This window comes from Pantoea sp. X-Soil-ISGK-285 (genome assembly GCF_059730815.1).
In genome coordinates this window covers 226,871-342,213 of the sequence record NZ_AP035939.1, presented here as the reverse complement: position 1 = coordinate 342,213, position 115,343 = coordinate 226,871, and the positions used below count along the sequence as shown (strand labels likewise).

At 53.7% G+C, this 115,343-nt stretch carries 100 protein-coding genes and 3 pseudogenes (1 of these 103 cut by a window edge); 61 read left to right on the top strand and 42 right to left on the bottom strand.

All coding sequences use genetic code 11. The features are described from left to right. Window positions 1-40 precede the first annotated feature (40 nt). Window positions 41-1,231, bottom strand: a complete 1,191-nt coding sequence (malE, locus tag AC6I8B_RS20865; RefSeq protein ID WP_264352760.1) for a maltose/maltodextrin ABC transporter substrate-binding protein MalE — start codon at window positions 1,229-1,231, stop codon at window positions 41-43. Window positions 1,232-1,593: 362 nt separating this feature from the next. On the opposite strand from malE, the gene malK reads away from it, so the two are divergent. The 6 genes from malK to AC6I8B_RS20835 all read left to right on the top strand — a co-directional run bounded on the left by malK (window position 1,594) and on the right by AC6I8B_RS20835 (window position 6,413). Beyond that, window positions 1,594-2,703: a maltose/maltodextrin ABC transporter ATP-binding protein MalK gene (malK, locus tag AC6I8B_RS20860; protein WP_010247360.1), complete on the top strand. Its 1,110-nt coding sequence runs from the start codon at window positions 1,594-1,596 to the stop codon at window positions 2,701-2,703. A gap of 43 nt (window positions 2,704-2,746) precedes the next feature. Beyond that, a complete protein-coding gene (locus AC6I8B_RS20855; protein WP_033760237.1) occupies window positions 2,747-4,048 on the top strand; it encodes a maltoporin in 1,302 nt (433 codons plus the stop codon). A gap of 102 nt (window positions 4,049-4,150) precedes the next feature. Continuing rightward, entirely contained in the window at window positions 4,151-5,089 is a 939-nt protein-coding gene (malM, locus tag AC6I8B_RS20850; protein ID WP_157353013.1) for a maltose operon protein MalM, read from the top strand. Between the two features lie 188 nt (window positions 5,090-5,277). Further along, window positions 5,278-5,493 (top strand): type II toxin-antitoxin system Phd/YefM family antitoxin, encoded by a 216-nt coding sequence (locus AC6I8B_RS20845; protein ID WP_157353015.1) that lies wholly within the window; start codon window positions 5,278-5,280, stop codon window positions 5,491-5,493. Window positions 5,494-5,591: 98 nt separating this feature from the next. Further along, window positions 5,592-5,936: a type II toxin-antitoxin system PrlF family antitoxin gene (locus AC6I8B_RS20840; protein ID WP_033768537.1), complete on the top strand. Its 345-nt coding sequence runs from the start codon at window positions 5,592-5,594 to the stop codon at window positions 5,934-5,936. Window positions 5,937-5,942: 6 nt separating this feature from the next. Further along, a complete protein-coding gene (locus tag AC6I8B_RS20835) occupies window positions 5,943-6,413 on the top strand; it encodes a type II toxin-antitoxin system YhaV family toxin (RefSeq protein WP_010247344.1) in 471 nt (156 codons plus the stop codon). Window positions 6,414-6,601: 188 nt separating this feature from the next. Here AC6I8B_RS20835 and malQ read toward each other — a convergent pair whose 3' ends face one another. Together malQ and malP are read right to left on the bottom strand one after the other, a co-directional pair. After that, entirely contained in the window at window positions 6,602-8,677 is a 2,076-nt protein-coding gene (gene malQ / locus AC6I8B_RS20830) for a 4-alpha-glucanotransferase (protein ID WP_157353018.1), read from the bottom strand. An 8-nt stretch (window positions 8,678-8,685) separates the two neighbouring features. Further along, window positions 8,686-11,088, bottom strand: coding sequence for a maltodextrin phosphorylase (gene malP / locus AC6I8B_RS20825; RefSeq protein WP_497817749.1), 2,403 nt, complete (start codon window positions 11,086-11,088; stop codon window positions 8,686-8,688). A 282-nt stretch (window positions 11,089-11,370) separates the two neighbouring features. Between malP and malT the strand changes: the two genes are divergently transcribed. From malT to AC6I8B_RS20790, 7 genes are all read left to right on the top strand, one after another. Beyond that, window positions 11,371-14,073, top strand: coding sequence for an HTH-type transcriptional regulator MalT (gene malT, locus AC6I8B_RS20820; protein ID WP_033760251.1), 2,703 nt, complete (start codon window positions 11,371-11,373; stop codon window positions 14,071-14,073). 921 nt (window positions 14,074-14,994) lie between these two features. Continuing rightward, window positions 14,995-15,147 carry a hypothetical protein gene (locus AC6I8B_RS20815; RefSeq protein ID WP_232526453.1) on the top strand — a complete coding sequence of 51 codons (153 nt, stop codon included), beginning with the start codon at window positions 14,995-14,997 and terminating at the stop codon, window positions 15,145-15,147. Window positions 15,148-15,195: 48 nt separating this feature from the next. After that, complete coding sequence (locus AC6I8B_RS20810; RefSeq protein ID WP_010247334.1) at window positions 15,196-15,618, top strand: hypothetical protein; 423 nt, start codon at window positions 15,196-15,198, stop codon at window positions 15,616-15,618. Window positions 15,619-15,734: 116 nt separating this feature from the next. Continuing rightward, window positions 15,735-15,974, top strand: a complete 240-nt coding sequence (locus AC6I8B_RS20805) for a hypothetical protein (protein WP_157353022.1) — start codon at window positions 15,735-15,737, stop codon at window positions 15,972-15,974. A gap of 152 nt (window positions 15,975-16,126) precedes the next feature. Beyond that, the gene (locus AC6I8B_RS20800; protein WP_232526482.1) at window positions 16,127-16,372 is read left to right on the top strand and encodes a hypothetical protein; all 246 of its coding nucleotides are present in this window, start codon (window positions 16,127-16,129) and stop codon (window positions 16,370-16,372) included. Between the two features lie 642 nt (window positions 16,373-17,014). Next, complete coding sequence (locus tag AC6I8B_RS20795) at window positions 17,015-17,371, top strand: hypothetical protein (protein WP_132498999.1); 357 nt, start codon at window positions 17,015-17,017, stop codon at window positions 17,369-17,371. A 385-nt stretch (window positions 17,372-17,756) separates the two neighbouring features. After that, on the top strand, window positions 17,757-18,242 hold the full coding sequence (locus AC6I8B_RS20790) for a GNAT family N-acetyltransferase (protein ID WP_187484501.1): 486 nt from the start codon (window positions 17,757-17,759) through the stop codon (window positions 18,240-18,242). 183 nt (window positions 18,243-18,425) lie between these two features. Here the strand turns inward: AC6I8B_RS20790 and AC6I8B_RS20785 are convergent, their stop codons facing one another. After that, the gene (locus AC6I8B_RS20785; RefSeq protein ID WP_497817748.1) at window positions 18,426-19,376 is read right to left on the bottom strand and encodes an AraC family transcriptional regulator; all 951 of its coding nucleotides are present in this window, start codon (window positions 19,374-19,376) and stop codon (window positions 18,426-18,428) included. A gap of 108 nt (window positions 19,377-19,484) precedes the next feature. Between AC6I8B_RS20785 and AC6I8B_RS20780 the strand changes: the two genes are divergently transcribed. Then, window positions 19,485-20,711 (top strand): MFS transporter, encoded by a 1,227-nt coding sequence (locus AC6I8B_RS20780; protein ID WP_497817747.1) that lies wholly within the window; start codon window positions 19,485-19,487, stop codon window positions 20,709-20,711. 253 nt (window positions 20,712-20,964) lie between these two features. Then, window positions 20,965-21,405, top strand: coding sequence for a GNAT family N-acetyltransferase (locus tag AC6I8B_RS20775; RefSeq protein ID WP_033760268.1), 441 nt, complete (start codon window positions 20,965-20,967; stop codon window positions 21,403-21,405). Between the two features lie 113 nt (window positions 21,406-21,518). On the opposite strand, the gene arsC is transcribed toward AC6I8B_RS20775, so the two are convergent. Genes arsC through AC6I8B_RS20760 form a run of 3 tightly spaced genes read right to left on the bottom strand, consistent with a single transcriptional unit; the run spans window position 21,519 to window position 23,612 of the window. Then, window positions 21,519-21,944, bottom strand: coding sequence for a glutaredoxin-dependent arsenate reductase (gene arsC / locus AC6I8B_RS20770; protein WP_033786923.1), 426 nt, complete (start codon window positions 21,942-21,944; stop codon window positions 21,519-21,521). Window positions 21,945-21,956: 12 nt separating this feature from the next. Further along, window positions 21,957-23,246: an arsenic transporter gene (locus AC6I8B_RS20765; protein WP_497817746.1), complete on the bottom strand. Its 1,290-nt coding sequence runs from the start codon at window positions 23,244-23,246 to the stop codon at window positions 21,957-21,959. A gap of 45 nt (window positions 23,247-23,291) precedes the next feature. Next, on the bottom strand, window positions 23,292-23,612 hold the full coding sequence (locus AC6I8B_RS20760; RefSeq protein ID WP_022624488.1) for a transcriptional regulator: 321 nt from the start codon (window positions 23,610-23,612) through the stop codon (window positions 23,292-23,294). A gap of 86 nt (window positions 23,613-23,698) precedes the next feature. Here AC6I8B_RS20760 and arsH point away from each other — a divergent pair, with 86 nt between their 5' ends. After that, window positions 23,699-24,397, top strand: a complete 699-nt coding sequence (arsH, locus tag AC6I8B_RS20755; protein WP_033760278.1) for an arsenical resistance protein ArsH — start codon at window positions 23,699-23,701, stop codon at window positions 24,395-24,397. A 146-nt stretch (window positions 24,398-24,543) separates the two neighbouring features. Here the strand turns inward: arsH and AC6I8B_RS20750 are convergent, their stop codons facing one another. Then, window positions 24,544-26,085, bottom strand: a complete 1,542-nt coding sequence (locus tag AC6I8B_RS20750) for an MFS transporter (protein ID WP_497817745.1) — start codon at window positions 26,083-26,085, stop codon at window positions 24,544-24,546. A gap of 121 nt (window positions 26,086-26,206) precedes the next feature. On the opposite strand from AC6I8B_RS20750, the gene AC6I8B_RS20745 reads away from it, so the two are divergent. Further along, entirely contained in the window at window positions 26,207-27,097 is an 891-nt protein-coding gene (locus AC6I8B_RS20745; RefSeq protein WP_495915115.1) for a LysR substrate-binding domain-containing protein, read from the top strand. A 345-nt stretch (window positions 27,098-27,442) separates the two neighbouring features. Then, a complete protein-coding gene (locus AC6I8B_RS20740; RefSeq protein ID WP_033760282.1) occupies window positions 27,443-29,380 on the top strand; it encodes a methyl-accepting chemotaxis protein in 1,938 nt (645 codons plus the stop codon). Between the two features lie 865 nt (window positions 29,381-30,245). On the opposite strand, the gene AC6I8B_RS20735 is transcribed toward AC6I8B_RS20740, so the two are convergent. Both AC6I8B_RS20735 and AC6I8B_RS20730 read right to left on the bottom strand, forming a co-directional pair. Beyond that, window positions 30,246-31,265, bottom strand: coding sequence for a LacI family DNA-binding transcriptional regulator (locus AC6I8B_RS20735; RefSeq protein WP_033760284.1), 1,020 nt, complete (start codon window positions 31,263-31,265; stop codon window positions 30,246-30,248). Window positions 31,266-31,974: 709 nt separating this feature from the next. Continuing rightward, window positions 31,975-33,042, bottom strand: a complete 1,068-nt coding sequence (locus tag AC6I8B_RS20730) for an aldo/keto reductase (RefSeq protein WP_033760287.1) — start codon at window positions 33,040-33,042, stop codon at window positions 31,975-31,977. 98 nt (window positions 33,043-33,140) lie between these two features. Between AC6I8B_RS20730 and AC6I8B_RS20725 the strand changes: the two genes are divergently transcribed. Further along, on the top strand, window positions 33,141-34,058 hold the full coding sequence (locus tag AC6I8B_RS20725; RefSeq protein ID WP_010670295.1) for an AraC family transcriptional regulator: 918 nt from the start codon (window positions 33,141-33,143) through the stop codon (window positions 34,056-34,058). 188 nt (window positions 34,059-34,246) lie between these two features. Here the strand turns inward: AC6I8B_RS20725 and AC6I8B_RS20720 are convergent, their stop codons facing one another. Both AC6I8B_RS20720 and uraH read right to left on the bottom strand, forming a co-directional pair. Further along, entirely contained in the window at window positions 34,247-34,738 is a 492-nt protein-coding gene (locus AC6I8B_RS20720) for a GlcG/HbpS family heme-binding protein (protein WP_010247306.1), read from the bottom strand. Window positions 34,739-34,743: 5 nt separating this feature from the next. Continuing rightward, window positions 34,744-35,154 carry a hydroxyisourate hydrolase gene (gene uraH, locus AC6I8B_RS20715; protein WP_052271596.1) on the bottom strand — a complete coding sequence of 137 codons (411 nt, stop codon included), beginning with the start codon at window positions 35,152-35,154 and terminating at the stop codon, window positions 34,744-34,746. Window positions 35,155-35,290: 136 nt separating this feature from the next. Here uraH and hprR point away from each other — a divergent pair, with 136 nt between their 5' ends. Further along, a complete protein-coding gene (hprR, locus tag AC6I8B_RS20710) occupies window positions 35,291-35,971 on the top strand; it encodes a response regulator transcription factor HprR (protein ID WP_497816513.1) in 681 nt (226 codons plus the stop codon). After that, window positions 35,964-37,322 (top strand): heavy metal sensor histidine kinase, encoded by a 1,359-nt coding sequence (locus AC6I8B_RS20705; RefSeq protein WP_340278745.1) that lies wholly within the window; start codon window positions 35,964-35,966, stop codon window positions 37,320-37,322. Before hprR ends, AC6I8B_RS20705 begins: the two co-directional genes overlap by 8 nt. Window positions 37,323-37,574: 252 nt before the next feature. Here AC6I8B_RS20705 and AC6I8B_RS20700 read toward each other — a convergent pair. Continuing rightward, window positions 37,575-37,868: pseudogene (locus AC6I8B_RS20700) on the bottom strand (DUF1330 domain-containing protein). 379 nt (window positions 37,869-38,247) lie between these two features. On the opposite strand from AC6I8B_RS20700, the gene AC6I8B_RS20695 reads away from it, so the two are divergent. From AC6I8B_RS20695 to yfiB, 4 genes are all read left to right on the top strand, one after another. Then, window positions 38,248-39,153 carry a LysR family transcriptional regulator gene (locus AC6I8B_RS20695; RefSeq protein ID WP_050679387.1) on the top strand — a complete coding sequence of 302 codons (906 nt, stop codon included), beginning with the start codon at window positions 38,248-38,250 and terminating at the stop codon, window positions 39,151-39,153. A 147-nt stretch (window positions 39,154-39,300) separates the two neighbouring features. After that, on the top strand, window positions 39,301-39,861 hold the full coding sequence (gene yfiR, locus AC6I8B_RS20690) for a regulatory sequestration protein YfiR (RefSeq protein WP_010670301.1): 561 nt from the start codon (window positions 39,301-39,303) through the stop codon (window positions 39,859-39,861). 1 nt (window position 39,862) lies between these two features. Continuing rightward, window positions 39,863-41,071, top strand: coding sequence for a diguanylate cyclase DgcN/YfiN (gene dgcN, locus AC6I8B_RS20685; protein ID WP_061703440.1), 1,209 nt, complete (start codon window positions 39,863-39,865; stop codon window positions 41,069-41,071). 2 nt (window positions 41,072-41,073) lie between these two features. After that, window positions 41,074-41,547: an outer membrane lipoprotein YfiB gene (gene yfiB / locus AC6I8B_RS20680; RefSeq protein ID WP_061703441.1), complete on the top strand. Its 474-nt coding sequence runs from the start codon at window positions 41,074-41,076 to the stop codon at window positions 41,545-41,547. A 158-nt stretch (window positions 41,548-41,705) separates the two neighbouring features. Here yfiB and iolG read toward each other — a convergent pair whose 3' ends face one another. From iolG to AC6I8B_RS20660, 4 genes are all read right to left on the bottom strand, one after another. Then, window positions 41,706-42,716 carry a bifunctional inositol 2-dehydrogenase/D-chiro-inositol 1-dehydrogenase gene (iolG, locus tag AC6I8B_RS20675; RefSeq protein ID WP_010247281.1) on the bottom strand — a complete coding sequence of 337 codons (1,011 nt, stop codon included), beginning with the start codon at window positions 42,714-42,716 and terminating at the stop codon, window positions 41,706-41,708. A gap of 9 nt (window positions 42,717-42,725) precedes the next feature. Then, a complete protein-coding gene (locus tag AC6I8B_RS20670; protein WP_157353037.1) occupies window positions 42,726-43,553 on the bottom strand; it encodes a TIM barrel protein in 828 nt (275 codons plus the stop codon). Between the two features lie 99 nt (window positions 43,554-43,652). Further along, entirely contained in the window at window positions 43,653-45,101 is a 1,449-nt protein-coding gene (locus AC6I8B_RS20665; RefSeq protein WP_010670306.1) for a sugar porter family MFS transporter, read from the bottom strand. 321 nt (window positions 45,102-45,422) lie between these two features. After that, entirely contained in the window at window positions 45,423-46,325 is a 903-nt protein-coding gene (locus tag AC6I8B_RS20660; protein WP_497816511.1) for a LysR family transcriptional regulator, read from the bottom strand. A 100-nt stretch (window positions 46,326-46,425) separates the two neighbouring features. Here AC6I8B_RS20660 and AC6I8B_RS20655 point away from each other — a divergent pair, with 100 nt between their 5' ends. From AC6I8B_RS20655 to AC6I8B_RS20635, 5 genes are all read left to right on the top strand, one after another. Continuing rightward, window positions 46,426-47,493: an SDR family oxidoreductase gene (locus AC6I8B_RS20655; protein ID WP_191920321.1), complete on the top strand. Its 1,068-nt coding sequence runs from the start codon at window positions 46,426-46,428 to the stop codon at window positions 47,491-47,493. An 88-nt stretch (window positions 47,494-47,581) separates the two neighbouring features. Continuing rightward, window positions 47,582-48,238, top strand: coding sequence for an SDR family oxidoreductase (locus AC6I8B_RS20650; protein ID WP_191920320.1), 657 nt, complete (start codon window positions 47,582-47,584; stop codon window positions 48,236-48,238). A gap of 997 nt (window positions 48,239-49,235) precedes the next feature. Continuing rightward, entirely contained in the window at window positions 49,236-49,727 is a 492-nt protein-coding gene (locus tag AC6I8B_RS20645) for an Hcp family type VI secretion system effector (RefSeq protein ID WP_064690754.1), read from the top strand. A 10-nt stretch (window positions 49,728-49,737) separates the two neighbouring features. Next, a complete protein-coding gene (locus AC6I8B_RS20640; RefSeq protein ID WP_045140134.1) occupies window positions 49,738-50,106 on the top strand; it encodes a DUF2778 domain-containing protein in 369 nt (122 codons plus the stop codon). After that, a complete protein-coding gene (locus AC6I8B_RS20635) occupies window positions 50,103-50,534 on the top strand; it encodes a Shiga toxin A subunit (RefSeq protein ID WP_338401711.1) in 432 nt (143 codons plus the stop codon). Before AC6I8B_RS20640 ends, AC6I8B_RS20635 begins: the two co-directional genes overlap by 4 nt. A 153-nt stretch (window positions 50,535-50,687) precedes the next feature. On the opposite strand, the gene fumA is transcribed toward AC6I8B_RS20635, so the two are convergent. Beyond that, window positions 50,688-52,334, bottom strand: coding sequence for a class I fumarate hydratase FumA (gene fumA / locus AC6I8B_RS20630; RefSeq protein WP_022624760.1), 1,647 nt, complete (start codon window positions 52,332-52,334; stop codon window positions 50,688-50,690). A 156-nt stretch (window positions 52,335-52,490) separates the two neighbouring features. Continuing rightward, a complete protein-coding gene (locus AC6I8B_RS20625; protein ID WP_010247273.1) occupies window positions 52,491-53,999 on the bottom strand; it encodes an anion permease in 1,509 nt (502 codons plus the stop codon). Between the two features lie 588 nt (window positions 54,000-54,587). Between AC6I8B_RS20625 and AC6I8B_RS20620 the strand changes: the two genes are divergently transcribed. Together AC6I8B_RS20620 and AC6I8B_RS20615 are read left to right on the top strand one after the other, a co-directional pair. Continuing rightward, window positions 54,588-57,368, top strand: coding sequence for a flavocytochrome c (locus tag AC6I8B_RS20620; RefSeq protein WP_497817744.1), 2,781 nt, complete (start codon window positions 54,588-54,590; stop codon window positions 57,366-57,368). 63 nt (window positions 57,369-57,431) lie between these two features. Beyond that, a complete protein-coding gene (locus AC6I8B_RS20615; protein ID WP_033786960.1) occupies window positions 57,432-58,394 on the top strand; it encodes an FAD:protein FMN transferase in 963 nt (320 codons plus the stop codon). Here the strand turns inward: AC6I8B_RS20615 and dcuR are convergent. Both dcuR and AC6I8B_RS20605 read right to left on the bottom strand, forming a co-directional pair. Then, a complete protein-coding gene (gene dcuR, locus AC6I8B_RS20610) occupies window positions 58,388-59,107 on the bottom strand; it encodes a two-component system response regulator DcuR (RefSeq protein ID WP_009093030.1) in 720 nt (239 codons plus the stop codon). The two genes, AC6I8B_RS20615 and dcuR, sit on opposite strands and share 7 nt — an antisense overlap. Beyond that, the gene (locus tag AC6I8B_RS20605; protein ID WP_029519181.1) at window positions 59,104-60,738 is read right to left on the bottom strand and encodes a sensor histidine kinase; all 1,635 of its coding nucleotides are present in this window, start codon (window positions 60,736-60,738) and stop codon (window positions 59,104-59,106) included. The genes dcuR and AC6I8B_RS20605 overlap by 4 nt, the downstream gene beginning before the upstream one ends. A gap of 306 nt (window positions 60,739-61,044) precedes the next feature. On the opposite strand from AC6I8B_RS20605, the gene mqo reads away from it, so the two are divergent. Beyond that, a complete protein-coding gene (mqo, locus tag AC6I8B_RS20600; RefSeq protein WP_033760335.1) occupies window positions 61,045-62,694 on the top strand; it encodes a malate dehydrogenase (quinone) in 1,650 nt (549 codons plus the stop codon). A gap of 73 nt (window positions 62,695-62,767) precedes the next feature. Here the strand turns inward: mqo and AC6I8B_RS20595 are convergent, their stop codons facing one another. Next, on the bottom strand, window positions 62,768-63,079 hold the full coding sequence (locus tag AC6I8B_RS20595; RefSeq protein WP_033761066.1) for a VF530 family protein: 312 nt from the start codon (window positions 63,077-63,079) through the stop codon (window positions 62,768-62,770). Window positions 63,080-63,286: 207 nt separating this feature from the next. On the opposite strand from AC6I8B_RS20595, the gene AC6I8B_RS20590 reads away from it, so the two are divergent. Beyond that, complete coding sequence (locus AC6I8B_RS20590) at window positions 63,287-64,600, top strand: MFS transporter (protein WP_060679110.1); 1,314 nt, start codon at window positions 63,287-63,289, stop codon at window positions 64,598-64,600. Between the two features lie 276 nt (window positions 64,601-64,876). Here the strand turns inward: AC6I8B_RS20590 and AC6I8B_RS20585 are convergent, their stop codons facing one another. After that, a complete protein-coding gene (locus tag AC6I8B_RS20585) occupies window positions 64,877-65,011 on the bottom strand; it encodes a hypothetical protein (RefSeq protein ID WP_254920067.1) in 135 nt (44 codons plus the stop codon). Between the two features lie 386 nt (window positions 65,012-65,397). After that, window positions 65,398-66,402 (bottom strand): NAD(P)H-dependent flavin oxidoreductase, encoded by a 1,005-nt coding sequence (locus AC6I8B_RS20580; RefSeq protein ID WP_052271585.1) that lies wholly within the window; start codon window positions 66,400-66,402, stop codon window positions 65,398-65,400. Window positions 66,403-66,571: 169 nt separating this feature from the next. Here AC6I8B_RS20580 and AC6I8B_RS20575 point away from each other — a divergent pair, with 169 nt between their 5' ends. Continuing rightward, a complete protein-coding gene (locus AC6I8B_RS20575; RefSeq protein ID WP_124890558.1) occupies window positions 66,572-67,447 on the top strand; it encodes a LysR family transcriptional regulator in 876 nt (291 codons plus the stop codon). A gap of 143 nt (window positions 67,448-67,590) precedes the next feature. On the opposite strand, the gene AC6I8B_RS20570 is transcribed toward AC6I8B_RS20575, so the two are convergent. The 3 genes from AC6I8B_RS20570 to AC6I8B_RS20560 all read right to left on the bottom strand — a co-directional run bounded on the left by AC6I8B_RS20570 (window position 67,591) and on the right by AC6I8B_RS20560 (window position 71,403). Then, window positions 67,591-69,057, bottom strand: coding sequence for a pyridoxal phosphate-dependent decarboxylase family protein (locus AC6I8B_RS20570; protein WP_472954850.1), 1,467 nt, complete (start codon window positions 69,055-69,057; stop codon window positions 67,591-67,593). A gap of 14 nt (window positions 69,058-69,071) precedes the next feature. Beyond that, complete coding sequence (locus tag AC6I8B_RS20565) at window positions 69,072-70,457, bottom strand: diaminobutyrate--2-oxoglutarate transaminase (RefSeq protein WP_022624771.1); 1,386 nt, start codon at window positions 70,455-70,457, stop codon at window positions 69,072-69,074. 472 nt (window positions 70,458-70,929) lie between these two features. Further along, window positions 70,930-71,403 carry a TetR family transcriptional regulator C-terminal domain-containing protein gene (locus AC6I8B_RS20560; RefSeq protein ID WP_332837870.1) on the bottom strand — a complete coding sequence of 158 codons (474 nt, stop codon included), beginning with the start codon at window positions 71,401-71,403 and terminating at the stop codon, window positions 70,930-70,932. A 203-nt stretch (window positions 71,404-71,606) separates the two neighbouring features. Between AC6I8B_RS20560 and AC6I8B_RS20555 the strand changes: the two genes are divergently transcribed. The 6 genes and pseudogenes from AC6I8B_RS20555 to AC6I8B_RS20530 all read left to right on the top strand — a co-directional run. After that, window positions 71,607-72,089, top strand: a complete 483-nt coding sequence (locus AC6I8B_RS20555) for a PAAR domain-containing protein (RefSeq protein ID WP_033768468.1) — start codon at window positions 71,607-71,609, stop codon at window positions 72,087-72,089. Between the two features lie 4 nt (window positions 72,090-72,093). Next, complete coding sequence (locus AC6I8B_RS20550; RefSeq protein WP_497816510.1) at window positions 72,094-73,950, top strand: type VI secretion system family protein; 1,857 nt, start codon at window positions 72,094-72,096, stop codon at window positions 73,948-73,950. Window positions 73,951-73,985: 35 nt separating this feature from the next. Then, on the top strand, window positions 73,986-74,603 hold the full coding sequence (locus AC6I8B_RS20545) for a DUF2931 family protein (RefSeq protein WP_376716422.1): 618 nt from the start codon (window positions 73,986-73,988) through the stop codon (window positions 74,601-74,603). A gap of 274 nt (window positions 74,604-74,877) precedes the next feature. Next, window positions 74,878-75,072: pseudogene (locus AC6I8B_RS20540) on the top strand (type VI secretion protein); the annotation flags it as partial. Then, on the top strand, window positions 75,069-75,740 hold the full coding sequence (locus AC6I8B_RS20535; protein WP_157353054.1) for a DUF2931 family protein: 672 nt from the start codon (window positions 75,069-75,071) through the stop codon (window positions 75,738-75,740). The pseudogene AC6I8B_RS20540 and the gene AC6I8B_RS20535, both read left to right, overlap by 4 nt. 46 nt (window positions 75,741-75,786) lie before the next feature. Further along, a pseudogene (locus AC6I8B_RS20530) lies at window positions 75,787-76,026 on the top strand (ABC transporter six-transmembrane domain-containing protein); the annotation flags it as partial. Window positions 76,027-76,166: 140 nt separating this feature from the next. On the opposite strand, the gene AC6I8B_RS20525 reads toward AC6I8B_RS20530, so the two are convergent. Next, window positions 76,167-76,916: an NAD-dependent epimerase/dehydratase family protein gene (locus AC6I8B_RS20525; RefSeq protein WP_157353056.1), complete on the bottom strand. Its 750-nt coding sequence runs from the start codon at window positions 76,914-76,916 to the stop codon at window positions 76,167-76,169. A 293-nt stretch (window positions 76,917-77,209) separates the two neighbouring features. Here AC6I8B_RS20525 and AC6I8B_RS20520 point away from each other — a divergent pair, with 293 nt between their 5' ends. Together AC6I8B_RS20520 and cspE are read left to right on the top strand one after the other, a co-directional pair. Beyond that, a complete protein-coding gene (locus AC6I8B_RS20520; RefSeq protein ID WP_157353058.1) occupies window positions 77,210-78,406 on the top strand; it encodes an MFS transporter in 1,197 nt (398 codons plus the stop codon). A 424-nt stretch (window positions 78,407-78,830) separates the two neighbouring features. Continuing rightward, window positions 78,831-79,043: a transcription antiterminator/RNA stability regulator CspE gene (cspE, locus tag AC6I8B_RS20515; RefSeq protein ID WP_003855207.1), complete on the top strand. Its 213-nt coding sequence runs from the start codon at window positions 78,831-78,833 to the stop codon at window positions 79,041-79,043. Between the two features lie 179 nt (window positions 79,044-79,222). Here the strand turns inward: cspE and lplA are convergent, their stop codons facing one another. After that, on the bottom strand, window positions 79,223-80,239 hold the full coding sequence (lplA, locus tag AC6I8B_RS20510; protein ID WP_157353060.1) for a lipoate--protein ligase: 1,017 nt from the start codon (window positions 80,237-80,239) through the stop codon (window positions 79,223-79,225). Window positions 80,240-80,470: 231 nt separating this feature from the next. Between lplA and AC6I8B_RS20505 the strand changes: the two genes are divergently transcribed. The 5 genes from AC6I8B_RS20505 to AC6I8B_RS20485 all read left to right on the top strand — a co-directional run bounded on the left by AC6I8B_RS20505 (window position 80,471) and on the right by AC6I8B_RS20485 (window position 85,770). Then, window positions 80,471-81,382 (top strand): DMT family transporter, encoded by a 912-nt coding sequence (locus tag AC6I8B_RS20505; RefSeq protein WP_031292565.1) that lies wholly within the window; start codon window positions 80,471-80,473, stop codon window positions 81,380-81,382. Between the two features lie 144 nt (window positions 81,383-81,526). Further along, the gene (locus tag AC6I8B_RS20500) at window positions 81,527-82,756 is read left to right on the top strand and encodes an MFS transporter (protein WP_022624777.1); all 1,230 of its coding nucleotides are present in this window, start codon (window positions 81,527-81,529) and stop codon (window positions 82,754-82,756) included. A gap of 26 nt (window positions 82,757-82,782) precedes the next feature. Continuing rightward, the gene (locus tag AC6I8B_RS20495) at window positions 82,783-83,844 is read left to right on the top strand and encodes a sugar phosphate isomerase/epimerase family protein (protein WP_157353062.1); all 1,062 of its coding nucleotides are present in this window, start codon (window positions 82,783-82,785) and stop codon (window positions 83,842-83,844) included. A 55-nt stretch (window positions 83,845-83,899) separates the two neighbouring features. Continuing rightward, complete coding sequence (locus tag AC6I8B_RS20490) at window positions 83,900-84,880, top strand: LacI family DNA-binding transcriptional regulator (protein ID WP_157353064.1); 981 nt, start codon at window positions 83,900-83,902, stop codon at window positions 84,878-84,880. A 164-nt stretch (window positions 84,881-85,044) separates the two neighbouring features. Beyond that, window positions 85,045-85,770, top strand: coding sequence for a pirin family protein (locus tag AC6I8B_RS20485; RefSeq protein ID WP_157353065.1), 726 nt, complete (start codon window positions 85,045-85,047; stop codon window positions 85,768-85,770). Window positions 85,771-85,810: 40 nt separating this feature from the next. Here AC6I8B_RS20485 and AC6I8B_RS20480 read toward each other — a convergent pair whose 3' ends face one another. From AC6I8B_RS20480 to AC6I8B_RS20465, 4 genes are read right to left on the bottom strand one after another with little or no spacing between them, the layout of a single operon-like run. After that, window positions 85,811-86,632, bottom strand: a complete 822-nt coding sequence (locus tag AC6I8B_RS20480) for an alpha/beta fold hydrolase (protein ID WP_010247190.1) — start codon at window positions 86,630-86,632, stop codon at window positions 85,811-85,813. Between the two features lie 47 nt (window positions 86,633-86,679). Next, window positions 86,680-88,308, bottom strand: a complete 1,629-nt coding sequence (locus tag AC6I8B_RS20475; RefSeq protein ID WP_124890562.1) for an MFS transporter — start codon at window positions 88,306-88,308, stop codon at window positions 86,680-86,682. Further along, entirely contained in the window at window positions 88,295-88,717 is a 423-nt protein-coding gene (locus AC6I8B_RS20470) for a DoxX family protein (protein ID WP_052271573.1), read from the bottom strand. Before AC6I8B_RS20470 ends, AC6I8B_RS20475 begins: the two co-directional genes overlap by 14 nt. Before the next feature lie 2 nt (window positions 88,718-88,719). Continuing rightward, window positions 88,720-90,597 (bottom strand): amidohydrolase, encoded by a 1,878-nt coding sequence (locus AC6I8B_RS20465; protein ID WP_022624300.1) that lies wholly within the window; start codon window positions 90,595-90,597, stop codon window positions 88,720-88,722. A 287-nt stretch (window positions 90,598-90,884) separates the two neighbouring features. On the opposite strand from AC6I8B_RS20465, the gene AC6I8B_RS20460 reads away from it, so the two are divergent. From AC6I8B_RS20460 to AC6I8B_RS20440, 5 genes are read left to right on the top strand one after another with little or no spacing between them, the layout of a single operon-like run. Beyond that, window positions 90,885-91,577: a hydrolase gene (locus AC6I8B_RS20460; protein ID WP_010670331.1), complete on the top strand. Its 693-nt coding sequence runs from the start codon at window positions 90,885-90,887 to the stop codon at window positions 91,575-91,577. 59 nt (window positions 91,578-91,636) lie between these two features. Next, the gene (locus tag AC6I8B_RS20455; RefSeq protein ID WP_033773924.1) at window positions 91,637-91,858 is read left to right on the top strand and encodes a XapX domain-containing protein; all 222 of its coding nucleotides are present in this window, start codon (window positions 91,637-91,639) and stop codon (window positions 91,856-91,858) included. Between the two features lie 2 nt (window positions 91,859-91,860). Next, on the top strand, window positions 91,861-92,115 hold the full coding sequence (locus tag AC6I8B_RS20450) for a XapX domain-containing protein (protein WP_010247172.1): 255 nt from the start codon (window positions 91,861-91,863) through the stop codon (window positions 92,113-92,115). A 43-nt stretch (window positions 92,116-92,158) separates the two neighbouring features. Next, entirely contained in the window at window positions 92,159-92,542 is a 384-nt protein-coding gene (locus AC6I8B_RS20445) for a response regulator transcription factor (protein WP_010670332.1), read from the top strand. Then, window positions 92,542-98,082, top strand: coding sequence for an AAA family ATPase (locus AC6I8B_RS20440; RefSeq protein ID WP_497816509.1), 5,541 nt, complete (start codon window positions 92,542-92,544; stop codon window positions 98,080-98,082). Before AC6I8B_RS20445 ends, AC6I8B_RS20440 begins: the two co-directional genes overlap by 1 nt. A 29-nt stretch (window positions 98,083-98,111) precedes the next feature. Here the strand turns inward: AC6I8B_RS20440 and AC6I8B_RS20435 are convergent, their stop codons facing one another. After that, window positions 98,112-98,732, bottom strand: a complete 621-nt coding sequence (locus AC6I8B_RS20435; RefSeq protein WP_033760375.1) for a response regulator transcription factor — start codon at window positions 98,730-98,732, stop codon at window positions 98,112-98,114. Window positions 98,733-99,553: 821 nt separating this feature from the next. Between AC6I8B_RS20435 and fdhF the strand changes: the two genes are divergently transcribed. Both fdhF and AC6I8B_RS20425 read left to right on the top strand, forming a co-directional pair. Further along, complete coding sequence (fdhF, locus tag AC6I8B_RS20430) at window positions 99,554-102,526, top strand: formate dehydrogenase subunit alpha (RefSeq protein WP_157353070.1); 2,973 nt, start codon at window positions 99,554-99,556, stop codon at window positions 102,524-102,526. Continuing rightward, window positions 102,526-103,011, top strand: a complete 486-nt coding sequence (locus tag AC6I8B_RS20425; RefSeq protein WP_022624305.1) for a helical membrane plugin domain-containing protein — start codon at window positions 102,526-102,528, stop codon at window positions 103,009-103,011. Before fdhF ends, AC6I8B_RS20425 begins: the two co-directional genes overlap by 1 nt. 16 nt (window positions 103,012-103,027) lie before the next feature. Here AC6I8B_RS20425 and AC6I8B_RS20420 read toward each other — a convergent pair whose 3' ends face one another. Both AC6I8B_RS20420 and AC6I8B_RS20415 read right to left on the bottom strand, forming a co-directional pair. Next, window positions 103,028-103,438, bottom strand: a complete 411-nt coding sequence (locus AC6I8B_RS20420) for a GFA family protein (protein WP_157353072.1) — start codon at window positions 103,436-103,438, stop codon at window positions 103,028-103,030. Window positions 103,439-103,594: 156 nt separating this feature from the next. Then, entirely contained in the window at window positions 103,595-104,365 is a 771-nt protein-coding gene (locus tag AC6I8B_RS20415) for a DeoR/GlpR family DNA-binding transcription regulator (RefSeq protein ID WP_033780218.1), read from the bottom strand. A gap of 120 nt (window positions 104,366-104,485) precedes the next feature. Here AC6I8B_RS20415 and AC6I8B_RS20410 point away from each other — a divergent pair, with 120 nt between their 5' ends. Then, a complete protein-coding gene (locus AC6I8B_RS20410) occupies window positions 104,486-105,637 on the top strand; it encodes an MFS transporter (protein ID WP_157353074.1) in 1,152 nt (383 codons plus the stop codon). An 82-nt stretch (window positions 105,638-105,719) separates the two neighbouring features. Here the strand turns inward: AC6I8B_RS20410 and AC6I8B_RS20405 are convergent, their stop codons facing one another. From AC6I8B_RS20405 to AC6I8B_RS20390, 4 genes are all read right to left on the bottom strand, one after another. Continuing rightward, complete coding sequence (locus tag AC6I8B_RS20405; RefSeq protein ID WP_010247152.1) at window positions 105,720-106,361, bottom strand: NrsF family protein; 642 nt, start codon at window positions 106,359-106,361, stop codon at window positions 105,720-105,722. Beyond that, window positions 106,348-106,902: a sigma-70 family RNA polymerase sigma factor gene (locus tag AC6I8B_RS20400; protein ID WP_157353076.1), complete on the bottom strand. Its 555-nt coding sequence runs from the start codon at window positions 106,900-106,902 to the stop codon at window positions 106,348-106,350. The genes AC6I8B_RS20405 and AC6I8B_RS20400 overlap by 14 nt, the downstream gene beginning before the upstream one ends. Before the next feature lie 71 nt (window positions 106,903-106,973). Further along, on the bottom strand, window positions 106,974-108,215 hold the full coding sequence (locus tag AC6I8B_RS20395) for a protein-disulfide reductase DsbD family protein (protein WP_157353078.1): 1,242 nt from the start codon (window positions 108,213-108,215) through the stop codon (window positions 106,974-106,976). Between the two features lie 24 nt (window positions 108,216-108,239). Beyond that, on the bottom strand, window positions 108,240-108,797 hold the full coding sequence (locus tag AC6I8B_RS20390) for a peroxiredoxin (RefSeq protein ID WP_010247149.1): 558 nt from the start codon (window positions 108,795-108,797) through the stop codon (window positions 108,240-108,242). Window positions 108,798-109,166: 369 nt separating this feature from the next. On the opposite strand from AC6I8B_RS20390, the gene AC6I8B_RS20385 reads away from it, so the two are divergent. The 3 genes from AC6I8B_RS20385 to AC6I8B_RS20375 all read left to right on the top strand — a co-directional run bounded on the left by AC6I8B_RS20385 (window position 109,167) and on the right by AC6I8B_RS20375 (window position 111,222). Continuing rightward, window positions 109,167-110,375: an aldose 1-epimerase family protein gene (locus AC6I8B_RS20385; RefSeq protein WP_157353080.1), complete on the top strand. Its 1,209-nt coding sequence runs from the start codon at window positions 109,167-109,169 to the stop codon at window positions 110,373-110,375. A gap of 272 nt (window positions 110,376-110,647) precedes the next feature. Continuing rightward, the gene (locus tag AC6I8B_RS20380) at window positions 110,648-110,908 is read left to right on the top strand and encodes a type II toxin-antitoxin system ParD family antitoxin (RefSeq protein WP_010670343.1); all 261 of its coding nucleotides are present in this window, start codon (window positions 110,648-110,650) and stop codon (window positions 110,906-110,908) included. Beyond that, window positions 110,908-111,222: a type II toxin-antitoxin system RelE/ParE family toxin gene (locus AC6I8B_RS20375; protein WP_157353081.1), complete on the top strand. Its 315-nt coding sequence runs from the start codon at window positions 110,908-110,910 to the stop codon at window positions 111,220-111,222. Before AC6I8B_RS20380 ends, AC6I8B_RS20375 begins: the two co-directional genes overlap by 1 nt. A 464-nt stretch (window positions 111,223-111,686) precedes the next feature. On the opposite strand, the gene AC6I8B_RS20370 is transcribed toward AC6I8B_RS20375, so the two are convergent. Then, the gene (locus tag AC6I8B_RS20370; RefSeq protein WP_157353083.1) at window positions 111,687-112,079 is read right to left on the bottom strand and encodes a DUF4440 domain-containing protein; all 393 of its coding nucleotides are present in this window, start codon (window positions 112,077-112,079) and stop codon (window positions 111,687-111,689) included. After that, on the bottom strand, window positions 112,076-113,455 hold the full coding sequence (locus AC6I8B_RS20365; RefSeq protein ID WP_497816508.1) for an MFS transporter: 1,380 nt from the start codon (window positions 113,453-113,455) through the stop codon (window positions 112,076-112,078). Before AC6I8B_RS20365 ends, AC6I8B_RS20370 begins: the two co-directional genes overlap by 4 nt. A 126-nt stretch (window positions 113,456-113,581) precedes the next feature. Between AC6I8B_RS20365 and AC6I8B_RS20360 the strand changes: the two genes are divergently transcribed. Next, on the top strand, window positions 113,582-114,493 hold the full coding sequence (locus AC6I8B_RS20360) for a LysR family transcriptional regulator (RefSeq protein WP_157353087.1): 912 nt from the start codon (window positions 113,582-113,584) through the stop codon (window positions 114,491-114,493). A gap of 453 nt (window positions 114,494-114,946) precedes the next feature. Further along, on the top strand, window positions 114,947-115,343 hold the 5' portion of the coding sequence (locus tag AC6I8B_RS20355; protein WP_157353089.1) for a transporter substrate-binding domain-containing protein. The gene runs 374 nt beyond the window's last position; the window shows 397 of its 771 coding nt (coding positions 1-397); its start codon is at window positions 114,947-114,949; its stop codon lies beyond the right edge, outside the window.

The window sequence follows — 115,343 nt, the reverse complement described above, 5'->3', positions numbered from 1 at the left end:
CGGTCACTCAAGCCGGGTTGCCCCGGCTGCAAGGGGAGAATTACTTCTTCAGACGGGCCTGAGCATCTTTCAGTGCGGCGTCGACGCTCTGACGACCGCCAAGCGCGTTCAGGGTAGCGGTGCGCATCGCATACCAGAATGCCGCCATCTGCGGGATATTCGGCATGATGTCACCCTGACGGGCGTTGTTCATGGTGGCGGCGATACGCGAATCTTTTTCCAGCGTCTGCTGGAAAGATTTCAGCGCCACGGCACCCAGCGGCTTATCTTTGTTGACCGCATCCAGACCGGTGTCAGTCAGCAGATAATTCTCCAGGAACTCTTTCGCCAGCTCTTTGTTAGGACTGGCGGCGTTGATCCCGGCACTCAGCACGCCGACAAAAGCTTTCGACGGTTTACCGTTCAGGGTTGGCAATTCGGTGACGCCATAGTCGATGCCGCTTTTGTCGAGGTTGCCCCACGCCCACGGACCATTAATGGTCATGGCGGTTTCGCCCTTGTTAAAGGCGGCCTCAGCAATCGAATAATCGGTGTCCGCGTTCAGGGTTTTGGCTTTAACCTGATCGACCAGGAACTGCATGCCCGCTTTAGCTCCGGCGTTATCGACGCCGACATCCTTCACGTCATAATGTCCGTCGGTGAGCTTGAAGGCGTAAGCCCCGCCTGCGGCCAGCAGCGGCCAGGTGAAGTAGGGCTCCTGCAGGTTAAACATGATGGCGCTTTTGGCTTTGGCGCGCAGTTGCTTGTCGAGACCGGCAATCTCTTCCCAGGTTTTTGGCGGGTTCGGCAGCAGCTTTTTGTTGTAGATCAGTGACAGCGACTCAACGGAAATCGGATAGCCAATCAGCTTGCCGTCGAAGCGCACCGCGTCCCAGGTGAACGGGAAAAGCTTCTCGCGGAAGCTGGCATCCGGCGTGATCTCAGCCAGCAGGCCGGATTGCGCATAGCCGCCGAAACGGTCATGTGCCCAGAAGATAATATCCGGGCCATCGCCGGTCGCCGCGACCTGCGGATACTTCTCTTCCATTTTGTCAGGATGTTCGACCGTGACTTTGATGCCGGTCTCCTGCTCAAATTTCTTACCCACTTCGGCAAGGCCGTTGTAGCCCTTGTCACCATTGATCCAGATGACCAGTTTACCTTCCTCAATTTTTGCCATCGCGCTGGCCGAAAAGAGCACGGCAGAGAGGGCAGAAAGGGCCAGAATTCTTGCTCCGGTTTTCATCGTCATAAATCCATCCTGTTAGCGGAAGTGGTGAATGCTGTACCGGCATCATTGTGCTTATCCGCCACGGCTTCTCATCCTCCTCTGCTCTACGCCCCTCGGCCTGCCGCTGTGATCGCGCTGGCAAAAAGCCCCTCAAGCGGGCGCTTACGCGGCAAAAATTCCTGCGGGTCTGCGTTAGCGATCACAAAAAAGCGCGTCAGCGTGCGGGCCGCGGCGTCAGCCCGCGTTTCTCCTCCTCCCGCCTCCTCCCCCAGCGGAATGCATTGCGGTGGAGGATGTTACCGTCAGTTTCCTCTCGCATAGTGAGCCCCGGAACTCGTCTGCCGCTGGGCAGACACGACTATGCAGCTAAGAGGGAAGGGATCATGGCGAGCGTTGTGTTACGCAATGTCACGAAAGCCTGGGGCGATACGGTGGTGTCGAAAGATATCGATCTCACTATTCGTGAAGGGGAATTTGTTGTTTTCGTCGGCCCATCAGGCTGTGGCAAATCGACGCTGCTGCGCATGATTGCCGGACTGGAGACCATCACCAGCGGCGAGCTGTTAATCGGCGACCGGCGCATGAATGAAGTGCCGCCCGCCGAACGCGGCATCGGCATGGTGTTTCAGTCCTATGCGCTCTATCCCCATCTGTCGGTGGCGGAGAACATGTCTTTTGGCCTCAAACTTGCCGGGGTGAAAAAAGCGGAGATCCAGCAGCGGGTTAATCAGGTGGCGGAGATTCTGCAACTGGCGCATCTGCTCGATCGCCGTCCTAAAGCCCTCTCTGGCGGGCAGCGTCAGCGCGTGGCGATTGGCCGCACGCTGGTGGCGGAACCGCGCGTCTTCCTGCTGGATGAACCACTGTCGAACCTTGACGCCGCGCTGCGCGTTCAGATGCGGATTGAGATCTCCCGTCTGCATAAGCGCCTGAAGCGCACCATGATTTACGTAACCCACGATCAGATCGAAGCGATGACGCTGGCCGACAAAATCGTGGTGCTGGATGCCGGACGCATTGCGCAGGTCGGTAAGCCGCTTGAGCTGTACCACTATCCCGCCAACCGCTTTGTCGCCGGATTTATCGGCTCACCAAAAATGAATTTCCTGCCGGTCAAAGTGACCGCCACCGCCATCGATCAGGTTCAGGTGCGGCTGCCGAATCAGCAGCTGGTCTGGCTGCCGGTTGACAGCGCCGGTGTGCAGGTCGGCAGCAACATGTCACTGGGTATTCGCCCGGAACATCTGCTCTCCAGCGATATCGCCGACGTCACCCTGGAAGGGGAAGTGCAGGTGGTGGAACAGCTGGGGCATGAAACACAGATCCACATTGAGATTCCCGCTATCCGTCAGAACCTGGTTTACCGCCAGGAGGACGTCGTGCTGGTAAAAGAGGGCGCCATCCTCGGTATTGGCCTGCCGCCCGAGCGTTGTCACCTGTTCCGCGAGGACGGGAGCGCGTGCCGCAGGCTGTATCAGGAGCCGGGTGTATAGCCCTGCCAAAAACAATAAAAGCAATGACCTCAGGAGATAGAAAATGTTAACTCTGCGCAAACTTCCCATCGCCGTTGCCGTCGCGGTGGGAACCCTCTCCGCCCCGACGATGGCGGTTGATTTTACCGGTTACGCCCGTTCCGGCATTGGCTGGACCGGCAGCGGTGGTGAACAGCAATGTTTCCAGGCCACCGGTGCCCAAAGTAAATACCGTCTGGGCAACGAATGTGAAACCTACGCCGAACTGAAATTAGGCCAGGAAGTGTGGAAAGAGGGCGACAAAAGCTTCTATTTCGACACCAACGTGGCTTACTCCGTGGCACAGCAGAATGACTGGGAAGCCACATCGCCCGCCTTCCGTGAAGCCAACGTAAAAGGTAAAAACCTGATCGATGCGCTGCCAGGCTCTACCATCTGGGCCGGTAAGCGTTTCTATCAGCGTCATGACGTCCATATGATCGACTTCTACTACTGGGATATCTCGGGTCCGGGTGCCGGTCTGGAAGATGTCGATCTCGGCTTCGGTAAACTCTCTTTCGCCGCAACCCGTTCGTCTGAAGCAGGCGGCTCTTACACCTTCTCCAGCGATCGTATCCGTGACTTCGCCACCAGCACTGCCAACGACGTGTTTGATGTGCGTCTGGCCGGTCTGGAAACCAACACCAACGGCGTGCTGGAGCTGGGTGTCGACTACGGTCGCGCCAATGCCCGTGACGATTATCGTCTGGAAGAGGGTGCCTCTAAAGATGGCTGGATGTTCACTGCTGAACATACCCAGAGCATGCTGAAGGGCTATAACAAATTCGTGCTGCAGTATGCCACCGATGCGCTGACCTCTCAGGGCAAAGGCGTGCCGCAGGGCACCAGCCTCAACAACAATGGTGACATGTATCGCATCCTCGACCACGGTGCGATCTCACTGGCCGAACGCTGGGATCTGATGTACGTCGCTATGTACCAGAACATCGATCTGGACAACAACCGCGGCACCGAGTGGTACACCGTGGGTGTGCGCCCGATGTACAAATGGACGCCGATTATGAGCACGTTGCTGGAACTGGGCTACGACAACGTCAAATCGCAGCAGGCTAACGAACGCAACGGCCAGTACAAAGTGACGCTGGCGCAGCAGTGGCAGGCGGGCGACAGCATCTGGTCACGTCCGGCTCTGCGTCTGTTCGCGACCTACGCCAAATGGGATGAAAAATGGGGCTACAACAAAGATAACTCAGGCGATCTCACCACCTTCGCCTCTGCGGACACCAGCGGCAACGGCATCCTGACTAACAGCCGTGGTAAAGACGATGAAGTGACCTTCGGCGCGCAGATGGAAATCTGGTGGTAAGCCAGCACCTTTTCTGACAGGTGCGCCTGCGCCTGATGGATCTCTTTGGTCGCGGTGTGCCATTGCCTGGTTCACGCCGCGACCTGCAATAAGGTAGACATAATGAAAATGAAAAAACTGGCTGCACTCTGCCTGAGTGCCGCGTTACTGACAGGACACGTGCTTCCCGCCCTGGCGGATGTCAATCTGGTGCCGCAGGATCTCTCGTCCGCACCAGTCGTGGCACCCGAAACACTGCAACGCCTGAGCTGGCAACCGCTGGCTGCTTCTCAGACACAGACCACAAAAATCGCTAACAGCGGACAGACGCTGAATGCGCCACACATTGCCGGTCCGGTCGCGGCCTATAGTCTGCCCGCCAATATCGGCGAACTGACGCTGACGCTGAGCAGTGAAGTGGCGAACGGTCAGGTTTTCGCACCGAACGTGCTGGTGCTGGATGAAAACCTGCGTCCTGCGGCCTGGTTCCCCAGCCGCTACTTTACCTATCAGAAGCCGGGCGTGATGGCGGCAGATCGACTGGAAGGGGTGATGAAATTAACCCCGGCGCTGGGTCAGCAAAAAATCTACCTGCTGGTGTTTACCACCGACAGCGATCTGACACAAACCACCACGCTGCTTGACCCGGCCAAGGCCTACGCCCAGGGCACCGGTCATGCGGTACCGGATATTCCCGATCCCGTCGCCCGCCACAGCCGGGAAGGGACAATCAAGCTGAAGATGCAGACCAGTTCCGGCTCATCCATTCTGGTCGGGCCGCTGTTTGGTTCATCCGGCCCGAGCGCGGTGACCGTCGGCAATACCGCACCTGCGGCAGCGTACAGCGCAGCACCAGCGCCTGCACCCGCCGCAGCGCCCGCGCCAAAAGCCCGTGCGGAACCGATCATGAGCGACACCGAGAGTTACTTTAACCAGAAGATCAGACAGGCGGTGAACAGCGGCAATATCGATAAGGCGCTGAAACTGCTGGATGAAGCCGAGCGGCTGGGTTCCACCTCTGCACGGCAGACCTTTATCAGTAGTGTTAAAGGCAAGGGGTGAAGCTGCCCCGACAATACTGATGTTGTTCCATCTGGTGCGCTGCGGCGCACCTTTTTTTGTTACAGAGATCCTGATTGCATGATTTTTTTGCGTGGTTTTACGCATTACGTAAGTCATGCTGTGGGCAATAGCGTTTGATGAATATAGGCTAACTAAGCTGTTTCAGGGATGACTTTTCTGGAGGCTATATGCGAAGTTACACGACAACACAGGCCCGAAAATATCTTGCTGAAATCATGGATATCGTGATGGCGGGTGAGCCTGTGATTATCACCCGGCGGGGCGGTTTTGCTGCTGTGCTTATCAGTCGCGAAGAGTTTGATGTCTGGCAGGAAATAAAACAGGGTGCCAATTTTTCAGTCGATACGGAAAAGCGTAATCAGAAACTTTTAATGAAGACTTAGTAACAAAACATTCGCTCTTATCGCGATCAATGCATTTGCATTGCCAATGCACTTGCATTACTGTTGCGCTATCTTGTTTTTTCTAGTGAGAATCCGCAATGGGAACTTTGACTCATGCAAACATCTCTCTGCGTGCTTCATCAAAACTGACAGCCCGCAGCCAGACCACTATCCCTGCCGCAGTTCGTGATGCGATGAATCTGCAACCGGGTGAGAATATCGAATACGCGGTTCTGCCGGGCGGCAAAGTCCTTATTACCCGTCAGGAAACGGTGACTGATGATGATCCAGTGATCGCGAGCTTTCTGAGTTTTCTTGCTGCTGACATACGCAACACACCTGCAAATATTAAAACGCTGGATCGAGGATTATTAACTCGCATTACATCGTTGACCGAAGGTATGGACGTTGATTTGGATGCTCCACTCATGGACGATGAGTAATTAAGTATGGAAGACAGCACGGTTATAAATGGATGGCACGTTTATGTTCATCCCTGTTTTGAATCGCAGCTGATTGCGCTGACCAATGAAGTGGAGTTACTCAGGGCTAAATATCCTGAAAGTTACCAGCGAAAAGCGACGACTAAGCTTTTAGCCGCTGTGTTTAAAGTTATCAATAGTGAGATTTGCGCCGATCCACATCAGGCAAAGTTTCGCCAGGGCGATACGCTGGGAGAACAAAATAAGCATTGGTTCCGTGCAAAGTTTTTGATGCAGTATCGTTTGTTCTTTAGATTCAGCGAGCAACATAAAACCATCATCCTTGCATGGATGAATGACGCTGAGACCAAACGTGCTTATGGCAGTAAGCGTGACGCCTATAAAGTATTTTCAGGAATGTTGCATAACGGCTATCCACCTGACGACTGGGCATTGCTGTTAAAGCAATCTCAGGATTGGGCGAATACAAATTCTTAAGTTCATTAAATCCTGAACAGAATCCGGTTAGTGTTTTTAGACGCTCGTGCTCAGGGTGATCTTTTCACTGTTGAGAGGTGCTGATTACAGTAGCAGAGTGCGAGCCGTTGCCGGCCCGCACGCTGTAATAACTGAAAATGATGTAAAACATGCTGCGTGAGACACGAGTCTGAGTCGCGCGTTAACCTTCAATTGCGCAGTAGTCGCTTCCGGCGTGCCGTCAGATCACGCAGCAGCGTGTCAGTGGCAGGATCGCTGAACAGCGTTTCCAGCGTGGCGCTGAGCTTGCGTCGCCAGTTCGGATATTCATCGCTGGTGCCCGGAATATTGACCGGCGCTGCCATATCCAGCCAGTCCTCCGGTTGCAGTCCCAGCAGGGCGCTGTGACTGTCAGCCAGATAGCGCTGCATCGCCCGGTTTAATGCCTTGCTCATGCCGGTGCGACGTGCATCGCGTCCGGCACGTTTCGGCAGGGCACCAACGCGATGCAGACTCTGCAGCAGCGCCTGCTTTGCCCGCAACCGATCCTGATATAGCCCGGCCAGCACCACCTTGTCGGGATAGAGACCGAGTTGTGCGCCGGTGGTCAAATCATCGCTCTGCCACCAGCCACGCAGCGTCGGAAGATCGTGAGTGGTGGCGACCGCCATTGCCTGCCGTGGCCATTCGGCGGGCGGACGAAAACTGTGGGCTGACTCCTGCTCAAAATAGAGCACCTTATAGGAGTAGACCCCGCCGTCCCGCAGCTTATCGACAATTGCTTCCGGCACCGTACCGAGATCTTCGCCAATTACCATGCAGCGATGACGCTGACTTTCCAGCGCCAGAATCGCCAGCAGATCGTCGATGGGATAGTGCACATAGGCACCGTGCATCGCGCTATCACCGGCCGGAATCCACCACAGCCGCATTAGCGCCATCACATGGTCAATGCGCAGTGCGCCGCAGTGGCGCATGTTGGCGCGCAGCAGGGCGATCCACGGCTCCCAGGCGCGCTGACGCATCACCTGCGGATCCATGGGCGGCAATCCCCAGTCCTGGCCGCGCGGGCCGAGAATATCGGGCGGCGCACCGATGCTGGCCTCCATGCAGTAGAGATCGCGCTCGCTCCAGGTCTCTGCGCCACCCTGCGCAACACCCACCGCCAGATCGCGGTAAAGTCCAATCGGCATCTGCTGCTGCTGGCAGATGTCCCAGCATTCGGCAAACTGCTTCGCGGCCAGCCACTGCAGCCAGAGCCAGAAGCGCACCTGATCGGCGTGCTGTTGCAGGAAGGCCTGCACGGCCGGACTGCGGGGATCCTGCAACGCCTCCGGCCACACCGGCCAGCCCCAGCGATCACTATCCTGTGCTATCTGATCGGCGTGCAGCGCATCAAACAGCGCCTGATGCTGAAGACTCTCGCCTCCTTCACGTATAAATCCATTAAACGCCTGCACCTCGGGATCGCTGGCGTCACGCTGAGTAAACTGCGGCCACGCCAGTCTCAGCGCGTCAATTTTCAGCCGGGTCACCGCCGCATAATCCACCCAATCTGCTGCGCGAGCCTGTTCCAGTGCCTGTTCTGTTTCCGGACGTTGCCACCAGGCCTGAGCGGCAGCGCTCTGCCGGAAGTCAGCGACTGCGCCCACATCGATGTAGAGCACATTAAGCCAGCGCCGGGACGAGGGGCTGTAAGGGCTGGCACTCTCCGGGCTGGAGGGAAACAGCGCATGGATAGGGTTAAGACCGATAAACGCGCCGCCGCGTGCGGTCACCTCCGGCAGCATCCGGCGCAGATCGCCAAAGTCGCCGATTCCCCAGTTTTCCGCCGAACGCAGGGTATAGAGCTGCACGCAGGCCCCCCATAATGACTCACCTGCCAGCAGGGCCGGGGGGTCATAACAGCGGGCCGGGGCAATTATTATCCGGCACGACCACTGCTGCGCGGCCTGTTGCAGCGTCAGCTGATGATAGCCTTCTGGCAGCGGCGGCAGATGCAGCGGCTGAGCGGGCTGGCAGCGACCTGAGCTGATTTCACCCGCTTCACTGGTGAGATGCCAGTGGGCATCGTCAGCGAGCTGTGGCGACAGGCTCAGAAGATCGCCGCTGCGAAAAATCACCACCGGTGGCAGCGGCGTGCTCAGCGGATGGGAAGGCTGCATCACCGCCAGCAAACGCTGGCGGGTCAGGGTCGGGATCGCCTGTGGCTTGCCGTGAGCATTGATATACTCAGCGGCGATGCCTGCCCGGGAGAAATCGTCCATAACCGGATCTGTTTTCATGGCGTTCCTTAGCGTTTCGCTTGCCAGATGCGCTGCTGGTAATCGCGGATAGCGCGATCGGAGCTGAACATGCCACAGCGTGCGGTATTGAGGATGGTGGCACGTGTCCAGGCCTCCTGATCGCTCCACAGCGCTTCTACCTGCGCCTGTGCGTCAAGGTAGGGCTGGAAGTCAGCCAGTACCAGATAGGGATCACCGCCTTCCGGGCCGAGACTCTGCAACATCGCATCAAAGGCGTGGCAGTCGCCCTGGCTGAAGGTGCCATCTTCCAGCGCCAGTAAGACCTGATTGAGCTGCGGATCTTTCTTGCGCCACTGCGCCGGGGCATAACCGTCTGCTTTTAACGCCACCACCTGTTCCACGGTATGCCCGAAGATAAAGATGTTCTCGCTGCCAACCTGCTCAGCGATCTCAACGTTCGCTCCATCCAGTGTGCCGATGGTCAGTGCGCCATTCAGCGCCAGCTTCATATTACCGGTGCCGGACGCTTCTTTACCGGCAGTGGAGATCTGCTCGGAAAGGTCGGCGGCGGGAATCAGCCGCTCGGCGACGGAGACGTTGTAATCGGGAATAAACACGACTTTCAGACGGTCACCGATACGGGGATCCTGATTGATCACCTCGGCCACTTTGTTGATGGCATAGATGATGTTTTTCGCCAGTGCATAGCCGGGCGCGGCTTTGGCACCAAACAGCACCACGCGCGGCGTCCGGTTAGCCTGCGGATCGGTGACCAGCGTCTGCCACAGCGCAATGATGTGCAGCAGGCTCAGATGCTGGCGTTTGTACTCATGCAGTCGTTTGATCTGTACGTCAAACAGCGCGGTAGGGTCAATCTCAATGCCGGTCCGCTGTTTCACCCAGTGCGCCAGCGCGACTTTGTTCTGCTGCTTGATGGCGCGATATTCCGCGCAGAAGGCGGCGTCATCCGCAAACGCTTCCAGCCCCTGCAAGGCATCGAGATCGTTCAGCCAGGGTTTTTGCAATGTCCGGGTGATCAGGGCACTCAGCGCCGGGTTGCACTGATTGATCCAGCGGCGCGGCGTAATGCCGTTGGTCACGTTGTGGAATTTCTCCGGCCACATCTGGTGATATTCCGGGAAGAGATCCTGCACCACCAGTTTCGAGTGCAGCGCCGCCACACCGTTGACCGCGAACCCGCTGGTCACGCAGAGGTTTGCCATCCGCAGCTGGTTATTATGGACCAGCGCCAGTCTGGCCCACTTCGCTTCATCGTCCGGCCAGCGCGCGGTGACTGCCGTTTTTAGCTGCGTGTTCAGGGTATTGATGATCATCATATGGCGCGGCAGCAGGCTGCGCACCAGACGCACATCCCAGCACTCCAGCGCTTCCGGCATCAGGGTGTGATTGGTGTAGGCAAAAGTGTGCTGCGTGATCTGCCAGGCGCGATCCCAGCTCAGCTGATGCTCATCCAGCAGCAGACGCATCAGCTCCGGGATAGCCAGCGTCGGATGGGTGTCATTAAGCTGGATCACTTCATGATCGGCCAGGGTTTCGATGCATCGTCCGGCCCGATGATGGCGACGCAGAATGTCAGCCAGCGCGCAGGCGCACTGAAAATATTGCTGCATCAGACGCAGTTTTTTACCGTTCTGATGATTGTCATTGGGGTAGAGCACTTTAGTCAGTTTTTCAGCATCAATACCCTGTTGTTCAGCGCGCAGAAAGTCGCCGTCGTTGAAGCGATCAAGGTTAAACGGCTGGGCATGTTTCGCCTGCCATAGACGCAGTGGCTGGCTGATACCATTCTGATAACCCACCACCGGCAGATCCCAGGCTTCGCCGAGCAGTTCAAACGCCGGTTGCCACTGTGGCTGACCCGCAACCGTCACCACTTTACCGCCCAGCCCGACCCGCACGTTAAGCGCGGCGTTGTGGTTAAACCACGGATAGCGGTCGCGCTGCCAGTCATCCGGGCCTTCAATCTGCGCGCCCTGTTCGAAGCGCTGGCGGAACAGACCGTACTGGTAGTTCAGACCGTAGCCCGTAGCGGGCTGACCCACATTCGCCATGGAATCCAGGAAACAGGCAGCAAGACGACCCAGGCCGCCATTACCCAGCGCCGGATCTGTTTCGGTTTCCAGCACGTCAGTGAGTGAGATATCCCAGGCGGCCAGGGCCTCGTTGACCGCGTCATACCAGCCCAGGTTCAGCAGGTTGTTGCCGGTCAGGCGACCGATCAAAAACTCCATCGACAGATAGTTAACATGGCGCAGTTCTGTCGGGGCCGGGGGAGCAGGCTGTGCGGCCAGCATATCGGCCAGCGCACCGCTGAGTGCCTGCCACCACTGTGTCGTAGTCATCTCCTGCGCATCGCGCAGGCCAAAACGCTGCCACTGACGGGTCAGGGCAGCATTGAACTGAATCGGGTTGAAATCGGGCTGTGTCATGGTTGATGTCCTGTAAAAACGGAAAATGGATCAATGTGGCGACAGTCTGCCCGCGCGGAAACCCTCGCTCATCCTCCTGCAAAGAATTAGCGGAGGAGGATGGGGAGGGTGGAGAGGATGAGGCTAATCCGAAATCGTTGAAGGAGTGTGATTGCGCACGCTTTTGTAAAGTTTAATTAATGGGTTTGCTTGCATTCATCTGACGAAATGCTGAACCTGTGTAAGTAATAATTACGAAGCGTAAAATAATGATGCGCTCGACAAATGGAGAAACGCGCGCCCATGTTAATACCCGCTAAACTCAGCCGCCCGGTGCGTCTTGAAGGCACTGTGATTCGGGAGAGATTGCTGCAAAAGCTCACCGCTGCAGGTAACTATCGGCTGGTGCTGGTCACCAGTCCGGCGGGCTACGGTAAAACCACACTGGTGTCGCAGTGGGCGGCAGGGAAAAGCGATCTGGGGTGGGTTTCTTTAGATGAGGGCGATAATCAGCCGGAGCGCTTTGCCGATTACCTGATCGCTGCACTGCAACAGGCAACCCACGGTGGCTGTCCGCGCAGTGAACTGCTGGCCCAGAAGCGGCAGTATGTGAATCTCAACGCCCTGTTTTCTCAGCTCTTTATCGAGCTGGTGGAGTGGCAGCAGCCGCTGTGGCTGATCGTTGATGACTACCATCTGATTACCAATCCGGTGATCCACGACGCGATGCGCTTTTTCCTGCGCCATCAGCCTGAAAATCTGACGCTGATTCTGATGTCACGCAACCTGCCGCAACTCGGTATCGCCAACCTGCGGGTGCGTGAGCAACTGATTGAGCTGGGCAGCCAGCAGCTGGCTTTTACCCACCAGGAGGCGCGACAGTTTTTTGACTGCCGACTGGCGGCCCCGCTGGAAAGCGAAGAGAGCAGCCGACTCTGTGATGATGTAGCGGGCTGGGCTACGGCGCTGCAACTGATCGTGCTGTCGGCGCGACAGGGTGCCAGTTCGGCTCAGCATTCCGCCCGGCGTCTCTCTGGTATTAATGCCAGCCACCTCTCCGATTATCTGGTTGAGGAAGTTCTGGATAACGTCGATTTGCCTACCCGTCATTTCTTACTGAAAACCGCGCTGCTGCGTTCAATGAACGATGAACTGATCGCCTGTGTCACCCGCGAAGAGAACGGCCAGATGCGGCTGGAAGAGATTGAGCGTCAGGGTCTGTTTCTGCAGCGCATGGACGATTCCGGCTGCTGGTTCAGCTACCATCCGCTGTTTGGTAACTTCCTTCGTCAGCGCTGCCAGTGGGAACTGGCGGCGGAGCTGCCCGCGCTGCATCGGGCTGCGGCAGAGAGCTGGATGGCGCAGGGCTTTCCCGGCGAGGCGATTCATCATGCGCTCGCCTCTGGCGACGCCACTATGCTGCGGGACGTGCTGCTGAAGCACGCCTGGACGCTGTTTAATCAGAGCGAGTTGCCGCTGCTGGAGAACTCCCTGAAAGCACTGCCGTGGGAGATGATGCTGGAAAATCCAATGCTGGTGCTGCTGCAGGCGTGGCTGATGCAGAGTCAGCATCGCTTCTCCGAAGTCGACAGTCTGCTGGCGCGTTTTGAACAGGCCAGCCGCTGCGAGATCGATGCAGCACTGCGTGGTGAATTTAATGCGTTGCGCGCCCAGGTGGCGATTAACGATGGCAATACCGACGAAGCGGAGCGGCTGGCGAAAGTGGCGCTTGACACTCTGCCAGCGAGCCGTCACTACAGCCGCATTGTGGCAACCTCAGTGCATGGTGAAGTGATGCACTGCAAAGGCGAGCTGGATGATTCACTCAAGCTGATGCGGCAGACCGAACAGATGGCGCGGCGCGATGAAGTGTGGCACTACGCCCTCTGGAGCCTGATTCAGCAGAGCGAGATTCTGTTTGCTCAGGGCTTTTTGCAGGCAGCCTATGAGATCCAGAGCCGCGCCTTTGTGCTGGTCGACGAGCAGCACCTGGCTCAGTTCCCGCTGCATGAGTTTCTGCTGCGCATTCGCGCTCAGTTGCTGTGGGCCTGGGGACGACTGGAAGAGGCGGAGCAAGCGGCCCGGGAAGGCATCAAGGTACTGAACGGTTTCCAGCCGCAGCAGCAGATTCAGTGTCTGGGATTGCTGGTGCAGTGCTCACTGGCACGTGGCAATCTGGATAACGCCCGCAGCTACCTGAACCGGCTGGAAAACCTGCTGAACAATGGCAACTGGCACAGCGACTGGATAGCCAATGCCGACAAAGTCCGGGTCATTTACTGGCAGTTGACCGGCGACAGCCAGAACGCCCGTGACTGGATGCGGCAGACGCCTAAACCCGCCTTCGCCAATAACCATTTTCTGCAGGGACAATGGCGGAACATCGCCCGCGCGCAAATCCTGCTGGGTGATGTCAGCCAGGCGGAAGTGGTGCTGGAGGAGCTGAATGAGAATGCCCGTGCCCTGCGCCTGATGAGCGATTTAAACCGCAATCTGTTGCTGCTGAATCAGATCTACTGGCAGACCGACCGCAAAGCGGAGGCGCAGCGTGTCCTGATTGAGGCGCTGAAACTGGCGCGCAGCACCGGTTTTATCAGCCATTTTGTGATTGAAGGCGAGATGATGGCGCAGCAGTTGCGGCAATTGATTCAGCTGAATACCCTTAATGAGCTGGACAGCCACCGTGCCCGGCGCATCCTGCTGGAGATCAACAAATATCACCGTCACAAATTCGCCCATTTCGATGAAGGCTTTGTCAGCCGGTTGCTTAACCATCCTGACGTGCCGGAGCTGATCCGAACCAGTCCGCTGACGCAGCGTGAATGGCAGGTGCTGGGATTGATCTATTCTGGCTACAGCAACGATCAAATCGCCGGTGAGCTGGCGGTGGCCTCCACCACCATCAAAACCCATATCCGCAATCTCTATCAGAAGCTGGGCGTCACCCATCGCAGCGAAGCAATGAATCAGGTGCAGTCGCTGCTGAAAATGATGGGCTATGTCTGACGACAGGCGTATTCAGGGGCGGGCTTCAGCCCGCTCCGCCGCATATCAGCACACCGTCGAAACAGGCGGTCTGTATCAATGGGAAGCGGGGCAGTTACTTTACTGCGCAACATGCAGCTCTGATTTGCCGGATTTCGGGCCCTGATTTCTTCCAGCCGGTGCATAAATATCGCATGCATCAGCGCGTTACGGGCTTCACCTTTATTCAGGCCCGCGAGGTCCCGCCTGCAGCAGTTAGGGTAGTGCTTCCTGAAATTACGGATTTCTGAGGTTCAGGAAAATTAATTCTGAGTGGTTAAACAGTGTCCCCTTACCATACCTCTTAAAAGTCAGATGAATTATAGAAAATGATATATGCTTTTGCTTTTTTTTGAGTTCAGGATTGTCATTCCCTGCTTATGAAAAAAGTGCCTTAATAAAAATGCAATATGTATTATTTCATGAAAAGAGTAAATTGTTAGCAGGGTGATTATTAGCCTTTAATGTCATTAGCTATTAACTAGTTAGTTAAAAAATAGCATCCCCGAAAATTTTTTTTAAAATTAAACGAAAACATTCTAAAACAACAAAAAACGTTTCATTACACTCCATAGTTTTTATTTTTTAGATGATTTACTTTTAAAGAAATAGCTCATTAGCTATGGGGTGGGCCAGCGATTATCTCATGTATTTATTATCTTTAAGGATGGATTATGAGACATAAAAAATTAACGCTTGCTTTGGCTGTTTTTGTTCTCTCTGCGGCGCGACTTGCAGTCGCTGCACCGTTACATAACCAACCGTTTACGAATCACTCCCCACAGACCTTCTTACTTGTCGGCGATGCTAATGGAGGTGACGGCGGCAACGGGGGTTCTGGTTCTAATTCTCCTGGTGGCCCTGGCGGCGATGGAGGAAATAACAGCGCCAGCGGTAACGGGAATGGCAGCGGTAATGATAACGGCACTGGCAACGGCTCCGCTAACGGTAATGGTTCCGGAGACGGTGACGGCGGCGGTGATGGTGGTGATAGCGGTGGCGATGGTGGTGGTGGTGATGGCGGCGGTGCGTAATCAGGCTGCAGAATCTAACTAAAAATGGTCGCCTCATGAAGGCGGCCATTAATTAAAGGATGAAACTTCTATGTCAAAGCTACACAACACGCTGATTTTTTTTCCACTATCTGCAGGGCTGCTCCTTTCCCTGCCGGTATTCAGTCAGACACTCCCGCAGGACACTATTCAGCTGTCTGCCTGTGAGAGCCTGAACGGACAAGATGGGAACGGCAGTTCGCCTGATGGAGAAAGTGGTAAAGACGGCGTGCCCGGTACAGGCTGTCTGAACGGAGGTAACGGCGGTAACGGTTCTGCTACAGGTGGTAACGGCGGAAATGGGGGAAATGGGGCAGGCGCCGCGACTGAACCCTACCATAAACACCACAAACATCATAAAAATGGACAGGGTAGCGCCAATGGTGGCAACGGGGGTGATGGTGGTTCAACTGACAATGCGCCCGGAGGTGCTGGCGGTGATGGAGGTAACAATGACCAGTCAGAACATCTGTAAACGATACCGTACCCTACTAAGGTGCTCCACTCTGATACTGGTGATTTTTACACACTACGGTTATGCCTCTCCGGCCTCCCCGATTCCTTTTCCTGATTCCTTATCACTGATTTCTGATGGTGGAAACGGCGGGGACGGTGGTCCGGGCGAAAACGGAGGGGATGGCGGTAACGGCGGTAATGCTGGTACAGGCTCCAACTCAAATGGCGGAGATGGCGGAGATGGCGGAAATGGCGGCACTAACGGAGCCGATGGAGGGGATGGTGGCAACGGAGGAAGCGGGAACAACTCATCCGGTGGTGATGGTGGTGATGGTGGTGATAGCGGTGATAGCGGCGGCGGCATATAAGTCATAGCGCAGAGGATGATATGAAAAACCTTCTCATGAAAGCTGTATATCTCATTATTCTCACCTCAGCATTACTGAGACCTTTCATGGTCGTACTCACGGTAACCTCTTCTCTGGCGGCCGGAATATTCAGCACTGCGGCATGGGCAGACGGCGACGGTGGCGACGGTGGTGACGGTGGCGGTGACGGAAACGGGGGAGACGGAGGGAATGCTGGTTCTGGCAGCAACGGAAATGGCGGCGACGGCGGTAATGGTGGTGAAAACGGAGGAAATGGAGGGAACGGCGGTAATGGTGACGGATCAGGTAATGGCGGAAACGGAGGCGATGCGGGTCCTGGCGGCGTCGGCGGGCAGGGTGGCAGTGGCGGGAATGAGGGAGGACATGATGGTTCTCCCGGAATGAGTGGAGCTAAATAGTTATCCCTATGCAGTTAACGTGGTTTGCCGGAGGTTGATGACCCCGGCGACCTCATAAACACAGACTAAGCAGACAGCAAGGCAATGCTGAGACACCGTGCCGCAAGGCCTGAACTGCAAAGCCGGTGAAGTCATATCAGTCGTTTTTACCGGCACCAGTAAATCCTGATCTTCCTTAAAAGACATCGCATAGTGTCAGCCTGAGTGATGGCAGCTTATCCGGCACCACCCAACGATCCAGTTCCCGCCCGGCCTCAGACGACTCCTGTGACATAACCCCAGCCTCTTCTGCAGGGGAACGGGTTGAATCGCGGCATGCTGGTCACGGATGTTATGTTGCATTAGATCTGAAAGCCGTTCTTATCAGGCCAGGATATTAAGGATCGCAACATAAAAAGAAGATACAGGCGGTGAACGTCCGTAATGAGCAAGGAGCGGACGTTCCGTTCTTAATGACTGACTGTTACCATTGCATCCAACATAGCACCCGGCTCATCCAACCTTACCCACAACAAAAATTAATATCCATAAATCAGCTCTATACACGTATGACATCACCAATTCCTCAAGTCACAAAATATTTTGCCGATAACGATTTTTTAACGATCCAAAGTCCTGGAAGACAGATATGAATAAATTTGTTTATTGTATGATTGCTTTGTGTTTTTCCGGTTTATGTTCCGCAGCTGAAGATTTAGGCTTGGGGACATATTTATGTGATGTCCGGATAACCAGCTCTCATACAGAGACGCAGCTTTTGCCAAAAGCTGCTGTCGTTGAAGACAATGGAAGTAACTACAAAGTGAAAATGCTGGGTAATGAGGTAGCATCCCCAGCGCTTGAAAGTGTCATGGGTGGTATTAAACAGCAGGCTACTGTTAACGGAATAACCTTCGTAAGACGTCCTAATTACGATGATCGTTTTATCATCGAAAATGCGCATTCCGGCTTCTTTTATAAAATGAGAAACTGCAAAAAAAACTAATATTTTTTTCAGCTGATGCTTTAAGCATTAGTATAGGATGGCTTTTAAATTAATTGTGTTTTAAAAGTCCCTGTTTACTATATTATCTTGATTGTGAACCTCATATCTTTGCAGCCATGTTATGATTAAAATGCTTCGACAAATTGCTGTCACCTATTCGGCCGATGAGCAATTTAAACTGCTATCATGTCCGTATGCCTTCCAGTTTAACGTTCAAGCTGTATTACCTTTGTATTAATTTCTGGCAACAGCAATGAGGCGGGCCAGACTAAGTTCAGATTTATGTCCGCTATGAGTGAGGAGCAGCCATGACCCCAGGGATGGTTTGAATAAGTGATATCCCTTTACCCGTTTTGAGCTGATGCTTTTCTTAGCAGGATGCTTTATGTTGGTCACACTCATCCTGCAGGGTATAACCATGATAAAAGTAGAAAAATCAGATCCATTCTCTTCAGAATTCCATCGTTTAATCGAAATGCTATCAGCAGAACTTGCCGCTATTACTGGTGATAACGGCAAAAGCAATTTCACCACCCAAGCAATGGGTGATGACAAAGCTTTATGGGCATTAGCAAAGAATTCTCAAGGCAAAGCTGTGGGATGCGGTGCTATACGGCCATTTACCCAAAATATAGCCGAGCTTAAAAGAATGTTTTCAGACCGAAGTGAGTCAGGGATTGGTGGTGCTTTACTCACTTTCCTTGAAAAATCAGCAAAAGAGATGGGATATATCGAGGTTAGGCTGGAAACCCGCCACATCAACTATCGTGCTGTAAATTTCTACATGAAAAATGGTTATGTCCCTATTGAGAATTACGGCCCATATATAGGCAGGACAGAAGCTATCTGTTTCTCAAAGGCATTGCGCTGACTATATTAATTGGAACTGACGTCTGCTCCTGTCACAAAGTGGACTGTCATCGGGCTGATGACCGCTATATGCCAGAAACGGACACTGTTTTTAATGTGATTTATTTAATGCTGCCTTTGCTGGAGCACAAAGGAAGTCAGGCTACGTTGCGATTACTGCTATCCCCGCCAGGGATAAAACCCATTAGCTAAGGAAACGAACCGCGCCTGGAGACTTGCCCGTTACACGCTTAAAAGCCCGGCTGAAAGCAGCCTGAGAGGAGTATCCTAACCGTTGCGATGCGGTGTCGACAGTAATGTTTTCTGACGACAGCCAGCGGACAGCGAGATGCATCTTTACTTCCGTTACATACCGTAGCGGTGGGACGCCGATGGTGGTCTGAAACCTTTCGGCGAATGCGGAGCGGGATATATGCGATTCGGCGGCGAGTTCTGCCACGCTCCAGTCGCGGCCCGGTTCGCGATGAATCGCCAGGATGGCCTGAGCCAGACGCGGATCGCGCAGTGCTGCAGCCAGGCCAGGGCTATTGCCGCAACCGTCTTCCACCCATCCTCTGATAAACATCGCTCCAGCCACATCGGCAAGCCTGGCGAGAATACCTGCATAGCCCACGCGTCCGGAGCATATCTCACGCTTCATCGCATCAAGGATATGCATGAGTCCCGGCCACTGAATCCCCTTTGCATCGGCATGCATAATTTCAGGCAGCACATCCGCCAGCCGCTGCATGCTTCCCAGATCGATTTTCATACAACCAAAAAACAGCACAGCACCTGGCGTTTCCTGAGTACTCGGGCAGGTATCAATCCCACTCACTTTTTCATCGAGTGGTGCCGTTTCAATATTGTCGATATCCAGCACGTCGGCGGCTGTTGCCGACAAAAGCTGATGCCGTTCGCCGTGGGGAAGAAATACAGCCTCTCCGGCTGAAAGCGTAAGAACTTCGCCGTTTGCACTATGAAGCACCATCTCCCCTACAGCGACGTAGTGCAGATAAGCATAACCGGGCCTGCTTGCGAAGTTCAGGCCAAACGTATCTCCCGTCTGGATACGCTGATATCGCACGCCGTATAGCCGCAGGCCGGAAAGCAGCTCGCTGATGAGTTCTGATGACAGAGCGAAGGATGAAGTCATATGCCTTTTCGGGTTTTGGGTAAAAAAGTGAGGGTTTTAGAGCATAGATCATCCAGCTGCGCCTGAATAGACTTCTTCTCCTGAAACGACTTTCCAGGAGACTTAGAAATGACGGATGAAACTTCTATCAGGGTTCACAAAGAAAGAGTGCAAAGAGATGAGAAAATCCAGCCAGCCTGGCTTGCGGTTTTTTCGTTAACCATGGGTGTTTTTGGCCTGCTCACCGCAGAGTACCTGCCTGCCAGCTTATTAACGCCTATTGCACGGGATTTGGGTGTGTCAGAATCTCTTGCAGGACAGGCCGTAACAGTGACGGCGGTGATTGCGTTATTTGCCGGATTACTGATACCGCGATTAACGCGTGCGCTGGACCGGCGCGTCGTGTTGTTGAGCTTTACCGCCCTTATGATCTTCTCAAATCTGCTCGTGGCGCTCTCTTCAGGTATTGTCATGCTGCTGGCAATGCGCATCCTGCTGGGTATCGCGTTGGGTGGATTCTGGAGTATGGCAGCGGCGGTTGCGATGAGGCTAGTGCCGGAGAGGCTGGTACCGCGGGCGCTGTCGATCATTTTTAGTGGAATCGCGGTAGGTACTGTTGTTGCCGTACCGCTGGGAAGTTATCTGGGCGAGATGTCTGGCTGGCGTAGCGCGTTTATTGCCGCTGCTGCGGTTGGCGCACTCTCTTTTATTTTTCAGTGGCTGACGCTGCCCGGAATGCCGCCGGTAGTCAGGACCAGGACGGCATCCGTATTTTCTCTGCTCCAGAGGCCGGGCGTGAGCGTGGGCATGCTGGGGTGCGTGCTTGCACACACCGGCCAGTATGCGCTGTTTACCTATATACGGCCTGCGCTGGAAGGACTCGCACACATAGACGCAAAAGGGCTGGCATTAATACTTCTGGTGTTTGGCGTTGCTAACTTTATCGGGACACTGTCGGCAGGGTGGCTGATGGAACGCAGCCTGCGTTTTACGCTGATTATTATGCCTGCTCTGGTTGGAGCAGCGGCACTGGGTATGATCACTCTGCCGTTATCAATCGCCGGGCTTACAGCGCTGGTCATGCTGTGGGGGCTGGCATTTGGTGGCATACCGGTGGCGTGGTCAGGTTGGGTCGCCCGGACTCTTCCCGATGAGGCCGAGAGCGCAGGGGGTATGGTGGTCGCCGCCGTCCAATCCTCCATTGCCGCGGGTGCAGCAATAGGTGGCCTGATATATGGCCTCAACGGGGTGACGGGGGTATTCATTACAGCTGCCTGTATCATGTTCACTGCCGCGCTGGTTATTGCATTCCGGGTCAGGGTCTCGCCATCAGCTGAAGGAACGCAAAGCATATAATTTCAGAGACATTTTAAGATGTCAGGACACCTCAATCGAACAGCGTAAGATCCCCGGACCGCACGGCGTTCCGGGCCTGCTGACTGAGTGTGATGGCAAAGGGGCTGGTTAACTTCTGAAGCTGGTTAAAATGCGTTTTGAGCGAGGAACGGAAAATAAATAGCAGGCATCTCATTGACGGTTCTGTGGCTCCTAAGAGGATCTGAATTCATTATCATCAGGATTTAGCTTTGTCATACATGGAGTAAGTCTTATGAGTATAGGTATAAGGCCAGCACAACTTTCTGATGTTGATGGAATTTTCTCAGTCCGAACATCTGTTACGGAGAATCATCTGAGCCGCGAAGAAATGCGAAGAATGGGGATCACAGAAAGCGTCGTGGGCGATATGATCAAAAACGACCATTGTGCATGGGTTGCCTGTGATAATGACGAAATTATCGGTTTTTCAATGATTTTAAAGGATAAAGGCTGCCTTTATGGTCTTTTTGTTCTTCCTGAATACGAAAGCAGAGGTATAGGTCGCAGACTCACTATGCTTGCGGAACAGGAGTTATTCAGACATCACGAAATTGCCTGGCTGGAAACCGATGAAAACAGCCGTGCGGCAAAATTTTACATGCAACTCGGCTGGGGTAATAAAGCAAATCTGGATGGCACTTTCATCCGGTTAGAAAAGCAACGTGATAGTTGATCTTCTTCATCTCTCATCGAGTTCCGCTTTTGCACGCAGAAGACCTGCGCTCTGGAAGGGCCGCTATGAGCGGGAAGCGGACGCCCGGTGTCCGCTAATGTGAACTCGCCAGGTTACTTAAACCGTCTCCCTGCCTCATCAGTCACCTTTTCTCCATCCTCTTTGGTGAAAGAATCTTTCTGACCTTCAGGGAGAATATCCAGCACAATTTCTGAGGGACGGCAAAGTCGTGTCCCTAATGGTGACACTACTACCGGCCTGTTAATCAGGATCGGGTGCTGAAGCATAAAATCGATCAACTGCGCATCAGAAAATTTATCTTCATCCAGACCCAATCGCTCATAAGGCTCAACATTCTTACGCAGCAATGCACGTACAGAAATCCCCATTTCTGAAATCAGCCTGGTAAGCTCTTCTCGTGTCGGTGGCGTATCGAGATAATAAATAATTGTTGGTTCGTTGCCGCTGTTACGGATCATCTCCAGCGTGTTACGTGAGGTGCCACAGGCCGGGTTATGATAGATGGTAATATTGCTCATATCAGTATCTCATTACAAAGTGACAGAGAGCCGCCATACCAGCGCGGCCAGAGTAACGAACAGCACGGGCAGGGTCATAATTATGCCTGTCCGGAAGTAATATCCCCAGGTAATGCTCATGTTTTTCTGTGCCAGTACATGCAGCCACAGCAGGGTTGCCAGACTCCCGATTGGGGTAATTTTGGGACCTAAATCGCAGCCAATCACATTGGCGTAAATCATTGCTTCTCTGACGACGCCAGTCGCAGTGCTCCCTTCAATGGACAGCGCACCAATCAGCACCGTCGGCATATTGTTCATCACCGACGACATGAAGGCAGTCAGGAAGCCGGTGCCGAACGTGGCAGCCCATAAACCGTTGTCTGCCAGCATATTGAGTACGGCAGAAAGATACTCAGTGAGTCCGGCATTACGCAGGCCATAGACGACCAGATACATACCCAGCGAGAAAATCACGATCTGCCAGGGCGCACCGCGAAGCACTTTCCCGGTATTAATGGCCTGGCCCCTCTTTGCCACCACGAACAGCACCGCTGCGCCAACTGCTGCTATAGCGCTGACAGGGATCCCCAGCGGCTCAAGAACAAAGAAACCGACCAGCAGGAACAGCAGAACAATCCAGCCAGCCCTGAACGTCGCAGGATCCTTAATCGCACTGCCAGGAATCTTCAGCAGTGAGACGTCATATCTGGCAGGGATATCGCGGCGGAAGAAGAAATGCAGCATGACCAGCGTGGCAGCAACGGCTGCCAGATTCACAGGAACCATCACGGAGGCGTACTGCGTAAAGCCCAGGCCAAAGAAATCCGCCGAGACAATATTTACCAGGTTAGAGACAATCAGCGGCAGGCTGGCGGTATCAGCGATGAATCCTGCAGCCATGACAAATGCCAGTGTCGTTCCCTGGCTGAACCCCAGAGCGAGCAGCATCGCAATCACAATCGGTGTCAGTATCAGTGCTGCACCGTCGTTAGCAAACAGCGCAGCAACAGCAGCGCCAAGCAGTACTATCCACGTAAACAACAGGCGACCGCGCCCGTTACCCCAGCGGGAAACATGCAGTGCGGCCCATTCAAAGAACCCAGACTCATCAAGCAGCAGGCTGATGACGATTACCGCAATGAACGCCGCTGTTGCATTCCAGACGATATTCCAGACGACAGGGATATCTTCAAAGTGGATGACTCCCATTCCCAGCGCCAGCACGGCTCCGATACTTGCGCTCCAGCCAATGCTGAGGCCTCTGGGCTGCCAGATGACCAGGACCAGCGTGAGTATAAAGATACTTCCTGCCAGAAACATTTTCCGACTCCTTTATATATGCTTATGTGTATGTGATTAAGCTTGTCAGCAGGAAGTACATGCGGATTTTTCCAGTCGTTCACGCACATCATCGCGCAGGCAGTGCCATGCCGTCGTTATCGTCTCGCCGGCCCATGCGGGCATGTGGGGTGAGAGACGGTAGTGAATCCATTTCCCTTCCCGACGGTCCAGTACCAGTTCAGCCTCACGCAGGATAGCCATGTGACGGGAAATTTTAGGCTGTGATTCAGTGGTAGCCGCACATATATCGCATACGCACAGTTCGCCCGATTCCCGGAGAAGCATGACAATTGCGAGCCGGGTTTCATCCGACAGGATCTTAAAAAGCTGAACAGGCTGTAGCATTTATTACTCCATTCCCTTTAGAATACATATATGTTAAATCATATGTGTTTATTTTGAAATCACCAGAGCCACCCGAAGGAGAAAAAATGGAGCACTTTCCTGCCCTGAACGCTGATTGCTTCGATCATCATATTGCTGAACGTCTGCAGCTCCATGAGCCGCCACGCATTCTGATTCTGTATGGCTCGGTAAGAGAGCGTTCTTACAGTCGTTTTACAGCAGAGGAAGCAGGTCGCCTGCTGGAGGCGATGGGAGCGGAGGTCAGACTGTTTAACCCTTCAGGTTTACCCCTGCCGGACGACGCCCCGGATACGCACCCAAAAGTCACCGAGTTGCGCGGGTTGGTCAGGTGGTGTGACGGGATGGTGTGGAGTTCCCCGGAGCGGCATGGGGCAATGAGTGCCGTGATGAAGGCACAAATCGACTGGATTCCCTTAAGCGAAGGGGCCGTTCGCCCATCCCAGGGAAAAACTCTGGCGGTCATGCAGGTATGCGGCGGTTCGCAATCTTTCAATGCCGTGAACCAGATGCGAATTCTGGGACGCTGGATGCGGATGTTTACGATCCCCAACCAGTCTTCAGTGGCCAAAGCATGGCAGGAATTTGATGAGAACGGGAGAATGAAACCCTCGTCCTGGTATGATCGTATCGTCGATGTCGCCGAAGAGTTGTTTAAAATCACCCTTATACTCAAGGGACAGACCGGTTACCTTGCCGATCGCTACAGTGAACGAAAAGAGAGCCATGAGGAGCTTTCATCCCGCGTTAATCAAGACAAAATATGACGTTCCTGTTTTCATGAATTCATGCTGTGTGAACTCAACAACGTCCGCTCCTGGCATAGAGTGGTCTGTCATCGGATAATGCGCGCTATGAGCGAAAAGCGGATGCGATGAAATGAACGCTTACGACCTTATTCGATCACGATTTTTCACTCATCTCTGGCCAGCGTATTGCCTGCAGCACAGCCTTGCCTCTGCCGACCCAGCGTGATCCAGACCATCAGCGCGCAAATCAGCGTGACAGCAGCCAGAACTCTAAAAAGAAACGTATACGCAGTGTCATAACTGTCCTGAAGCAATAATCGTGAAATACCGGGTAACATCGCAGCGGCCTGCTCAGTACTGCCGCCCCCCAGCCATGCGGCAGCCTGGTGAATGACCTCTGGCGCATACCCGTGAACGGTGTTTTTCAGATTCAAATCATTCATTTCTTTTAAAAATGCTGACGCCATCGCCAGAGCGATCCCTTCTCCGGCAACGCGAACGGTATTAAAGAGGCCTGCGGCCATGCCCGCTTTCTCCACAGATACAGCTGAAAGTGCCAGACCATCCATCAGTCCCCATGGAAGCGCAGCGCCGGTACCCGTCATAATCAGTGAAAGCACAAGAAAATTACTGCTGTTACCCGGTAGTGCGTATCCGAGGAAAAGCAGCCCGACTGATGCAATAATAAGTCCTGCAGCTGAAACGGTTCCTGGAGAAAACCACCTTGTCAGCAGTGCGGCAATGGAAGGGAAAACCAGCATTGGAGACGTCAGCGCCATAAGATAAAAAGCGCTCCGGGACTCACTCATCCCGTCACCGCCCATAAAATGCAGCGGAATAATAATCAGCAGCACAACATAGCAATAGCATGTTGCTATCGGCAGTAGCAGAACGCCGGCAAAGCGCGGGCGCAGCAGCAGAGAGATATCCAGAACAGGATTTTCAACCCCCAGGCAACGCACTACAAACCCGCTGAAAAGCAGCATGGCGGAAATGAAAAGGGCGAGTGTGGGAAACGATAAAAACCCAAAGGCAGGTATAAGCATCACCGCTGATGTAAATAACATCAGGGCTGCAGTAAACATGATTAATCCTGTGCCGTCTGGTTTCTGATGTCCGCTCTCCTCAGATGCTGGCAGAAACGCAGCACCGGTCAAAATTACAATGCCTGAAAGCAGAGCTAACATGGCATACAACCATCTCCAGCCCAAAGCATCCGTAATGAAACCCATCAACACAGGGCCGAACGCCAGGCCCACGCCAAACATAGTGCCAAGTATGCTGAAGGCCCGTGTCCTGTCCGGACCTTCATAGAGACGGGCCAGTGCGGCGCTGCCGCTGGCCAATATCAAGGCCGCCGCAAGACCCTGCAGTGACCTGAACAACCCAGCCATAAAGATATCCTGTGTCAGGCAGATCATAACGCTGCTCAGGCAAAACAGGGCTGAGCCTGCGGTAAAAATGCGCTTTCTGCCAGTAACATCCGCAGCAACACCGGCTGACAACAAAAAACTGCCGAAAGTCAGCATAAATCCATTCGTCAGCCATGACAGCGCGGCAGGCGAGCCGCCAAGAGCCTGTTGTATTGCCGGCGTGGAGATTACACCACCGGTAAAGCTTAACGGCAGCAATATAGCCGCCAGATAGACAGAAAAGGCTGCCATATTCCTGGCCATTGGACTGGGTGTTCTGGCTGAAGTTGCCATTGGGTGACCTTATGTTTCCGAAAAGCGGATGGGTTAACAAACTTCAGTAATGTTATTGCAGACATCAGAGTGAATAAATACACTGAAAATCTCTTCTTAACGGACATTAAGTTTATAATCAATGGACAGTCTGACCTCTCTTACTTCGTTTGTCCGGACAGCGGAGACGCTGAGTTTTGTACAGGCCGCAAGGCTGCTTGGGATTTCTGCCTCAGCGGTCGGGAAGAATGTCGCCAGACTTGAGCATAAACTGGGCGTACGTCTCTTAAACCGCAGTACAAGAAACGTGAGTCTGACAGCGGAGGGGGCTGCTTTATTAATCCGCTGCCAGCATATTCTTGAGCAATTACATGAGGCGGAGTCAGAACTGACGAGCAGCTTAGCGCAGCCTGCCGGGAAGCTCAGGGTTTCACTGCCTGTCATTGGCTACAGGTTGATCCTTCCTCTTCTGCCGGACTTTTCCCGCCGTTATCCTCATGTAGAACTCGATCTCGATTTCAGCGACCGGCTGGTAAACATCATTGATGAAGGATTTGATGTAGCCATACGAAGCGGTGAACTGACGGACTCCCGACTGAAATCTAAAAAGGTTGGTGATTTTCGTTTTGTGCTCTGCGCCAGCCCTGACTATTTGAATGAGTATGGCGTACCCGGCTCGCCAGCGGATTTAACGATGCACAGGTGCATTTCTTTTCGTTTTCCTTCAACTGGGCTGCTCCAGCCCTGGGAACTGCGCGGTATGTGCCCGGGTACTGACTTGAGGACAGCCTCTGTTCTGACCGTAAATAATATAGAGGCTTCTGTTCTCCTGAGCCTGTCAGGTATGGGGATTTGCTATGTGCCCGGTTTTGTCGTTCGCGAATCTTTGAACACGGGGCAACTGAAAGAGGTATTGCCAGGTAGCTGTACCAGGCAGGGGGTTTTCTCGGCACTCTGGCCAGCCAGCCGGTATCTTTCACCGAGAATACGCTGCTTTGTCGATTTTATTGGTGAGTCCGGCCTGTCTCTGTAATCTGTACCAGGCAGTTAATGCTTTCTGAAATCGTATGCACTTTTATGCTTATTTTAAAATCATGAACGTCCGCTCCTGGCATAAAGTGGACATGAATCATGTATAAAATTCGTTAAGAGAGAAGTTGATATTAACAATCTTTCCTACCTCTTATGAGGTAATTGTTAACATCAGTATTGTCTAATTACTGGGTAACAGGTTAGACCTTGTTGCGATTCAACCTAAATATTCTCTTTCTTACACCTGCTATAAAGTTAATGAATAGTTAACCGATAATGATGATTAAGATGCTTTTAATCTGCATTATTTGTGTTCTTATAAAAATTAATTCAGCAGGGTGTAAAAATGAGTAATATTCTTAACAATATTAATCTTACCGCTAAGTTTGCAATTCTGGGCTTGTTTTGCCTTGTTCTTTTTTCAGTTCCTACCGTGCTTTTTGTGTCAGAAGGTAATAAATATATTCAGGACAAGCAGAAAGAAGTAACAGGAGTGCCTGCTGAAAACAAAATCCTTGCCCTGTTGAATCTGATACAGCGCCATCGCGCTGAAACAGCCCTCGCTATTGCGCAAAAAAATCCTGCCACCTCATCGCGTCTAAGTGTTAGAGATGACATTGTTACTATCACCGATGCCATCAAGAAAGAGATGGCGCAGACAGAAGGCAGTGCGGGTTTAATCGAAAAAATCAATGGGGTGCGTGCACAGTGGGACGCGCTGCAGCAGGACATTGATGCTTCGAAACTGAATCAAACGACCAGTCTTGACGCACATGCGCAACTCATCCGCAAACTTCTTAACACAAACCGCGACGTGCTGGATTTTTACGGTTTGTCGCTTGATTCAGATATCAGTACGTACCGCCTGATTATCAGCAATTTCTCATCATTGCCTGAGCTTACCGAAAGTCTGGGTAAAATTCGTGCGTTCGGGACTTCACTGCTTGCCAGGAAAGAAGCCGTTAGTGAGGCTGACTCTGTCCGTATGGAATCATTAATCAGCACGGGTGCCTATAATCTGGATATGTTTGCTCAGGACTCAGAGAAGCTTTTTTCGTCTGATACAGGGCTGAAGCAGAAATTCAGTGCCGATGCAGACGCGGCCGTGCAGGAAGCCCAAAATGCCCTGAAAACTGCAGGGGCGTTATTTATTAGCCGCAGTATGACGAATCAGAATCCTCAGGACTATGCCGCAATTTTTACCAGCGCGATTAACAGATTCAGTACCTACGCGATTGCGGGCGGTAATGAACTGAATGACATGCTGAACCAGCAGATTACGGACCACCGGAATGCACAGTATGGTTTGCTGAGCGTTCTTCTCTTTATGGTCCTGCTTTCTGTCTTTTTCGCATTGATCATTATCCGTTCTGTTACACGACCTATCGGTGCCGCGTCAAAGCTTGCGCTTGAAGTAGCAGAAGGCGATCTGACAGCATCTTTTTCCGTGACAGGACGCAATGAAACAGCCGGTCTGCTTAAGGCATTACTGCAGATGAGTCAGCGCCTGACGGTGACGGTAGAAAACATTAAATCTAATGCCGTCACCATTGCCACCTCATCTGAGGAGATTGCCCGCGGTAACGGCGATCTTTCTGCGAGGACGGAAGAACAGGCTGCATCACTGGCTGAAACAGCCGCCAGTATGGAACAGCTCTCTTCGATCATCGGCAACAATGCTGAAAACACCCGCCATGCTGCAGAAATGGCCAGCTCGGCTACCAGCGCGGCATTGCGTGGCGGTCAGGCAATGGAATCAGTGCTGGGTTCCATGGAGAAAATCAGCAGCAGTGCAGGGCAGATTAAGGAAATCATTTCTGTCATTGATGGGATTGCGTTTCAGACGAATATTCTCGCGTTAAACGCGGCTGTTGAAGCTGCCCGGGCCGGTGAGCACGGTAAAGGCTTTGCCGTTGTTGCGGCGGAAGTCAGGTCGCTGGCACAGCGCTCGGCTGGCGCGGCGAAAGAAATTAAAGGACTGATCGAAAAGTCTGTGGAGAATGCTGAGCAGGGCATTTCGATGGCCCGGGATGCAGGTGAAAAAGTGAAGGAGAGTATGGATGCGATTGAACAGACAGCACAGCTGGTGAGAGAAATTTCATCTTCTTCAGAAGAGCAAAGTGCAGGGGTATCGCAGATAAATATTGCCGTTACTCAGATGGATCAGGTCACACAGCAGAATGCCGTGCTCGTTGAAGAGTCAGCATCGTCTGCTGATGAACTTGCAAGTCGAGCCGCTAATCTGAGGGACGCTGTTAGCGTGTTCCGCACAAACGCTGGTTAAAATTTCCGTTAAGTGCTTCTTTTATATGTCTGTAAACGGCGTGCTGTCGGCGCATTTCTGAGGTCTGTCATCTCAGTAACAGTATCTCATAAGCCATCCTACGGGATGGCTTAATTCCTTCCTTACGTAACTTTGGCACAAAGCGGACATACGTGCTGCAAGGTCCGCTTTGAGCGAAAAGCGGCCGTCAAATGTACGATGACAGTGTAGTTTTGCCAAAATAGACATAACATACCTATCGCACATGCAGGCGACAGGCAAAAAACCGCCATCTGAGTGGGTCAGCTGCGGAAGCAGCCGGGGAGAAAAGGTTATGCATCCCGGAAAATCCGGCGTTCAGCGAACGCTGTCACCTGTAAGCCTTGCTAAAAAAAAAGCGAACGGCACAAACCATGTGCTGCCGATCACGTAACGCCGAGAGAAGAATAAAAAAACCGCCGTGCAGGCGGTTCAAAGAGGTATTCAGTGGCTTTTGCTCTTATCGTGGCCGGCCGGAGCAGCCGCCGTTTGAGCTTAATGATAAAAGGCATCGGCAAGATAGCAAGCGTATCTCGGGCAGCGTTCCGGACGGATCCCACGGTATCTGCAGGATAAATAACCCGCTTTAGGCAAAAAAAAACCGCAGGGGGCCGAAGACGTGCAGTGGCTGAAAACTCCTGAATCCCTGGCCTGGTGTTGGCTTGCCGCTTATCTTGAATCTACTATGTGTAGTATCGATAGTAGCTTAGAAAACTACAACATATTGTATCTGCGACAGCTCGTTGCGGTCCGACATTCAGAGTTATAGGGGTTTTACCAACCAGCGGAAGATTAAGAGTACTAATGAGGGGGCCATTATTCTGAATCAATCGTAACCAATTTTATATCACCTATAATTTTCAGGAGTGTACAGCATAAAATCAACCTTTCCTGACTTATATTCATCAGGCTGCTCACCCATTTCAAGATAATGTAGCGCCAGTGTTATTGCCAGCTGAGCATGCCTCAACGTATTTTGATCTATGGTCAATGTCAGCACTCGTTGTTCGAGTAATTGCCGTGTTGTATTGTAAAGTTCATGAGTGACGTAAACTACTTTACCTCTAAGATTATAATCATTCAAAATCTCACTAACCTGAGTGTTACCCATGCCTGTATTATAAATTCCGACAATATCTTTATCAGATGCAAGGGTTCGGTTTAATAAAAGACTGATAAGCTCCCGTTCATCCTGACTGTAAATAGGTTCGCGCACATTGATTTTAGGATAAAATTTCTGCATAACTGAAATAAAGCCATCGACACGCTGACGATGGACTGCGTATTGCGTACGGCCGCTAATTATCACCACGTCCCCATGTGATGGTAGCATACCACCAAGTACAAAGCCTGATGTACGGCCTGCGCTATATTGATCAATTCCTACGTGGCACAATCTATCAGATCCTGGTAAATCTGCCACAAGGGTTATTACCGGGACACCGCGAGATTTACACAGGGTCAGCATTTCATAAATAAGTGGGCTCTCATGTGCAAATATAATCAAAGCGTCCATTTTTTTACTGCTGGCTTCAATGTGTTTCGCCATTTTTTCCGGAGAAGCTTCAGAGAATAAAGTTTTATGAAGTGTTATTCTGCGATAGCCTAAGTTATCCGCCAGCATGGAAAAATCTTTAGCAAGCTGTTCGAAAAAAAAAGATTTATTACTGCTCAACAGGACCTCAAGCTGCCAGGAGGGTCTATGCTTTTCCGGCAGAATACGCTTAAGTCCCGCATCACGGGCGGCCTTGAGTATTAGATTCTCCATGGCCGGCGATACTCCACCCCGATCATTAAGCACCCGATCAACTGTTGCAACACCTACACCTATTTTCTTTGCAAACTCAGTAATAGTTAATTTTTTCATATTTTATCGTATTTACTTTAACAGGTTTCGTCACTATCAAACTATAGTAAGTAATCTACAACACTGCCAGCGTTACAATCTTAACTTCAATTTATATTCTTTTCACATAAAAGACAAATAAATTTCACTTAAAATTAAGAGTAACACTCCAACAAAACTCTACTTTAAGAAATACATAAAACTTACTCGCATAAAAATTAACTTGAACTTATAGAACTTTTTCAAAAGCAACGCTGCGAGACATCGCATTCCTTACGAACAAATCAGCCGACTCTAAGTTTGACCAAAATGGCATTTAATTTTTAACAGAATCATATCATTAAACAATGAGTAGAATTATTTGCCACAATAAATAATGGCAATATTTAAAGTATTATTTACTCTGGATTTTTGACGCGATTTAAATATAGACCCTTTTTTCATGCAACAAATAGATGCATATGAAAAACATTAATATTCAGCCTTACCATGTCAATCAGCTTTTATATTAGATTATACTTAATAATAGTTTGATAGGATAAAATTTTACTCTCTACGAAAGTTTTCAGCCGGCGTAAGGAACTAACAGCATGAGTGAGTTAAATTGAAGATGTTAACAGCAATAGATGCTAACCATAATGTTCACTGCCTGAGTCAGCAGAGCCCGTCAGGAACCCGGACTCAGCAAAGTTATTAAAAGCTTAGTTATTTTTATAGCTCTGAGCCCGTGTTAAACAGGGGATTCACCTAATATCCAGTTAGGCCCGGTATCAGGAAAGCCTGCCGGATAGCGGCTCGCGGCATTATATGACTGAATCCATCCGGGATAACGTGTGCCCGGATGACTGACCTTGTCCAGCATTTCTTTTTCCTCCTCGCTGAGATTAACAGACAGCGCGCTAAGGTTATCTCTGAGCTGATGCACATTGCGCACACCCGCTATGACGCTCGTCACCTGCTTAGAAGACAGCAGCCAGGCTATTGCGATGCTGGCAGGAGTAGTGCGGTGTTTTTCAGAAATTGTTTTGAGAACATCCACGATGTCCCATGCCAGGCTTTTATCAACGGGTGGAAATTCAATTTTTGCGCGTCTTGCAGAGGCCTCATGACTACCACTGCGGTCAAATTTGCCTGAAAGCAGGCCTCCTGCAAGAGGGCTCCAGCATAACAGTCCGGTTTGGCTATCCTTAATTGCCGGAAGGAGTTCATGTTCAATGTCGCGGCAGGCCAGTGAATAAAAAGACTGTACGCTGGCAAATTTCTCCAGCTTATGTTCACCTGAAATACCCAAAGCTTTGGCAATCTGCCAGCCGGCATAATTCGAACAGCCTATATAGCGAACCTTGCCCTGACGCACCATGTCGTCCAGTGTCCGCAGAACCTCTTCAATCGGTGTTACGGTATCAAAATTGTGGACCTGATAAAGGTCAATGTGATCGGTCTTAAGCCTTTTAAGGCTGGCTTCCAGCGCCTGCATAAGGTGATAGCGCGACTGCCCTGCATCGTTTGCGCCCGCATTCATTCTGCTGTGCGCTTTTGTTGCAAGAAAAACCTGACTGCGTCGCTGTGCCAGCACTTCGCCCAGCACGCTTTCAGAGCCCCCCATACCGTAGATATCCGCGGTATCAATAAAATTGATGCCGGCGTCCAGCGCCTCACCAACGATAATGTCCGCCTCTTTGCCCGTCAGGCGGCCGATGGCATTACCGGCGGCATTATCCGCCCCGCCAAATGTCATCGTCCCGAGACAAATGCGTGAAACATAAATCCCAGTTTTACCCAGTTCTGCGTATTTCATTTTGTTTTCTCCGTTAAGCTTCAAATGATAATGACGCAGACAAACGCTTTCTTTTATTATAGAAATCCCTTTTTTATTATTCATTCGTCCAGGAAGTTATGGATCCGTTGTCTGATATTCTTTCACTTCTGAAGGCAGAGGCCATCCTTACGGCCCGTATGGAAGCACGTGGCCCCTGGGCAATGCGGTTTCCCTCTTATAAACACATTAAGTTCGGCACTGTGCTTGAGGGGAAATTCTGGCTTTGGATGGACGGAATGCAGCCTCTGCTGCTTGAAAAAGGGGACTTCTATCTTCTGACTTCGGGTGACGCTTACTGCTGTGGCTCAAGTCCGGCATTGATGGTAAGTGACGGACGGCAGATATTCTCTTCTCACCGTGAAGCGGATGGTGTGGTCCGCTACGGACAGGGAGAACTTATCAGTGAGGGGATTGGGGGGAGATTCGTATTTGAGGAGGCTTCCAGCCCGCTGCTTTTAAAACATCTGCCTCAGGTGCTGGTTTCACGACGAGAGGAAAGTTCTTCTCCTGCACTCACCGCCCTTATCACTTTGCTTTCGCATGAAACATCAGCGCTTCGTCCCGGACACGACATTGTGGCCAGTAGCATGGCAATACTTGTTCTGGTGCAGATGCTGAGGGAATACTTAGAGATTAATCAGAAAGGGACATCCTGGCTGAATGCCCTCGGTGACAGGAAAATAGGACCCGCACTGACACTGATACATTCTTCTCCATCTGCAGACTGGACGCTGGCAAGTCTGTCTGCAAAATCGGCTATGTCCCGCAGTGCGTTCGCCAGTAGGTTTCATCAGCTTACCGGTTCAACGCCCGGGAATTATCTGACGTCATGGCGAATGGAGCTGGCATGCGCTGAACTCAGAAAGCATCACTTAAGTATTACTGAGATAGCCAGATTAACCGGATATAAATCTGTTCCCTCTTTTTCTCTGGCCTTCAAACGTCATACCGGAAGAACGCCAGGAGGCTATCGTAATCTGCATAAGAACTGTTAACAGGCCACTCCGATAATTGTCTTTTTAATGCATATGCATAATTATCAAAAATTTATCGCAGTATTCAAATATACAATGTCCGCTTCTGGCACAAAGCAGCCGTTCTGGCGGCGACTTATCTAAACAACATGGGGAACAGTTTATTCCCCATGTATGGCAGGAATATACCCGCCGCGCGTTCATCATGATTACGGTTGCTTGCTGTTACCCAGCACTTTGTTAATCGCTTCGGTCCCACATTGATCGTCGGATTCCGCGCCGCCGGTGCCCGCCATGCCGATAGCGCCGATCCACTGGCCGCGATATTGCACCGGCACGCCGCCGCCAAGCAGCAATAGCTCATTAACCGTATTCAGGTTGACGCTTTCCGGTGAGGATTGCGCCTTTATGGTCAGTTGTCTGGTTGGCGTTTTGGTGGAGAGCGCAGTAAACGCTTTACGCCATGCCGCCTGAGTGTTGTGCGGCCCCACGTTGTCATCCCGCATCAGCGTGACCAGATTTCCACCCCGATCCACCACGGCGACTACGCCTTGACGATTCATATTATGGCAGGCGGACAAGGCCTCCGTTGCCAGTTGATTACTCAGCGCCTGCGTCATGTCATAGACGGAGGCTGGCTCAGCAGCGAGCGCCACGGCAGGTCCGGTAGTCAGCATCAATGCCAGCAGTAAACGTTTCATTTATTTCAGCTCCCGCGATAGGTGGAATATCCGTACTGGCTCAGCAGCAACGGAATGTGATAGGTGGTCGTGGTATTGGTGATATGGAACTCCACCGGGATTTCGGGGAAGAAACTCTGCTGTTGATGTGCCGCAAAATAGTGACCGGTTTTAAAAATCACCCGATAGTCTCCCGCCTCAAAGGGCTTTGCTGGCCACAGGGCATCTATCCGACCCTGCTGGTTAGTATTGGCGGTATTCAGTACTTTCCAGCTTTCTCCCTGTTTCTGCTCAAGCATTACCTCAACCTCTGAGGCCGGCAGCCCGGTCTGCTGGTTCAGCACGTGAACGCTCAGCGGATTTTTACTGGCCGCGAAGGTGACCGTGGGAACGGCAAGCAGCGTGGTGAGGGCCAGGGCAGTGAGACTCTTTTTCATTTTTTAATACTCCGGTGTTAATCACCCCGCAGTTATACCTGTACGGTTGTTCGTTCTGCCTGTCAGAAAGATGACCATATTGTCATCTGGCGCTGAAACACTGGGGCGGTCATAAATTTCATGGCAAACTGCGCCGATGAAACTATTGCTGATCGAAGATAACCAGAAGGCGAGCGCCTGGGTGCGTAAGGGGCTGGAAGAAGCGGGCTATATCGTGGATTACGCCGCAGACGGCCGGGATGGCCTGCATCTGGGGCTGTCACATCCCTACAGCCTGGTGATACTGGATATTATGCTGCCGGGGATGGATGGGTGGCAGGTGCTGAAAACCCTGCGTACCGCTAGTCAGATTCCGGTGATTTGCCTGACCGCCAGAGACTCGGTGGATGATCGGGTGAAAGGGCTGGAACTGGGGGCCAATGATTACCTGGTTAAGCCGTTCTCTTTTGCGGAGTTGCTTGCTCGGGTAAGAAATCAGCTACGGCAGCAGCAGCCGCACAGTAGCGTACTATGGGTGGGCGATCTGGTGCTGGACTCAGCGCGCTTTCAGGTTCTGCGTGACGGTGTCACTCTTGCACTGACGCGCAAAGAGTTCATGCTGTTATGGCTGCTCGCCAGCCGTCACGGTGAGATTCTGCCGCGGACGCTGCTGGCCAGCGAAATATGGGGCGTTAATTTCGACAGTGAAACCAATATCGTCGATGTTGCTATCCGCCGCCTGCGCCGTAAAGTCGACGACCCCTTTCCTAAAAAGCTCATCACTACGGTAAGGGGCATGGGATATTGCCTGTCAGAAAAAGGAGGCGAGGGTGACTAGCCCTTCTCTGACGCTGCGGCTGACGGCAATTTTTACGCTGATCATGGCGATGGCCTGTGGCGGCATCAGCCTGATTCTGTATAAAGCGTTACGCAGTGAACTGGTCTGGCGGGACGATCAAACGCTGATTAATCGGGCGGCGCAGTTAAGACAACTGCTTGAAGATGGTGCCCATCCCAGCTCGCTGCCGCTCTACTTCAATCGGATGGTCGATATCCATCAGGACATTCTCAGCATCCGCTCGCAGCATGAGCAAAACGTCAGTATTAATCATACCGGGATAACGTTGCCCGCGATCTCGCCCACGCCGGTCAGTACGCCACCCAGTGAGAAACAGCTGCACCGCTGGATCAATGCGGACAAGACGGAAGCGTCGGCGTTAAGCCTGCAGGCAAACTCCTCGCTCGGGCCGGTAACCATTACGCTTGCCCGGGTCGCGCGGGAGCGAGCACTGATGCTGGAGCGTTATCGCCAGCAAAGCATTCTGGTTTCACTGGCGGCCATATTGCTGTGCGCCGCAGTCAGTCCGCTGTTGATTCGCAGAGGGCTAAGGGCGATCGGCCGGTTAAGTAAGATCGTGGCAGAAACGGCCAGTGACCGGTTAAATCAGGCCGTGCCGCTTCAGGCTATCCCGCAGGAGCTCCTACCGATTGGCAATGCGCTTAACGCTATGCGTCAGCGCTTATCCACGGACTTTATCCGTCTGACCCAGTTTGCCGACGATCTGGCCCACGAAATCCGCACGCCCATTAATGTGTTACTGGGCCAGAATCAGGTCGCGCTGGGTCATGAACGCTCAGCCGCTGAATATCAGACGCTGCTCGAAGGCAACATTGAAGAGCTGGAGAGTCTGTCGCGTCTCACTGAAAACATTCTCTTTCTGGCTCGCGCCACGCACCACAATATCAGACTCAATAAACAGGACTTCCTGCTGCAGGACGCGCTGGAAGTGCTGATCGACTTTCTTGAACCGGTTGCGGAAGAGCAGGAGAAGCTCATTGAGCTGAGCGCCGAAGGCAGCCTCACCGCGGATAAAATGCTGTTCCAGCGTGCGATGAGTAATCTGTTGATCAATGCCATTCGTTATTCGCCAGAAAAAGACACGATTCAGGTCAGTACCTGTCATCACGCTGACTACGTTGAGATTGAGGTGTTGAACGCGGGCGAAGCGCTGGAGGAGCCTGAAAAATTATTTGAACGCTTCTGGCGGGGCGATAACGTCCGTCATACGGTCGGAACCGGGCTGGGACTGTCGCTGGTACGCGCCATCGCCGCTTTACATGGCGGAAGTGCTTACTACCGGCATGAGAACGGGCACAATATCTTTGGCCTGCGCCTGCCCCGAAAGTGAGCGTCTGTAAGAAAAACCTCATCCGTGCTGCTTTAATGAAAGCAGAAGAGGATGGAAGCGATCTGCGGAAGTCATAAAGTCAGACACAGCCACCCCCTTGCCTGTTGCACGTTACCTTACCGGCATAGCATCAATTCACAGAACATTAAACGCCGCGTTCTCCGGTTAATTCAGGCACCACTTTGCATGCTGATGACATCCTGCGGGAGCCTGGTTCGCTGGAGTCAGCATCGGCACATGACGGTGAAGTGTTTAAAGGCTTGCCCCTTCAACCAGCACAAACGTCCCGTGCGCAGCCCCTGCACGCAACAGCCTGGCAGCCTGATACGCAGGGCTTTCATAAAAACCTTTGGCTTCGGCAAAAGATTCGAACTCAAATACCACATGCCGTTCATGCGCCTCTCCCTCCAGATTTTCATACTGCCCTGATCAGGCAACGATCTTCGGATTAAACGCCTGCATGGCTTCGCCTGCAGCTCTGGCATAGTCAGCGTATGCGACAGGGTCCGATACGGTCACGTGAGCGATTAAATAACCTTTGTTCATTTCTCTTTTCCTTCCTGACAGGGGGTAAAATCCAGCGTAAGGCAGCGCGACTGGCGTGCACCAAACCCGGAATGGGGGTTAAGCTTTCAACTCTTCCTTCGGGTCAACGGATTGAGTGGTGAGTAACCACCTTTTCACTGAGTGCTTCCCGGTACTCTGAGCCATGTTTGCCGCGGAATCGGCAGTGATCTGAGCCGGTGCTTATGTACATAAACCTGCATGGCAGTTCGCAACGGCGTTAAGCCTTCAGAGAGACGATTCCCCGTCATAACGTTCAGATCGCGTTCTGCAATATCCGCGGTGTGAAAGCAGTCTATTACCCATTAATATGGTGATAAATAACGTAAGAATTAACGCACTGTTACTCCTAAGGGGAACAATGAAAAACCTTGAGGCGCTGATTATTTTTGCACGCGTGGCGGAAATGAAGAGTTTTACTCAGGCAGCTGAAAGCCTGGGTATTCAGAAAGGACGCGCCTCATTAGTGGTGCGCGAACTCGAAAGGGAGACAGGCGCGACGCTTCTGCATCGCACCACGCGAACAGTGCAATTAACGGAAGATGGACGGGCTTTTTATTCACGCGCACGCGATCTGCTATCGGAAGCCGAAGAGTTACAGTCCATGTTCTCTCACGAGGGGATGTCACTGCGGGGAAGAATACGCGTTGATATGCCAGCCGTGCTGGCACAAGGCGTGGTGATCCCCGCGCTGCCTCAGTTGCTGGAGGCACACCCTGAACTGGAGATCGAGCTTTCAAGTACCGATCGGCGCGTCGATTTAGTTCATGAAGGGTTTGATTGTGTTATTCGTCTGGGGCCAATCGTTGATGACACGCTTATTGCTCGCCCGCTGGGGAAACTACGCATGATTAATGCCGCCAGTCCCAGCTATCTGGCGCGCTTTGGGATACCGCAGACGATTGATGACCTTCTCAGTCAGGGACACCAGATGGTCCATTACCAGCGGAGCTTTGGTTCGAAGCCAGATGGCTGGGAGTATCCGGCGGATGACGGCTATCAATTGCTGATGTTACCCGGCGCCATAAGGGTAAATAGCGTACCGGCCTATCATGAGGCGGGACTGGCCGGGCTGGGCTTGATTCAGGGCGGTTACTCCACGCTGGCGCCCTATATTGAGCGCGGTGCGCTGGTTGAAGTCCTTACCGATCTGTGTCCTGAGCCGCTCAGTGCCTCTTTTGTTGTCGCGCACCGACGAAATCTGTCGCGGCGTGTCAGAGCCTTTATGCACTGGACCGAAGAAATTTTAAAACCTTATTTTGACTGATAGCACAGTGATTCTTACGCCAGATAAAAGTACAACAACAGGGTATGTGGCAAACCAAACCAGAAGTACAAATTTAATCACCGCTATGCTAATATTTCCGCGCTTATTAAAGCGTCCTGCCATGCGTAGAATTTTTGGGAACGCAGTATGATCGATAAATATCAAATTCATCATGACGTCGATGTGCTGCTTTTCATACGCCACATCTGCAAACTCGTTTATACGGGACTTATTTTGCTGCTGCTTATTCCTCATATTGCCAGTGCCGAAATAAAAGATGGCAAAGCCAATGATATCGTCAGTGGTATTATCAGCTTCACCCAGTGGACGGGCTTAAAACAACCGCCTCAATTATGTATTTTTTCTTCAGCCCGGCATCTCTCCTTGCCGGACAATGCCTCCTCTGCGGCAGCCACATTCACCGTTGTTTATCTTGCCAGCGCAGGCGACCTGCCGTCGCACAGATGCGACGCCGTCTATTTCGGCGATCAAACGTCACAACAGCAGGTGGACCTGATTCAGCAGTTTAAGGGCAGAGCCGTCCTTACCCTCGCGGAGAACAATGCGGATTGCACGCGGGGCGCCGCGTTTTGCCTGATTTTTCATCCGGGCCACACGCTTTTTTCCGTTAACCTTGATTCGCTTGCCAGAAGCGGTGTCAGGGTGAGTCCGGACGTGCTTTTGCTGTCCCGCGAGAGAAGCGAATAAAATGAAATTCGATAAAATAAGAAATGACAAATCATCGATACGCAATAAACTGCGAAAAATAAGCACCATCAACGCTGCGGTGATATTACTGTTGTGCTGGCTGTTGCTCTCCTCGACGTCGCTGCTATTTATTAAAAATTACGAGAAGCGAAACCTTGAATTAATCGGCGCAACCCTCAGCACCACGCTAACCGCTGCGACCGTTTTTTCCGACAGTTACGATGCGCACAATAAAATTGCACGGCTCGGCAATGAAGGGATGTACGCGTCTGCGAAACTGGTCACTAAAGATCAAATTGTTCTGGTCAACTGGCATGCTCAGCAGGAGCAGACGGGCTGGTATTCGCGGTTATTACGTGAGTGGATTTATCTTAAACCGCTTAACGTCAGTATCATTCACTCTGACGTTGCTGTCGGTACATTAACGCTGGAAGGCACCGTGACCGGCGCGGTGAGTTTCATTCGATACTCCTTCATGATTCTGACCAGCGGTATGCTATGTGTACTGATTATCTCCCTTTTGCTGAGTGAATTTCTGCATCGGGGTATGCTCGCTACACTGCGCAACATTACCAGCTCGATTCACTATGTGATTCATTCCGGTGATTTTTCCTTGCGTATACCGGAGAGCACGACGAGTGAGTTTCAGCTATTTTCAGATGACCTGAATTCGTTGCTGAGGGAAATGCAATCGCTAAAGGCTTCGCTTATGCGGGATAATCGCTCGCTGGCAGCCAAAGCGCTGGAGGACCCGTTAACCGGTCTTGCAAACCGCAGCGCCTTTGCTGCTCACCTTTCCCGGCTTCTCGACCAGCAATATGCTGAGGAGCGTTTTGCCTTACTGTTTCTTGATGGCGATCGCTTTAAAAGTATCAATGATAACTGGGGCCATGCGGCCGGGGATGAGGTATTAAAAGCGATAGCAGCGCGCCTGTTATCACTGGCATCTGAACAGGATTTAGTCGCCCGGTTAGGTGGGGATGAATTTGCCATGCTGGTAAGTAGTCAGGTCAGTGAGGAGCAATTACAGCAACTCATGCAGGACATCCATGACCTCATCATGGAAAAAATCATTCTTGCAGAAGGTACGCCAATAAATACCTCGGTTACCATTGGCTACGCCTGGTCACAACACGGCGATACGGTTGAGTCTATTCTCGAACGCGCTGACATGAATATGTACAAAAATAAGCGAACAAATAAGGCTTAAAGATGAAAAAAAATATTTCCCTGATGCTGCTTATTTTGGCGCTGGTCGGTTGTCAGTCTAAAGAACGTTTTAATGAGGCGCAGATCGCAGCGATGCAGCGTGCGGGATTCACTCAAAATAGGGAAGGCTGGGGATTGGGCTTATCAGATAAGATCCTGTTTGGTGTAAACGAATCAGAACTTACACCCTCCAGCAAAAGAAATATTCAGGGGATGGCAAAAAACCTGGCGTCGACCGGTATTAAGCATGTGCGAATTGACGGGCACACCGATAATTACGGCAAACCAGATTATAACCAACAGCTGTCGCTAAAAAGAGCTAACGCAGTCGCGGCACAGTGGGCGGAAGGGGCTGCTATACCGCGCGAAAATATTATCACACGTGGATTAGGCATGAGTGCACCCGTTACCAGCAACAATAGCGCGCAGGGACGCGCGCAAAATCGGCGTGTGGCCATTGTGATTACTGCGCCGTGATAATGAGTTAACAGTGGGCAGTGCGGCGCGCTCAGGCCGGTATAACTCAATGTCCTGCCTGGCGGCTTTATCCGGTTACCGATGATGCGTGAAGAGCCGCTGGAAAAGATGAAACGGAGGGGGAAATGCACGGCGGAACCCGCCGTGCAGTGTTGCTATCAGCGATAAAATGCCGGTCTTGCTGGCATACTGACCGGCACAATCTCACCGGAAGTCTGGGCCGCGACGCAGGCATCAGCGGCCACCGCGGCGGCGTAACCATCCCAGGCGGAGGGACCGGTCATCTCACCGCTGATGACGTTGTTGATAAATGCCTGTAACTCCACGTCATACGCATCGATAAAGCGCTTTTTCCAGTCAGTCAGAATGGTGGTGGAGAGCTTAGCCGCGCTGCGAAGCTGCACAGAGACCGGCTCCGGCAGACGAGCAATGCCGCTTTCACCCACCACTTCACACTGAATATCGTAACCATATTCACAGTTCACGAAGATTTCGACATCAATGCGCGCCCCTTTGGTGGTCTCAAGCAGCACGATTTGCGGATCGCGCAGATGTGACGACGCCTTACGGGTTTTACGCGGGAAGATCACCTGCACGCTGGCATAATCATCATCCAGCAGCCAGCGCAGCACATCGAGTTCGTGGATCAGCGTATCGGTGATCGCCATGTCGGTGGTGTAGCTGTCGCCCACTTCCGGGTTACGGTGTGCGCAGTGCAGCATCAAAGGCTCGCCAATTTCGCCGCTGTCGATCACCGCTTTTAGTGCGCGATAGCCGCTGTCATAAGGGCGCATAAACCCGACCTGCACCAGCTGACGTCCTGCCTTAATTTCTGCTTCCACAATGTTCATGCAGCCCTGTGCGGTGACCGCCAGCGGTTTTTCGCAGAACACCGCTTTACCCGCCTCAATGCAGGCCAGCACAAAGGCTTCATGCGTCGGGCCCCAGGAGGTGACCAGCACCGCATTGACCTGCGGATCGTTAATCAGATCGATAGCATTGTCATAAATGCGCGCTTCCGGCGTCAGCTCGTTAACGATTTGCTGGCAGTTTTCACGGTTGATATCGTTAAGCGCCACCACGCGCGCATTCTGTAACACGGTGCTGCAACGGCGGATGTGTTCGCGACCGATTGCGCCGGTGCCGATGACGCCAATATTAATAGTCATGATAATTCCTTAAGCTGAGTGGTTTAACAGCTGGATGCTGTCGCGGATTTCGCGGGCAATGTCCGCTTCCTGCCAGCTGTTCATCACTGAGGAGAACGGCTCAAAGGCGTAAAGGCCGGTGTAACCCATCTTCTCCAGTCGCTCGACCTGCTGCTTACTGCGCAAGCGGTCTTCCGCGCTGAGCATGATGCGCTCTTCGTCGGTTAGCTGATTAACCGGGCGCGGGTCGGTGACGCCGGAAAGGTGAACCAGACCGATCTGCTGAATATCGATCTCCTGTTCGAAAGTCTGTTCCGCATCTTCAAACAGATGATGATGGAAGGTATCGATCAGCAATCTGAATGGCACACCCGCTTCATGGATCAGCGTCTGAGCCTGAGTAGCCGAACGCAGCGAGCTTTGCGGAAAGCCCAGCGGCTCCACCAGCCCCTGAATACCTGCCTCAGCGAACAGCGGGGCCAGGGTTTTCAGCGCAGTGACAGTGTCGGCAGCGCTGATCGGCGTGCCGTCATTAAGCGGGCAGAGCACCAGCGATTCAGCGCCGACCGCCTGCGCATCACTTAACAGCTGGCGGGTGCGTTGCAGCACCTCTTCATTCAGCTGATTAAAGGGATAGAGCGCATTGATGGTCACAATCCGGATGCCTGACTCACGCGCCAGAGCTTTTACCTTGTCGCCGGTGAGATCGTCGGTGACGCGGCCACTGGGCATATCATTACGCAGTTCGACATTATGGATACCGAGCTGGCTGACCAGTTTAAAAAACTGCGGAAGGGTGAGGCTGGGCGCAATTTTACGGTTGATGCAAAAGCGCGCGTTGGGAATATTCAGGCTCATAACAATTTCCTTGAATGTAGGGGGTACAGTGTTAATAGCAATCGGGTAGTCAGCGTAATGACACGGGCCGTGAGTTATTCAATACGGACGTTTCAGGCACTATTTTTTGCCGTTGCCGTTATAAAGCGCATAGAAATAGTGCTCGACCTGCTCAAGACTTCTTCCCCGGGTCTCGGGAATAAACTTCACAACAAAAACAGAACCGCCGATGCCGATAGCCGCGAATATAAAGAAGGCTCCGGCCAGACCAAATGCGGCTAATAACAGCGGGAAGGCCATGGAGATGGCGAAATTGGCGATCCACAGTGAGAAGACAGCGCCACCCATACAGATGCCACGCATCCGGGCGGGGAAGATTTCCGACAGCAGCAGCCAGGTAACGGGTGACAATGCGCCCTGCTGGAAGCAGAGAAACATCAGCATTCCCGCCAGCACCAGATAAGCCCGCAGCAGGTTGACCGTGCCGTTGAGGTATTCCGGCATCAACCAGCAGACCAGCCCGATAAAGAACAGGCAGCAGGTGCAGCCCATCTGTCCGATTAACACCAGCGGACGGCGTCCCACTTTGCCGATTAGCCAGATACCCGCCAGCGTCATCACCACGGAGATCACGCCATTGGCGATGGTGGCGAACAGCGCGGCATCGTTGCTCAGTCCGGCGGCGGTCAGCATGGTGGGGGCGTAATACATAATGGTATTCACCCCGGTCAGCTGCTGGATGGCGGCAATACCCACGCCCAGCAGGAAGATTTTCATCAGCCAGGGTGTGGCGAGATCGCGCAGGCGGCCTTTGCCACGCTGACGGTTCTCTTCAATGGTTTCCTCAATCTCTTCCAGCTCCCACTCGACATCTTCGGCGGCACGGGTTTTTTCCAGGACCTCGCGCGCTGCCTGACTGCGGCCTTTCATTACGTGCCAGCGCGGGGTTTCAGGCATAAAAATCATGCCGATCCAGAGCAGAACAGCAGGGACAATCGACAGCGCCAGCATCCAGCGCCAGGTATTTTCGCCGCCCCAGATATCGTTAAAGGTGGCGTTGGAGATGTACGCCAGCAGCTGACCGCTGACGATCATCAGCTCCTGTAGTGTGACCAGTTGGCCACGTTTGTTGGCGGGGGCGATTTCTGCGATGTAGACCGGCACGGTCGCGGCAGCACCCCCCACGGCAAAGCCCAGGAACAGGCGAGAAGCGATCATCCAGGTGACATCAGGCGCCAGCGCCGAGCCGACAGCGCCAAAAGCGAAGATAAGCGCCAGCGCAATGATAATGCGTCGTCTGCCGAGGCCATCCGCCAGATGACCGGCTGCCAGCGCGCCGAAGGCTGCACCAAACAGCAGGGAGCTGGTGACCAGCCCGGTAGTAAATGGGGTGAGATGCAAATCGCCGCGCATAAACAGTAATGCGCCTGAGACTACACCGGTGTCATAACCAAACAGCAATCCACCCAGGGTGGCGACCAGCGCAATAATCTTCACAAAAGGCTCGGTGCGGGTGGTGCTATTTGGACCGGATGCCGGGTTCGACGAGATATAAAGTTCTTTTTCCATGAATACTCCTGGTAATAACGGCAAAGACAAAACGTCAGAACATGAAGAAGACATCACCCTACTGATATTTTTATTTCGGGTTAAATTATATTTGAAACTTAGTTTTCATTATGTGAGCTCAACCCTTCCGCCATTTTTATTTTGATGGGATTCCATCAGGGCGAAAATAAAAACATTAAATTTAAGCGGGTTATAGGGGGGATCGATAAGCTACCGGCGGTTCAGGCAGGGCAGAACAGGGGGAAATCAGCGTGTAGAAAGATTAAATGATCGCAGTCAGGATGAAACATCCCAACCGCGATAAACAGATAGCAGGGCGGGTTAGCGGATTTCCAGCGCGGTGAGCGCCGATAACAGTGCATCGACCTTAGGCAGGAACTGTTTACGGCGTGGCCACACCACGCTCAGCGTCAGCCCCTCGGGCTGCAACTGCGGCAAAATTATCTCCAGGTCGACCTGTTTCACGGCATGCTGAATCAGCCACGAGGGCATTTGTGCCACGCCCAGCCCGGCGATGACAGCCTGCAGCTGGGCATCAACGTCGCCCAGTGCCAGCCGGTACGGCACCTCGCGCCAGTGCGGCTGACCATCTTCGGTGGTGAACAGCCAGGGTTTGGTGCTGCCATCTACACGCTCATAAAGGATGGCGCGGTGGTTCAGCAGCGCCGCCTCATCTTCAGGTCGTCCTTCACGTGCCAGATAAGCGGGTGAGGCACAGAACTGCATCTGCTCGCGGCCCATATTACGCCAGCCCAGCGAAGCAGGCAGGTCGGGCGCGCCGCCGATCCGTACCGCCACATCCACGCCCTCTTCAAACAGGTCAACAAAGCGGTCAGAGAAACTCAGGCTCAGAGCCAGTTCCGGGTGTTGCTGACAAAAGGGCATCAGCAGCGGCATCACATTGAGGCGGCCATAGGTGGTGGGCACCGCCAGGCGCAGGCGACCGGAAGGAATCGTTCGCTGTGCCGCCAGCACCGCTTCGGCTTCGGCCAGATCCTCCAGAATACGCAGGCAGGTCTGGTAATAGGCGCTGCCCGCGTCGGTGAGGTGCAGGCTCCGTGTGGTGCGCTCCAGCAGTCGCGAACCTAATCGCGTCTCCAGGCGGCTGACGCTTTTACTGATCGCCGACCCGGTCACGTGCAGACGCTCTGCAGCGGCGGTAAAACTGCCACACTCTACGCTGGCAACAAACGGCAGAATATCTTTGAGGCGATGATCGTGCATCGATTAATGAACTCAGGTTGAGAATGCTGTGAATAAATGCCAGAGATAAGAACTGAATTCTCTATTAGGCTTAGCATTACGCAAAACGAGGAGAAATCAAATGAAAAAGCATGCTTTGATTGTGGGCATCAGTGGCGTTATTGGTCGCGGACTGGCAGATAAATTACAGAAAGAAGGCTGGCAGGTCAGCGGTCTGTCACGCGGACGTGGCGCGGTACCTGAAGGTGTCACCAGCCTGACGGCCGATCTGACCGATGCGGATGCCGTCCGGGACGCGCTGAAAACAGTGAAACCGGATGCGCTGTTCTTTAGCGTCTGGGCGCGTCAGGAAAATGAAAAAGAGAATATCCGCGTTAACGGCGGCATGGTGCGGAATGTGATTGAAGCACTCGGCGACCGCTTACAGGGTTCGCACGTGGCGCTGGTGACCGGGCTGAAGCACTACCTGGGTCCGTTTGAAGCTTACGGCAAAGGTGCTGTGCCAGTCACGCCGTTCCGTGAAGAGCAGGGCCGTCAGCCGGTCGATAACTTCTACTACGCGCAGGAAGATGAAGTATTCGCTGGCGCAGAGAAGTATGACTACCGCTGGAGTGTGCATCGCCCGCACACCATCATCGGTTATGCCGTGGGCAATGCGATGAATATGGGGCAGACACTGGCGGTCTACGCGACGCTGTGTAAAGAGAAGGGCTGGCCGTTTATCTTCCCTGGCTCACCCGAGCAGTGGAACGGTGTGGCTGATATGACCGATGCAGGTTTGCTGGCTGAGCAACTGCACTGGGCAGCGACCTCACCCAATGCCGCTAATCAGGATTTCAATGCGGTAAACGGCGATGTGTTCCGCTGGAACTGGATGTGGCCAAAACTGGCTGACTATTTCGGCATTGAAGCAGCGGAATACCCGGCGCAGATGATGCCGCTGGAAGATCGCATGCAGGAAGCCGCCAGTGCATGGCAGGCGATTGCAGAGCAGCATCAGTTGCGTGAATCGGATGTCACCAGACTGGCTTCCTGGTGGCATACCGATGCCGACCTGGGACGTCCGATGGAAGCCTTTACCGATATGAGTAAGAGCCGCAAAGCGGGCTTCACCGGCTATCGCAGCACGCTCGACTCCTTTATTCAGCTGTTTGATAAGCTGAAAGCGGAAAAAGTGATCCCGCAATAACCCAGCAGGCGCCGCATCAGGCGCCTGTTTTGTTTCTGACTGATAGCTATACTCTGGCACTCAATCAGTAAATAGAGGATTGGATCCTATGGCGACATGTTTCATTATCGGCGCAGCGGGCAAAGTGGGCCAAAAGCTGACTCGTCAGCTGAGCAGTAAAGGCCATACAGTGACGGCGCTGCACCGCAAACCGGAACAGGCAGAGACGCTGCAAGCCGCTGGTGCTAAACCGGTGGCTGGCGATATTCAGCAGCTGAGCGTGACGGCACTGGCAGATCTGATGACCGGTCACGATGTGGCTGTCTTCACGGCGGGTGCGGGCGGTGCCGGGATCGAGCTGACCAATGCCATTGACGGAGAAGGGCTGAAGCTGGCGGTTGCCGCAGCAGAGCAGGCGGGGGTATCACGCTTTATGCTGGTTTCCGCTTTCCCGGATGCGGGCCGCGGTAAAACTCCCTCAGAGGGATTTGAGAATTACATGCGGGTGAAGCGTCTGGCGGATGCGGAGCTGGTAGCGAGTAAGCTGGAGTGGGTGATCCTGCGACCGGGTACGCTGACCGATGAAGCCGGTACCGGCCGGGTTCATGCCGATCTGGCGATTCCGTATGGTGAGATCCCGCGCGAAGATGTGGCGGGGACACTGGTCGGCCTGATCGAAAATCCGGCAATTAAGTATCAGATCATCGAACTCACCAAAGGTGATGTGCAGATTGATGTGGCGTTGCAGCGGTTGCAGCGGGGCTAAAAAACCGCCTCAAAAAGTTGGAAACTCAACTTAATCAGACGCAGTTCAGGGAAGAGTCCAGGCTCTTTTCCTGAATTACGTTTTACGGTAGTCAGACATTACCCGGAATAAGAGGGATGGCTAACGTGAAACTGCTGCCCGTTATGGCGTTGGCGCAAGGTTGTTGGTCGCCGAATCTCTGCTCATTATTAGCCTGTTAATCCCACGCCGTTACTCATCAATTATTTATCTGAAAAACAGCCAAATGCCAAATTGAAGGCTGAACGCCGATGATACGCCATGTAGTTATCCCGTCTGAAAATATCGCTCATGAAAATGGCCGGTCATAGGCATTTTACAGCGTGACTGCACCGGTGGCAGCGTTAATCAAAAGAGGGCAATGAGGTAGCTGTATTTTATGTTTGCGGCGAAAAGCGTTAACTCTCTCCGATAATTTACCCCTTCAGTACTGAAGTCATGTCCGAATGTCGTTCAGAAAATCCCGCCACGGCGCGAGTTAATAAATGTCAGTCAAGGCATTTACGCGGCTATCAGCGGCTGATTCACCCGTGCTTCATATCAATCTGCGGTTGCAGATCCAGATCACAAATTATCATTAAAAGCTTCGGGCAGCAGATGTGGTGCAGAGTCCTTAGGGTAAGTGAAACTGCTTTAATAACGCGATAGCTAAAAGATTTTTCGTCACGCTTCAATCCCAGGACTTCATTCTGGAGGAGTCAGATAGAATTAGTTGTGCAGAGAAAGGTCATAGACACTGGGATCCCCACTATAACTCTGAACGCATCAGCCTGCGTCTCAATAGCTTCAGCCCGGTTAAGTTCAGATTACAGTAAAAGAGGGTGTCCTGAGGGCAAAGATAGGATGCGTGAGCAGACCGAAAAGGGAGAAATATATGCGTTTTTATTGATTGCCATTAATTAAATATCATTCAGCATTTCATAATGGGAGTGCAGGCGGAGGATACTATCACTCTTCATATGACAAAGGAGTGTGTTAAATGGCTATACCAGTATATCTGTGGCTTTACGATGAAGAAGGGAAGTTAATAAAAGGCTCTGTCGATGTCACTGAACGCGAAGGAAGCATTGAGGTAACTGGGATGCAGCATAATTTATTTATTCCAACGGACGACACAACAGGTGCAGTGACAGGCACGCGGCAACATGAGGCTTATACTTTTGAAAAAACTATTGATAGCGCATCGCCGCAATTGTATAAAGCGCTAACAACAGGGGAAACGCTAGCAAAAGCGGTGTTCAGCTTTTACCGCATCAATTACAACGGTCAGGAAGAGGAGTATTTCGTAACGAAACTCGAGAATGTGAAGGTTTGTCACGTCGTGACGGTTATGTTCGATACCAAAGACCCGGATTTTGAAAGGCACGGTCACGTAGAGCATGTCGGGCTGCGTTATGAACAAATAGACTGGCATTATACAGACGGCAATATTAAACACACCGATAGCCTGGAAGAGCAGAAAACAGCATAAGGAAATCACAATGGCTAAATGGATTTATAAACAAAGTACGGGTGAGTTATATCGCGATGGCAAGTTAATTGAAACAGGCTACTCTGGTATTCTTACAAACAAAAATAATCCTGACCGCGAGCAGGTTCGTGGTATGGGTCCAATCCCGCGAGGAACCTGGAGAATCGGCAGTGCCGGAACCAGCAAAGGCCCGCTCACAATTACTCTGGTTCCGCTCAGCGTCAACGCTTATGAGCGTGATATGGGTACATTCAGGATGCACGGAGACAAACGCCACGGCATCAGAGGTTTTGCCTCTGCTGGCTGCATAATTATGGGACCATCAACACGCTTACTGGTTAGTAAAGATTACGGCGCAATTCTGGAGGTGGTGCGGTGATTAATCATTATGTGCTGAGTCTGGCCCTGGCCCTGTTACCGTTCGCTGGTTACACAGCAGATACACCTGGCAGTGAATGCGCCGCTCGGGGTCATTATGCGGAGGAGATGCTCTTATCTGCTATAACCAAAGAAGGTGTTAATGGGATTGAGCGAGATAAAACAACAGTTGAAGTGCTAAATCTTTCCCTCGTTTCCGATGCGTTAGCGCATCAGTTTGCGCAGAAAGACGCTAAAACAGGTAAAGGTCTCTTGCTCAAAGATTACTTCGATATTTACCACAGTAACGGCGCAATGAACCTGACGGTTAAATACACCTATACCAATGTGAAAGGCGCAAAAAATGTATATATTGTCTCCAGCATACTAAATAACGATGAGTGCTCTGTCCGATTCAACGGATATTTGACACTTTCCCGTGAGTTCTGAAGGGGGGTAGCCATCCCGGGAAAAGTTGTCAGATAAAAGAGTTGCGAATTTATGTTGAGTTCCCCGACCAACCTTAAACTGATTAGCCGGGGAAATTTTTAAAATCTCCTGCGTCCTGCCTTTCGGAGGCAGTTCGATTAAAGGTCTTATTCGTTACTTAACGCATTTCGCGCAGTGCGCGCGCTCAATGTGCTGGAAGAAGTCGTTACCTTTGTCATCGACCAGGATAAAGGCTGGGAAGTTCTCCACCTCGATTTTCCAGATCGCTTCCATACCCAGCTCGGGATACTCCACGCATTCCAGACTTTTGATGCTCTGCTGCGCCAGCACCGCTGCCGGTCCACCAATGCTGCCGAGATAGAAGCCGCCATGTTTATGACAGGCATCCGTCACCTGCTGGCTGCGATTGCCCTTGGCCAGCATGATCTTACTTCCGCCGTGCGCCTGAAGCAGATCCACGTAGGAATCCATACGACCGGCAGTGGTCGGGCCGAGTGAACCAGAAGCATAACCTTCAGGCGTCTTCGCCGGGCCAGCGTAATAGACCGGATGATCTTTGATGTACTGTGGTAATCCTTCGCCGTTATCGATGCGCTCTTTGAGTTTTGCATGTGCAATATCGCGCGCCACGATAATAGTGCCGGTCAGTGACAGGCGGGTTGAAACCGGATAAGCGGACAGTTGCGCCAGAATCTCTTCCATTGGGCGGTTGAGATCAACCTGCAACGCTTCACCTTCGCCCTGCTGACGCAGTGCTTCCGGGATCAGGCGGCCTGGGTTGGCTTCCAGTTTCTCAATCCAGATACCTTCACGGTTAATCTTCGCTTTGATGTTACGGTCAGCCGAGCAGGAGACGCCCATGCCGATCGGGCAGGAGGCGCCGTGACGTGGCAGACGCACCACGCGGATATCGTGTGCAAAATATTTGCCGCCAAACTGCGCACCCAGACCGAGCTGCTGCGCCGCTTCCAGCAGTTCCTGCTCCAGCTGAACGTCGCGGAACGCCTGACCGTGCTCGTTGCCTTCAGTGGGCAGCCCGTCGTAATAGTGAGTTGAGGCGAGCTTCACGGTTTTCAGTGTGCTTTCTGCCGAGGTGCCGCCAATGACAAACGCAATATGGTAGGGCGGACAGGCCGCGGTGCCGAGGGTACGCATCTTATCTACCAGGTAATTTTTCAGCTTGCCCGGACTCAGCAGCGCTTTGGTTTCCTGATAGAGATAGGTTTTATTGGCGGAACCGCCACCTTTGGCGATACAGAGGAACTTGTACTCATCGCCATCCACGCTGTAGAGGTCGATTTGCGCTGGCAGGTTAGTGCCGGTATTCACCTCTTTATACATATCCAGGGCGGCATTCTGCGAATAGCGCAGGTTATCTTCGATATAGGTGTTGTAGATACCCTGTGACAGCGCAGCTTCATCACCGCCGCCGGTCCAGACGCGCTGGCCCTTTTTGCCCATGATGATCGCGGTGCCGGTATCCTGACAGGTTGGCAGCACGCCTTTGGCGGCAATTTCAGAGTTTCTTAAAAACTGCAGGGCGACATATTTATCATTGTCGCTGGCTTCCGGGTCATCAAGGATGGAGGCGACCTGCTGCTGGTGGGCCGGACGCAGCATAAAAGAGGCGTCGTGAAACGCCTGCTGGCTCAGTAACGTCAGTGCCTGCGGATCGACTTTAAGGATCTCCTGACCCTCAAACTCGGAGACGGAGACATGCTCACGACTCAGCAGATAGTATTCGGTATCTTCGTGGGACAGCGGGAAAGGGTTCTGATAGACAAAAGGCTTGTTCGACATTTTTTCTCACTTAATGACCGGCTGAACCTCCGCGGACAGGCTGCGGGGCGCAACATCATAGGCGAATTAATTGTTTATTATGCTTCCCCACCGCGGGTGCGGTGGGGAAGTGCAGGAATGGTATCTTATAACGCGTTGATCTGCATGTTGTATCCGTCAGAACAACCACACCATCCACGGATAGGCAATCAGCATCATGGAGCCTAAGAAGATGGCACCGAAGATGGTTCCCAGACGCCAGTAGTCTTTGGTAGGCAGATAACCGCTGCCGTAGTAAATCGGGCTTGGGCCGGTGCCGTATGGCGTGATGATGCCCATCACACCCAGAGAGGTACATAACATCAGGCAGAAGACCGGCATATTGATGCCCGGAATGGAGGCTGCAATGGTCAGCATGGCCGGTAACAGCGCGGTGGTGTGTGCGGTGGTACTGGCAAACAGGTAGTGCAGCAGGAAGAAGGCGATTAACAGCACCACGGCCGAAACCTGCGGGTCATAACCCTGCAGCAGCATGCCACCCTCTTTACCTAACCAGGTAATAAAGCCGACGCGGGCCAGACCATCGGCCAGTGCCACCAGGGTGGCGAACCAGGCAAAGGTGTTCCAGGCCGGTTTATTACTGGTGATGTCATTCCAGGTCAGTACGCCGGTCCACAACATCAGAACGACCACCAGCAGCGCCGCCATGGCAGGTTCGATCCACGAGGTGGCGAAAATCCACATCAGCAGTGCACAGACTACAAACACCAGCAGCAGGATTTCATTGCGGGTCAGTCTGCCCAGTTTTTCCAGTTCAGCGATGGCCCATTTCGGCACTTCATCATTGATTTTAACTTCAGGTGGATAGAACCAGTAAGCCAGCAGCGGCATGGTCAGAATCAGCAGCACACCCAGCGGCAGGAAGGCCAGGAACCACATGCCCCATGAGATATCAAAACCGACGATGCTTTTTACCAGTGCCAGTGCCAGCAGGTTAGGTGCCAGCGCAGAGAGGAACATGGAACTGGTAATACAGGCCGCGGTAATCGCTACCCACATCAGATAGGAACCGATTTTTCGGGCGCTCGGGTCGTTAGGTTTAGAGCCGTAAAGCGGCGGCAGGTTGGCGATAATCGGGTAGATGGTACCGCCACTGCGCGCGGTGTTTGACGGCGTAAAGGGCGCAAGAAGCAGATCAGCAAAGGTAATAGCATAACCCAGTGTCAGACTGCGGCGACCCAGATACTTCACCAGAATCAGGGCCAGGCGGCGACCAAACTGCGTTTTGTCATAACCCGCGGCGAACATAAAGGCACCGAAGATCAGCCAGACCGTGGAGTTGCCGAACCCACTGACCGCCCATTTGAACGACTCACTGGCGACTTTGAATTTCGGGTTAGCCAGTTCAGCCGGGCTGAAGAGCAGAAACTGGCTGAACAGCGCGATGACTACCACGCCGGTCAGGCCGATCACCGCGCCTGGCAGGGGTTCAAAGATCAATCCGACAATCACGCCGACGAAGATGGCGAAGAAGTGCCAGGCGTAGGGTTCGAGTCCGGCTGGTGTGGGCACCAGCAACAGCAACACGGCAACGAGCACCGGCAGAGCAAGCATGATAGCTTTCTTTTTACCCGGCGCCGCAGGTGCGACTTTTGGGGGTTCAGTTACAGCTGAGAGTGGTTTCATAGTATTTTATCTGCAAGTTAAGAAGAATGCGATTTGCGCCCCGGACCTTCACTGATGACTTTCTTTCTTATTCTTAATAGTGTGAATAAACCGCGATGCACTGATTTTTTAATCGACTGCTTAGCTATTGAGCTGCATTTTTAAATCCATGTAAATATGATGCGATTTTTGCAAATATAGATTTTGATCCAGAACAAAGAAATTAATTCATTATTCCCCATTTTTAACATTTATTTTTTATTTATATTTACGGCATCGACATTTTGACAGTTCTGTGAAGCTGGTCGACAAATCACCAGCTCACGCAAACTGAATGCCCTGCTTTAACTGCATGATGATAAACGATTTATTTTTTATGTAGACGAATGGTTGATTTTTGGTTACCCATGGTTAACAATTAATATAACTTCACTTTATGCATTCGGCAAATAAAAACTCTAAATCATTTAAAAGTTAAAAAAGTAAATTTATCGCTTATGAAAGCAAAGAAAAGGGTATATTAGTCTCATGACATCGGACCACTTAATTAAGCGATAATTTGCGTCCGCTAAAAAATTTCCAGACTTTTAAATCTTGGAGTTTATCGCAATGAAATCTCTCACCCCTATCCTTAATCCACTGACCCTGCCTAATGGCGCTGTGTTGAAAAACCGACTGGTAATGGCACCGATGACCACCTGTACCGGCTTTTATGACGGTACGGTCACCAGTGAGCTGGTCGAGTACTATCGCGCACGTGCAGGCAGCATCGGAACCGTGATCGTTGAATGCTGCTTCATTGACAACCGTGGCCCGGCATTTCCGGGTGCCATTGCTATCGACAGCGACAACAAAATCCCTGGTCTGAAACGCATTGCGGACGCGATTAAATCTGAAGGCTCTACGGCCATTTTGCAGATCTATCACGGCGGCCGTATGGTGGAACCGGAGCTGATTGGTGGCAAAACGCCGGTTGCGCCAAGCGCCATCGCGGCACCGCGTGAAGGGGCAACCAAACCCCTGGCGCTGAGCGCCGAAGAAGTCGAAACCATGATCACCAAATTTGGTGATGCGGTGAACCGCGCTATCAAGGCCGGTTTCGATGGCGTCGAAATTCATGGTGCTAACACCTACCTGATTCAGCAGTTCTATTCGCCGAACTCTAACCAGCGCGATGACAAGTGGGGCGGCAGCCGCGATAACCGCGCACGCTTCCCGCTGGAAGTGCTGGAAATCACCCACAAGATGGCTGAGCGCTTCGCCCATAACTCTTTCATCATCGGCTATCGCTTCTCGCCGGAAGAGATCGAAGTGCCCGGCATTCGCTTTGACGACACGCTCTATCTGCTGGAAAAACTGGCGGCGCGTGGACTCGATTACGTCCATTTCTCGGTAGGTCAGCTGCTGCGTCCGTCCATTGTCGATACCCAGGACCCGACGCCGCTGATTGAGAAATTCGTCGCGATGCGTTCGCCTGTGCTGGCAAAAGTGCCGGTGATTGGTATGGGCGGCGTCGTCAATAAAGCCGATGCCGAGCTGGCGCTGGAGAAAGGCTACGATCTGGTGGCGATTGGTAAAGCCTGCATCGCTTACCCGAACTGGGCTGACCGCATCATTAATAACGAACACCTCGATCTCTACATCGACAGCAACAAACGCGAAGAGCTGCAGATCCCGGAACCGCTGTGGCGCTTCTCCCTGGTCGATGCGATGATCCGCGACATGAGTGAATCGGGCCGTAAATACAAAGCGGGCGTCTATCAGGAAAAAGTCGAAGCCGAAGCGCTGAAACTGAAAATCAACGTTACGCTGGATACTGACCGTATCACTGACATCTCGCTGGTGCCGGATGACACCCTGGATGTGGACTTCACCACCACCTTTGAAAGCCTGCGTAGCCGCATCCTGGTGGCCAACAGCCCACACGTCGATGCGATTACCGGGGCGACTACCCAGAGTGAGGCGCTAAAAAAAGCGGTTTCACGCGCGCTGACCACCTCCAGCAAAGAGCATGTGATTGAAGAGGGCGGCAACCCTAACGCACCGCAGAATTACGATGTGGTGATTGTGGGCAGCGGCGGCGCCGGTCTTGCGGCGGCGATTCAGGCGCACGATGAAGGTGCGCGCGTGGTCATCATCGAGAAGATGCCGACCATCGGCGGTAACACCATTAAAGCCTCAGTGGGCATGAACGCCGCGGAAACCCGTTTCCAGAAACTCAAAGGCATCGAAGACAGCAAAGAGCTGTTCTACGAGGAGACGCTGAAAGGCGGTCAGTTTAAAAATAATCCGGTGCTGCTACGTGAGTTTGTAGAGCTGGCGCCGGAGGCTATCGAGTGGCTGGCGAATCACGGCATTGAGCTTAACGACATCACCATTACCGGCGGGATGAGCATCGATCGTACCCACCGTCCGGCGGATCGTTCAGCGGTGGGTGGCTTCCTGATCAGCGGTCTGGTTAAAAACATCAACAGCCGCAACATCGAAGTCCTGCTGGAAACCTCAGTCTCAGAAATCCTTTATGAGAACGGTGCGGTAGCGGGTGTGAGAGTGGTCGATGAGTACAACGACAGCCGTATCCTGAACGCGAAAAGCGTGATTGTGGCGACTGGCGGATTCAGTGCGAACCGTGAACTGGTAGTGAAATATCGCCCTGAACTCGATGGCTTTGTCACCACCAACCACAAAGGCGCCACCGGCAGCGGTATTGCCATGCTGGAAAAAATTGGTGCCGGTACCGTGGATATGGGCGAAATCCAGATTCACCCAACGGTTGAACAGACCACCTCTTATCTGGTCTCCGAATCCATTCGTGGCGGCGGTGCTATCCTGGTCAGTCAGGCGGGTGAGCGCTTCTACAACGAAATGGAAACCCGCGATAAAGTCTCGGCGCAGATTATCGCCTTGCCAGAGAAGAGTGCCTGGATTGTGTTTGACGAGCAGGTGCGGATGAATAACAAAGCGGCTGACGAATATATCGCCAAAGGCTTTGTGGTCAGCGCGCCAACCGTGGCAGAACTGGCGGTGAAACTCAACATGAGTGAGCATCATACGCTGGAAGCCACGCTGGCCCGTTACAACAACTTCGTTATCATGCAGAAAGATGAAGACTTCGGTCGTCAGACCGCGCTGCGTCATCCTCTGAGTGAAGCACCGTTCTACGCGATTCGTGTTGCACCGGGCGTACACCACACCATGGGCGGCGTCACCATCGACACCACCACTGCGGTGCTGGACAGCCAGAAACAGGTGATTAACGGCGCCTGGGCCTGTGGCGAGGTCGTTGGTGGCATCCACGGTGCTAACCGTATCGGCGGTAACGCAGTCGCCGATATCATTATCTTCGGCATTCTGGCCGGTGGTAACGCCGCCGCTTACGCCCGACGTTAAGGGTCGTCTCCGGCATCCGCGCTCTGCGGATGCCGTTCTTTTCTCTTTAAAGCAGAGTCGCCTATGTTAACTGATGCGCGTGTCTATGCTTACTCCGCTGTCTTAATGGGTTCACCCATCCTGCTCAAACTCTTCGACGATAATCAGACCCTGGCCGGACAGGTCTTCCGCCTGATTAAACAGCAGGAGAATCTCTTCACGGTTAACCGCGCGGCGTCTGAGGTGATGGCGATTAATCACGCGGCAGGGCAGCATCCGGTGGTCGTGAGTCAGCCGGTGTTTGACCTGATCGCCTGCGCGCATGCGGTGAGCCTGCTGCCCGACAGCCTGTTTAATCTGGCTATTGGCCCGCTGGTGAAGTGCTGGAAAATCGGCTTTCAGGGCCACCGTGTTCCATCAGAGACAGAACTTCAGGCGCGCATGGCGCTGACGAATCCGCATGACGTTATTCTTGATGACGCAAGCCGCAGTGTCATGCTGGCCCGGCCGGGGATGGAGATCGACCTGGGCGCCATCGCCAAAGGCTATATCGCCGATGTTGTGCAGGCTTTTTTGCGCCAGCAGCAGGTCAGCAGTGCGCTGATTAATCTGGGTGGAAATGTGCAGACGGTGGGGGCGCCGCCAGAAGAGGCGGGCTGGGCAATCGGCCTGAAAAAACCGTTTGGTGAGGCCGATGAGCTGATCGGGGTGATCGGCGTGAATAATCGCTCGGTGGTGACATCCGGTATCTATGAGCGTTATTTCGAGCTGGATGGCGTCTGTTATCACCATATCCTCGACCCGCGTAGCGGTTATCCGCTGGATAACGACCTGCTGAGCGTCACCGTGATCTCTGACCGTTCACTGGATGGCGACATCTACACCACACTGCTTTACGGCCTCGGCGTTGAACAGGGCATTGCCTGCCTGGCAGAGCAACCGGGCATTGAAGCGATATTTGTGACCCGTGACAGGCAGGTGATCTGCTCGTCACAACGTCACTTTTCTTTTCAGTTACTGGACACCGATTACCGGCTGGTTCACTGACAATATTGTTTGAGTAAGGTGTGATACTCCGGCTGCAGGCGATAGCGATAAACCGGACGGCCCGTAACCCCATAATGAATGCTGGTGAACAGGATATTAATCTGCGCCAGCCAGATCAGGTACTTGCGGCAGGAGACGCGGGAGATATTCACCTCGGTTGCCAGTTCGTCGGTGGAGAACTCAGTACCCGGATGGGCGTCGATCCACAGACACAGGGTGCGCAGCGTCTGCGGTGTTAATCCTTTCGGCAGTCGCTTCTGCTCGCTGGCCCCCGGCGGATTGCCATGCAACAACTGATCAACGTCCGACTGCTGATAGAACTGATGATTATCCATCAGCGATTTTTTCTGTCGCCAGCCAGTCAGCGCCTCTTCAAAGCGGGCAAACTGGAAAGGCTTGATCAGATAATCCACCACACCGTAGTTGAGTGAGGTTTTGATGGTGGCGGCATCTGCTGCTGACGAGATAATAATCACGTCAACCGGACGTCCTGCGCTGCGCAGTTCCGGCAACAGGTCGAGACCGTTCTCCTGCTGCATATAGATATCCAGCAGGATCAGATCAACCTGAGGTTCGGCCTGCGCCAGCCGCTCTTTGGCCTGCTGTAAGGTTGAGGCGGTGCCGCAGCAGGTAAAGCCTGGGATCTGCCCGATATAACAGCGATTCAGCTCGGCTACCATGGCGTCATCATCGACAACTAACACATTGATCATTGGGTAATCATTCCTCTCTCCCACGGAAGTTGTACTAAGAATTGGGTGAATACACCCGGTTCCGACTCGACACTGACACTGCCGCCCAGGCTTTCGGTCTGCTGCTTAACCAGAAACAATCCGACACCGCGATCTTCGCCTTTTGACGAGACGCCACGCTCAAAAATGGCGCTGAGCTGCGTACCGTCGATCCCGGGTCCGTCATCACTCACTTCACAGGCTAACCAGCCATTCTGATAATGCAGCATGAGGTGGATCTCCCCTTCGGTTTCCGGGTCCAGCGCCTCAAGCGCATTTTCAATTAAATTGCCCAGCACCGTAATCAGTACCGCGCTCTGCTCCTCGCTGCCGCAGTCGGGCAGAAAACTCGCCTCATCGATAATCAGCTGATGGCCTTCATCGGTCACCCGGTTGATTTTGCTGAGCAGGAAACCCGCAATGATGGGCGATTTGATCTTTTGCAGCAGCGAACCAATCTCCGTCTGATAGGCGTTGGCGGTTTTCAGGATGTACTCTTCCATCTGCGCATAGTTTTTCATATGCAGCAGACCCAGAATGACATGCAGCTTGTTCATGAACTCATGGGACCGTTCACGTAACGCGTCTACATAGTTTACCATGCCGTCCAGACGCTGCATCAGCTGGCTGATCTCGGTCTTGTCCCTGAAGGTGGTTACCGCGCCGATAATGCGGTCACGACTGCGAACCGGCACGGTATTGCTGATCAGGATGCGATTACCCAGCGTCAGCTCCTGATCGTGCCAGGCTTTGCCCGCATGCAGCGCATCCTGCTGATGGCGGTGCATTACGCTCTCTTCAGCAATCAGATCGCCGCTTAATGGCATCTTGCGGGTGGTCTCATGCAGTAGCTGCTGTGCCGCGTGGTTAATCAGGCTGACGCGTGACTCATCATCTACCGCAATCACACCCTCCTTAATAGAATTGAGGATCGCCTGACGCTGCTCGAACAGGCTGGAGATTTCATGCGGCTCCAGCCCGAGCAATATGCTCTTCAGGCGTCTGACCAGAATAAGAATCCCCAGCAGACCCACCAGGCCGCCAAATAAGACAGTCCAGACGATGTTCCAGCGGCTTTTGGCAATCTGCGCCGCCACATCATTTAGTGCGATGCCGATCGCCACCACGCCAATCTGCTGATGCTCTGCGTTATAGACCGGGGTAAATACCCGCAGTGCCTCTACCAGCACGCCGTGATTTACCGCCACATTTTCCCGCCCGCTGAGGGCCGGATAGATATCGTTGCCGACAAAATGTTTGCCAATCACCGCCGCGTTCGGGTGTGAAAAGCGAATGCCACGCATATCCGTCACCACCACAAACAGCAGGCCGTTGCGTTTGCGCGCGGCTTCAGCCAGTGGCTGAATCTGGCTGCTGCCGTCCGGTAACAGTAACCCACGCTGCACTTCAGGGCTGTCTGCCAGAGTGCGTGCCACTGCCATCGCCTTATCTTTAAGATGCGACTGAGCAAAGTTATCGATCTGCACAAAATAGAGCAGATGGACAGCGAGCAGCACGGTGACGATAACCGCGGTCATCATCAGGGTGGTCAGGGTACTGAGTTTCATGGGTCGTTTAGTCACGGCATGTCGGTTCTGTGGTTGGCTTGTCATTGGCGTTCAGCACGGGTGGGAGATCGCCCGGAAACATACGCTAACTGACCGCATCAGTACAGTTTTAGCGGTCTGCGCGCGGGCAATCGCCGGAGAACAATATTTGTGTTAGGGGATTGTATAATTCAAAGGACACCCTTAATGTGTGGTTAAAATATGTGAGCAATTCGGTAAGCCTTTTGTAATTAAATTAAGGCTAAATTGCTATTTTTAATTTTATAACTATTTTCACATTAACTCACAAATAACATTATTTTAAACTTTAAGGACTTTTTTTAACCAGTACCGTCTGAGCTGTAGATTAAAATGATGAATTCAAAGAAAGTTATCCCCACTCTTTCCCTCGCGGCCTTGTTAGTTTCTTCAGCACTGCATGCTGAAACTTCACCAGAAAAAACCGACGTCCTGTTAATTGGTGGTGGCATCATGAGCGCCTCAATGGGCACCATGCTGGAAGAGCTGCAGCCTGGGTGGAAACAGATCATGGTTGAGAAGCTGGATGGTGTGGCACTGGAATCCTCTAACGGCTGGAACAACGCCGGTACCGGTCACTCTGCCAATATGGAGCTGAACTATACGCCTGAGCGTAAAGACGGCTCGATCGACGTGACGAAAGCGCTGGAAATCAACGAAGCCTTCATGGTTTCACGCCAGTTCTGGAGTTCGCAGGTCAAAGAGGGTGTGATGCACGATCCGCGCTCTTTCATCAACTCAACGCCACACATGAGCTTCGTCTGGGGCGACAACGTCGACTTCCTGACTAAACGCTATGCGGCGTTACAGAAAACCGCGCTGTTCCAGGGCATGAAGTTCTCTACCGATCACAAGCAGATCGAGCAGTGGGCACCGCTGGTGATGGAAGGTCGTGATCCCCAGCAGAAAGTGGCCGCAACCTGGACGCCAGTTGGCACCGACGTAAACTACGGTGAAATTACCCGTCAGCTAATCGGCAGCCTGAAGAAGAATGACAACTTCCGTCTGGAAACCTCGTCTGAAGTCACCGATTTCAAACGTAACGGTGATAACTCGTGGCACGTCACCATTAAAGATGCCAAAAACGGCAACGAGCGTGCAGTTGACGCGAAATATGTCTTTATTGGTGCTGGCGGCGGCGCGCTGAAATTACTGCAGAAAACCGGCATTCCGGAAGCGGAAAACTATGCAGGCTTCCCGGTCGGCGGTTCATTCCTGGTAACCGAAAACAAGGCGATTGCCGATCGTCACCTGGCGAAAGTCTACGGTCAGGCGTCTACCGGTGCACCACCGATGTCCGTTCCGCATCTGGATACCCGTTATCTGGATGGCAAACGCGTCGTGCTGTTTGGACCGTTCGCGACCTTCTCAACCAAGTTCCTGAAAAATGGTTCACTGTTTGACCTGCTGAGCACCACCACTACTCATAACATCGTGCCAATGACCGACGTGGGTATGGATAACTTCGACCTGGTGAAATACCTGGTTGGCCAGGTGATGCTGACAGAAGAAGATCGCTTCGAAGCGCTGAAAGAGTACTACCCGGACGCGAAGAAAGAGGACTGGAAACTGATTCAGGCCGGTCAGCGCGTACAGATCATCAAGAAAGATGCTGACAAAGGTGGCGTGCTGAAACTGGGTACAGAAATTGTGACCGATCAGCAGAAAACCGTGGCGGCACTGCTGGGTGCTTCTCCTGGTGCATCGACCGCTGCGCCTATCGCGTTAAGCGTGATGCAGAAACTGTTCCCGGAAGAGTTTAAGTCAGCGGAATGGCAGGCAAAAATCCACAAGATGATCCCAGGCTACGGTCAGAAACTGAATGACAACGTGCCGATGCTCCAGCAGGTATGGAATGACACCGCTGCGACTCTGCAGCTGACCACACCGCCGGTTATCAACATGGATGGCAAAGCAGCCGAGGCGCCAGCAGCACAGCCTGAGCAGGCAGCGCCTTCAGCGAAGCACGACATGGCGCTGTAACAGCGACCTGACGTAAAAAAAGCCCGCACAGGTTATCCTGCGCGGGCTTTTTTATTGCCGCGTTGTCTGCCCGTTACTCCGGCTGGTTACCGCGCCAGTTGCCCCAGGGATCTTCTGCGGGTGCTTGATCCGCCTCTTCAGACGGTGCTTCGCGGGAGGCCGGTTTCTCTTTTAACGAGGCGAGATAAAGCGCTTCGACTTCAGCCCGCGCCCAGGGCGTGCGCCGCAAAAACTTCAGGCTTGATTTAACACTCGGATCGCTTTTAAAGCAGTTAATGTTGATCCGTTTTCCCAGCTCCGCCCAGCCATACTGCGCGACTAAACTGTTTATCTGCATCTCCAGCGTTACGCCATGCAGAGGATCTTTTGAGGTTTGTGCGTTCATCATCTATCCGCCTGATTCATTCAATGCCGCACATCCTGACAATCGTAAAGCCGTTGTGCAAGGCGTGAAGGTGAAAAAGGGCATGCCGTGGCGCGTTAAGCGCAGATTTATGTGTCTGAGTTAACGTGACAGGCAGAAGAGTGCGCAGGCGTGCGGCGATTGTGCTAATCATAAGCGACTGATGATGCTCAAAAAGGATCCCCTGCCATGTCTGTGCCCGTCGATAATCTGCTCAGCTCCGCCAGCCGTAAACGTGCTCTGATTGCCGGTTCGGTAGGTAATTTCATTGAATGGTATGAGTTTGCCGTCTATGGCTTTCTTGCCACCGTGATAGCGCAGAACTTTTTCCGGCTGGAAGGGGAGTCAGCGCTGACCGGGCTTCTGCTGACCTATGCGTCATTTGCCATCGCCTTTTTCTTCCGTCCACTCGGAGCAATCATTTTCGGCCGGATGGGTGATCGCATCGGGCGCAAACCCACGCTGATTTTTGTGTTAATCATGATGACGCTGGCGACGGCGGCTATCGGCCTGGTGCCCACCTATGCCCATCTGGGCATCCTGGCGCCGCTGATCGTGACCGGTCTGCGTATTCTGCAGGGCCTGTTCGCGGGGGGTGAGTATGGCGGGGCGGTATCGTTGATGACCGAGTTTGCACCGCGCGGTAAGCGGGGCCTTTATGGGGCGTGGCAATCTTTTACTGTGGCGCTGGGATTACTGGCTGGCGCGGGCATCGTAGCGCTGCTCTCACTGCTGCTGTCGCCGGAGCAGATGCTGAGCTGGGGCTGGCGCATCCCGTTCTTCATTGCCCTGCCGCTGGGTGTCATCGCGCTCTGGCTGCGGGTTCAGATGGAGGAGACCCCGGCGTTTATTCAGCAGCAGGCAAAACCCGTTGTAAAAGTTGACGCCAGCCTTGGCGATACGCTGAAAACGATCCTGCTCGGTATCTGTCGGCTGATGGTCTGGTCGGCGGCCGGTTACACCTGGCTGGTGATTATGCCGACGTACCTGCAGGCATCGCTGCACACCGGTTTTAACCAGGCGTTGCTGATTGCGGTGATATCGAACCTGGGCTTTGCTGCCACCATCATCCCGGCCGGCATGCTGAGTGACAGGATTGGCCGCCGTGCGGTGATGGTGACGGCGGCGGTATTGCTGCTGGTGCTCTCTCTGCCGCTGCTTAACATACTTCAGGCAGAGAGCACCGGGCTGCTGCTGAAAGCGCTGGTGGTGTTTATCGCGGGCGGAGTAGTCGGGTTGCTGGCCGGACCGGGGCCTGCAATGCTGGCAGAGATGTTCCCGACGCGGGTGCGTTATACCGGACTGGGTCTGGCCTATTCGCTTTCTAACGCCGTGTTTTCTGGCTGTGCCGGATTGATCATCACCGGGTTGATTAAACAGACCGGTAATCCCGATATCCCCGCCTGGTATGTGATGGCGACTGCGCTGGTCAGTATTGTTGCGTTGATGACCCTGAACAAAGATGATCATCTGCGGCTACTGGATGAGCCACCGTCGCGCTAAGTGTCGGTAAGCGAGCTGAGCGGGAAATTCAGGCTGCTGAAGTGCCATGCAGCCTTCTTTGGCAGGTCTGCCGGGAAGGGCAACAAACAAGCCTGCTTATCAGAAATGCAGCTGTAATATCACTGGCGTAACGTGCCGCTCTGTTCAGGCCGATGTAACAGGGTTTTATTCCGTAAGCGATTCAGCCGGATCAACGTCACTGACCTTCTCGCGTCATCAACACCGCCAACAGGTCTGAAGCCTAAGAGGATGCTGGAGAGAAGGATTCAGACAAGGTCATTCACTTTGCGATGATGGCAAACTGAAAACCTGATCACGGCAATTAACTTTATGAGCATGGTTGTCGGCAATAATGATGACAGCAGCCATAATCATACCGAGAAGAATGATAACTATTTTACGCAGGAGCATAAGCGTTAATTCCTGTGAAATTAAACTATTCTTATCTGTAATATGTTATTCACTTTTATCAGTGACTTAACGTGAGTGTTGATTAATTATGGCTGAAGTAAAATCTTTATATATTGATCGCGATGCGGTTTTCCAGACTCTGCTGAAATAAAGGCGTCATGCAAATTATAAAATAAACGAAATCTAAATGAGGGAATAAAAGCTGTTAATTTATCTTGTGTCTGTTTGACTGAAAAGGGTTGAACCTGTATGGCTTCAGGCTGTGAAGAGGAAAAGCTGAATAACGGCCCACAGTTGAACACTGCGGGCAGCACGCTGGACCCGGTCGGGACTCATCCGACAACCGGATCCCGCTGGTGGCGGTCACATCACTAACTTTAAACAGATTACAGACTGAGAACGGTGTCGTCAGATTTCTGTTTCTCCGGCTGAGTGATGAAATCTTGTGCCAGATCGGCGACGATGGCTGCAACGGTTCGCACCGATTTGATCATCGAGATGCCGGTGCCTGTCGAAACAACACCTTTGTCAAGATTGCCCAGTCGCATCGCCTGCCATAAAGAGTGGTAGCCATTCATTGCAGTGAACAGGGTTTCACGGTCAGCGCCGTGCGCATCAAGTTCTGCCAGCCTGGGGCTGAGCGGTGTTGGCAATGTCCGGTAATAAGCGGGCAGGGTGCGGAAAAGTAGCAAATCTTCTGCGCTCGATGAAACAATCAGCTGCTTAACCTTCTCATCCGCCGGGTTCTCCTGCGCGGTTAAAAACAGGCTGCCTATCCAGACGCCTTCTGCACCTAACGCCATGGCTGCACGCACGCCACGCACATCCCCAATGCCGCCTGCCGCCAGCACCGGAATTTTCACACTGTCAGCGATCATAGGCACGATGCTGAACGTTCCGATAATGCGTGATGGCACGGTGCCGCCTTCATCAAATCCGGTGGCGACAATGATATCGGCGCCAAGCTTTTCAGCCTGCTGAGAATTCGCTACGTCAGGCGTCAGCGCACGATAAAGGATTTTGATGCGATGTTGTTTCAGAAAATCGAATATTTCGGCATCAAGCACTTCATTAACTAAAACGACATCTACCTTCTCTTCAACAAACATTTCAGCGGTGGGCCGCCAGAAACTCATATCCGGCCCATTGATCAGGGTTGCCCCAAAAGGTTTATCGGTCAGCTGTTTGGTTTTTCTGATTTGCTCACGCATGCGCTCCAGCGCCATGAAACGAGAGTCTGGCAATGTATCCTGCCCGGCGTTGGGGCCAATTATGCCTAATCCGCCTGCGTTTGATACTGCGGCAACAAACGTTGCATTGGTCAGAAAGTACATGGGTGCCTGAATAATGGGATAGCGAATATTCAGAATTTCTGTCACACGGTTTTTCATCGCTTTTTCCTTATCCGGATACGGTGTAGCCAGACTTATTCGTTAAAATAAGAATTTTTTTACAGGCCGTTTTATTTTTATTCTCTTAGCCAAAACAGGGAGTTTAATAGTTGAAAATAAGAAGTAAATGGTCAGAATTGGGTACATGTTTGCCAGATATGGAAAGATAATGGATCTCAACGCGACAAAACTCTTTATTGCAGTCGTTCAGGCAGGCAGCTTTTCAGCGGCAAGCGAGAGAACAGCTATCCCCATCTCTACGCTGGTGCGGAAAGTGAACGAGCTGGAGCGGGCACTGGGTGTACAGTTGCTGGAGCGATCAAAGAAAGGGGTCAGGCCGACCTATAAAGGACAACAGTTCTTTGAGCAATCGCGACCTGGCCTTGAATTGCTGGAAGAGGCCACCAAAACGGTCAGGTCTGCGCACAAACTGGCGGGCAAGCTGCGAATATCGGTGCCGCCTGACTTCACCATCTGGTGGGAATTGCTGCATGCGTTTCAGCAACGCTATCCTGATATCAAAGTGTTTTGCCACTCAGGGGAAAGAGTGGTGGATCTGTTTGAAGATGGCATTGACGTGGCACTCAGGCTGGGCGAGTTGCATACCGAAGATGTGATTGCCAAACCGGTTATGAATGTCGAGGCATGGTTTGTTGCCACGCCTGAACTGGCTGAACGCTTTGGACATCCGCAGACGCTGGCGGCGCTGGCGACGTGTCCGATAGCCAGCTGGGAAGGGCTTAACAGTGGTTCCTTTGAGTGGGTATCCGGAGACGAGAAGGTAAAATTTGAGCCGTTTTTTTCCTCGAACAACACGCAGGGCCTGCGCCATTACGCACTGAGCGGTGCCGGAGTATCGCTGTTGTTTGATTTTTTAGTGAAACCTGATGTGGAGAGCGGGAAGCTGGTGCGGTTGTTGTCCGATTATCCGACTCACTCGATGCCTTTACATCTGGTCTATGTCCGGCACAAACATCCTTCAGCCATCACACTCGCGTATCTGGATTTTTGTGCTGAATGGGTAAGTCAATACAAGATCGGCTAGGGGCTACACAAAAGGGGCAGAGGCGGAGGTGTCCGGCAAACCAGCGCACAGGCGCTGTGGCCTCACCGATGAATGAAAGGGATAAACACAGAAAAAGAAAAGGCGCCCTGAGGCGCCTCTGATAGTGACCCTGACGCCACTATTTACACCAGCTGCTGTGCCGTGGTTTCCACCAATGTCAGCAACACTTTGATATCTTCCAGCGTCACTGTCGGATTCAGCAGGGTCATCTTCAGGCAGGTCACGCCATCGAACTCGGTCACACCAACGTTGGCGCGGCCCGATTCAAGCAGGGCATCACCGATACGCTGATTCAGCAACGCAATATCCGCACTGCTGAGGTGCGCCAGATGCGCCGGACGATAGCGGAACAGCACGCTGGCCAGCTGCGGTTTCATCACCAGCTCCAGCGCAGGCTGCTCATCAACGTACTGTGCAACCTGCTGTGCCAGTGTCACACCGTGATCGATGATTTCGGCATACTGTTTCTGACCCAGCGCTTCCAGACCCATCCACAGTTTCAGTGCATCAAAACGGCGGGTGGTCTGAAGGGATTTGGATACCAGATTCGGCACACCCTGCGCTTCATCAAACTCAGAGTTCAGATAGGCCGCCTGGTAGCGCATCAGCTCATAGTGGCGCGCTTCCTTCAGCAGGAAAGCACCACAGCTGATGGTCTGGAAGAACTGCTTGTGGAAGTCCAGGGTAATGGAATCGACCAGCTCAATGCCATCCAGATAGTCACGATACTTTTCTGAGAGCAGCAGCGCGCCGCCCCAGGCCGCATCGACGTGCACCCAGATGTTCTCTTCGGCCGCCAGCGCCGCGATTTCGCGCAGGGGATCGATCGCACCGGCATCGGTAGTACCCGCCGTGGCAACAATCGCCAGAATGTTTTCACCGTTGGCTTTGGAGGCTGCCAGCTTGTGGCGCAGGTCATCCATATCCATGCGGGCAAAGCGATCGCATTTCACCTGCGTCACGGATTGATAGCCCAGACCCAGCAGCGCCATGTTCTTCTGAACCGAGAAGTGCGCATTCTCTGAACAGAAGACTTTAATCTTCTTCAGATCGCCGGTTAAACCATCCTGCTGAACAGAATGACCCTGGCGGGCAAACCAGGCGTCACGCGCCAGCATCAGACCCATCAGGTTGCTCTGGGTGCCGCCGCTGGTGAAGACACCCGCGTCGCCGGGCTGATAACCGACCTGGGTACGCAGCCACTCAATCAGCTTCATCTCAATCAGGGTGGCTGAAGGTGCCTGGTCCCACGAATCCATACTCTGGTTGGTAGCGTTAATCAGCACTTCCGCCGCCTGGCTGATAACCAGGCTCGGGCAGTGCAGATGCGCCACACACTGCGGGTGATGAACCGACAGGCTGTCTTTGAGGAAGTACTCAATGGCGCGTTCAATAGCTGCCTGGTTGCCCAGGCCCTGAGGATTGAAGTCCAGCTTAATGCGCTCGCGCAGCTCTGCGACGGTTTTTCCCTGATACATCTCAGGTTGTTCCAGCCACTTCACGACGGCCGCGCTACTCTGGGCAATCGCCTGCTGGTAGGCCTCGGTACTTTGTGCTGAGGCCGCCAGAATCGGGTTTAACCGGGACATTGCATTCACTCCACTCAAACTGGTTTCACGCCAGCTGACAGCAGGGCGTTTTCAAATTTATCCATAAACACGTCCAGTTCTGCATCTGTGATCAGCAGGGAAGGCAGCAGACGTAATACGCTGCCGTGACGTCCGCCACGCTCCAGAATCAGGCCGTTCTCAAAACATTTTTTCTGTACCAGCGCGGAGAGCTCGCCGTCTGCCGGGAAGCTGCCCATGTGATCAGCGGCTTCGTCAGGTTTCACCAGCTCAATGCCGATCATCAGACCCAGACCACGCACGTTGCCGATTACCGGGTAGCGCTGCTGCAGCTCGCCCAGTTTGCCTTTCAGCCATTCGCCCTGTGCAGCGACTTTGTCAGCGATGTTGTTATCTTTCAGCAGTTTCAGCGTAGTCAGGCCGGTCGCCATTGCGAGCTGGTTGCCACGGAAGGTGCCGGTGTGGTGGCCAGGAGACCAGGCGTCGAACTCTTTCTTAATGCCCAGTACCGCCAGTGGCAGACCGCCGCCGACCGCTTTTGACATCACGATGATGTCCGGCTCAATACCGGCGTGCTCAAAGGCGAAGAATTTACCGGTACGGGCAATGCCCGCCTGCACTTCGTCGATGATCAGCAGAATGCCATGCTCTTTGGTCACTTTACGGATGCGCTGCAGCCACTCAGCCGGAGCCGGGTTAACACCGCCTTCGCCCTGAACCGCTTCCAGAATGACGGCTGCCGGTTTGCGAACGCCGCTCTCAACGTCGTTGATCAGGTTTTCGAAGTAGTAGGTCAGCGCTTTCACGCCCGCTTCACCGCCAATGCCCAGCGGGCAGCGGTAGAGGTGCGGATAAGGCATGAACTGCACTTCCGGCATCAAGCCGTCGACCGCTTCTTTCGGTGACAGGTTGCCGGTAACAGACAGCGCGCCGTGGGTCATGCCGTGATACGCACCAGAGAAGCTGATGATGCCGGAACGACCGGTGTGTTTTTTCGCCAGTTTCAGCGCCGCTTCAACGGCATCCGCGCCCGACGGGCCGGTAAACTGCAGGCAGTACTCTTTGCCCTGGCCCGGTAATAACGAGAGCAGGTACTCAGAGAACGCATCTTTTAACGGCGTGGTTAAATCAAGAGTATGTAACGGCAAGCCGCTGGTAATGACATTTTGAATGCTCTGCAGAACGTCTGGATGGTTATGACCCAATGCCAGCGTTCCGGCACCTGCAAGACAGTCGAGATACTGATTATTCTCGACGTCTGTGATCCAGACACCCTGTGCTTTCGCAATCGCGAACGGCAATTTGCGAGGATAACTTCGAACGTTTGATTCAAATTCAGCCTGACGGGCTAAATAGGTTTCATTGGTTGCGTTTAAGTTCTGTGCATTCAAACTATCAATACGGACTTTATCCGTCATCATATCTCTCCTACAACCGGGACGGGCGTAGCGTCGCAGTTGAATAAATGTATTTAAATTGGGGTATGTGTTTTAAGCGCGGCCAATATAGGTGTTTTTAAGGTCCGACTCAATGTTTAATTTTATCGGCAGATAACAGATTCTTTGCTATAGGAATCAATCGTTTGGTGAGTTTGTGAACGTATACATTATTGCCGCTTCGCTAGTCCGTTGTTAATAAGTGGCGTAAAAACACCAGCTTACCCGGCGCGGAGCGTGCTAAGTCAATGATAATAATCTGTGTAAATAGCTGTTTCCGGGGCAAAACGCTATCAAAAAGGGGCCTTTTCAGATGGAAAAAGCATAAGTCAGTTTGACTGAAGAAGCTGCATTTATAGCGGGTTAAAAGCGCAGACTAATTAAAATAATAAACCTTTTATTAACATTTAATTAAAATCTGGCGTTGTTAAAGCCTTTATAACGCGTCAGATCCACGTTACGACAGGAGATGATCAATAAACTGCGTTAAGTCAGCCATCCCTTCGCTTGCCTTTTTCTCCGACGGATTGATGGTCAGCAAATCGGCATAGCCGTTAAGCATCGCACTGATTTGCCGGGCGGTACGCGGTATATCGGCACAACGCAGCGTTCCATCTGTGACGCCGTCACGAATTATCTCCTCCACCAGCGCCTGCCACGCTGCCGTCATTTGTTCTGTCAGCGCGGCATAGGCTTCGTGATGCGCAGCCATCTGCCAGAATGAAGCATAAAGTTGCCAGGTTGCATCCGGTGCGCTCGGCAGATGACTTTCGAACAGATTAAGCAGCCACTGCTTTGTTAAGGATGCTGACTCTGTAGAGAGCTGAAGCAGCCGCCGGACAGGCCAGCGGCAACAAATGGGAGGAATACACAGCCATTGCCGGACTAGAAGCCATCGCTGCGTCAGGGGCGGGTTAATAATCCAGTTCACATAGCGAAAATGCCCTAAAGCTTTATCAGACGGGACATAGCCCGGCTTATATTCTTTAAATGACTAATGTCTCGTGCTGTATTGATTGTGCTCAATTTATATCCATCATTCCTGTGTAAACCTGCAGTATCTCATTATGGGAGATGCCTGCCGTCGCATAGCTTTTGCTGACGCGTTTATCACAGGAAAAAAAGGGATTTGACATGGAACCGCAATATACCAACGTACTGACCCCGGAATTAGCTACCTTACTGGCGCGTCCGCCATTTTCGACGGAGAAAAAGGCCGGGATGCCTGAAGGTGCCCGTCAGACAGTTGAAGAGCAGGAGGCATTTCTGCTTGAACATCCGGTGGTGGCGATTTACCGGATCGCGGTTGACGGGGCGCTGACACACCGCGGCGGGGTGGTACGTGCAGCCTGGAACGGCTCTGAAATAGCGCCTGAGGACGGACAGAAGGTCAGCGTTGCGCTGGAAGGTGATGAGGTGGTTTATCCTGACGGCACCACCGCCCGGATTGTCACCGGCAGCGGTGCGAAATTCCAGAAAGGCGGTAAAAGTATCGCGCTGGTCGGCAGCCGGCTGAGTAACGGTGATGTGATTATCAGCACCCCGCAGGCGGGATGTACGCTGAATGAGCTGAAAGGTCTGCCGATGGATGCTGATTTTTTACCGGCAGAGGGCTGAGCCGATGACCCGAAGAGGCTGTATCATTCACGGTAAAAACGTCGGTCTGCACGGGGATAAGACTTCCACAGGGGCGCAGTGTATCGCGACCCGCCCCGGTATGTCGGTCATGGGGTTGCTGAAACTCTATATCGGTGACAAAACCACCCCCTGCCCGAAGTGCGGGGAAGTGGGGGTCATTGTGAGCGGCGATCACCGGCACTCAAACAGCGCCGCTGTCGCGGTGGATGGCTCGGAGATCCGTTGCGGGTGCCCGCAGGGAACTAATTTTCTGATTGCCCCTGGTACGATACCGCAGCTTTCGGCGGCAAAAGCCCGGATGGCCCCGGTAGTCGCTCCGGAGCCGGAACAACATACGCAGGCGGCGAAGAAAAAGAAACGGGAGATCACGCTGACGATAGGCGTGTTCTTCGACGGTACCGGCAACAATGCCGTTAACACGCAGAACATGCTGAAGGCCTATACTGCAGGTCATTTCAACCTGAACGATCCGGAAGCCGAGTCCATTCTGGCAAAATGCGCCCGTGAAAATTTTGGCGTGTCGGGTACAGGCGCAACCAGCTATACCGGGTACTACACCAATATTCACTGGCTGAGCACACTGTATAAACAAACCATATCCGGTAACGATTCAGATGTTCAGGTAGGCATCTACATTGATGGTATTGGTACCGAAGCCGGTAAACCCGACAACAAGCTGGGCCAGGGATTTGGTATATCCGACACAGGGGTTGCTGCTAAAACCAACCACGCCGTATCTCAGTTAGTGAAAGCTATTTCAGACGCTGCAGAGGATATACGAAGCAAATCAGGCTGTGAGATTGTTATAAATTGTCTTCAGTTTGACATCTTTGGCTTTAGTCGCGGAGCAGCCGCAGCCCGTCATTTTGCCAACCGCATCCAGTCAGAAGACCCGGCCATTATCAGCGCCATCCGCCAGGCCATGACGGGCATCACTTTCAATGGTTCTCCTTCAGGAAAGACCCGCTTCATCGGCATCTTTGATACCGTTGCTGCGATAGGTACGCCGGTTAATGGCCTGAACCCGCACAGTGCGGATACCGGGAACGTGAAACTCACCCTGCGTCCCGGTGTGGCGGAGAAGGTCTTTCACATCACCGCCGCGAACGAGTGCCGCTTTAACTTTGCGCTGAACAGCGTCAAACCGGCCTGGCCGGAATTGGCGCTGCCCGGCGTGCATTCCGATATCGGCGGCGGTTATCTGCCCGTCACGAAGGAAGACCTTTTCCTGACCCGCCCGGCAACGGAGACGGTGCCGTACAGCCAGCCCGGTGAGAAGACGCAGGCTTACCGGCAGGCAGTAGCACAGTTGCAGACCCTGGATAAATCGCCCTGTCTGGCCCCGCTGCTGCGGACAAATGAAATATCGGCAGAAACCTGGCATGACGCCCGGCTCCCCCCGGACCGGTACGGCCAGATGCAGAAGCGCAGCTTTGCGGCGCTGACCATGCGCGGAAGGACCGTCAGAAACGACTGGTCACGCGTGGCGTTGCGGGTGATGCTTGAGGCCGCACGGGAAGCCGGGGTGGTGTTTGACTCTGTCGACCCGGCTAATCCGAACATGACTCTTTCTGATGAACTGTCTTCCCTGTGTGACAAAGCGCTGGTGATGGGTAAGGCAGCACGCAGCGGTCAGACGCCACAGGCGTTCAGTCAGGATGAGCTGGACGTGATTGCGGAGAAGTATATTCACTGTTCGGCCAACTGGAATGCCATCGTGGTCAATACTGACGGCCTTATTCACGGTGGCGCCTCCCCCTCAGAGCTGATTGGCTTTATCAACCGGCCGGATGAGCAGTGGAAACGTTCCGTCTACAGCATGGACGGAAAGAAGGTATGAAGCTGAAAACATTTTTCCCCTTGCTGATAATGGTGATGGTCAGCGGCTGCCGGGCTGGAGAGGCACAGACGCCGGAAGACACCGGAGAAATGCCCTACGGTGAAGTTGATTTTGCATTTTTCTCTCCCCGGGCCTTACCGGCGGTTGTGACAAAAGCGCTGATTATCGACAACGAAAAAGTTGTATCCACTTACAGAACGCTGGACAGCACTCCAGGGGATCCGGATACAACTCAGATATGGAATAACCGGGTCAGGATGCATGCTCAGTTTAATAAAGCCCGGCATCCACCGGCGCTGATGCTGTTCTGCTGGGATTCGGTTATCGATAAAAAGACCTACGAGACGCGCATCACCTTCTCACCGGCCCTTCGGGGAAAAATGTCGGTGCCAACCGGCAGGGACAGAAGAGGTAATATGGCCTGGTATGACACATTACTGTTAGGGCTGGCACCAGAGGGTAAAGTCCGTATCTGGCTTCAGAACAGCGCAGGAGGTGATAACCTGCCAGTCAAACCGGTAAAAATCACCACGCTGTCCGGGGATAAACTGGATGCCTGCAAAGGGATTACGGACCATCCCAACGGGTATGTTTATTACGGTGAAACGCCAGCATTTGTAAAAGGGAAAACCTATCCCTACGGCAACTGGTAGCGATTGCTTCTGATACCCGCCTGACGACACATGCAGGCCGGGTTTAGGCGCTTATGTGTTGTCTGTCTGGAGGGCAATCATCATGCTGGTTTTTACCGACCTGAGCCGTTCACCTGAACTGGCGTGGGTGGCTGAGCGGCTGAGTATTATTGACGGCCAGCCCGTTCTCATCGGGGAGGACGGGGTATTTGACCGTGAAGTGAATGCCTTTTTACGGTCCCTGGTTGATCCATCAAGCCCGGGGCGTAATACCTGGCGTACCTATGCCTATCAAGCGTACAGCCAGGATGAGTTGGACGTGATTGCGGAGAAGTATATTCACTGTTCAGCCAACTGGAATGCCATCGTGGTCAATACGGACGGTCTGATTCACGGGGGCGCATCACCCTCTGAGCTGATTGGCTTTATCAACCGGCCGGATGAGCAGTGGAAACGCTCTGTCTACAGCATGGACGGGAAGAAGGTATGAGGCTGAAAACACTTTTTCCCCTGCTGATGTTGGTGATGGTCAGCGGCTGCCGGGCTGGAGAGGCACAGGCGCCGGAAGACACCGGCGAAATGCCCTACGGTGAAGTTGATTTTGCATTTTTCACTCCGCGGGCCTTACCGGCGGTTGTGACAAAAGCGCTGATTATCGACAACGAGAAAGTTGTATCTACTTACAGAACGCTGGACAGCATTCAGGAAAATCCTGACAGCGTGGGAAGCTGGAGCAGCAGGGTAAGCAGGCATGCTCAGTTCAACAAAGCCCGGCATCCTCCCGCACAGATGCTCTTCTGCTGGGATTCGGTTATAGATAAAAAGACCTACGAGACGCGCATCACCTTTTCATCGGCCCTGCGGGAGAAAATGTCGGTGCCAACCGGAAAGGACTGGCGTGGGGATACGGCCTGGTATGACACGCTGCTGTTTGGGCTGGCACCAGAAGGTAAAGTCCGCATCTGGCTTCAGAACAGTGCACCGGTCGCCAATCTGCCGGTCGAACCGGTAAAAATCACCACGCTGTCCGGGGATAAACTGGATGCCTGCAAAGACGTGCCTTCGCGCATTGACTTTAACTACAGCATTCCGGATGGTTATGATCAGGACATAAAGGATTTTATCAAAGAGAAAACCTATCCCTACGGCAGATGGTGACACCGACAGATGAAATCTGCCGGATAATATGCGCCGGAGCGGTGTGCTCCGTCTCTCCGATCGGGAAGCCTGGGGTTATCTGGCCATCGGTAGCGTGGCAGCGCTGCTATTTGCTGTCACCATTGCGGTAATGTCGAACCGTGGCGGGACCAATGCGGGTCACATCTATTCGGTGATGACCTATATGTGGATGTTTGCCATGAGCCTGGATGATGGCCCACAGCTGCTGGAAAAATATTCCCAGCTGAAAGACATAGGTCGCCGGGTGAATACCGGCACACACTGATTTGGCCGATTCAGCCGCTGCCTTCTTTTCGGCGTTGTCTTAGTTGAGGGCTGAAGCAGCCGCCGGACGAGCCGGCGGCAACGGAGGTGAAGAATAACGGGCCGACTCGGGACTGGAAGCGGTTACGGCTCAGGGAGGGGCTAATAATCCAGTTCACCTGGCGCAAATGCCCTGAATGCGTTATCAGACGGCGTATAGCCCAGCACTTCTCGCGTCTGTGTCAGATCAAAGCGCTTAAAGCGGTTATCGGAAATGCCGTAGCCAATAAAGAAGGTGATCTTCTCTGCCTCGACAGCGCCAGTCAGCAATCTGACGGCATCTTCCGGACTCAGCCATGCGCTGTAATCCCGTGCATTATGCAGGCTGTTATCCAGTGCAGGTTCAAACGCCCCGATTCTCAGCGCCACACAGCTCAACCCGTGCTGGCTGGCATAGAAGGCGCAAAGTGCTTCACCATAACATTTGGTGACGCCATACAGATTCGCGGGAGAGATAGCCATGCCAGGATGTATCTGCACATCCGCCGGGTAGCCCTCAATGGTCTGCGCACTGCTGGCAAAGACCAGACGACGACAGCGGTGCTCAGCTGCTGCCTTGAGTATCCAGGTCGTAGAGAGAATATTGGCGGGCAGCAGATCGTCGAAACTGGCCTGCGCATCCGGGATACCGGCGAGGTGGATGACGGTATCAACAGGCTCTTCAGCCAGTAATTTCTCCGCTGCACCAGGTTGTGACAGATCCGCCACAATATAACGATGGGGTGCGGGTATCGCGTAATCCGGCTCACGTAAATCGGTCAGGATAAAACGGTAGTTGTTCTGGCTGGCCGCAAAGAAAGTGCGCCCGATTCGCCCGCTGGCACCGGTAAGAAGGATAACTCTGGTCGTCATCTGCTGATCCTGTTATGCAAAAGAAGCGCTGAGAGGTCAGTTAAACAGAGATTCCCGACTCAGGCCTGCGTAGCTTTCCGGATTGTGATCTTAAACAGGTCGCTATGCGCCAGAGTGGCACGGATAAATGCCCACGTTCACGCAGCCTTCACTGTGCGCCAGATCACATAAATGGGTTGCTATGCGCAGCCTGACTTTTTATAGTCTGCCCGCTTCAACCGGACGGGAACACGCTCTGCTTTCTCTCTCCGCCTCACTTCAGTTTTTTCAGTTATGGCCATTGGGAATCAATTTTGTTAAGAAAAAATCATAAAACCGACGATGCCGGTTTTGTCCGCTGGGCATTACTGGCCCTCGCGCTGGGCGGCTTTGGCATCGGTACCGGTGAGTTCATCATGATGGGCCTGCTGCCAGATGTTTCACGCTCCCTTGCGATTACCGAGCCGCAGGCGGGCAACGCCATTGCCAGTTACGCGATGGGCGTGGTGGTCGGTGCGCCGTTTATTGCGGTGCTGGCGGCGCGAATGGCACGTAAATCGCTGCTGCTGATCCTGATGGCGCTGTTCAGCATCGGTAATGTTGCCAGCGCGATGACCGACAGCTATCACGGCCTGCTCGTGGCGCGTTTTCTGACCGGGCTGCCTCATGGCGCCTACTTTGGTGTGGCGTCGCTGGTGGCCGCTTCGCTGGTGCCGATTGAACGTCGTGGCCGCGCGCTGGCGTCACTGATGCTGGGACTGACGGTAGCGACCCTGATTGGTGTACCGCTGGGCTCCTGGATAGGGCAGTTATTTAGCTGGCACGTGGTGTTCACCTTTGTGGGCGCAATTGGACTGCTAACCTGCCTGCTGATTGGCCGCTATGTTCCTTACACGCCTGGCGATGTGAATGCGCATCCGCTGCGGGAACTGGGCGCGCTGAAAAACGCGCAGGTGCTGCTGACCCTGCTGGTGGGGGCGGTAGGATTTGGCGGGATGTTCGCTATCTTCAGTTATATCGCGCCGACGCTGATTAACATTGCTGGCATCTCCCCCTCGCTGATCCCCTGGGCGATGGTGGCGTTTGGGCTGGGAATGATCATCGGTAATCTGGTGGGGGGGCGTCTGGCTGATGGCCCGGTGCTGAATATTATTGGCTGGACGCTGTTATGGAACGTGCTGGTGATGCTGGCCTTCCCGGTGCTGGTTCAGCATGTGGCAACTGGCCTGCTGGCTACGTTCCTGATCGGCACCTGCTCAGTGCTGCTGCCGTCATTGCAGATTCGCCTGATGGATGTCGCCAATGAGTCGCAAACCCTGGCGGCTGCGATGAATCACTCGGCGTTGAACATTGCCAATGCGATGGGCGCGTATCTTGGGGGCCTGACGGTGTCGCTGGGCTATGGCTGGATCTCAACAGCGTGGGTGGGTGTTGCGCTGGGCGTGGCCGGTCTGATGGTCTTTGTGCTCACGGCGCGTCATGCTGCCCGTCAGCAGACTCAACTGGCCTGATATGAGTAAAGCAGGGCGCAGCGATACTGTTTATCGCTGCGCTTTATTAGTACAGGGCCGCCGTATTATTTTTCAGCAATGATTAACCGCATTATTATTTACTCTCTGACCGTTCAGCGAAAATTATCATTCTGTCAGCCCTGATATTTCAAAATGCTCGGAAAATCAACAAGGGCGCTCCGGACGTCTGGATGTTAAAAGTAAATTAAAATAATGTTTGCTAATGTCGGTGAGGCGTGGCTTAATAGCGTCATCGGTTTGGAACACAGACCTTATCAAAGCAGTTTTAGTAAAGCAGTCCTCAGTGCAAGCGATATCACAAGATACCCTTATTCATGAGTCTCCTCCTAAAAGCCTGGTAAGTTACCTTCTGAAAGACAGGCCATCTTCGCCACTTTGTGGCTCATAAATTAAGGAATTATCGATGTCTAATAAAATGACTGGTTTAGTAAAATGGTTTGACGCTGGTAAAGGTTTCGGTTTTATCTCTCCTCAGGATGGCAGCAAAGATGTATTCGTACATTTCTCTGCAATTCAGAGCAACGATTATAAAACTCTGGACGAAGGTCAGCAGGTCGAATTCACTATTGAAAACGGCGCTAAAGGTCCTTCAGCGGCAAACGTTGTCCCTATGTAAGCGTTAATTATCAATAGTGCTTATCAACGCGTGACGGCAATAGCCTGAGCATATAAGCCTGATATTGATAATTAATTAAAACCCGCCTTGTGCGGGTTTTTTGCGTTTATGGTTTGCCAGATGCTTACGCGATGTTTTTTGCCCGCGCCAGATATCGGCGCGGGCCAGTAAAAAAATGTTCAGCGCACGCTGGCGACCAGCCACTGCTGCAATTCTGTCAGCTCCGCGCGTTGCTCCGGAAAATCCGCAATAAGCTGATTCAGCACCGGTTCAAGGGCATCGGGCCGATAGGTCACACCCTGCAACCGCTGCCCCAGCGTTTCCAGCGGCGCGGGGTTGAGGCTGTCGCTGAAAATCTGACAGCGGCTGATCACGCCGCGTTCTACATCGAAATGAATCTCCACACCGCCCCAGACAAAACGCTGGTCCAGCAGGTGCGAGAAATCGGGTGCCTGACCGAAATTCCACTCCCAGCTACTCTGCTTTGCGAACTGCTCTGTGAAACCCGGCAGATCGGGCAGGGCGTCGGGAGAGATCCTCTCTGGCTCACAGCGTTCACCGTAATAGTTGAAAAATGCGTCCGTCACGGCGGAGCAGATCGCCTGATAGCTGATACCCGGCGTTAACTCCGCCAGATTGGTCACTCTGGCACGCACTGAGGTAATCCCTTTCGCCTGCAATTTCTTCACATCCGGATTAAGGTAATCCGCCAGGCGAGAGAGGTCGGCATCCATCAGAATAGTGCCGTGATGGAAACCGCGATCCGGCGTTTCACGGTAGGCTGAACCGGATATTTTGCGCAGCCCGTCAGCGGTGTTCACCACTAAGTCATTACGGCCAGAAGCCTCCGCGGGTACGCCTAGCGAAGTCAGTGCGCGCAGAATGATCTCAGTCGAGACGCTTTTATCATACTCCGGCTTGCCGGCCATAAAGGTAAAACAGCAATTGCCGAGATCGTGAAACACCGCGCCACCGCCGCTGCTGCGACGCGCCAGCCGGATGCCATCTTCCGCCATACGTCGGGTGTTGCACTCTTTCCACGGATTCTGTGCCCGCCCGATCACCACCGTTTCCGCATTACGCCACAAAAACAGCACCCGCTGGGTCGCCGGCATCTGGCGGAAAATACACTCTTCTACCGCCAGGTTAAACCAGGGATCGTTGGATTCAGATAACAGTAAACGCAGCGTGGACATCGGTGACTCCCGTTCCTTAAGAGAAGAGGCCCATAAAGCAGGGCAGAAGGCAGAGTGTACCAGCCGGGAAACGGGACTACATGCCTCTTCATGCCGTGATGCTGCGTCAAAAAAAGATAAAATGCCGTCTGCAGAGTAATCGCGGCAGATTGGTGTACGACATTATGACAATATGGATAAGGAGTGTGCTGATTCCCCTGCTTATTTTCCCTTTGAGAGAACAAAAATCGTATGAACGCTTCCGCTGGCATAGCGATGAAGATCACCGCTGCATTAAGTAGCACGCTGATGCTGGCCTGTGTAAAAGAACTCGATGGGGCGATACCGGTCGGCGAAGTAATATTTTTTCGCTCGCTGCTGGCACTGGTGCCGCTGTTAATCTGGCTGCGCTTGCAGGGCAGCGTGCTGGACGGCATTCGCACCCGCAATATCCGGGGGCATTTTGTGCGCGGGCTGGCCGGAACCGGTGGACTCTATTTCAGTTATCTGTCGCTGCTCTACATTTCTCTGACCGACGCCACGGCTATCAACTATGCCGCGCCGCTGTTTACCGTGCTGCTGGCGGCGCTATTTCTGCGCGAAAAAGTGCGTCACCATCGCTGGGTCGCGGTCTTTACCGGTTTCAGTGGCATTCTGGTGATGTTCTCCGGGCATCTCACACTGACACGTCAGGCAACATTTTCCCTTTCTGCATCGGCGGGTATTCTGCTGGCGTTGATGGCGGCCTTCTGTACCGCCTGTGCGCTGGTGCAGATCCGCTTTCTTAACGGCAAAGAGAAGCCGGGCGCCATCGCTTTCTGGTTCGCTATCACCACGGCCTTAACATCGCTGGTCACGCTGCCAGGCGGCTGGAAAGTGCCGCATGGCAATCAGCTGGCATTACTGGTGGGATGTGGGCTGCTGGGCGGTATTACTCAGATTCTGATGACTCTGAGCCTGCGCTATGCCGAAGCGTCGTTGCTGGCCCCGTTCGACTACACCACCTTAATCTGGTCAGTGGCGGTGGGTTATCTGCTGCTCGGCAATCTGCCAACCTCCACTACGGTGATGGGTGCGATTCTGGTGGTGGCAGGCGGCCTTTACTCGGTGCTGTACGAGCGTTACCGCTTCCGTAAAGCGCGGGTAGTTAATGCCAGTCGTTGATCGGCCCGTCCGGCATCGCCTTGTTATTTCCAGAGTGATAACGCAGAGTTAATAATTTGTGATCGCGGCGAAGGAACAGTCGGCTGCATTCGTTTACGTTGTGAGCAATCAGAATGTAATCGATTACTTATTCGTGAGGTTCCCATGATTGCAACAGTGCAGGAGAGAGCAGGCCAGCAGATGCAGCATAAGCTGCTGGTGCCGCGCCTCTCTCTGATGATGTTTATGCAGTTCTTTATCTGGGGCAGCTGGTCGGTGACGCTGGGGCTGGTAATGACTCGTCACAACATGCCGTTGCTGATTGGGGATGCGTTTTCGGCCGGACCTATCGCCTCAATTCTCTCGCCGTTTGTGCTCGGTATGCTGGTGGATCGCTTTTTTCCCTCGCAGAAAGTAATGGCGGTAATGAACCTGGCGGGCGCAGCGATTCTCTGGTTCGTGCCCCAGGCGCTAATCGCGGAGAACGGGGCGCAGCTGATCGCACTGTTATTTGGCTATACGCTCTGCTTTATGCCGACGCTGGCGCTCTCAAATAACATCGCCTTTCACAGCCTCGCCAGCAGCGAGAAAAGCTTTCCCATCGTCAGAGTCTTCGGCACCATCGGCTGGATCGTGGCGGGGATCTTTATCGGCGTGACCGGCATTGCTGACAGCGTGGCAGTGTTCCAGCTGGCGGCGCTCTGTTCGGTACTGCTGGCTATCTACAGCCTGACGCTGCCACATACGCCGGCTCCGGCCAAAGGATTGCCGTTAAAAGTTCGCGATCTCTTCTGCGCCGATGCCTTCGCACTGCTGCGACTGCGTCATTTCCTGGTCTTTGCGCTGTGTGCCACCCTGATCTCTATTCCGCTCGGCACCTACTACGCTTTTACCGCCTCCTGGCTGGCGGATGCCGGTATCCGGGAAGTGAGCACCCTGATGTCACTGGGTCAGATGTCTGAAATTGTTTTCATGCTGATCATTCCACTGCTGTTCCGCCGTCTTGGCGTGAAAGTCATGCTGCTGATTGGCATGACAGCGTGGTTTGTCCGCTATGCACTGTTTGCGCTGGGCATGAGTGATGAGACGCGCACGCTGATTTATCTGGGCATTCTGCTGCATGGCGTCTGCTATGACTTCTTCTTTGTGGTGGGATTCATCTACACCGATCGGATCGCCGGTGAAAAGGTCAAGGGGCAGGCGCAGAGCATGGTGGTGATGTTCACCTACGGCATCGGCATGCTGCTGGGATCGCAAATCTCCGGTGCGCTCTACAATCAGCTGGTGGCGGGTAACGCCAGCGCAGAGAGCTGGGCGATATTCTGGTGGATCCCTGCCGTGGCTGCGGCGGTGATTGCGATTATTTTCTTCTTCTCATTCAAATACCGTGATTAAGCGGTAACTGAAATCAGGAGTCACAGATGAAAACAGTTAAGGGACCCGGCATCTTCCTGTCTCAGTTCATTGCCACCCAGCCGCCTTTTAACTCACTGGCGGGGCTGGCGGAGTGGGCCGCCGGGCTGGGATACCGGGCACTTCAGATCCCCTGCCACCAGCCCGCTATTTTCGACCTTAAGCAGGCAGCGGTCAGCCAGACTTACTGCGACGAGGTGCGGGGAACACTGGCCGGTTTCGGGCTGGAGATCAGTGAGCTTTCAACGCATCTGGAAGGGCAACTGGTTGCCGTGAACCCCGCATACGATCTCGCTTTTGATAATTTTGCGCCTGCCGCGCTGCGAGGCGATCCCGCCCGGCGCACCGACTGGGCCATCGCTACGCTAAAGCATGCGGCTGCTGCTTCTGAAAAACTCGGCCTGCGCGCACATGCCACCTTTTCCGGCTCGCTCGCCTGGCCCTGGTTCTATCCCTGGCCGCCACACCATGAAGCCTTGTTTAATGAGGCGTTTGCTGAGCTGGCGCGCCGCTGGCTGCCGGTGCTGGACAGCTTTGACCATCACGGTGTGGACCTCTGCTATGAGATACATCCCGGCGAAGACCTGCATGACGGTGTCACGTTTGAGCGCTTTTTGTCAGAGGTGAATCACCACCCGCGCTGCAATATCCTGTTCGATCCCAGCCATCTTCTTCTGCAACACATCGACTATCTGCAGTTCATCGACCTCTATCATCCGCGTATCAAAGCCTTTCACGTTAAGGATGCGGAGTACCAGTTAAATGGACGCAGCGGAGTGTATGGCGGTTATCAGCCGTGGCTGACGCGCGCCGGACGCTTTCGCTCGCCGGGCGATGGCCAGATCGACTTCAGCCGCATTTTCAGCAAACTGGCCCAGTATGACTATGACGGCTGGGCGGTGCTGGAGTGGGAGTGCTGTCTGAAGGATGGCGAGACCGGGGCGCGTGAAGGGGCGGAATTTATCCGCCGGCATATCATCCCGGTAGCTGACCGCGCTTTTGATGATTTTGCTTTATCAGAGAACGCCCCTTCGGTGCGCCATCAGCTGGGTCTGGATCGCGACGTCTGAGGCGGCATGGATTCAAAGGTTTTCTGTAGGTGAGTTTTAAAACAGAGGGATCGCTATGTCTATTCAGAAAATCGCCCGGATGGCGGGTGTGTCGGTTGCCACCGTTTCCCGTGTGTTGAATAACAGCGACAGCGTAAAACCGGCTAACCGGCAGAAAGTCCTTGAGGCGATCGAAGAGAGCAACTATCAGCCTAACCTGCTGGCGCGCCAGCTGCGTACGGCGCGCAGCTCGATGATTCTGGTTCTGGTTTCCGATATCTCTAACCCATTCTGCGCGGAGGTGGTCAAAGGCATTGAGGAGCAGGCGGAGAAAAATGGCTATCGCATCCTGTTGTGTAACTCGGGCGCGGATATTGCCCGTTCGCGATCCAGCCTGCAACTGCTCTCCGGCAAGATGGTGGATGGCATTATCACCATGGATGCATTCAGCAAGCTGCCGGAGCTGAGCCAGCTGATAGGCAGGGCACCCTGGGTTCAGTGCGCCGAACATGATGATAATGGCCAGATCTCCTGCGTCGGGATTGATGATGACGTCGCTGCGCAGTCAGTGGTGCACTATCTGGCCGGACAGGGACGTCAGCGCATTGCGCTGATCAATCACGACCTCCGCTACCGATATGCCCGCCTGCGTCAGCAGGGCTACGCAAATCAACTCAAAGAGCAACAACTCGCATGGCAGGCCATCGCTTACGCCAGTGAGTTAAGCTTCAGCGCCGGAAAAGCCGCGATGAATCAGCTGCTGGAGGGCGAGACACGACCGGACGCCGTGTTTGCGGTTTCCGATACGCTGGCAGCGGGTGCCATGGCGGCGATACAGCAGGCGGGTCTGCGGATACCTCAGGAGATTGCCGTGGTGGGTTTTGACGGCAGTGAACTGGCCGACATGGTATCGCCGCCGCTGACGACTCTGGCTCAGCCCTCCAGGGAGATTGGCCGTCGTGCCTGTGAGCTGGTGCTGCAAAAAATCATCCGGCCAGACTCTCCGCCACAATGTGTGATCATGCAGGGTGAGCTGGTGGTACGAGCCAGTAGCTGAAGGATTAATCCGCAAAACCTGGCCCCGCTATAACCTCGTCTTTATTGTCTACTAAAACGCGACAGTCATTGCCAGTTCACGCCATTGTGTGACTACCTGGTTTACTTATATGCTGTTTCCATCGAAGGGCATTCGCACTTCCCGAATCAACGAAGGGGCAGAATATGATTGAGCAAAGATTGTCAGAGCAACGCGGCGTGGGCGATCACGGCTGGCTGAATTCACGTCACACCTTCTCTTTTGCAAATTACTGGGATCCAAAGCAGGCGGGCTTTTCAGATCTGCTGGTGATCAATGATGATCGGGTAGCCAAAGGTCGCGGTTTTGGCGCCCATCCTCACAGCAACATGGAGATTATCTCCTATGTCCTGGAGGGCGCGCTGGAGCATAAAGACTCCATGGGCATCGGCTCTGTGATTGTTCCCGGGGATGTGCAGCTGATGAGTGCCGGTAGCGGTGTGACTCACAGTGAGTTCAACCACTCGGGTACCGAGGGTGTTCACTTTCTGCAAATCTGGGTGGTGCCGGCAGAGAAAAATAGTCCGCCAGGCTACCAGCAGGTCTCCGTTAGCGAAGCGGATAAACGCGGTAATCTGCGACTGATTATTTCGCCGGAAGGTGAAAACGGGGCATTGCGGGTGCGCCAGGATATTCGCATCTATGCGGGACTGTTCCAGGGGGATGAGCAGCAGACAATCACTCTGCCGGACGACCGCTATGCGTATATTCATGTGGCGCGCGGCAGTGTCAGGGTAAATGGCCTGCAATTTAATGCCGGAGACGGTGCGCGGGTTCGCAATGAGAAAACGCTGTCGTTCAGTCACGGTGAAGGAGCGGAGGTGTTGTTATTCGATCTGCGTCCCAACGAAGTGAATCATCCAACCCGTTAAAATGAAAACTGCGCGGCTTCCACCGCGCAGTTTTTTTGCATCACTGCGCGTTAAGAAACGCCAGCAGATCCTGATTCAGTTGATCCTGATGCGTCACCGCAAAACCGTGCGGCGCATTGTCATAAACCTTGAGTTCAGCACCTTCTATCATCTCCGCCGCCACTTTGCCGGTGGATTCAAACGGAACGATCTGGTCGTTGCTGCCATGAATCACCAGCGTCGGCACATTCACTTTCGCTACGTCAGCACGGAAATCGGTCTCAGCAAAAGCGGTGACGCAATCAACAGTGCTCTTCAGCGAAGCGAGCAGCGCGATGTTCAGCGTCTGCGTCATGACGCCATCAGAAACGGTCTGTCCGGCATTGGTACCATAAAACGGCGTAGCGAACTCTTTGATAAACTGCGCGCGATCCTTAAGCAGGCCATCACGAATCCCTTCAAACACCGACATATCGACACCCTGCGGGTAGTCTGCCGTTTTGCCAAAGATTGGCGTGACGGCACCGAGAAGCACCAGTGCCGCGACGCGATCGCTGCCATAGCTGCCGATATAGCGTGTGACGTCGCCGCCACCCATTGAGAAACCCACCAGCGTCACATTCTGCAGGTCAAGATGGGTGATCAAATCGTTGATGTCAGAAGCAAAGGTATCGTAGTTATTACCGGTCCAGGGCTGATCAGAACGACCAAATCCACGACGGTCAAAGGCGATAACCCGATAACCGTGCTCCGCCAGGAAGTTCATCTGGCTGTCCCACATATCGGCATCCAGCGGCCAGCCGTGGCTGAACAGAACCGGCTTACCGGTGCCCCAGTCTTTAAAGTAGATCTGTGTGCCGTCGGTCGTTTTAAAGGTGCTCATGGTATTGCCCTCTGTATGACGTGATGGATGAAAAGATGGTGTGCCAGTCACGCTGGCGCCACCAGATAGCGAACCTCGGGTGAATGTTCACCCTGATGAAAAGCGAAAACCCGCCGCTCTATCTTTTTGTCGTTGATGGTGTAGCGCTCTTTCTGACGCAGATGCTCGACCCAGGAGCCGACGACAAACGTCTCAACGAAAATGCCGGGCTGCAGAATATCTTCATACAGTGACCAGTTGATGGCGCCACCGCGACGCCTGACCCGCCGCATATCCTGCATGCAGACGGTAAAGGCATGTGCATCATCAATAGTAATCCGGTATTCGTAATTCACCATCACCGGGCCGCGTTCATGACGAATATCCAGTGCGGGCGCGTTGACGCCATCACCAATCATATCGAGATTGAGGTCGGGATCCTGGTCGAGCCGCCAGCGCCAGACGGTGCTGCTGGCCAGCACCATGCCCAGTGCGGCGATGCAGAGCGACAGCGGAATGCTGAAGTGCGAGGCGAGCTGTCCCCAGAGTGCGCTGCCGGCGGTCATGGAGCCGAAGAACACCGTCAGATAGACCGCCAGCGCGCGGGCTTTTACCCATTTCGCGGCGCTGCGCTGTGCGCCGAGATTCAGCGTCGAGAGCACGGCAATCCAGGCAAATCCGGTAAAAAATTCAAACGCATTCAGTAGCCAGAAGTGGCGTACAAAAGCCAGCGCCAGCATGGTCAGGGCGAAAACAAGACTGGCGAGTACCATCAGGCGATCGGAGCTCAGGCGACGACGCAGGCGTGGCAGCAGCACCGCGCCGGTAATCGCGCCGACACCGATACAGGCCAGCATGATGCCGTAGCCGCCAGGGCCAAGGCCGAGTTCACGACGCGCCACCAGCGGCAGCAATGCCCAGCCCGCACTGCCAAACAGGAAGAAGGCAAAGGTTCGCACCAGCACGTTACGCAACACCGGTGCCGCGTGAACGTAGCGCAGTCCGGCACGCACCGCCGGAAAGAAGTGTTCGGGCGGGAGGCGCTGCACGCTCGGCTCCGCCTTCCAGCGCCAGAGCACCCAGGCGACGCCCAGCACTGAGAGCGCATTCAGCAGGAAGACCATCCAGGGACCAGTGAACGAGAGGATCAGGCCACCCAGCGCCGGGCCGATGGCACGACTGATATTAATACCGAGTGAGTTAAGGGCAATGGCCGCACCCAGCTCCGGTTTCGACACCAGATCCGGCACTACCGCCTGAAAGGGCGGTGAACTCATGGCGGCACCGGCGCTCAGCAAGAAGGCTGCCACCAGCAGCACCTCGGGAGTGACATGGCCGGTCCAGGCGAGCACCGTCAGTCCACAGGCGGCGATAAAGGTCCATAGCTGGGAAAACAGCAGATATTTGCGGCGGTCAACGATATCCGCCATCACGCCTGATGGCAGCGCGAACAGGAACATTGGCAGGCTGCTGGCCGCCTGCACCAGCGCCACGGCCAGCGGATCGGCACTCAGCGTCAGCATGCTCCAGTTCACACCCACATCGTTCATCCATGAACCGATATTGGAGACGACGGTGGCGATCCACAGCATGCGGAACACCGGCCTGCGTAGCGGCTGTAACGGCGAAATCTCGCCAGCGGCCTGGACCTCAGGCTGCTCCTGCTCCAGCTGGTGGATATCATTAACCTGCGCCATGACGAACCCCCTGATGTTTCACCGCGCCGATTCGCCAGCCGCCAGGCCCGGTCAGCGCCAGCGTGGTAAAGATAATCAGCAGCAGCCAGCCGAACTGGCCTTCCGCCACTGACCAGCCAGGGTGTACCACCAGCATCGCGACCAGCAGCACCGCGATGATCGGCAGGCAGGCAATCCGGGTACCCCAGCCGAGAATAATAAAGATCGGGCAGATGACTTCTGCCACTATCGCTGGCAGCAGGCTCATCATCGGTCCCAGACCAAACGGGTCTTCTATACGCGTCAGTTCTTCGCTGAAATGCAGAATTTTCGGCAGTCCATGCACCTGTAACAGCAGCAGGCTGCCGGTCAGGCGCAGGAAGAACAGCCCCGCGTTGATGCGGGGCGATTGAGTGATAGCGTTATTCATGATTAAAACGCGAAGCAGCTGCAGCCGAGCGCGCCCCAGAAGGCGTTATCTTCGGCAACCGGAACGCTGGAACCACGGGCGATCTCATGCGAGTGGCGATGAACACCGCAGGGGCCGCTGCAGTGGTGCACAGCAGGCATCATACCCGCACGGCTCTGCGCAACCGGTGGAGCGCTGCGATAGTGACCTGGCACATTCACCACCGGTGACCACTCAGGCAGAACCGGAATAGCGGGCGGCGCATCCGCGCTGAACGATCCGGCGGCATAGACAATATTGCCATCCACCACCGTCAGCACTGACTCAATGCCTTTAATTTCCTCTTCCGGCACGCTGAAGAAATCTTTGCTCAGCACGGCCAGATCCGCCAGAAGACCTACCTGAATCCGACCTTTTTTATTTTGTTCGCTGGAGAACCATGCGCTGCCCTGTGTCCAGAGCATCAGCGCCGTTTCACGGTCAAGGCGGGCATTGACGTCATACATCTGCATGCCGCCTACGGTGCGACCGGAAACCAGCCAGTAGAGCGCGGTCCAGGGGTTATAACTGGCGACGCGGGTTGCATCGGTGCCGAGTCCGACCGGGACGCCGGTTTCCAGCATTTTCTGAACCGGTGGGGTATGGCGGGTGGCTTCAATGCCGTAGCGTTCGGCAAAGTATTCGCCCTGGAATGCCATGCGATGCTGCACCGCAATGCCACCGCCCAGCTCTTTGATACGATCGATATTGCGCTGAGTGACGGTTTCCGCGTGGTCAAAGAACCAGTGCAGACCATTAAACGGGATATCGCGGTTGACCTTCTCAAAGACATCCAGCATCCGGCTGATCGACTCGTCATAGGTTGCATGCAGACGGAAAGGCCAGCGATGTTCCACCAGATGACGCACCACGCGCTCCAGTTCATCCTCCATGCCAGGCGCTAAGTCCGGACGTGGCTCCAGAAAATCTTCGAAGTCGGCGGCCGAGAACACCAGCATTTCGCCTGCGCCGTTGTGACGGAAATAGTCGCTGCCCTGGCCTGGCGTCAGCATATCCGTCCACTTCTCAAAATCTTCCAGTTCATGCCCCGGACGCTGAGTGAAGAGGTTGTAGGCGATACGCAGCGTCATCTGCTTTTTCTGATGCAGTTCAGCGATCACTTCGTAATCTTCGGGATAGTTCTGGAAGCCACCGCCCGCATCAATGGCGCTGGTCAGACCCAGTCGATTCAGCTCGCGCATAAACTGACGGGTCGAGTTGATCTGCTGTTCCAGCGGCAGTTTCGGTCCTTTGGCCAGGGTGGCGTAGAGGATCATCGCATTGGGACGGGCGATCAGCAGTCCGGTGGGATTGCCGTTGCTGTCGCGCTGGATTTCGCCACCCGGCGGGTTCGGTGTCTCTTTGGTGTAGCCGACGACTTTCAGCGCTGCGCGGTTGAGCAGGGCGCGGTCATAAAGATGCAGCACGAAGACCGGCGTGTCGGGGGCCGCTTCGTTGATCTCATCCAGCGTCGGCATCCGTCGCTCGGCAAACTGGAACTCGGTCCAGCCGCCTACTACACGCACCCACTGCGGTGACGGCGTGCGCAGCGCCTGCTCTTTGAGCATTCGCAGCGCATCGGCAACCGACGGCACCCCTTCCCAGCGCAGCTCAAGGTTGTAGTTCAGACCACCACGTATCAGGTGCAGGTGGGAATCGTTCAGGCCCGGCACGGCGGTGTGACCTTTAAGATCGATCACTTTGGTGCCGTCGCAGTGATACTCCATCGCCTCTGCCAGTGTGCCTACCGCAACGAATTTGCCATCACGAATCGCAACCGCTTCTGCCACCGGATTGCTGCGGTCAACAGTATGAAATTTGCCATGGGTCAGTATCAGTTCTGCTTTACCCAGCGTAACCATAGATCCTCCTCAACGGGGTTGTCCGACGTAATGCGGGACAGGAAGTGCCGCAGATAACAGGGCACGAATAAGCCGGATTATGGTGAGCGGGTTAATGCGTCGTCTAGTTATACAGAGGGATACCTATACCTTCGTATAGTTATACGCAGAGATAATAGTTTGCCTTCGCCCGTCGCCCTACACTGCGACCAGACAGCCAGCAGCAGGACGTTAAACCTGCACTGACCGTCCTTTTGCTCCGTGCCAATTGGCGAAAATTCCGTTACATAACCTCTATGGGTGAACGCATGTCCAACGCTAAGCTTGAAGTCCTCACGCCACATAACAGCCAGATTATTTTCATCGACCAGCAGCCGCAGATGGCCTTTGGCGTGCAGTCGATTGACCGCCAGGTGCTGAAAAACAACACCGTTGCGCTGGCGAAGGCGGCGAAAGTCTTCAATATCCCCACCATCATTACCACCGTCGAAACCGAAAGCTTCTCGGGCCACACCTATCCTGAACTGCTGGATGTGTTTCCGGGTCAGGACATTCTGGAGCGCAGCTCAATGAACTCCTGGGATGACCAGAAAGTGCGTGATGCGCTGGCCGCGAACGGCAAGAAAAAAGTGGTGGTGTCCGGTCTCTGGACGGAAGTGTGTAACAACAGCTTTGCGCTGTGCGCAATGCTGGAAGGGGATTATGAGATCTATATGGTGGCGGATGCGTCAGGCGGCACCACCAAAGAAGCGCACGACTACGCGATGCAGCGCATGATTCAGGCGGGTGTGGTACCGGTCACCTGGCAGCAGGTGATGCTGGAGTGGCAGCGTGACTGGGCCAACCGGGACACTTACGATGCGGTGATGAACATCGCCAAAGAGCATTCAGGTGCCTATGGCATTGGTGTGGATTATGCCTACACCATGGTACACAAAGCGCCGTCACGTCAGAAAAGTGAACACCGTACCCTGGCACCGGTTCACGCACCGGTCCGCTAAGGGGCGTCCTGCTGATCGGCTTACGTCTGCCGGTCAGCAGGCATAACAGGAGTCTGGTTATGAATCCTTTACTTCTTTCTCTGGCTGCAGGGGTATTGATTGGCCTGCTTTACGGCCTGCTAAAGGTGCGTTCACCGGCTCCGCCCGCGATTGCGCTGGTGGGGTTGCTGGGGATGTTGCTGGGTGGGGCGCTGGTGCACGCAGTCTTGCCCGCAGAGCATACGACCACCCTGCAGCGATCGGATGCGCCGTTTGTTACACCTGTTTCGCGGGTAAGCTGAACATGTTGAAATCCTACATTATTTCTCTCACGGTGGGGCTGCTTGCCGGGGTAATCTATGCCCTGATCAACGTGAACTCTCCGGCACCTCCGGTTATTGCTTTAGTGGGGCTGTTTGGCATGCTGGTGGGTGAGCAGTTGATTCCGCTGGGTACGCGTCTGTTCCGCCGTCAGCCGGTGACGCTGAAGTGGTTTCGCCATGAGTGTGTGCCAAAAATCAGTGGGACACCGCCACCCGATGGCGATGACCACCCTTAAGTCCTCGCGTGCCGTACGATGAGGCGTTTCAGAGGATAACTGCATGGCGCTGTCACAGCGTATTGTCATTGTGGACGATGAACGCGCGGTCCGCAGTGGACTTAGCAATCTGTTGCATTCAGACGGCTATTCGACCCGACTATTTGAGTCAGGTGAGGCGCTGCTGAGCGATGACGATGCGCTTTCAGAGGTGGGCATGCTGATCATCGATGTCGGACTCAAGGGCATGTCCGGCTTTGAGCTATTCACTATTTTGAAACAGCGGGCAGGTCTGCCACCGGTGATTTTTATCTCAGCAGATCTGGAAGAGACCACCCTGTGGTATGCCATTGCCTTAGGTGCCGTGACTTTTTTGCGAAAGCCGATTGATGTTGATACGCTGCTGACACTGATCCGTTGCGAGTTATCTCAGGGAAAGGTGCGCTGATGAGCATGCTTTCGGTTAATTTTCAGGAGAGTGACGACGCAGGGATCGCGATTGAAGATTTCGACACGCTGACGCCGCTGGCGCAGGATGGCTGCCTGCTCTGGATGCTGGCGCGCCGTCACTCAGGTGAGTCGCTGATAATCGCCACCGGACAGAGTGACGACGTCACGTTTCAGGCGACGCAGCGGCTGAAAAATGAGCGAGCGCTGGCCGCTTATCTTTCGCCCCGCTGGGCCATCACCGCGACGGGCACCACCCGTTACCTCAACCGCTATGCGCTGATCTACCCCACATTTCCGTTTCGCAGCCTGGCGAATAACCTCGCGACCCCTCCCGATAAAATCGCTGACTTCCTGCAGGTTGCATTGCAGCTTTGCTACACGCTCGGCCAGGCGCATCATCAGGGCATCGTGCATGGGGATATCAAGCCGGGCCATTTTTTTATCAGCGACGATGGCCGGTTCCGGCTGGGCGGGTTTGGTCTCGCCTCGCTGGCGGCGCAATCGGCGGAAAAAAACAGCCTGCGCGTCTCAGGCGGTACGCTGGCCTATATGTCACCTGAACATACCGGCCGCACACCGCATCCGGTCAGTAGCCTCAGCGATCTCTACAGTCTGGGTGTCGTGCTGTATGAGTATCTCACCGGTAAGTTGCCGTTTGGCTCACCGGATGCGGGGGAGGCGGAGTGGATTCATCATCACATCGCCAGCGCACCCCGGCCAGCCGGACAGGTCAGAGAGGATGTGCCGCCGATGCTCTCTGTGATTCTGCTGCGTCTGCTGGCAAAGTCACCTGCTGACGGGTATCAGACCGTGCAGGGGCTGATGGCTGATTTACGCCGCTGTCAGGCGACGCTGACCGCAGAAAACACCATTGCGCCGTTCACGCCCGGTCTGCAGGAGCGGTTCAGCACCAGTTTCCGGCCCGAGACCCTGTTCATGCAACATCCGCAGGCTCGCGTGCTGCTGACGACGCTGGATGCGGTCAACCGTAACGGCACGCAGAGCCTGGTGATGCTGAGCGGTGCGCCCGGCTCGGGTAAGTCCGCCATTATCGCTTCCGCCCTGAAAACCCTGCAGCACCGACAGATTCTGCTGGCCGCCAGCAAGGCCGATCAACATTCGCCTGCCGCACCTTATGCCGCAGTCGCCTCAGCGTTTCGCACGGTCACGCTTTATCTGCTGGGATTGTCAGCCCTGGAGCTAAGCAAATGGCGGGTTCGCCTGTTGCGCTTGCTGGGTGGCTATACCGATTTAGCCATTGAACTGGTGCCTGAACTAAAACAGCTGCTGAATATCCGGACGGTGCAGCCGGTGGTGCGCCATGCCCCGGACGCCCGCGAGCAGTTTAATCAGATGGCGTCTGCGCTTATCCAGGCCTTTGCCACGCCGGGCCGTCCACTGGTGATGCTGATTGATGATGTTCACTGGGCAGACAATGCCACGCTGCAACTGCTGGAAAATCTGATTACCCGTAATGAGCATCTGCCTTTTATGCTGGTGCTCGCCTTCCGGGAGGGTGAGTCGATGCCCTGTCCGATGATTGCCGGGTTTCTTCTGCGCCTCAGAGCGTCAGCGGCACGGGTCGTGGCGCTGACGCCGCAGCCGCTCAGCGTTAAGAGTATCACCCGCTGGCTGGCGGGGATGCTGCATACCCGTCCCGGCGGCAATCGTGAGCTGGCACAGATTATCTTTGAGAAAACCGGCGGTAATCCGCTCTCGATGCAGGAGTTCTTCCGTCAGGCGGTAGATGATGGGGTGATTGTCTATCGCCAGAACCCGCTGAAGTGGCATTACGACAGCCAGGCGCTGATTGCGCGTCAGTACACCGACAATGTGGCGACGCTGGTATTAAATCAGCTGGCGCGGATGCCGGAGGCAACACGCCAGCTGCTGGGTTCGCTGGCCTGTCTGGGGGCCAGCGGTGAACTGTCGCTGTTAAGTCATATCAACGCCACGTCCGTATCGCGGATTCAGCAGCAGCTTGAGCCTGCCGTCAGCGGCCGTTTTATAACCCTGACTGGCGGGAACTACGCCTTTACCCATGACCGGGTGCATAACGCGGCGTTTTTACTGCTCGACCTCCGGCAGCAACACTCTCTTCATCAACAGGCGGCGGCATGGCTGTCGGCCGCGGTTGTAAATGCCGATCACAGTGAGACGCTGTTCCGCGCGGCTTATCACATCGGCATGATTGCTGAACTGCCGCTTAGTGTCGCAGACCGTGAACGCTATTATCCCCTCTGTTTACGTGCTGCGCAGGGAGCGAAACGTGCCGGAGATTATCTCTCGGCGCTGCGCTATCTGCGCAGCGCCCAGCAACTCAGCCAGCGGATGGTGACCGGCAATGACTTTATGCTGGGCATCGATGAGGCGGAGTGCGAATTTCTGCACGGTAATCTGACGACCGCGCAAAAGCTCTGTACCCGACTGCTGAGTGAACCAGGCACGCTCAGTGAAAAATCGATGGCAGCCTGTCTCTCTGCCGAAATTCATATGCGCCAGTCCGATAACCATCTGGCGCTGGAAACTGCGCTCGCCTGGCTGGCAGTATTTGGTGTACATCTGAGGCGTGATCCGGACGACGCGGAGATTGACGCCGCCTGGCAGGCGATCAGGGCGCGGATTGGCGATTCCCCGCAAGCGGCTTTTTTCCGACTGCCACGCAACACCGATCAGGAAACTGAGTCGGTGCTGAACCTGATGGCCAGCACCATTTTTGTCTCCGCCTACGACTGCCCGCAGCTGCATCTGTTGCTGGTCTGCCGGATGCTGGAGATGACGCTGGATCACGGCGTGACCGGTGCTTCTGCGTTTGGTCTCGCCTGGTTCAGCGTGCTGATCAGCGAACGCTATCAGGCCTGGCATTTTGGCTATGCCTGTGGTCGGGTGGCCCGTGAGCTGGTGGAGCGGCATGACTTTACCCGCTATAAAGCCCGCACGCTGCTGCCTCTGGATCAGCTGGGGATCTGGACGCAGCCGCTGGATGTCGCCGTAGAAAGTGCCCGTGAAAGTTTTCGCGTCGCGGTGATGCACGGAGACCGTTCCTTTGCCTGCCTCTCGTTGCGTCATCAGATCATGAACACGCTGACACGCGGCGATCATCTGGAGTCGGTCATGACCTCCATTGAGCGCGGACTCGCTTTTACCCGCAAAACCTTTTATCCCGATGTAGAGAACGTGCTGGTCATGCAGAAGCAGCTGGTGATGCAACTGCGGAACAGCAACGGGTTCAGGGCAGGCGATCGCGATGGGGCTTTGCCGATGGTGGCGGGCAGCGAGCCGGGCGTGATCTCTGGCCCGAAAGCGATGGTGCTGTTCTGGGCGGGGTTGTATCGGGGAATGGCGCATTTCTTTGCGGCAGAATACCGGGAGGCGCTGCGCTGTTTTGCAGAAATTCGTCCGCTGACCAGCGCAGTGCCCGCTTACATCTACCTGATGGATATGCATTTTTACAGCGCACTATCGCTGAGTCTGCAGCCCGGTGCGGCTGACAGCAACACGCTGCGCTGCGATCTGGACAAATTTGCGGGCTGGGCCGACCTCAATCCCGGACTCTTTGCTGATAAATATGCCCTGCTCAGGGCAGAATGTGCGCGTCTTGAGGGCAACACGGGCGAGGCGCTGAAGCAGTATGAAAATGCGATCTGTCTCTCCCGCCAGGGGGGATATCTGCACATTCATGCGCTGGCGAATCAACTGGCTGGCCGCTACTGCAAATCATTACAGCTAGATACCGCCGCCGATGCTTACGTTAAAGCGTCGATGAGAAGCTGGGAGAGCTGGGGCGCGCTGGCGATGGTGCGCCAGCTTGAGCAGCACTATCCGCATCTGACCACGCCGATGCAAAACAGTGCGGTGGCGACCATTCCCTTTACGCAGGATGCCTCGTTCTACGACCTGGAGAGTGTGCTGACCGCCGTGCGCGCCCTGACGGAGGAGATCAACCTTGATCGGTTGATTCATACCCTGATGCGCATCCTGCTGGAGCGGGCCGGTGCCCAGCGCTGTCGGCTCATCCGGATTCTGGATGGTACGCTTCCGGAAACGCAGGCCTGGGCAGAAAGCACGGCTGATGGCGTGCGGGTGCAGATTGTCAAAGAGCGCCCCGTCGCAACTGACCTGCCGCTATCGGTACTGGCCGCGGTGATCCGTACCGGTCAGGAGATACGTACTGGCAAGCCGGAAGATTTCAGTCCGTTCAGTCAGGATCCTTACCTGGTGGCCTCGGGCGCTGCGGTGTTATGTGTTCCGATGTTCAGGCAGGCCAATATGGTTGGGGTGCTCTATCTGGAGAATCGCCTGATGCCCGATGCGTTCACGGCTGAACACTCCCACATCGTGAAAACGTTGAGTGCTCAGGCGGCGGTTTCGCTGGAGACGGCGCGCCTCTACGCTGAACTGCTGGAGGAGAACAACCATCGGCGAAGGGTTGAGAAGCAGCTACGCGCCAGCAAAACCTCGCTGATGCTCGGCGAGAAGATCAGTCATACCGGTACCTGGCGCTGGGAAGTGGCAGAGGACATGATGATGGTGTCTGAAGAGTATGGCCGTATTCTGGGCCTGCCAGCCCATCAAAAAGGGTTGTCGATGGCAGATTTTCTGACCCGCGTTCATCCCGATGATTATGAGTGCATCAGCGAACTGGTGACCCACAGCGTCAGTCAGGGACGTAGTATGCAGGCTGAGTTCCGTGTGCTCAGGCCGGATGGGGAATGCCGTTATATCAAAGGCATCGGAGAGCCGGTAGAAAACTTCCCTGAGGTGAAAGAGTACTTCGGCACCATTTCCGATATCACCTCGCAGCGCCAGGCAGAAGATGCCGCGCGCATGGCCCAGGCAGATCTGGCCCGTGTAACGCGCGCCACCACAGTCGGGCAACTGACTGCCTCAATCGCGCACGAAATTAACCAGCCACTGATGTCGATCGTGGCCAATGCCGGTGCCAGCCTGCGCTGGTTAAAGCGTGAACCGGTGATGCTGGAGAATGCCAGCAGCAGTCTGGATGAAATTATCAAAGAGGGAAAACGTGCCGGAGAGATAATTCGTGGCCTGCAGGCGCTGACCCGCAATCATGAATCGAGCTTTGCCTCGGAAAACCTCCATCTGATCGCTCGCGATATTCTGGCGCTCTCCCGGGTGGAGCTGGAGCGACGCGGAATTTCGCTGGAGCTGAAACTGAGGGCCGGAAAGGCGGATATCTATTGCGACCGCGTTCAGATTCAGCAGGTGCTGCTGAATCTGGTGATCAATGCCATTGATGCCATGTCCGACGATTTACCGCGCGCGGCGCTTTTGCGGCTGACGTCAGAGAACCCGACGCCGGACACGCTGCGTTTTGAGGTGCTGGACAGTGGTTGCGGCTTGCCGGATGGCGTGCGTGAACGGATTTTTGAGTCGTTTTACACCACGAAGAAAAGTGGCATGGGCATGGGATTAACCATCAGCAAAGGGATTATCAAAAAGCATTGTGGTGAGTTAGGCGCAGAGAACCGGGCGGAAGGCGGCAGCCGTTTCTGGTTCACTCTGCCACTGGGATAATCGTATTGAGGCCAGGTGTCTGCCTGGCCTTAGCGGCGTCGGGTATGATCAATATTGAGCCGCTCTGCCGCCCGCACCAGATCGGTGAGCGACCGTGCCTTCATCTTCTCCATCACCCGCCGCTTGTGAACTTTTGCCGTGATCTCACTGACGCCCATTTCGGCGGCGATCTGCTTATTCAGCAGGCCGCTAATCGCCAGCAGCATGACCTCGCTTTCACGCGGCGTCAGGGTCTGATGTCGCTCCAGTATCTCCCTTCGCTCCTCGGAAGAGGCCATATTCTGCCCGGCGATCTGTAAGGCTTCTGCAACCGCCTGCAAAATACGATCGGGATCGACAGGTTTAGTCAGAAACTCATAAGCACCGGTTTTCATCGCCCGCACCGTGACCGGAATAGTCCCGAAGCCGGTTAAGAAAATAGTGGGAATGGCGTAGCCACGATCGATCAATGCCTGTGCGACATCAAATCCATCTGCACCAGGCAGATTAATATCCAGAATCAGGCAACAGGGAAGGGGAGTAAAAGCGTGAGCCAGGAAATCATCAGCCGATGAAAAAGAGATAACCGTGTAATCGTCGGCAGTGAGCAGATTACGCAGTGCAGCAGTCACAGCAGCGTCGTCGTCAACGATATAAACGATGGGATTCATAGGGACCTCATTTCAGCCAGGTATTTACTGATAATTTAATTAAGCATGACGCGTAAAGAGGCCCTGATGAGAAAGTATCGGGCAGGGTTAACAGGATATTACCATAACAGTTATCATTATCATCTTATAATTATCAGCTTGTTAAAATTAAGATAAATGGCTGATAGGTATGACTAAAATGTGAGCGTCAACTCTGGGGTGGAGCGCCACTGTTCTGGCCGTCAATGCTGATAACTGTCATTTGATCGACATAGCTATGCCATAAATTGTTCGCTCACTCACGGGCAGGAGAATAGTCCCGTTTAATAGCTAAAATAATCCATAAACCCGTTATCCAGATTAAATCGTTTCAGCCTGATATGTACTGGAATAAGTTAGTGGCGGTGCGTAATTAATTTGGAAGTAGTCTGTTAACTCACGGCGGTCCTGATAATTAATTTGCCTGAGGGCAAAACGACGGATTGATAAGCGTGCCGATCTTTACCCTGCGTCTTATAGCGAAAGAATATAGTTGATTATATAGTTACAACATACATTGTGCTTGGTTATTAACCCTCAACTTCACCATTGTGCGGCCAATGCTTATCAACGCGAAGCCTCTGTGCCAGATTCTGACGATCTGCCGGGTAAAACCTGACCCGTATTTAGCCGGTAAGAAGTCATTACATTTAAAAAAGCCTTATCTGTCATCAAGTAACCTTGATAAGCGTAGCGGTATTCATGGCGTGGCTGCTAATCCTCACTAAGCTTGTGAAGCAACCCTTTAAATAGAGGGAGATTTTCCATTCGGTAGCTCGTCGCAATGTCGTCATGAGGCTTATATGAGCCAAAATTACTGCACCATTATCTACAATGGTGAACGGTTAAAAGGGTTAGCTGATCAACCGCTAATCGATTTTCTGGATGCTCAAGGGAAAAAACTACCTCATATCTGTTACCACCCGGCGTTGCCGCCGCTGCAAAGTTGTGATGTCTGCTGGGTAGATGCCAACGGCGAGCGGGTTCGCGGCTGCACGCTCCGCACTGAAGAGGGGCTGGAGGTGCAGAGTGAAGGCAGTGCGCTTAAGGCCGCGCAGCAGGAGGGAATGGATCGGCTGCTCAATCGTCATGAGCTTTACTGTACCGTCTGTGAGCACAACACCGGCGACTGCACGCTGCATAATGCCGTGGCAGATATGCACATTCCGATTCAGTACTATCCTCATGAGCCCAAGCCCTACGCAAAAGATCATTCCAATCCGTTTTACACCTACGATCCTGACCAGTGCATCTTATGCGGTCGCTGTGTCGAAGCGTGTCAGAATGTCGAGGTCAACGAAACACTTTCGATTGACTACACCCAGGCACATCCTCGCGTGCTCTGGGATGGCGGAACGGAAATCGCCGGTTCCAGCTGCGTCAGCTGCGGACATTGCGTCACAGTTTGCCCGTGCAATGCGCTGCTCGAAAAAACCATGCAGCCAGACGCAGGCCCCTTTACCGCGATGGATGAAGGGCTGAAGCGTCCGCTGATCGACTTTGTTAAAACGCTGGAAAACAGCATCGGCATGGAGCCGATTACCGGCGTTTCGAAAATCGATGTGGCGCTGCGCCAGTCGGAGATCAAACGCACCAAAACCGTTTGCACCTATTGCGGTGTGGGCTGCAGCTTTGAGATCTGGACCCGCGACCGCCATATCCTGAAAGTTCAGCCGGTCGCCGAAGCCCCGGCCAACGGCATCTCGACCTGCGTTAAAGGTAAGTTCGGCTGGGACTTCGTCAACAGCCCTGAGCGCCTGACTACGCCGTTGATCCGCGAGAATGGCCACTTCCGGCCTGCCAGCTGGGATGAAGCTTTGCAGCGGGTAGCCGAAGGATTACAGGGTATCGCTCAGAATTATGGAGGCGATGCGATTGGCTTTATCGGCTCCAGCAAGGCCAGCAATGAAGAAGCCTATCTTACCCAAAAAATCGCCCGTTTAATTTTCGGCACCAACAACGTTGATAACTCCTCGCGTTATTGTCAGAACCCGGCCACAGAAGGGCTGTTCCGCACGGTGGGCTACGGCGGAGATGCCGGGACGATTGAGGATCTGCAACAGACCGATTTGATCGTGCTGGTCGGCAGCAACCTTGCTGAGAACCATCCGGTGATTGCTTCACACATCAAACAGAGCCACAAACATCGCGGTCAGAAACTGCTGGTCGTTGATCCGCGCCGTCATGAAATGGCGGAACGTGCTGACTGCTATCTGCGCATCCGACCGGGTACTGACCTGGTCTGGGCCTCGGCGATGGCAAAATATATGTTCGATCACGGTTATGCGGATGAGGCTTTTCTGGCCCAGCGGGTCAACCAGGTTGATGAGTACCGCGCCTCACTCGCTCCCTTTACGCTGGCCTTTGCCAGTGAGACATGTGGACTGAGTGAATCAGAACTGATTGAAGCAGCGGAAATGATCGGCCAGGCGGGCAGCGCCTGTGTGTTGTGGGCGATGGGAATTACCCAGCACAGCCACGGGGCAGACACCAGTACGGCGCTGTCGAACCTGCTGCTGGTCACCGGCAACTATGGCCGGCCTGGCACCGGCGGTTATCCGATGCGCGGACACAACAACGTACAGGGCGCCAGCGACTTTGGCTGCCTCAGTAATCTCTATCCCGGCTATGAAAAAGTCACTGACCCAGCGGTGCGCGAAAAATGGGCGCACGCCTGGGGCGTCTCACCTGAAGCGCTTTCCGATCAGCCTGGTGCAGATAATTTCAAAATGGTGCAGCAGGCCGGTGAAGGCAAGATTCGTGCAATGTATATCACCGGAGAAGAGACGGCGTTTGCGGATGCCGATGCCACTTCGGTGCATGCCGCCTTCAGCAAGCTGGAATTTATGGTGGTACAGGACATTTTCATGTCACGCACTGCCGAATTTGCCGATGTGGTGCTGCCCGGTGCGCCCAGCGTGGAGAAAGAGGGCACGTTTGTGAACACCGAGCGGCGGATACAGCACTTTTCACCCGCCATGAAGCCGCTGGGTGATTGTCGGCCCGACTGGGAGATCTTTACCGATCTCGCCGCCCGTCTCGGTCATCCGTGGCATTACCCGAACCCAGGCGCGATTATGGCGGAAGCGGCAGGCATCGCAGAGATTTTCGCGGGTGTCAGCTATGAGCAACTGGTCGGCTGGCAGTCCCAGCTCTGGCCCGTCAGCGCCGCAGGCGAAAGCACGCCGCGACTCTACACGGAACGGTTTAATTTCCCGGATGGCAAAGCGCGACTCTATCCGCTGAGCTGGCAGCCGCCCGCCGAGCAGGAGGATTCACAGTATAATCTGCTGCTGAATAATGGCCGGATGCTGGAGCATTTCCAGTCGATGAATCAGACCGGGCAGGGTGGCCGCATGATGTCGCTGTCGCCTAATGCCTTTGTTGAGATCTCACCGGAGCTGGCCGCCGAGCGCGCGCTGAACGAAGGAGAGTGGGTACGCATTACCTCGCGGCGCGGATCGCTGGATGTGCCTGTTGTGATCACTGAGCGTGTGGCAGGAAACGTACTGTTTATGCCGATTCATCATGGCAAAGATGGCGTCAACGCCCTGACCGGCGAACATCATGATCCCGACGTCAACACACCGGCTTATAAAGAGATTGCCGTAAATATGAAGCGCGTTGATCGCCGGTCGCAGCCTAATCCGGTGCCACTACACAACTTCCGTCACGGCAGTCGTACGCCGCTGGATCACCTGCCGATAGAGCAAAAATGGCAGCAGGCTGGCTATCGGGAACCGCCTGAACATGTCGAAAAACCGGAGAAATTCTAATGGCAGAACGGATGAAATATCAGGTCCCGCCGACACCTACCGAGCCGACCGCCCGGGAGGCGATGGATGAGCTAATCGAAAATCTTCACCAGCACGGTTTTCTGCGGCTGGCGAACGACCTGGTTAAATCAAATAGCGAGGTGGGGAAAATCCTGGTTTCGGGCCTTAATCAGCCGGGTACGCAGAACGCGCTGCAGAATCTCTCGCTACTGATGATGACGCTGGGCAGCGTGCCGCCAGAACGGTTTAATCATCTGCTGTTGGCCGTTCGCGATGCCGCGATGGCCGTTAAACCAGCGCGCGATGAGGCCCGTCAGGATAAAGCCGCGCCGGGCATCCGCGGCATTATCCGGTTACTCAATGATGAGGATCTGTGGCGCGGACTTCGCCCCATCTTCGCGGCGCTTGAAGTCTTCTCACAACAGATTGACCGTGAAGAGCAGAAGCCGATTACCCGCTTCAGTGGCAAGCCCACACGGGAGTAGTTCAGCCTGCGATCGTTCAGGATTGCGTGGGGGTGTAGATCAGATGACCGGCTACACCGCCCGCGCCGCCATCTTTTGGATGATTGATACCATCGGATACCGGGACATCGGTGAAATCAAACGGCGAAATCCCCTCAAGGCAGGCGACATTCACCCCGAACTGATCGGGCTGTGAGCGGCTCTGATGAAAGGTGTAAATGCCGCAAACGGAACAGAAGTAGTGGCCCACCTCTTTGCTGTTGAAACGATACTCTGTGAGCTGCGCTTCACCGCGGGTCAGCTCCACTTTTGTCGCAAATACCACCACCGCGCCGCGCATCCGGCAAAACGAGCAGTTGCAGCGGCGCACCGTATTAAATCCATCCTTCAGCGTCACCCGGTACGCCACCGCGCCACAGTGGCATTGTGCTGTCATTTCATTTTGCATCGTGATCTCCTGTGTAGTGAAACCAGCCAGCTTTCAGCCTACGCCAAAGCCTGGGATTTGGCAGCATCGGGTGCGGATTTGTCGACCATTAGCACAGCCAGGGCAGGGTGCGTTCATCGGGTTCGTCTGCGACACGATTTATTTAATCACCCCGTATCAGACAGTAATAAGCGTCATCTCTTCCGCTTCAAACGCCTCAAGCAGTTCTTTATCGAGCTTCTCTTCCACGACGAGCGTTGAAATTTCACGGCATTTCGCCACGCTGAATCGCGCTACGGCAGGGATTTTATCCGCTGTCAGCCCGACAATGACCTGATTGCTTTGCGCCATGGCAACTTTCTTGAATTCGCAATCCGCATAGTTAAAACCGGTCAGACCGGCCTCCGGACTCATGGCACAGCCGCCAATAAACGCCTGATCAAACAGAATCCCCTGGATCTGGTTGATCGCGGTTTGCCCGACCGCGCCGCCGGTGCTCTTCTGTATCTGCCCGCCCAGCATAATCACCTCCGCAGCAGGATGGTTGATCAGTAGCGCAGCAATATCGGGTGCATTGGTGACGACGGTGATATTCAAATCTGGTGATAGCGCCTGTGCCAGCGCCAGATTGGTTGTACCGGCATCAATAAAGATGCAGCTATTGGCTTTCACCAGGCTGGCACAGCGCTGCGCGATCAGGGCTTTTGCTGCGTGATCGTGAGCTTTCCGGCTGACAAAGCTGCCCGCCTCCTGAAGCTGTAACACCGCACCGCCATAGACCTTTTTACATAAACCCTCTTTACTGAGTTCATGGAGATCGCGGCGGATAGTGTGCTCTGATACAGCCAATTGCCGTGCCAGGTCAGCGCAGACCACCCGTCCTTTGTCCTGCAATATCTCACGAATCAGCGCTTGTCGCTGCTGCGGGAAAGCTGCATAATCGAGCATATAAACCTCAAAATATTCACAATCGAGCTATAGTGAGCATAATCGTTCACTGCCGGGCAGGGAGTCAATAGCGATCTCTCGGTCCTGTCAGCTCTCCCCGACATCCCTGAAAGGAATGCAATGGCTAATAACGTCTCTTCCACGCTGGCAACACGCATCATCTTTTTTATAGCCGGATTTATAACCGCGACCTGGGCGGTGATTGTGCCCTTCGCCCGCGGCAATACCGGCGTTAATGAGGCGCAACTCGGCACCTTGCTGCTTTGTCTTGGCGTCGGCGCGCTGATTGCGATGCCGGTGACGGGCTGGCTGACCAGCCGCTTTGGCTGCCGCCGGGTGATTCTGGTCGCTGTCGCGCTGGTCATCATCAGTACGCCATGGCTATCGGTGCTGAGCAACCCGCTGTTGCTGGCGCTGGCGTTGCTGGTTTTTGGCGTCGGCATCGGAGTAACCGACTGCGCCATGAACATCCAGGCGATCCTGGTGGAGAAGCAGGCGGAAAAGCCAGTCATGTCAGGCTTTCACGGCATGTATAGCGTGGGCGGCATTGCCGGCGCGGGCTTTATGACGCTGCTGCTGGCGATGGGATTTACCGTGCTGACCGGCTGTTTGCTGGCGGTCGCGGCGGTGATTATCATGACGCTGGTCAGCGCATCGGGCTTACTGACCTACGCGAACCCCGCTGAAGGCCCGGTGTTTGCTGTTCCGCGCGGCAGCGTACTGATTATCGGCATCATCTGCTTTGCCGTCTTCCTGACCGAAGGCACCGTGCTGGACTGGAGTGCTGTCTATCTGACCGACGTCCGGGCCATTCCGGCATCACTGGGCGGACTGGGCTATACCTGCTTTGCCATTGCGATGACCGTGGCGCGTCTGACCGGGGATCGGATTATCTCATCGCTGGGACGTTTACCGGTTGTGCTGGGCGGCGCGCTGGTTGCCGCGGCTGGCATGGCAATGGTGACATTTATCGACTCCTGGCCGCTGGCGTTGCTGGGCTACACCCTGGTCGGCGCAGGCTGCGCCAATATCGTACCGGTAATGTTCTCCGCCGCCGGACGTCAGACGGTGATGCCGCAGGCGGTCGCCGTGCCTGCCATTACTACTCTGGGCTATCTGGGGGTCCTGAGCGGGCCAGCCGTGATTGGCTACGTGGCGCATTACACACATCTTGCTTTCTCGTTTTCACTGATTATGGCGCTGATGCTGATCGTCGGTGCGGTCTCTCTGACCCTGGATCTGGGCCGTAGCCGCGCGGGGGAGAATGCATAAAATTACCCAATCCGCGCTCCTGACAGAATTTGATTGAGCGGGGCGCGGAGTCATCTTCAGGAGGAACGGAAGCGGCGTGCCATTACTCTCCCAGCCTGACCCAGCGGCGGCCTGCCAGCACCGTCAGCGCCACGATGGTGATGCCCGCAGCCAGATGCATAGAAAAATCGATGGCGTGCAGATGGGTATCATGGCACAACGACAGCAGCATCGATGAGGTAAACGCACTGCCGCAGCCGCTCAGCGCCAGACTGCGCGCCGGATAGAGGGATCGGGTGCGCTGCAGGGCGAACACGGACATCAGCATCATCGGGACACTGGCCGACAGCATAAACAGATAGCAGTGCATCCCTTCACCCAACCGGTTCGCGCCCGATGGCGGTGCTGAAGATGACATATTGATCAGATTCAGAACCAGCCACATCATCGCCATCAGCAGCGGCCAGCGCAGGCTGATCGGTTTTCTGCCTGCAATACTCAGCGTAAAGGCTGCCGCCAGCGTGCTGCCCGCGATGATGAGTGACAGCAGCAGGGCAACCAGCGCGAAAAACGCGCCAGGCTGCGACCAGTCAGTGAAACGGCTGTGAAATGCCCAGCTGGTCAGCGCGCCACAGGGCAGGGCAAGGGCAATCCAGCCCGCAACGCGCCAGGCGGTGGGCCAGACGCGCTGCACCGGCTGGGCAGACGCGCTGAGCTGATTAATTAACTGGTCATGATTTCTCATGATGACCCCGTCCATATTTACGAAGGTTGACCATTGCGCGATGCAACAGAGATTTAACCGCAGAGAGCGACTGATTAGTTTCAGCTGCTGCCTGCGCCAGGCTCTGCTCGCGCAGATGCACGGATTCGACGATCTCCCGCTGGCGCAGCGGAAGGTTATCCAGATAACCGGAGAGGATATCCGTATCGGCTGAGGACTCTGCACTTGCAGCGGGTTGCCGTTGCAGCTCTTCCTCATCCTGTACTTCCTGGCGACGGCCGCGATCGCGCAGCGCATCTATGGCCCGGGCAGAGGCGATGGCAGCAACCCAGGGGAGTATCGGACGCTGCGGATCGTAAGTATGCCGCACCCGATGAATCGCCAGCAATGTCTCCTGAATGACATCCTCAACCAGTCCCTCATCACGGATTTTTTTGCATACCAATGCCCGGATGGCCGGAACCATCGCTTTCAGTAACTGGTTATAGGCAGCTCTGTCACCCGCCTGCGCCCGGGCCATTAATGCTGGCCACTGCTGTGCGCGTTGATCAGTTTCTGGCATCGATCATCAGCAGTTCAGCATGCTGTCGCCGCGCCCTGACCACGCGCCAGGCAATCGTTTCATCAGTAATCTCAGGATTTATTTCCTTTTTCTGTTGCCTGATCCAGCGCTGAAATCACAATGCCAGGCGTCAGCACCTGCGGCAGTACCTCAGGTTTACCGCCGTCAGCCGGATAGACCACATAGAGCGGTAATCCACCGCGTCCGAAATCGCTCAGTGCCTGTTCAACATCGGGATTGTATTTGGTGGAATCCGCGACCATATAAATGGTGTTGGTTCGCGCCATCGCCGCTTTTACCGCCTGCGTCGAAAGCGAAGTACGATCGTTAACCTGGCAGGTAATACACCATGATGCGGTAAAGTTCACCAGTATTGGCTTGCCCTGACTTTTGATGGCATCAACGTTCTGGGGCGACCACGCCACAGCGGCGGCAGCCTGTGAGGCGGTTGCCGTTTCAGCCGGAGCCTCGGCAAACCTGTTCAGGTTCAGTAACGGCACTACGACCAGCGCCAGGAAGAATGCGGTCGCCACATGCAGCACCCAATGACGCTGTCCCATCATACGGCGTTTCTGCGCCAAGCCATACAGCCAGGCAGCGAAACTAAACAGTAAACAGCAGGCCAGAATGGCAGCCAGCGCCGCCGAACCCGCCTGACGTTCAAGTACCCAGATCAGCCAGCCCACCGCGCCCAGCATGGGAAACGCCAGCCCCTGCTTTAACGTGATCATCCATGCACCCGGTTTTGGCAAAATTCGCGCCAGCACCGGGAAGAATGAGATGAGGGTGAAGGGCGCAGCAAAGCCCAGCGCCAGTGAAATAAAGATCACCAGACTGATCAGTGGAGGCTGGGTAAGCGCATAGCCTACCGCGCTGGCCATAAAGGGCGCGCTGCAGGGAGTTGCGACAATGATGGCCAGCGCGCCAGTCAGAGCTGAACCGACTAAACCACCGCGATCGCCTCCCACTTCGCCAACCCGCTGAACCGATAATCCTACTTCAAACAGACCGAGCAGGTTCAGCGCCGACCCAAGCATCACCAGAATCAGCGCGGCGATGACCAGCGGCGATTGCAGCTGGAATCCCCAGCCCACCGATGCACCGCCCGCCCTGGCCAGCAACAGAACTGCGGTCAGAGCGACCATCGTCACGACTACGCCCAGCAGAAAGGCCAGTCCTTCGGCTCTGGCGTGGGAAGGTGATTCGTGATGGCGGATCAGGCTCAGTGCTTTCAGTGAGATCACCGGAAACACGCAGGGCATGAGGTTCAGAATAATGCCGCCCAGGAAGGCGGCTGCAATCGCAGTCAGCATGATGTACCTGCTCTGAAGATTAAGTTATGCCGGATTGGCCTGACGGTATTTTTTAACGGCATCCATCGCTTTCTGGATATGCGTATCAGGATTTTTATCGGTGAAGCTCAGCAGGATTTTGCCATCGGGCGCAATCACGTAAGAGGTACGGTCTGAAAGCTTCTGACCTTTCATCTCCATAGTGCTCTTATATTCTGCCGCCACTTTGGCACCGGGATCGGCTGCGACGGTAAATTTGTCACGGCATTCAAGCTGCGAGAATTTCGCAATCTGATCGGTATTGCCCGCGGTCACGCCAATGACGGTCGCACCCTGCTTTTTAAATTCATCGGTCGCTTCAGCAAAATCGTGTGCTTCCAGCGTACAGCCTGCACTGAAAGCAGCAGGGAAGAAGTAGAGGACAACCGGGCCTTTCTGCAGCGCCTGTTGCAATGAGAAGGTGGTCGATTTACCGGCAAGCGCGGCTTCCAGTTTAAAGTCCGGCGCTTTTTCACCGACCTGTAACGCTGCAAAAGCAGATGTTGCCGGAACACTCAGTGCCAGCAGCGTAGCGACGGCCAGGTTTTTCAGGGTGTTTTTCATTGGCTTTACTCTCTCCATTGACGAACAGACGGAGTTGTCTGACGTCCCTGATAACAGGTTCGTTTAAAAATGGAATAAGTTGCGCGTTTGAAGATTTTTTTTAAATTATTTTTTAAATAGCGCTTCATCCGCCATCTTTTATCAGATCCCTCTTTTTGAGCTGAATCGAATAAAGCTAATGTCAGCAAATTTCACCTGATCCGCTGTAGTTATTCCTCTCTGGCCTGTAATCACTGTGATTTGGCCCACAATAATAGGTCTGAGTCGCAGCCTTTTCCCAACAGGTGAGCATCATCACGTTTATCTTCAGTCCCATTAAGTAAATTTCCCTTACGGAATGAAAAAACGATTCAGCCAATGGGGTGAAGGATGAAAATTAAACTGGCGTTAACGGTACTGGCAGTGCTGGTTTCAGGCTCTGCAGCGGCGAAAACCTGGGTGCTGACGAGTGCTGAACAGGGCACCGAGCAGGGAAACTGGAAGATTTCCAGCAGTGAGCTGAAGTCTCAGGGCAAACCGTTCAGCATCGAACAGAAAGTCCTGCATGGCGGCAAGCAGGAAGGCAGTAAAATACTGACGATCCGCAGCGAGGATGGCCTGACGATTACGCTAAGCCCGACACGTGGCATGAACTTACTGCGTGTTGAAGGCTTTGGCACCCGCATGGGCTGGGATTCACCGGTTAAAGAGGTCGTCAATCCTGCCTACATCAACCTTGAGAGCCGCAACGGTCTGGGTTGGCTGGACGGTTTCAACGAGATGATGGTGCGCTGCGGCTACGAATGGACGGGTCATCCGGTCACCGATGAAGGCCGAATCTATACGCTGCACGGTAAAGCGGGGAATACGCCGGTTTCTCAGCTGGAAGTTGAAGTGGCCGATGCGGCACCACACGAAATCCGTATTCGCGGCCTGATTAAAGAGAGCACCTTTAAGAAAGCTGATTTGCAGACCATGACCGAGCTGCGTTATGTGCCAGGCAGCAACAGTTTCAGCCTGCATGATGTGTTAACCAACCACGCCGACTATCCGCACGATTACCAGATCATCTATCACAGCAATTTCGGCAAACCGATTCTGGAAGAGGGCGCACGCTTCCTGGCGCCGATGTCCGGCATCAGCCCGTTCAACGACTACGCGAAAGCCGGGTTAAAAGAGTGGCAGACCTATAAAGGTCCGACCAAAGACTTCGATGAGATGGTGTTCAACATCAAGCCGCTTTCAGACAGCAATCATCAGACCATTGCTGCGGTGATAAATAAAGCGGGCAACAGCGGCGCATCCATTCAGTTCGATACACGTCAACTCCCGATGCTGACCTTATGGAAAAATACCGACACCCTGAAACAGGGCTACGTGACCGGTATCGAACCTGGTACCAGTTACGCCTATCCGGTCACCATTGAACGTGAACAAAAACGCGTGAAGCAACTGCAACCGGGTGCCAGTACGGCATTTGATCTGACTTACACCTTGCTGCACAGCAGCGAGCAGGTTAATGACGTTGAGAAACGCATTAAGGGCATTCAGGGTGAAACGAAGATTGATGTGAGCGAGACGCCAATAGCGAAAGAGTAACGACCCATCATAACCCCAGCTAAATTGTTGGGGTTTTTAGTTTACAGGTCAGCGTTCCGTCACGGGATGACAACACAAATGCGGGAAAGAGGCAAAGATCTGCGCAGGATACTGGCGATGCTATAAGGTCGCGAGGTTGGTCAACGCAAAGTTACACGCAGGTAAACATCTGGCAAACCTGTGGAAGGGTGTTAAGCCGAAAGTTGATAGAGAAGAGTAACTCTGAAATACTAACAGTTAATAACTGATAGTAATTCAGCGGGAGAGGAATCATGCCAACCAGCGTAGCACTCAGTCCTTATTTCGAAGCGTTCATCCGCGAACAGATTGAAAGCGGGCGATATAACAACACCAGTGAAGTGATCCGTGCGGGCCTCAGGGCACTGGAAGAACGGGAGCAGCAGATGAAACTTGATGCTCTGCAAACAGCGGTCAGCGCAGGTATAAACAGCGGCGAAAGCAAAAACGCGGAAGAGGTATTTGGTCGCCTGTCGCAAAAATATCGGCGGCAGGCCGAAGGTGGTAAAGCGTAATGAAACTGGGTATTTCGCCTCTGGCAGAACAGGATATGGAGGCCATCGGTGATTATATCGCGCAGGATAACCCGGTGCGCGCGGTGAGCTTTACGGAAGAACTATACCAGCAATGCTTGCTGATAGCCGAGTCGCCGGTTATCTACAAAGAAAGACCGGAACTGGGACAGAGCGTCAGAAGTTGTACTTACGGGCGCTATCTCATCGTGTTCAGGGTGCTGGACACCGAAGTCCGTATAGAGAGGCTGCTACATGGTTCGCGGGATATTATCACGCTGTGCTCTGAACAGGAGGCGTCGGGAAGCTCTCGCTGAGCAGGGTGCTCCCGTACACGTCAGAGCGTGCCGTCCGTAGTAATCATCCAATAAATAATCTTGCAGATTAGTTGCGATACATCCTCCTGTGTCTGAAGTGAAAATCCGAAGGAGGGTGAATTGAGATTACTTAGGCTACCTGAGTACATGTGCGATATGTTATTTAACATAAGATAGATTATGCGCACTTAAGGCGCGGCGGTAACATAGAGGCTAAAGCTCTAATCTAACCTTATCCGGGCGCTTCAGACAACCTGCTGAAGCCCCTTGTATGAGTATGACGGCCTCTGGTGATGAATTTTCACGATCAATAAAGCCGTCGCCTCACCACCACTGTATCTCTCACGGCGATCGGTTCAGGATAGACAGCGGCGATCATCGCTGGTTTAAGAAACGCGGTTCAGCCTGCACGCTGTTGCTCTCAACCCGTCGCGCCCTGACACACTGCGAATCGTCAGCCTCTATCACTGCGGCAACGAAGTCTCGTGCAGATGTCGCCACAAAACCTTGCCAGCATCATTTACCTCGAACACAACCGTAGAAAACCGCAGCGTGGCCTCCTGAGCCGGAAGCTGCTGCAACTCCTTATATACCACAGTGGCATTTCCTTCACTCTCAGCAACCATCTGCATGTCGCAGATATCAATCGCTAAACCTGGACGTGCACCGCGCTGAGTGCGGAAAAACCCATTTAGTGTCGTGAAATCCAGTAAGGCACCGCCCGGTGTCACCATGGAATATGCAGGACTAAAACGCGCTAAAAGTTCCTCACAAACCTCATCATGTGCTTCTTTGTTACCCAGCCAGTTGCGAATCAATTCGTGGGCGTCCAGTACTTCCTTAAAATAACGGTTCATTTTTGGTCCCCTTTAAGCATAGAAATAACCTTCTGATTTGAAATGCGTAAACAGCACAGAAGCGGAATCACAGCGCTGAGTGCCGCTATAACAAAACAGAGGTGATAAGCGTGTTCTTCAGGCATGCCGCTATTCGCAATCAGATTGAACAGCAGGCTGACCAGCGTAACGCCGAGACAAAAACTGAGCTGGCGATTGATATTCCAGAGTGCGCTGGCATCAGCAAGTTCGCTGTCGGTGATGTGAATAAAAGCAGAACTCTGGGCCGTGCTGCTGCACAGGCTGCCGCCAAATCCCATCAAGGCGAAAGCAAGTACAAAGACTAAGGTGTCCGATGTCTGGCCAGTCAGCGCCAGCAGGCCAATACCCAGCGCCTGAAACAGACAGCCGGTGATAAATAGCGGGCGTGGTCCCCAGAGGTTGAACGTCTTACCTGTCAGACTAATTGCCGCAAAGGAAGCCAGAGACCATGGCAGCATGAGCGCGCCGACAATGCTGGCATGCATACCTAATTGATTTTGCAGGTATAGCATAGTGATCATACTGACGCCGGTGAACACGCCTGGTATAAACTGATAGATCAGCATTGCGGTGTGTAAGAGCGGATCCTTTATCAGATGCAGGTTAATGAGTGGATGGCTTTTTCGAAGTGCGTCCCATACATAGGCCGCCAGAGTAATGACGCCAGCAAGCAGCATCATCGCCCCCTGATAAAGCCTGTCAGCATCGCCCAGGTAAGTCAGTCCGAGAAGGATCAGCGTGAGCGCGGTACAACCACTGACTAAACCCACCAGGTCCAGCGGTTCAGATGAGTTCGCAGGTTTGTCTGCTTTGAGCCAGCATCCCGCCAGCAGCAATGCCGCAACCGCGAGCGGCAGGCTCACAAGAAAAACCCAGCGCCAGCTAAGGCTCTCAACCACTATTCCACCAATAGCTGGCGACAAGGCGGGTGCCAGCAATGCAATTAACATCACGACTGACGATAACTTCGCACGTTCATTGCTCCTGTATAACGCATAGGTCATCGTCTGACCGATGGGTATCAACAGCCCGCCGCCGATGCCCTGTATCCATCGGAAGGCGATGAGCTGAGAAACTGACGCTGATGCCCCCACACCACAGGTGCCCGCAATGAAAATAAGCAGTGAGAGCATGAACAGACGTTTTGCGCCCATGCGCCGTACCAGCCAGCTACTGAGCGGTATGACCAGCGTCAGGCCTAAGATGTAGCCATTACTGATCCATGCCAGCTGGCTAACGGGGGCATCAAAATGTCTGCCAATCTCTGGATAAGCAACATTGGCGATAAACATGTTGACCAGATCAATAAAAAATCCCAGCAAATAGACACTGGCTACGCGCACACGATAGCTCATTTTTTTCCCAGACAGATCAGCGTAAGGCGCGCAGTATAGGTGCTTAAATTATCGGGATAAATTCACTTTCTGTTGTTACACTGTCAAAGATATTTTGACAATGAGATGTCGTTAACGGAGTTCACGATGATCAATATGCAACGGCTGGGGATCTTTGTCGCAGTTGTCGAGGCAGGCAGTTTTACAGGTGCAGCTCAGACACTCGGGTTAACTAAAGCCGTTGTGAGTTTCAATATTAAACATCTCGAAGAGGAGCTGGGTGTCTCGCTCCTCATCAGGAGTACCAGACGCGTTTCAGCCACGGATGCGGGTGAAAGATTTTATCATCGTTGCCTTCAGCTTCTTCAGGATGCGGAAAGCGTATTAGAGGATGTGAGAAGTGATCACGCTGGATTAAGCGGGACACTCCGGATCACAACCACTCTGGAATATGGCGCGCGTGTTATCGTCCCTGCCCTGGCTGACTTTGCAGCCCAACATCCGCAGTTACGCATACATCACGTCTCTTCATCAAAAAATGACGACCTGATTGCCGGCCGCTTTGATGTGGCGATACGACTTGGCCATCTTGCCGATTCCAGTCATCGCGCCCGCCTTATCGATCAGTTTGATATCCTGGCGGTCGCTGCACCTTGTTATCTCAACAGCCTGAATGAAGCGTCTATCCGGGATCTTTCACATCTCGCGTCAGCAAAATGGATTGCGCATAGCCGTTTATCGACGCCACTCAGCTGGCAGGTGATCACGCCCGAAGGCGAGTCTGTGCTGATGAGCGCATTTCAGCCTGCCATGATCACGGCTGACAGTGCCTCTTCTTTGCTCGCTTTTGCTTTAGCCGGTGCTGGCGTGGCGATTCTGCCCGCCTGGCTGGTACAGGATGAGATTGATAAAGGTGGATTAGTACGGCTACTGCCCGATCATCAATTCCCCCGTCAGGGAATTTACGCGCTCTACCCTAATACTCGTCATGTGCCAGAAAAAGTACGCGCGTTTATAGATTTCCTGCATGAACGTTTAGCGCTCTCCAGTAGAAAATAAGCACATCCATCACATTATTCTGATGGGCTAATCGTTAATTTATCTGAACTGATTTAAATCCCATAAACTTTATTTTAAGCAGCGCGGGAAGGTAAATATTTACTGTCTGGCTAATGACAATTCAGTTTAACGCAGGCGCATTACTTAATTCACTGTCCTGATAAATCACTGCTGCGCGATAACCTGTAAAACTGGCGCTGGGGCTTATCTTGTTATCCCAACCCCAGCGCCTGCGGCTTCAGGCCCGAACCTGCGTCACACCCTGGTGTGGCTCAGTCATTTGATGCACACTATTAAGTAAAAATTAACGCCGTATAAATAATTTGCACAGTATCTTAATAACATAAGATTTTAATCTGGATGATTGCGGTTTATTCGCTGGCAGGAAAACAGGTCGCATGTTATTAAATTTGAATGTCGCGCTTAAATTCATTTGCATCCGGGAATTAAAACATGAAAAAGAGCTTATCCCTCGCATTACTGTTTTCGCTCACAACAGTTAGTCACGCGGCACTGGCGCAGCAGACCCTGCGCTTTGGCGTTGACCCTACGTTCCCACCGTTTGAATTCAAGGCGGCTGATGGATCATTGCAGGGCTTTGATGTTGATCTGGGCAATGCCATCTGCGTTCAGGCAAAGGTGAAGTGCCAGTGGGTGCAAATGGGTTTTGATAGCAGCATCCCTGCCCTTCAGGCGAAGAAATTTGATGCCATCCTGTCAGCGATGTCGATGACCGATAAGCGTCGTCAGCAGGTGGCTTTCAGCAATATGTTGTACAACACGCCCAGTGCTTTACTGGCACCGGCTGCCAGCACGCTGACGACCGATGTTGCCTCATTGCGCGGTAAGA

Excerpts from the sequence above, each read along its gene's own strand:
- malE (WP_264352760.1), bottom strand. The coding sequence starts at position 1,231 with ATGACGATGAAAACCGGAGCAAGAATTCTGGCCCTTTCTGCCCTCTCT.
- malK (WP_010247360.1), top strand. The coding sequence starts at position 1,594 with ATGGCGAGCGTTGTGTTACGCAATGTCACGAAAGCCTGGGGCGATACG.
- AC6I8B_RS20855 (WP_033760237.1), top strand. The coding sequence starts at position 2,747 with ATGTTAACTCTGCGCAAACTTCCCATCGCCGTTGCCGTCGCGGTGGGA.
- malM (WP_157353013.1), top strand. The coding sequence starts at position 4,151 with ATGAAAATGAAAAAACTGGCTGCACTCTGCCTGAGTGCCGCGTTACTG.
- AC6I8B_RS20845 (WP_157353015.1), top strand. The coding sequence starts at position 5,278 with ATGCGAAGTTACACGACAACACAGGCCCGAAAATATCTTGCTGAAATC.
- AC6I8B_RS20840 (WP_033768537.1), top strand. The coding sequence starts at position 5,592 with ATGGGAACTTTGACTCATGCAAACATCTCTCTGCGTGCTTCATCAAAA.
- AC6I8B_RS20835 (WP_010247344.1), top strand. The coding sequence starts at position 5,943 with ATGGAAGACAGCACGGTTATAAATGGATGGCACGTTTATGTTCATCCC.
- malQ (WP_157353018.1), bottom strand. The coding sequence starts at position 8,677 with ATGAAAACAGATCCGGTTATGGACGATTTCTCCCGGGCAGGCATCGCC.
- malP (WP_497817749.1), bottom strand. The coding sequence starts at position 11,088 with ATGACACAGCCCGATTTCAACCCGATTCAGTTCAATGCTGCCCTGACC.
- malT (WP_033760251.1), top strand. The coding sequence starts at position 11,371 with ATGTTAATACCCGCTAAACTCAGCCGCCCGGTGCGTCTTGAAGGCACT.
- AC6I8B_RS20815 (WP_232526453.1), top strand. The coding sequence starts at position 14,995 with ATGGCAGCGGTAATGATAACGGCACTGGCAACGGCTCCGCTAACGGTA.
- AC6I8B_RS20810 (WP_010247334.1), top strand. The coding sequence starts at position 15,196 with ATGTCAAAGCTACACAACACGCTGATTTTTTTTCCACTATCTGCAGGG.
- AC6I8B_RS20805 (WP_157353022.1), top strand. The coding sequence starts at position 15,735 with ATGGTGGAAACGGCGGGGACGGTGGTCCGGGCGAAAACGGAGGGGATG.
- AC6I8B_RS20795 (WP_132498999.1), top strand. The coding sequence starts at position 17,015 with ATGAATAAATTTGTTTATTGTATGATTGCTTTGTGTTTTTCCGGTTTA.
- AC6I8B_RS20790 (WP_187484501.1), top strand. The coding sequence starts at position 17,757 with ATGTTGGTCACACTCATCCTGCAGGGTATAACCATGATAAAAGTAGAA.
- AC6I8B_RS20785 (WP_497817748.1), bottom strand. The coding sequence starts at position 19,376 with ATGACTTCATCCTTCGCTCTGTCATCAGAACTCATCAGCGAGCTGCTT.
- AC6I8B_RS20780 (WP_497817747.1), top strand. The coding sequence starts at position 19,485 with ATGACGGATGAAACTTCTATCAGGGTTCACAAAGAAAGAGTGCAAAGA.
- AC6I8B_RS20775 (WP_033760268.1), top strand. The coding sequence starts at position 20,965 with ATGAGTATAGGTATAAGGCCAGCACAACTTTCTGATGTTGATGGAATT.
- arsC (WP_033786923.1), bottom strand. The coding sequence starts at position 21,944 with ATGAGCAATATTACCATCTATCATAACCCGGCCTGTGGCACCTCACGT.
- AC6I8B_RS20765 (WP_497817746.1), bottom strand. The coding sequence starts at position 23,246 with ATGTTTCTGGCAGGAAGTATCTTTATACTCACGCTGGTCCTGGTCATC.
- AC6I8B_RS20760 (WP_022624488.1), bottom strand. The coding sequence starts at position 23,612 with ATGCTACAGCCTGTTCAGCTTTTTAAGATCCTGTCGGATGAAACCCGG.
- arsH (WP_033760278.1), top strand. The coding sequence starts at position 23,699 with ATGGAGCACTTTCCTGCCCTGAACGCTGATTGCTTCGATCATCATATT.
- AC6I8B_RS20750 (WP_497817745.1), bottom strand. The coding sequence starts at position 26,085 with ATGGCAACTTCAGCCAGAACACCCAGTCCAATGGCCAGGAATATGGCA.
- AC6I8B_RS20745 (WP_495915115.1), top strand. The coding sequence starts at position 26,207 with ATGGACAGTCTGACCTCTCTTACTTCGTTTGTCCGGACAGCGGAGACG.
- AC6I8B_RS20740 (WP_033760282.1), top strand. The coding sequence starts at position 27,443 with ATGAGTAATATTCTTAACAATATTAATCTTACCGCTAAGTTTGCAATT.
- AC6I8B_RS20735 (WP_033760284.1), bottom strand. The coding sequence starts at position 31,265 with ATGAAAAAATTAACTATTACTGAGTTTGCAAAGAAAATAGGTGTAGGT.
- AC6I8B_RS20730 (WP_033760287.1), bottom strand. The coding sequence starts at position 33,042 with ATGAAATACGCAGAACTGGGTAAAACTGGGATTTATGTTTCACGCATT.
- AC6I8B_RS20725 (WP_010670295.1), top strand. The coding sequence starts at position 33,141 with ATGGATCCGTTGTCTGATATTCTTTCACTTCTGAAGGCAGAGGCCATC.
- AC6I8B_RS20720 (WP_010247306.1), bottom strand. The coding sequence starts at position 34,738 with ATGAAACGTTTACTGCTGGCATTGATGCTGACTACCGGACCTGCCGTG.
- uraH (WP_052271596.1), bottom strand. The coding sequence starts at position 35,154 with ATGAAAAAGAGTCTCACTGCCCTGGCCCTCACCACGCTGCTTGCCGTT.
- hprR (WP_497816513.1), top strand. The coding sequence starts at position 35,291 with ATGAAACTATTGCTGATCGAAGATAACCAGAAGGCGAGCGCCTGGGTG.
- AC6I8B_RS20695 (WP_050679387.1), top strand. The coding sequence starts at position 38,248 with ATGAAAAACCTTGAGGCGCTGATTATTTTTGCACGCGTGGCGGAAATG.
- yfiR (WP_010670301.1), top strand. The coding sequence starts at position 39,301 with ATGATCGATAAATATCAAATTCATCATGACGTCGATGTGCTGCTTTTC.
- dgcN (WP_061703440.1), top strand. The coding sequence starts at position 39,863 with ATGAAATTCGATAAAATAAGAAATGACAAATCATCGATACGCAATAAA.
- yfiB (WP_061703441.1), top strand. The coding sequence starts at position 41,074 with ATGAAAAAAAATATTTCCCTGATGCTGCTTATTTTGGCGCTGGTCGGT.
- iolG (WP_010247281.1), bottom strand. The coding sequence starts at position 42,716 with ATGACTATTAATATTGGCGTCATCGGCACCGGCGCAATCGGTCGCGAA.
- AC6I8B_RS20670 (WP_157353037.1), bottom strand. The coding sequence starts at position 43,553 with ATGAGCCTGAATATTCCCAACGCGCGCTTTTGCATCAACCGTAAAATT.
- AC6I8B_RS20665 (WP_010670306.1), bottom strand. The coding sequence starts at position 45,101 with ATGGAAAAAGAACTTTATATCTCGTCGAACCCGGCATCCGGTCCAAAT.
- AC6I8B_RS20660 (WP_497816511.1), bottom strand. The coding sequence starts at position 46,325 with ATGCACGATCATCGCCTCAAAGATATTCTGCCGTTTGTTGCCAGCGTA.
- AC6I8B_RS20655 (WP_191920321.1), top strand. The coding sequence starts at position 46,426 with ATGAAAAAGCATGCTTTGATTGTGGGCATCAGTGGCGTTATTGGTCGC.
- AC6I8B_RS20650 (WP_191920320.1), top strand. The coding sequence starts at position 47,582 with ATGGCGACATGTTTCATTATCGGCGCAGCGGGCAAAGTGGGCCAAAAG.
- AC6I8B_RS20645 (WP_064690754.1), top strand. The coding sequence starts at position 49,236 with ATGGCTATACCAGTATATCTGTGGCTTTACGATGAAGAAGGGAAGTTA.
- AC6I8B_RS20640 (WP_045140134.1), top strand. The coding sequence starts at position 49,738 with ATGGCTAAATGGATTTATAAACAAAGTACGGGTGAGTTATATCGCGAT.
- fumA (WP_022624760.1), bottom strand. The coding sequence starts at position 52,334 with ATGTCGAACAAGCCTTTTGTCTATCAGAACCCTTTCCCGCTGTCCCAC.
- AC6I8B_RS20625 (WP_010247273.1), bottom strand. The coding sequence starts at position 53,999 with ATGAAACCACTCTCAGCTGTAACTGAACCCCCAAAAGTCGCACCTGCG.
- AC6I8B_RS20620 (WP_497817744.1), top strand. The coding sequence starts at position 54,588 with ATGAAATCTCTCACCCCTATCCTTAATCCACTGACCCTGCCTAATGGC.
- AC6I8B_RS20615 (WP_033786960.1), top strand. The coding sequence starts at position 57,432 with ATGTTAACTGATGCGCGTGTCTATGCTTACTCCGCTGTCTTAATGGGT.
- dcuR (WP_009093030.1), bottom strand. The coding sequence starts at position 59,107 with ATGATCAATGTGTTAGTTGTCGATGATGACGCCATGGTAGCCGAGCTG.
- AC6I8B_RS20605 (WP_029519181.1), bottom strand. The coding sequence starts at position 60,738 with ATGACAAGCCAACCACAGAACCGACATGCCGTGACTAAACGACCCATG.
- mqo (WP_033760335.1), top strand. The coding sequence starts at position 61,045 with ATGATGAATTCAAAGAAAGTTATCCCCACTCTTTCCCTCGCGGCCTTG.
- AC6I8B_RS20595 (WP_033761066.1), bottom strand. The coding sequence starts at position 63,079 with ATGAACGCACAAACCTCAAAAGATCCTCTGCATGGCGTAACGCTGGAG.
- AC6I8B_RS20590 (WP_060679110.1), top strand. The coding sequence starts at position 63,287 with ATGTCTGTGCCCGTCGATAATCTGCTCAGCTCCGCCAGCCGTAAACGT.
- AC6I8B_RS20585 (WP_254920067.1), bottom strand. The coding sequence starts at position 65,011 with ATGCTCCTGCGTAAAATAGTTATCATTCTTCTCGGTATGATTATGGCT.
- AC6I8B_RS20580 (WP_052271585.1), bottom strand. The coding sequence starts at position 66,402 with ATGAAAAACCGTGTGACAGAAATTCTGAATATTCGCTATCCCATTATT.
- AC6I8B_RS20575 (WP_124890558.1), top strand. The coding sequence starts at position 66,572 with ATGGATCTCAACGCGACAAAACTCTTTATTGCAGTCGTTCAGGCAGGC.
- AC6I8B_RS20570 (WP_472954850.1), bottom strand. The coding sequence starts at position 69,057 with ATGTCCCGGTTAAACCCGATTCTGGCGGCCTCAGCACAAAGTACCGAG.
- AC6I8B_RS20565 (WP_022624771.1), bottom strand. The coding sequence starts at position 70,457 with ATGATGACGGATAAAGTCCGTATTGATAGTTTGAATGCACAGAACTTA.
- AC6I8B_RS20555 (WP_033768468.1), top strand. The coding sequence starts at position 71,607 with ATGGAACCGCAATATACCAACGTACTGACCCCGGAATTAGCTACCTTA.
- AC6I8B_RS20550 (WP_497816510.1), top strand. The coding sequence starts at position 72,094 with ATGACCCGAAGAGGCTGTATCATTCACGGTAAAAACGTCGGTCTGCAC.
- AC6I8B_RS20545 (WP_376716422.1), top strand. The coding sequence starts at position 73,986 with ATGGTCAGCGGCTGCCGGGCTGGAGAGGCACAGACGCCGGAAGACACC.
- AC6I8B_RS20535 (WP_157353054.1), top strand. The coding sequence starts at position 75,069 with ATGAGGCTGAAAACACTTTTTCCCCTGCTGATGTTGGTGATGGTCAGC.
- AC6I8B_RS20525 (WP_157353056.1), bottom strand. The coding sequence starts at position 76,916 with ATGACGACCAGAGTTATCCTTCTTACCGGTGCCAGCGGGCGAATCGGG.
- cspE (WP_003855207.1), top strand. The coding sequence starts at position 78,831 with ATGTCTAATAAAATGACTGGTTTAGTAAAATGGTTTGACGCTGGTAAA.
- lplA (WP_157353060.1), bottom strand. The coding sequence starts at position 80,239 with ATGTCCACGCTGCGTTTACTGTTATCTGAATCCAACGATCCCTGGTTT.
- AC6I8B_RS20505 (WP_031292565.1), top strand. The coding sequence starts at position 80,471 with ATGAACGCTTCCGCTGGCATAGCGATGAAGATCACCGCTGCATTAAGT.
- AC6I8B_RS20500 (WP_022624777.1), top strand. The coding sequence starts at position 81,527 with ATGATTGCAACAGTGCAGGAGAGAGCAGGCCAGCAGATGCAGCATAAG.
- AC6I8B_RS20495 (WP_157353062.1), top strand. The coding sequence starts at position 82,783 with ATGAAAACAGTTAAGGGACCCGGCATCTTCCTGTCTCAGTTCATTGCC.
- AC6I8B_RS20490 (WP_157353064.1), top strand. The coding sequence starts at position 83,900 with ATGTCTATTCAGAAAATCGCCCGGATGGCGGGTGTGTCGGTTGCCACC.
- AC6I8B_RS20485 (WP_157353065.1), top strand. The coding sequence starts at position 85,045 with ATGATTGAGCAAAGATTGTCAGAGCAACGCGGCGTGGGCGATCACGGC.
- AC6I8B_RS20480 (WP_010247190.1), bottom strand. The coding sequence starts at position 86,632 with ATGAGCACCTTTAAAACGACCGACGGCACACAGATCTACTTTAAAGAC.
- AC6I8B_RS20475 (WP_124890562.1), bottom strand. The coding sequence starts at position 88,308 with ATGGCGCAGGTTAATGATATCCACCAGCTGGAGCAGGAGCAGCCTGAG.
- AC6I8B_RS20470 (WP_052271573.1), bottom strand. The coding sequence starts at position 88,717 with ATGAATAACGCTATCACTCAATCGCCCCGCATCAACGCGGGGCTGTTC.
- AC6I8B_RS20465 (WP_022624300.1), bottom strand. The coding sequence starts at position 90,597 with ATGGTTACGCTGGGTAAAGCAGAACTGATACTGACCCATGGCAAATTT.
- AC6I8B_RS20460 (WP_010670331.1), top strand. The coding sequence starts at position 90,885 with ATGTCCAACGCTAAGCTTGAAGTCCTCACGCCACATAACAGCCAGATT.
- AC6I8B_RS20455 (WP_033773924.1), top strand. The coding sequence starts at position 91,637 with ATGAATCCTTTACTTCTTTCTCTGGCTGCAGGGGTATTGATTGGCCTG.
- AC6I8B_RS20450 (WP_010247172.1), top strand. The coding sequence starts at position 91,861 with ATGTTGAAATCCTACATTATTTCTCTCACGGTGGGGCTGCTTGCCGGG.
- AC6I8B_RS20445 (WP_010670332.1), top strand. The coding sequence starts at position 92,159 with ATGGCGCTGTCACAGCGTATTGTCATTGTGGACGATGAACGCGCGGTC.
- AC6I8B_RS20440 (WP_497816509.1), top strand. The coding sequence starts at position 92,542 with ATGAGCATGCTTTCGGTTAATTTTCAGGAGAGTGACGACGCAGGGATC.
- AC6I8B_RS20435 (WP_033760375.1), bottom strand. The coding sequence starts at position 98,732 with ATGAATCCCATCGTTTATATCGTTGACGACGACGCTGCTGTGACTGCT.
- fdhF (WP_157353070.1), top strand. The coding sequence starts at position 99,554 with ATGAGCCAAAATTACTGCACCATTATCTACAATGGTGAACGGTTAAAA.
- AC6I8B_RS20425 (WP_022624305.1), top strand. The coding sequence starts at position 102,526 with ATGGCAGAACGGATGAAATATCAGGTCCCGCCGACACCTACCGAGCCG.
- AC6I8B_RS20420 (WP_157353072.1), bottom strand. The coding sequence starts at position 103,438 with ATGCAAAATGAAATGACAGCACAATGCCACTGTGGCGCGGTGGCGTAC.
- AC6I8B_RS20415 (WP_033780218.1), bottom strand. The coding sequence starts at position 104,365 with ATGCTCGATTATGCAGCTTTCCCGCAGCAGCGACAAGCGCTGATTCGT.
- AC6I8B_RS20410 (WP_157353074.1), top strand. The coding sequence starts at position 104,486 with ATGGCTAATAACGTCTCTTCCACGCTGGCAACACGCATCATCTTTTTT.
- AC6I8B_RS20405 (WP_010247152.1), bottom strand. The coding sequence starts at position 106,361 with ATGAGAAATCATGACCAGTTAATTAATCAGCTCAGCGCGTCTGCCCAG.
- AC6I8B_RS20400 (WP_157353076.1), bottom strand. The coding sequence starts at position 106,902 with ATGCCAGAAACTGATCAACGCGCACAGCAGTGGCCAGCATTAATGGCC.
- AC6I8B_RS20395 (WP_157353078.1), bottom strand. The coding sequence starts at position 108,215 with ATGCTGACTGCGATTGCAGCCGCCTTCCTGGGCGGCATTATTCTGAAC.
- AC6I8B_RS20390 (WP_010247149.1), bottom strand. The coding sequence starts at position 108,797 with ATGAAAAACACCCTGAAAAACCTGGCCGTCGCTACGCTGCTGGCACTG.
- AC6I8B_RS20385 (WP_157353080.1), top strand. The coding sequence starts at position 109,167 with ATGAAAATTAAACTGGCGTTAACGGTACTGGCAGTGCTGGTTTCAGGC.
- AC6I8B_RS20380 (WP_010670343.1), top strand. The coding sequence starts at position 110,648 with ATGCCAACCAGCGTAGCACTCAGTCCTTATTTCGAAGCGTTCATCCGC.
- AC6I8B_RS20375 (WP_157353081.1), top strand. The coding sequence starts at position 110,908 with ATGAAACTGGGTATTTCGCCTCTGGCAGAACAGGATATGGAGGCCATC.
- AC6I8B_RS20370 (WP_157353083.1), bottom strand. The coding sequence starts at position 112,079 with ATGAACCGTTATTTTAAGGAAGTACTGGACGCCCACGAATTGATTCGC.
- AC6I8B_RS20365 (WP_497816508.1), bottom strand. The coding sequence starts at position 113,455 with ATGAGCTATCGTGTGCGCGTAGCCAGTGTCTATTTGCTGGGATTTTTT.
- AC6I8B_RS20360 (WP_157353087.1), top strand. The coding sequence starts at position 113,582 with ATGATCAATATGCAACGGCTGGGGATCTTTGTCGCAGTTGTCGAGGCA.